Here is a 115,343-nt window from a genome sequence, read left to right as displayed (position 1 = left end):
CCCGGACTTGAGTACAGATGCTCAGCATCTCCTCCACCGCACCTTTACAGATTAAGCGCTGCTGTTGCTGCTCATCTTTGACCACGATCGACAAACGGCGGCGGATGAAATCAAAGGGCAACTCATCCACTTTAGTAAAGCCGCGCAGCGCATCGATCTCAGGTTTGCCTCGGCTAAATTTGATCACCGCCTGATCCATCAGATTACGCATGCCACTTTGGTGGAAACTGTTGAGCCATGCCAGCTGCAATACCTGCTGGTCATTACTACCATTGGCATCTAAATGGTGCTCAAGAATGATACGGTCCTGCGTTAACGTGCCGGTTTTATCCGTGCACAACACATCCATCGCCCCAAAATTTTGTATTGCGTTCAATCGCTTAACCACAACTTTTCGCCGTGACATCGCGATGGCGCCTTTCGCCAGGTTAGAGCTGACAATCATCGGCAACATTTCAGGGGTCAACCCCACCGCAACCGCCAAAGCAAACAGGGCCGCCTCGGTCCAATCCCCTTTGGTAAAGCCATTAATCAGCAATACAATTGGGACCATCACCAACATAAAGCGGATCAATAACCAACTGACACTGTTCACTCCACGATCAAAAGCCGTTTGTGCACGATTGCCCACAATTGACTTAGCAAGCGACCCGAAATAAGTATGCCCGCCGGTGGCAACCACCACCGCCATTGCCGTCCCGCTGGCAACATTGGTTCCCATCAGACAGATATTAGACAATTCAAGTAGTTCGCTCTCACTACTGGCATCCGCATCGACTGATTTTGAGCTGATGTCGCCCATCGCATCGTACTTTTCGATGGGTATGGCCTCGCCAGTCAGAATTGCCTGACTAATAAACAGATCTCTCGATTTAATCAGCCGTAAATCAGCAGGGATCATATCTCCGGCGGATAAAAGAATAATATCACCCGGCACCAATTGCTTAATCGCAATTTCCTGTTTTGCTGGCTGAGCACTGTGGCTACTCCGACGCAATACAGTCGCGGTGGTGCGCACCATTGATTTCAGTGCTTCTGCGGCTTTATTAGTTCGGAACTCCTGCCAGAAACGTAATAGCCCGCTGATCAATACCATAGTGACAATAATAGTGACGCCAACCAGGTCGGTCTCTTCACCACTTTGTAATGGCAACCAATAGTCAGTAAAAAAACTAATTGCCGCCAAAACCATCAAAACAAAAATAAACGGGTTATTAAATGCAGCCAGTAATTGAGTCAGGGCCGGAGGTGCTTTCTCATGCGCGACTTGATTGATACCGTATAATTCCAACCGCTCTCTGGCATCTTCTTCAGTCAGACCATTTAGATTTGCATTTAGCTTGGATAAGGTTTGATCCAAGCTATTTTTAGCCTCTAATGCAATAGTAAAGGTTTTTTTATTATTGCTGCGGTTTGTCGCTGTCTCTTTAAATTTGGTCATAACGCTTCTCTTTTAATTCTAAATGCACAGCAGTTATCCACTCAATAAAGTTGAGATAAGTTGTGCTGAACTATTATTGCGCTGCCAATTTTATATTTAATTAGCAGCAGCTAATTAAGTTAACTCCGGGGTGATCGTCCATAACAACTCCTTACTACCACATGGGTCAGCGCTATTTATTATTGATTAAAAAAGATCTGTCTCTTTTATTAATTATGCCGGTAATTCAGATGCAATACGCCAATGAATAGAGCTAACACTGCGCTCCAAGCTTACGCGACAAACAATACCTTCAATTTCTTTCTGTGCTGCAGGTGTTGCCACTATTTCAGCACAGACTTCCAACTGACCGGGCTTAGCAATATCGGCACTGCAAAGTGATTGCAACCGTAATGCCACACCATTTAATGCCTGCAAAATAAGCGTGCGGACTAATATTTCATCCTCTGTACCACAGGTAACCTGAATCCGGTAGCGAACTTCTAAATCGACCGCTTGTTGCTGGGGTTGTAAGTTAATACGTTGTGCAGCTTCACGTAACAATATATTGGCGCACAGGATAACCGCTGTTGCCGCCACGGCATTCCAATATAATCCTAGGCCACAAAGCACACCAATACCCGCTGAACACCAAAGCGTCGCCGCTGTATTCAATCCTCGGATATTCATGCCTTCTCGCATAATAACGCCCGCGCCGAGGAAACCAATTCCTGAAACAACTTGAGCAGCAATACGCCCAGGACTGTCCGGTGAGGTGGCATAAGAGCTAAGAATAAATACCGCAGCACCGGTGGCAACCAATGCATTAGTCCGTAAACCCGCCATCCGTTGACGCCATTGCCTTTCAGCACCAATTAACGCGCCGAGACACATCGCCAATAATAAATTTATGACAAAAGGAGTTACTGCCATGATTCTCTCCATGATTTAATCATTGGTAGAATAATCATGTGCTATTTAGCACACAGGTAATTGTGCTGAGAGATATACCTAAGGTATTACTCAGCAAAAACCTATGTTTAGGCCGGGAGGGAATAGTGCGTGGTTGTTAAATACCATAATAAAAACCCAAATTAATACCCTCGATGGTTTCTCATCGAGTTAAAACATTATTGGGATTGCACAGCTCAGAAAATAGAGAGAGGGTGCTGCCCGCCATTTTTCGGCAAGCAACAAATCAATAGGGAGATGAGTTAGCTTGCCTTGCTTATTTGACTACTACTTTGCGTATCCATTAGCTTCTCCATCTGATTTTTCCAAAAGTATAGTTGCGAGTGATAACTATGTAAAGCTTATATTCCTAAACAGAACCTAAACCAACCCAGGAGAATTAAATAATAAAACTAATATTTATAATATTGGCAACTAATTAATTGCTTTGATTTATTAGATATTATCTTCGCGAATCTCACCACGTGAAAAGAGCACTATAGAGTAACCTCAATCACTCACCCTCCCCTCGTTACATGGTTGCTCATAAAAATCCACTATCAAGTCATTGACTCAATTACAGAAATATGAGGAATCTTTAATCTAAACTGCGACCGTGATCTCATTTATAACCCTAACTATTTTAGCCCCGTTGCCGATAAATCTTTAAAGGATTGTTGGGATTATTTTCAATATAGGGGTGAATTAATTTTAAGTAGCGATGCCTGCACCCCACGTGATCGCAGTGACAAGCGAACAAGGCTACAGCTTCAAGTAAGCAGGGTATAGCAGGCAAGGACCTTTCCTCGAGCGACTATAGAAACGGAACTGACAATGAAACGTGGAAGTACGCATCAGCCATTGGATCGAAAAATAATGCCAGAGCAGAGTACAAATACGAAAGTACTGTTTGTTAATAACATGCGTCTGGTCACTTTGTTTATCGCCATCTTGGCGGGGATACTACTCTTATTTGCAGCGGCAATTGGTACGTCAGGCTACTTTCTAAAACAAAGTAACCAATCACTTGAAGAAGCGACCCAAGAGCTGGATATCCGACTGGGTCTATCTAATAGTTCGAATTACCTGCGCACTGCACGCCTTATTCTTATTCAAGCAGCATCATCGGCACGTATCGGTGATACCGAGGGTTACCAGCAGGGCCTGAAAAGTGCTGAAGGCTGGATTGCTCAGTCACAACAAATGTTTAACCTCTACTATAACCGCCCGGTTAAGTCTGAAACTGACACCGCTCTGGATGGACCGCTGAAAAAAGCCTATGAACAGTATCGCGACGACGGGATGAAACTCATGCTCGACGCGACCAAAGAGGGGCATTTTGAAGAGGTTATCTCTCTTGAGGCAGAAAAACTTAATCAGTTGGACAGCGCTTACAATGAGCCACTGCTAAAAGCGGTTAAATATCGCACAGAACGCGCCACCCAAATCAACCAGACAGCTCAGCAAGAAGCCCGCCTCGGTTACATATTGATGGGGGGAGCCTTTATTCTGGCTATTCTATTAACGTTGATCGCTTTTTTAGTGATCAGCAGGGTCATCATCAAGCCGATTAACTGGCTGGTAGAACGCATTCAGCGCATTGCTCAAGGTGATTTGACCCAAACACCCGTAGCCTTCGGCCGCAATGAGATTGGTGTATTGGGTAACAATATACAGCAGATGCAAGATTCATTATCCACTACAGTCGAAGCTGTCCGCAGCAGTGCTGAATCTATTTACCAAGGCTCCAGCGAAATTGCACTGGGCAATACCGATCTTTCGGCACGCACTGAGCAGCAAGCCGCTTCACTCGAACAGACTGCCGCCAGCATGGAGCAGCTCACCGCGACAGTGAAACAAAATGCAGAGAATGCCCATCATGCCAGCCAACTGGCGGCTAATGCCTCGGCTAAAGCGGCTCAAGGTGGTGATATTGTTGATGATGTCGTCAACACGATGGATAAAATATCCCTCAGCTCAATGAAAATTGCTGAAATTACCAATGTAATAAATAGCATTGCTTTCCAAACCAACATCCTGGCACTGAATGCTGCGGTTGAAGCTGCTCGCGCAGGTGAACAGGGCCGTGGTTTCGCCGTGGTCGCCAGTGAGGTTCGCAATCTGGCACAGCGCAGTGCCGATGCCGCTAAAGAGATAGAGTTATTGATTGAGGCATCTGTTGACTTGATTGGTGATGGCTCAATTTTAGTGTCCGACGCAGGGAAAACAATGAGCGAAATCGTGACGGCTGTTACTCATGTCACTGATATTATGGGTGAAATAGCCTCAGCTTCTGATGAGCAAAGCCGAGGTATCAGCCAGGTCGCGCAAGCGGTTTCAGAAATGGATAACGTGACGCAACAGAACGCCTCTTTAGTGCAGGAAGCCTCAGCTGCGGCGGCATCTCTCGAACAACAAGCTGAAGTATTGACGCAGGCTGTTGCAGTGTTCCATCTAAACGGCCATAACCCTGCAGCTAAGGTGAAGAGATCAGTACTCGCGCCAACAGGTCAAAACAGTAAAGGTGCAAATAAAAAGTCAGGTGATGACTCGCTGAATTGGGAAACTTTCTGATTTATTGGAGCCTAAAACTCAGCCACGCTAAGAGTGATAACATTAACTAGCAAAACCGGAGGCAAGGCAGACACCTTCCTCCGGTTATTGGAAGCACCCGTTGTGGTACTCGTACTACTTGTGCAGCGGCTCAACAAAAGTGCCATCATGGCTATCAATTTCATTAAAGAACCAGACACCAGCTGGATAATCTTCCAGTGCTACCAGGTACATGACGCCCTCACTAAACTGCTCTACCTCTAAAACAACCCCTTCACGTCGTGGGCCGCCATCGGTTTTTACTGTCACCCGATCATTCACTTTCATGATATTACCTTCGATTAAATCAATGCCACTAGTGTATACCCAAATTCATTGGAGTTGCAGCGACTCCCCTGCAGCTTCAAGTATAAGGGTATAGTACAGAATCAGATGAGAATGATAAGGCTTACGTATAGGTAACGGTATGCTTTTGGTGATTTTATTTGAGAGAAGAGAGGCAATTGTGCGTATAACGGGTGGGTTTGAGTCAGTCAGTGGAGCCAAAATAGCGGCTAACCAGACAGGAGGTGTCTGACATCAAAGAGTTACGCTGTACAGCCGATGTTGCTTTACGCTAGGCAATAAAAAACCCGCCTTAGCGGGTTTTTTGATAATCAGCCAAGGGCCAATTAGATTGCAGTTACGTTTGCTGCAGACGGACCTTTAGCACCGTTCTCGATAGAGAACTGTACATTCTGGCCTTCAGCCAGGGTCTTGAAGCCTTGATCTTGGATTGCAGAGAAGTGAACGAACACGTCTTTGCTGCCATCAGCTGGAGTGATGAAACCGAAGCCTTTAGACTCGTTGAACCACTTTACTTGACCTTTCATCATGTTAGACATGTTTATTTCCTTTATTAAAAAATTTTGCCACCATGGGCGTGTTATAGCCGGTTATCAGTCGTTACTTATGGAGGCACTATGAAGGAAATTCGTCAGTGAAGAGCTATCAACGATAACGCTTTAAATATGAACCACTTTACTCAAGATGTCGTGCATAAATAGGTCTGTACCACAGGCCGAGACGCATTAACTCATGACCGGCTTTTAATAGCAACTCTTTTTAGCAGGCAAACAGAAGATTCTTGATCAGCCGCCTAAAATAAAGCCAAAAAAGCCACTTATTATACTCTTGATACTCATTTTTACACGGAATAATCACCAAATTAATGATCCTCCGAATCAAGGCACACTGCCGCATTCAGGAAAAAATATCAAAATACGCTAAATGGCCTGCTTTTCATCACGTTTATCGGCCAGCACTAAAAGTTTATCTTAAAATTTTGCTAAAATAAGCAGCCACCTACCCCGAGAGAGAGACATGAGGCCGAAATCTGTCACTTTAGATGATGTCGCACGCCAAGCCGGTGTTTCGTATCAAACCGTATCCCGCGTTTTAAATCAGGCAGCCCATGTTTCGCCCAAAACCCGCTGCAAGGTGGAACAGGCCATGACTGACCTAAATTATGTTCCTAACCGGGTAGCGCAGCAATTAGCGGGCAAACATAGCCTTACTCTAGGGCTGGCAACCACGGACCTCTCTTTACATGCCCCCTCGCAAATCGCAGCGGCAATAAAAAGCAGAGCCCGTGAATTGGGATACTCAATTGTCATTGCGATGGTAGATGATCACAGTGACCATGCCTGTCAGCAGGCCATAAATGAGCTATTAGCTCAGCGGGTTGATGGAATTTTAGTGAATGTTCCTCTGAAACCAACCCGCAGCCAGAAAGTTGTCCAGCAGTGTGCAGGGACTCCGGTGTTGTTTCTGGATGTTGACCCGCAATCTGCCGCTTTCAGTGTCTTGTTTGACCCCAAGGTCGGGGCTATTCAGGGGGCAAACCACCTGATTGCATTAGGCCACCAGCAAATAGCGCTAATTTGCGGGCCGAAAGAGGCTATTTCAGCCCAATTGCGCTATCAGGGCTGGCTACAGGCTTTGAGCCGTGCCTCATTAATGCCACAGGCGGTCTATCACGGGGAGTGGGACGCCCAAAGTGGTTATCAGGCAACGCAGAAACTCATTACCAGCCACACCCCCTTTAGTGCCATTTTAGTAGCTAACGACCAAATGGCGCTTGGCGTGTTACGTGCACTGCATGAGCATAATATCGATGTGCCGGGGCAAGTCTCTGTCATTGGTTACGATGACACCGCAGACAGTGCCTATTTCCAACCACCACTGACCACTGTCAGGCAAAATTTCAAACTGTTGGGGGAAGAGAGCGTCTCCCGCCTGATAGTCAGGTTGCACCATACCATTGAGCCCCCTTCTGAAACGTTGCTATTAGCCACCCAACTAACAATACGTCAGACAACGGCCCCATTTGCGCCTAAAAACGAATAAATGCGATCACTCTCGACTATTTAACCAACAGCTATTTACTTTATCTGCCACTGAATTCATCTTGAATGCATCGTGATTGTGAGCGCATAACATTTATTTTTATCGCTGACTAAAACAAGATGATTTTCGCAAAAAATGAGGTTGATATCATGACGTCACAGCAGATAGCTCAACATCAGGCTAAGCCAACCCTATCGCAGATTTTGTCTCGTAGGGACTGGGAGAACCCACAAGTGACGCAGTATCACCGCCTTGAGGCTCATCCCCCCTTTCAGAGTTGGCGTGACGTTAACGCCGCGCAAAGCGACTCAGCTTCTGCACAGCGGCAGTTGCTTAATGGATCGTGGTCGTTTAGCTATTTCACCCAACCAGAGTACGTCCCCGATAATTGGGTTGATCAAGATTTAGCGGGGGTAAAGACGCTGCCGGTTCCCGCCAATTGGCAGCTCCATGGCTATGACACGCCCATTTATACTAACGTGCAATACCCTATTCCAGTTGATCCCCCCTACGTGCCAAATGAGAACCCAACCGGCTGCTATTCGCGTGATTTTACATTAGCACCAGATTGGCTCGCGTCAGGTCAGACACGCATTATTTTTGATGGCGTTAATTCAGCATTTTACCTGTGGTGTAATGGGGAGTGGGTCGGTTACTCCCAAGACAGCCGCCTGCCCGCCGAGTTCGATCTCACACCTTATTTACAGGCGGGAAATAACCGTATCGCCGTTTTAGTGCTGCGCTGGAGCGATGGCTCCTATCTTGAAGATCAGGATATGTGGCGCATGAGCGGTATTTTTCGTGATGTCAGTTTACTGCATAAGCCAGAGATTCACTTGCGTGATATTCATATCGCGACTCACCTCTCTCCGGAGTTCAGCTCTGCCAATTTAGAGGTGATGGCTGCGGTTAACATCCCACAACTTGCTATCAATGACCCGCAGGTCACCGGAGCCTATCAAGTCCGCGTACAACTTTGGTTAGCAGATCAGCTGATTGCAAGCTCGCAACAACCTCTGGGCACCTCGGCGATTGACGAACGAGGCCCTTATTCTGACCGCACTCGTGTGTGCTTGCGAGTCGATCGCCCCTTATTATGGAGCGCAGAACAGCCTACATTGTATCGCGCAGTTATTTCTCTGCTAAATAATCGGCATGAACTGATCGAGGCGGAAGCCTATGATGTTGGTTTCCGGCAGGTTGCCATTCATCAGGGCCAGCTTAAGGTTAATGGCAAAGCGATACTCGTTCGTGGGGTCAATCGCCACGAACATCATCCGCAAACCGGCCAAGCCGTAGATGAAGAGAGCATGCGGCAGGACATCACTTTGATGAAGCAGCATAACTTTAATGCCGTGCGCTGCTCCCACTATCCAAATCACCCATTATGGTATCGGCTGTGTGATCGCTACGGGCTATATGTGGTTGACGAAGCCAATATCGAAACACATGGTATGCAGCCTATGGGCCGTTTAGCTGACGACCCGCAGTGGTTCTCTGCTTTTAGCGAGCGAGTGACGCGGATGGTCCAGCGTGACCGCAACCACCCTTGTATCATTATCTGGTCATTGGGCAACGAATCGGGCCATGGTGCAACCCATGATGCTCTCTACCGTTGGGTAAAAAGTAATGACCCGACTCGCCCGATACAATATGAGGGGGGTGGTGCAAACACTGCCGCTACTGACATTGTATGCCCAATGTATGCCCGTGTAGATGAGGACCAGCCCTTTCCTGCGGTGCCCAAATGGTCAATTAAAAAATGGGTGGGCTTACCGGATGAGTCTCGCCCATTGATTTTGTGTGAATATGCCCATGCAATGGGTAATAGCTTTGGCGGTTTTGCCCGCTATTGGCAAGCATTTCGCCAGTATCCTCGGCTACAAGGGGGATTTGTTTGGGATTGGGTAGATCAAAGCCTCACCCGCTATGATGAGCATGGTCAGCCTTATTGGGCATACGGTGGTGATTTTGGCGATAAACCCAATGATCGCCAATTCTGTATGAATGGGTTACTCTTCCCTGATCGCAGCCCACACCCAAGCTTGTACGAAGCGCAATGCGCGCAACAATTCTTCCAATTCTCATTATTGAGTACCGCGCCATTGGTGATCAGTGTCACCAGCGAATATCTATTCAGAAGCAGCGACAACGAACGCCTCTATTGGCGCATTGAATGCGAAGGTGAAACCGCGCTAGAAGGTTACCTATCGCTGGATTTGCTCCCCGAAAGTACACGTAATTACACACTAGCCGAGCAACTACCCATCATCAATAACCCCGGTAGTTTATGGTTGAATGTTGAGGTCAGGCAGATAAATGAGACACCTTGGTCGCCAAGTGATCATCGCAGCGCATGGCATCAGTGGCATTTACCACAGGCCCTTTTTGCGCAACCTAGCCATTTCCCTGAAGAGAGCGAACCAGGCACCCTTCAACTGCACCAAGACACGCACTACATTATCGTGGCACACCAGCAGCAGCGCTGGCAGTTCAATCGTCAATCTGGGTTGCTAGAGCAGTGGTGGCTGGGTGAAAATCCTATGTTACTCAGCCCGCTGCGTGATCAGTTTGTCCGTGCCCCGCTTGATAATGATATTGGTATCAGTGAAGCCACTCGTATCGATCCCAACGCCTGGGTTGAGCGCTGGAAGAAGGCGGGGATGTATCAGTTGGAATCGCGTTGCTTATCACTACAGGCTGATAGTTTATCTAGCTCAATACAAGTCAGTGCCGAGCACAGCTACGGGTTTGCGGGTCAACAGTTATTGCATACACATTGGCTATACCATTTTGATCAGCAAGGCCGCATGACCATTGATGTCCGCACGCAAGTGGCGACAGCACTCCCCCCTCCGGCAAGAGTCGGTATGTGCTGTCAGTTATCAGCTATTGCAGAACACGTGGAGTGGATGGGGCTAGGGCCTCATGAAAACTATCCTGATAGACAACTATCGGCACAATATAGCCATTGGTCGCAACCCCTTGAGCAGATGCACACACCCTACATATTCCCAAGCGAGAATGGGTTGCGCTGTAATACCAGCACCTTGAATTACGGTCCTTGGCAAATGACCGGTCACTTCCATTTTGGTATCAGCCGTTACAGTACAGAGCAACTCATGACCACCAGCCACCAGCATCTACTCAAACCAGAGCAAGGGACTTGGCTGAATATTGACGGTTTCCATATGGGGGTGGGTGGTGACGACTCATGGAGTCCTAGCGTCCATGCAGATGATTTATTGACAGACAAAATTTATCAGTACCAAGTTTGCTGGCAATACAACACTTAGATTAGTGGGCAGCTCAGACTTGTGGGGGAAAAGCCGTTGAATCTGTAACGCTATTAACGTGCAATTTCAGATTTATACCTATATCAGCACTGGCGTAACACCCATACAATCAAAGCGTTCAAACATCTCTTAGTCTTGATTTTAGCCATGCCTTGTTTGTCGCCATGCAAGTCTGTCCATACATGTATGACTCCTTTGTAAATTTATGCGCCCACACTATTGGGCGCTTTTTTTGATTTTTTAACCCCTCTGAGATACCTCACCCCACCTGAATCTAGCCATCACTTAAGCACATTCTCGCTATGAATTATTTCTATTACAGCGCTAAGATACTTACTCAGCCAGCCACTGGTATAACTTTTAACCTGTCACCTTCATGCGACAAAGGAATTTTATGAAATTATTAGCTCATCTTCCGGCGAACATGGTCGCGATTGAAATCGCACAGTCTGGTGGGCCGGAAGTGTTAGTGTCGGTAACACGGCCGATCCCTATGCCTGTTTCTGGTGAAATACTGGTTAAAGTTTCCGCCGCTGGGGTAAACCGCCCAGATGTGATGCAACGTCGTGGTCAATATGCACCACCGCCCGGAGCCTCCGATATTCCCGGATTAGAAGTTGCTGGCGAAGTGGTTGCTACCGCTGCCGATATCAGCCGCTTTAAGATTGGAGACAGAGTGTGTGGCTTGATAGCGGGTGGGGGTTATGCCCAGTACTGTGTCATACACGAAACCAATGCCTTGCAGATCCCCGATAGCCTGACTGATATCGAAGCGGCGGCTCTACCAGAAACATTCTTCACTGTATGGACCAATCTCTTCCAACGTGGACATTTTACCGCGGGTGAAACTGTTTTAATTCATGGAGGATCTTCCGGCATAGGAACGACTGCAATATTACTAAGCAAAGCATTTGGTGCAAAAACCGTGATAGTCACTGTAGGTTCTGAAGAAAAACAGCAGGCGTGCCTAACATTGGGGGCAGATATCGCAATTAATTACCACACTCAGGACTTTGTTGCTGAAACCAAGCGAGCAACATCCGGTAAAGGCGTCGATGTTATCGTTGATTTAATTGCCGGAGACTATGTCGCTCGCAATTATGAAGCTGCTGCCATGAATGGTCGTATTGTTCAGATTGGCACGCAGAATGGTAACGTCAAAGATCTTAACCTAATGTTAATGTTGCTAAAGCGCTTAACACACACCGGTTCTACATTGCGTTCACGCAGCGTAGCGGAGAAAGCCCTGATCGCCAAAGAGTTAGAACAACAAGTTTGGCCGCTGCTGAGTGAGAGCAAAATCAAGCCACAGATCTTCCGCACGTTCCCACTGGAAGAAGCATCAAAAGCGCATGAATTAATGGAAGGCAGTACGCATATCGGCAAAATTGTCCTGACAGTTTAGCGCTGTTTTGAGACCATTATTAGCCACATGGTGATAAACCATCAGACGAAAGTGAGCATTAAGTCGTTGCTTTCGCCTGATGAATAAATAATATACATCTCTATTAACCACCTACTCACCTATAACAGTTTAGCTAGCGAATTTATTGAACTGCTATACTTTAGATTTAACCTTCCATGCTATTCTATAACAAGCGGTATGGTTAATTTTATGAGTTATTAATTACAAGGTCATAATTATGGACATAATTAAAAAGATATTAATCGACGACATCGCAAGAATAAATCAAAAAGAAAAAAGAGATGGTCGGTTAAAATTTAACAGCGATTTTGTCTACAAGCACCCATATCTCTGTCTGGCGATGCTAGTATCATACTTTTTTGTTTTAGTTTTAATGTACTTAACGCCCTATTTTGGCACCGGGTATATGATTGCTTTTACCGTTTTCTTTGGCCTGATGTCAGCAATTCTGATGATGGAAATCAAGCCAGTCTTTAGGTTTGAGGATATAGGTGTTCTTGATTTACGTGTCTGTTACAACGGTGAGTGGTTCTTTAGTCGTGCGTTATCAACACAAGCTATTGATGAGATATTGAATAATAAAAATATCAGTGATCAATTTAAGATTCGCTTTAAACATATTATTAGCAACAAAGGTGAGATAGATTTTTACGATGTCTATGATTTGGCCTATTTGCAAAAAAAGTCGACTCAATCCAATGAGCCAAGTGCCATCACCTCATTAACCAGTACATCAGCTTGAAAGCAGTAAGATTAAAAAACACTTTTTCCCTACCACAGGGGCAAAGTGGTAGCCGTAGCTTGGCCTCTTTATCTATCAGATAGATTAAATTTATTAGGCAAAAGTCGGTAGTCCATTAAAAAACCGCCTATAATAGTGCCAATACACCTAATAATAAGAGGCCAATACCGGTATGGATAAGATTGACGAACAATTGATTGCTATTTTAGCAGAAAACGCCCGTATTTCGCTGAAAGACTTGTCCCAACAAGTGAACCTCTCCTCTCCCAGCACATCTGAACGCCTGCGGCGCTTTGAAGAACGAAATATCATCCGTAGCTATACATTAGACCTAGACCAACGGGCATTTGGTTATAACTTGCAAGCTATTGTGCGCGTTAAGCCTTTGGTAGGGATGTTGCATATAGTCCAACAAATGATCCAAGAAACACCAGAGTGTGTTGAATGTGACAAAGTGACCGGTGATGACTGTTTTATTAGCCGTTTACACATTCAATCTATGGAGCAACTGGATATCATCACTGATCGATGGTCAGAACACGCCGAAATCCAGACCTCGATTGTAAAATCATCACCCATTATGCGGCGGTTACCGCCATTAGCTCAGTTAGTTAGGGGCTGTAAATTCTGAAAATTGTGTTACAAACCTCACTTTATCTATAATAAAGCGTTATGATTCTAATCATTGGATGAATATCTAACAGCGGATAATCGATGAGTAGTGATAATCTAAATCAGGCGTCAGATTCATTGATTCTTACGCTACCCCACAGCCGTTGGGACCAGGGGGATGGCAACAGTGCTGTTGAGGCTCTGGAGCAAGGCAAAGTTCTATTTTTACCCCATCTTACTTTTGAACTGAGTGAACAGGAAAAACAGCTGCTTGATCCTGCATTGGTTGATGTAAAACGTAAGAATATCAGCTTCAAACCACAGGAAGGCGTGCTCACTGGTGTCACTGATGAAACCAAGGTGGCATTAATTCGCCAGTTGCTTGAGCGCTATTACCAAAGTTGCCTCAGTCTGGTGAATCAATTACTGCCGGAGTATACCTCCGCCCTACATAGCCCGACCAATAGTCTACGTTTGCACCCAGTGACCGCCTGGCGCGATAAGACATCTTGGCGTAAAGATGATAGCCGCCTACATGTTGATGCTTTCCCTTCTCGCCCTAATTATGGTGAGCGCATCATTCGTATTTTCTCCAATATCAATCCTCATGGTGAGCCTCGTGCGTGGCGGGTGGGCGAAGAGTTCACACAGCTTGCCAGCCGCTATTTACCCCAACTTGAACGCTATTCACCTATCAGTAGTTGGCTCCAACATAAAGTGGGTATCACTAAGTGCCGCCGTAGCCATTACGACCATCTGATGCTTCAGTTACATGATAAAATGAAGTCAGATTTGGACTATCAAAAAAATGGGCTGCAACAAGCGATTGATTTCCCACCCGGCAGCAGTTGGATCTGTTTTTCAGATCAAACCCCTCATGCGGCGATGGGTGGGCAATATATGCTGGAACAAACTTTCCTACTGCCAGTTACTGGAATGAAAAACCCTCAGCAATCTCCGCTAAAAATACTGGAATCATTAACGAAAAAAGCGCTGATATAGCTGATAGCTTGTTACTGAGTATATACGACCAGGAGTCTGCAACCAGGCCGGCTCCTCAATAAGGTTATAATCGCCTCGCTAAATAGTATTCCCTGCTAATCTTCTGAAAAAAATTCGCTATTCCACTTGATCCCCACTAAAAAAATAAATATCATTTTTCGCGTCAAGTAAACAAGGGTTATAATAGCTAGTGCATTGGAGGTTAATATGGTTAAAGTCTATGATAGAAATAGAAACCAAATTATCCCAGGCAAACGTGTTATGGTCGCGCAAACAGGGGAAATAGATGTAGCAAAAGCTATCCATGCGGATGGTTTGGCCCCAGTACAAGCAGAGCGCGAGCCAGTTGTAGAGTTACAACATACCGGCGCACGTTACGTGCCTTTTGATTTAGTCAGACTGGGTTAATCCTTTGTTGAGCTACACTGTTTTGCAGGCTAATGTCTCACCGTATTAATATCAATTCTTATATGCCGGAGTGAATCTGTATCAATGGGTCACTCCGGCGCTACTTTATATAACGCTAATCAGCTTCATGATTAATAGCCACAAAGTTTTTAACTCAATCGTTATATATCCGGCTAGCAGTAATACCAGCCGGATAGCACTATTTTAAATATGACATGCAGGTTCAATAATCTGAGCCACTCTCTTTTGGAAGGTATCAAGCTGGCAAAGTTTATCTGCCCCATTGTTCTCACAACCAGCTATCTCAATGGCAACAATACCGGCTGGATGAATTTTCAGATCTAATTTTTCGCTATTCCGTAATTGATCCATCGTTTGGTAGAACATCTTAACCGCAACATATTGCTGATGGTTATCTGGATTCTGCCATAGCTCAAACACCAACCCTCCGCCCGGCGGGGTATTATCAGGCTGTTGCGGTAGTTGCCAGTTAGCTCCCAGCATACCCGCAACATTAGCAATATTGGTATCATGACCACCAAGGAAAAGGAGTTTGGTTTGCGCGGATAATGGCAGTGTTTGCCCTTGACCATCCCGCTGAAGTACTAGCGCCGTGTCGATCTGTTGCAACAACGGTGTTCCCTTATGACGGGCGATATAAGGTGTTTTGGCCATCAAATCAAATTGCGCATTATGTAGCGATAATAATGAAACCCAATTCTCTGCTCCACTTAACCGATTCCAGGCAACATCCGGCATCCCTTGCGAATTTTGCAGCAAGAAGATTTCACCCAACGTGGATGATAATGCCAGCGGCCCACTGAGCGAGACCTTTGTCCCCTGCTTATTCACCTTAACTTCATTGGCAGCAAAGGTGGCAAAATCGCAAGTTTTTCCTTGCTGCTGTAGTGAGTTGCAGTAGGGTGAAGCGGCGAAGTTTAGGATCTCGCCCATCTGGGCAAATGGCTTAGCATAGCGCTGGCTAAGTTCACTTAATGGCCCCCCCAGTCGCGCCTCAATTGCCTGTTGGCTTTGTGCCGAATCTAACTTACACACACCTGCTTCTACAGGATGAAACAGCGGATCGACCTTTTTCAAATCAGCCTGATAATGCACCTTTAGGCCACAACCCGGCGCTATACCATCAAGGAATGCTTGCCCCGTTAAGCGAGTTCGCTGATCAACATCGGCTTGCGCATAAATGGCTCCATCTGCCGGGCACCCTGCTGGGAGTAACCCTTGACTGCGGAAATAATCACCATAAAAGCCCCCCATCAGTGTCACTAATTGCGCGCCTCTGGGGGTTAGATAGCCAGCTTGAACTGGCCATTGTGGCCACTTATCGGGTGTCACATCATTCATTAACTGTGTTTGTTTAGTCGGCGAACGAACACCATGGCGACTCAAGATAACCACTCGCTCCAAAGTGTAACCGGTCACGGGTGCAGCAATAGGTGCAGCATTGATCGCGAAGCTAGCGAGCATTAAGGCCATGGTGGATAACCGCATACGATTTATTGCTATTGTCATAATTTTATATCCTTATTAAAACTACGAATATTTTTCCACAACGAGTATGGTCGACGATAGCGAACCTCACCATGTGTGAAAGCAATAAACAGCAAAACAGCTAATTGGGTCTGGCATGGACAAACGGAGAATAATTTATATAATCAGGCCAAACAAATGAAAAGGTCTGATTATGTCATTTACTGAGTGGGTAATTTTAGGTGTGGTTATTGGTTGTGCCGTTGGCGCACTACTGAAGATTTTTGGTAAGAAAAAAGAGAGCTAGCCTATTTAGCTCTCTTCTCAAAATAAACAAGCGGCCATTGCCAGCCGCCTTTAATATTTATTCTCTGCCGTAATAGGCTACTAGCGTGTAATAGGAACTGTTACTTCAGCTTGCACAAATCCATATCGGCTCAGTGGTGTGACTTTAACGGATGTTGGCGCTGATTTAATCGCAAACTGCTTAGTGGCTCCAGGCATAATATAGGGGTTTCCCAACGCAACAACTTCATTACCCGGCACTAAAATCACCTGTGGCCCAAGGCGAACCACATGTTTGCTTGGGTTCTTAATGATTAAATTGTTGCCTGAGGTTGAGAGGAGTAGCTCCTGCCATGGTGTTTTAATCTGTGGCACCGCATTCGGCTGGATCAGAAAACCAATCTCCTGGCGGATTGGCATCACGGTCGCATTGCCCGGAACCTGTTCAACACCCTCAAATGAGGCTTTTAACAGCACTTCAGTATTAAGAGCCGTACCTTTTTTCAGCACAAAGTTAACCTGCTGGCTTTGCCCGGCATCAATGCGTGCCACTGGCGGCGAAATCAAAATCTGCTTGCTAAGATTTTTGCCATCTAAATCAACCAATTTAGTGACCAATAATATCGGGTTAGCGGAGGTATTATCGATGGTAAAACTGGTGCGCCCCTCACCTTCTTTCAAAATAACCGTCGTGCTCTCTAATTTGAATGAAGCATAAGAGGTGATGCTCCAGCAAGTTAACAGAGCCAGCAAACTCAAAATAAGTAGCGAATTAAAACGTTTGAAGATATGGAAGCATCCAGTCACTATACTCACTCTGCGGTAGCTAACCATTGTATTTTGCATAATAGATCCTATTTTAAAAAGTATTTACTGAGTATCTGACTATTTTTAAATTTAATGACATACCGCGTCGGCAACTTCATACAACGTATCCGGATCAAACTTATCCGGTTCTGCATAATTCACTACGCACTCACTGCTATTAGCCGGTTTTATGCGTAACATGATACCAATTGCTCTGTTTTCCAGCATAAAGTTACCATCGCCGATAATAGTACCCAGAAAGTTACCCTTTTCATCAAGCACGTTGGCACCTACCGGCATCATCTCACCCTGGCTGTCACGAATAGTCAGCAACAACTGGCGAGTCTCTGTCGCCTCAAAATAGCGGGTTGCCACAGTGCCACGTGTCACCCTCAGTTCAGCACTGGTGCTATTAAGACGGATATTCAATGGCAATGTTTTGGTACTTATTTGTGCTTTCGATACCGTATAAGGCATGACTGATGGCAGCAGTGCCGTCCCGGCATAATCGGTAATCGCCATACCACTACCAGGCGAAGAAACACGCAAGTTAGATTGATGAGGGACACTCACCACAGCAAAGGTATCGCCAATCGCCGATGCTGAAGTAGCAAAGGTGTCATTCGCATAAGCCACTGATCCACTTAATGAAAGGTATGCTGAGCGGCTATTATTTGTCGCCTGAGATACCCCACTAGCCAGTTGTGAATAGGCCGTTTTTATATTCAACGCACCATTAATACGACGTTGTCTATCACTGCCAGTTATCCCCACTGAGTACCCTTTATTGTCATCCCAGCGCCCCTGATAAGTGCTGCCTAATGTCATATTGCCATTGGCGCGCTGCATTCGCCCACTGAGTGACCCTTGACCTAATGGTAGGTTAATACCAACATAGATTGCACTCTGCCCCTGCGAGGTAGATTGGAAACTCAGCGTCGTAGTCACCCGGCCAAATTGCTCGCTCGCAGAAAAAGTTTGGGAAACAGTGTCGGCCGCCTGATAATAGCTATTATTAGACAGCACATAGGAGAATGCGCCCCACCGCGGATGCGCCCATGTTACGGCTGCCGAGGTGGAATTTTGTAATTTCCCGTATATTAAGTCCTGCAGATTATTGTTACTGCTCAGGGCATTATCCGGCGACCAGTAATTAGCTGAATTGTATACCGTCGATAATGAAGCACTTAAATTGCCAGTCATTGCCAGTTGGTTCTGCAACATAAACTGATATCCCTGACCCGCATCCTGGGTATTGGTATAACTTGCCGCCGCTGAAAACCAGCCATTAGCTAAATCGCTATAAAGGTTTTGCACACTGATATTCTGATAATCAGTAGAAATTAGTCCGGCAGACGTCATACGAAAAGAGTTCGCCGGGTTAAACGATATTTCGCCCGAAACCAAGAGTGGCGACTGACCTTTATCATCAAGCAACGTATTCCGATAGCGACCTATCGCCAATTGGTGTGTGGCGGCCTGCTGCTCAAAATTCGGGTCAAGAGCATTGGATACGGTGAAATGCTGCCGTGTACCATCGTCTTCAATTATATCGACGTCAGTCACGACGCCACTGGAAAAGTTACTGATATTAGATAGCGAAAATGGCCCTGGCGCGACAACAGTTCGGTAAATAACTCGCCCACGCTGACGGATTTCAATAGTGGCATTGCTATTCGCTATCCCTTCAATTGGCACCGTGAGCTGCGTATTATTCAACTGAGCATTATCGGAATATAACTGAACACCCGCGACTGGCAGACCAGAATATGTATCGCCGACCAGAGCAAATTCACCCAGTTGCACAACAGATTTTAATGACTCCACAGCACGCAATGCGTAAGTTTCCTGATTGTCGTAACTGTTGATTCCTTGGTTATAAGTGTAGGCGCCACGGTTTCGCAGTACCCAGTTATTAACGTTGATACCCGGCTCAAATTGTCCTTGAAACAGATTGAGGCTATCGTTGTTGCTCTCGAAGCGCTGACCAAATAAGTTATAGTTAAGCAATAATGCGTGACCACCCTGTTGGTAATCACTGCCTTCCATTTCAGGATCAAAAGCTTCTTGCGGTAATGTCATTTCCACCCGAAATTGGCCGGGAAATAGCTTAACAGTCACCCCAGGCCATAATGTGTCAATATTTTCGCAACCATTATCACTGTTTTTATGGCGTAACTTCAGTCCCATCAATAACTGTTTATCCGCACATAATTTGCCTTCACCATCAAACGTCGCGGTGACAGAGTAGGTTTTATTGGCATTGATAATAATGGTGACATCATGCTGACCCGGTAAAAATTTATCCTGTGTACTGAAAAATTCAGCTAATTTCGCTGAGAAGCCCAAACCTTCCAATGTTTTTATATCAAACGCCACTGCCCCCTCTTTAGTCGCGGAGAGAGCCGCAACGGGAAAAAGAGACAATATAAACGCGATAAGCGGGAACGAAATACGACAGGCAAACAAAATAGCGCCCCGAAAATAAGATGAAGAAATAAGTTTTATTAATGGATGGTACAGACAAACATTATCAAGATATCGAATATCACTCTCGGTTTAGTCTCTTCTGTTCGTTTCTTGAATAAAAAACACAAGACGATTTAACCAAAAAAACCCTGTGTATATGCAAACTTCATCAGCTAAATGGCAAAAGAGAATTTCAATTTGAGATATAGGGGCGGATAAATTCTGCCCCTATATCTCTATCGTTAGGTAGGCAAGGACTAGATACCAAAGGCGAAGTTCATCGTCATTGAGCCGTCGATCTCTGCATCTTCAGTGATCGGCCCGCCCATGGTGGTGGTTCCTGCCAGAATCGGGCTTACTGTAATGTCAGCGGTAAACACTTTGCCGACACTTTGGGTATTGGCTGCAGAAGACCAACCGGTGCGTAAACCTGTTGTCAGGTTAGCGGTGGTGGCCGCTGCAAAGGTGGTGGTGGCGGAGGAGAACACATTAGAGACTTTACCGTCCACAGTACCATTCTTCATCTGCGCATTGTAATAACCGATTTTACCAGTGCCATTCACGTTACCCAATCCGAAGTTAGTTGTACCTGCAACACTTGCAGAAGCCGTGCGGTTATCAATGGGGGTAAAGTTTAGATAAGTTTCTGCATCACAGTTTACCGTCCAATGTTTAGTTATTGGCGTCAAGGCAGTCGTGGCGGTGCCTGATTTAACTAAAGATGAAGATAGGTTACCAAAGTCATATACGCCGTCATCTGGCGCAACGATGGTGCAGCTTGGCACTGTCAAGCTACCTACTACTTTTAATTCCGCAGTAGGTGCGTCTGCATTGGCAGCATTAATACCAAAAATTAAAGAGGAGAGTACGGTAATTTGGGCCAGTTGCTTTTTCATTTTAATAATCCTGATATGAAATGTATCGTATTTCGATACTTAATCGACCTATAGGCTGACGCCTGCGGCTTAATTTCATTTATTATCTGTTAATGCAGAAAATATATGAATTAATTAACAATGAAGTTATTAGACGATTTAAGAGTTTCCTTGTATATAAGATAAGATGTCGATCTTGTGTGGGAATATTCCTACGTCGCGGTTATTTACCGTCCTACGCGGGTTTTATTTATCCAAAAAATAATTACCTCACTAACTACATGACAATTAAATAGTAGATTTATTGATCAATTTATTTTATTAAAAGATAACCTTGAAATTTGTAATTCCACAATAAGCATATTGAATCAGCACCTTGCTGACAAAATCCCCATTTATACTCCACATTTTATTATTTTATATTATGGCAATTCTTAATGGATTATTATCTTAGGTTCGATGTAGGCACCTCAAAAATAAAGTGATGCTCATTGATGCCCATTTCAATAAATGTTTTATCGCATCCGGTGAGACATCCCATCTGATGGTGATAAAAGATCACGCGGATTTATCCCCTAACCAGGCAAACTTAGTGTGATAAGGATCGCTGAATTTTTTTTCTATAAGTGCTTGAATAATGGCAGAGTGCGAGGGGTTTCCCTCCGCTGAAAGAATATCTCCTCGGGTGTTTTCGAGGCGGCCTTTTCAACCGCTCATGTCTCTCTCCATGAAAGGGTTGCGAACATGGCCCCTTTTGCGGCATGTTTACAACAACACCTCCCTGCTTTAGACGTTCGAATGATCACTTTGTGAGCAACCTGATGATTAAGTGGCTGTGGAAAGCAAATCAACCGCAAGCGGAGATACTTGCACAGTGGCGCGAAGCCCTGGATATCCCCTTGTTAGCGCCGTTGAATGAGCAGGAGCAAGAGCGCCTGGTCTCTGTGGCGAGTCATCTGCTACAACAAAAACGGCTTGTTCCGTTGCAGGGGTTGGTATTAACCCCTCTGATGCAAGCTCGTCTTACGCTGCTGTTTGCACTGCCCGTCATGGAACTGGGCGCTAAATGGCTAGATGGCTTTCATGAGGTGCTCATTTATCCTTCGCCTTTTGTGGTTGAGGATGAGTGGCAAGATGACCTCGGCCTGGTACATTCGGGTCAATCAGTACAATCCGGCCAGAGCTGGGAACAGGGGCCGATTGTCCTGAACTGGCAAGATGTCCAGGACTCATTTGATTTATCAGGCTTTAATTTAGTCATTCACGAAGCCGCGCATAAGTTGGATATGCGTAATGGTGGCAACTCAAACGGTGTGCCGCCCATTGCTATGCGGGATGTCGCTTCGTGGGAGTATGACCTGCATCAGGCGATGGATAATATTCAAGATGAGATAGATATGGTCGGTGTCGAGGCCGCCAGCATGGATGCTTATGCCGCCAGTGACCCGGCGGAGTGTTTTGCCGTGTTATCTGAATATTTTTTCAGTGCGCCTGAGTTGCTGGAGGGCCGCTTCCCTGCTGTTTATCAACATTTTTGCGCGTTCTATCGTCAGGACCCACTGGCCAGACTGAAACGCTGGGAAAAGCAGTAGCGCCATTTGTCGCAATTGCTCAGCATCTGAGCAGTCGCGCTAAATGCACTCATTTAACGTTGACAGCATCAGACATGCCAGATATCATGCGCCCCGTTCACACGATTCCTCTGTAGTTCAGTCGGTAGAACGGCGGACTGTTAATCCGTATGTCACTGGTTCGAGTCCAGTCAGAGGAGCCAAATTAGAGAAGCCCGCTTAAGGAAACTTAAGCGGGCTTTTTGCTTCTCTTTTTTATCAAATGACTTCTCTTATTTATCAAAACGAAGAGCTGCTTATCTGGCCTCTTTACCAACCCGGTTTTACAGCGCATAAAAAATCAGTGCGGCGATACCACCAAATAATAGCCATTTGATCAGATAGTAAATTCGGCGATTCCAGGCTTTCAGCCGCTTACCCACTTTGCGCACCGCGTAGATGTATTTAAACATCCGGTTCACGCCACCGGTACGATCCCCCTCTTCATTAGGTGCCGTGGCAGCACTCATCAGATGACGCCCTAACCAGTGGTTAACCCATTGCGCCCAGCGGTAGCGCATCGGGCGCTCAATATCACAAAATAGAATAAGCCGGTTCTGCCCGCTTTGATTTTCGGCATAGTGAATATAGGTTTCATCAAATAAGATCCCCTCGCCGTCGCGCCAACTGTAAGTTGTTCCATCAACATCAATAAAACAGCGATCGTCATTCGGGGTCATTAAGCCCAAATGGTAACGCAGGGAGCCGGCATAAGGGTCACGATGTCTGGGTAAACGGCTGCCATCCGGTAATTCAGCAAACATCGCCGCTTTCACTGATGGCAACTCACGTAATAATGACGTGGTGTGCGGGCAGAGTGTCATCGCCGATGGGTGGCTATCTTCGTACCATTTCAGATAAAACCGTTTCCAGCCCGTTTTAAAGAAAGAGTTAAAACCCGCATCATTATATTTATCCGATGCTTTTATCTGCTGGATAGCCATCAGTCCTTTGCCCTCCTCCCTGATTTGAGGCCAGTTTTCGCGCAGGATGGCAAGCTCGGGGAAAAGATCCTGCTTTAGATAGGGGGTGGTGGGAACGCGTGAAAATAAGTACATAAACACATTAATGGGTGAGACAAATGTCGAGTGGTCTGAAAGTTGCCGCCAGAATTTGTAACGTCTCTTCCCTCGGAAATGTACATAGGCGACACAGAGGATAAAAACAATTAGCACGATATATTTCATGATTTCCTATCAGATAAATATGGCTGGTAGAAAAAGATTTAGTATATCTATATTAAAATTTCCAATTTTAAATTCTGAGAACTTATTTTATAAATCGATAGCATCAATATTAATAAGCAATAAGTGTTTGAATATCACTGTCGCTAACGGTGAAACAGCCGGTAAAACAGCGGCCTGCGGGGAAATCATCACTTAAGCCCCGTAATAGTTGCAATTCAAAACGCCCAGAGAGTAGCGAATAGCTAATAAGCCGCGCCTCGAGAAAGTCAAAATAGCGACCCAGTTGCGGATATACTGCTTTGAATAAGCTCTCTTTGGCTGAAAAAGCTAACGTCAGCAAATGGTTGAAAGGCAGCGGGCCTTCCTGAGAGTTGCGGTACTCCTCCTCACTGAGAATGCCGGGCCATAAATCTTTCGCCCGCTCAACAGGGATCAGCCCTTCGATATCCAGCCCAATGCCATGGCGGCTTGCCGTTAATGGCTCCACTGTAGGAGTGATGATTTGAGCCGTGCATAGAGCGCGTTGGCGATTATGGCTGATGCTCCCAATCAGGCCGGGGGGCCACTGGGGTGCACGATCCAGCCCATTGACCAGTGGGTAGTCTCGGATTTCTAGCATATTCAGAACTTGGCGGGCCACAAAGCGCCCGGCCAGATATTCAGCACGCCGTTGACTCACGGCCTTGTGCAAGCTGCCAGGAAACGCAATGCCATAGACAGCAAAGAGTTCATCCCGGTATTCATTGACATCAAAGTCACATTTCGCCAGCAGTCCGTGAAACAGTGGCTGACCATTCAAACCGCTGGCGGGCAGTGCGGCGAAGGTAAAGTTACGGATAAAGACCGACGTCACTGGTTATCCTAATCCTATTGATTCATCGGCTTTATAGTAGTCGGTAACCTTCGCCATCACAATATTAGAACCCTGCCCAATGAGGTAACATATATTGGGACAGGGTGTTAACTCAGCACAGAGGCTTAAATCAGTACCACAGACTCATGATTGGCCAGCCGACCAACAACAGCATGGTGATATAGAACACGCCCATGATCCCGCCCAACCGCCAATAATCTTTCGATTTCACATAACCGCAGCCATAGATAATCACACCAGGGCCGGTGGCGTAAGGGGTCAGCACCCCCATGATCCCGATGGAGAGCACCAGCAGCATAGATAAATGCTCCATCGGTACACCACTCAAACCTTTACCTACCGCCAAAATAACCGGCAGCATGGTGGCGGTGTGAGCAGACAAACTGGCAAATAGATAGTGAGAGAAGTAGAACACCAATACCAGCGCTACCACCGTAATTGTCGGTGAGAAACCATCCAGATGGGTGCTCATGGTGTTAGCAAACCAATCAATGAAGCCGGAACGGGTCAGGCCATTGGCCATCACCACCAGGGTTGCCAGGTTAACCAAGGTATTCCAGGCGCTGGAGTATTTGGTGATATCTTTCCATGACACCACATGCAGCGCCAACATGAGGGATACGGCCAGCAAGCCGACGGCTGTCGCATCAATGAATGCGCCGCCAAATACCCATAGACACAGGCTTAGCAAGACTAAACCTATCAGAATCATCTCTTTGCGAGTCAGCGCCCCCATCTCATTCAGTGCTGTTTGCGCCCAGGCCGCCACTTCATTACTTTTTGTCACGCCGGGTTTATACAGCACATAAGAGAGCCAGGGTGCCACGATCAGCAAAATTAACCCAACAGGTAAGAATGCCAAGAACCACTGCATCCAACCGATATGGACGCCAGCTATCTTATTCACAAACTCAATACCCAACACATTAGGTGCCGCGCCGGTCACAAACATCGAGGAGCTGATACTGGTGCCGATCACCATCATCCACATCAGATATCCACCAATGCGCCGTGATGATGGATCATTGGGGAATGAATCGAACAGCGGCGGCAGGTTTTTCACCACCGGGAACACGGTGCCACCCGTACGGGCGGTATTCGATGGTGTGAAAGGGGCCAGCAGAATATCGATGATGACAATGGCATAACCCAGTGTCAGGGTGCGCTTGCCCATAAATTTAACCATAAACAGGGCTATCCTGCGGCCCAGTCCGGTGGCTTCATAGCCGAGAGCAAAGATAAATGCGCCGAATACCAGCCAGACGGTGGTACTGGAGAACCCTGCCAGCCCCCATTTCAGTGACTCTTTGCCGCCATTAAAACCAGCATCTGCCACTTCTGCGGCGCTAAATAGCACCCAGTCAGAGCTGAGCACACAGATAGTCACCGCGATAAAACTGATCGCCGTGGCGGGAATCGGCTCTAAAATCATCCCCACAATCATGGCGACAAAAATCGCGAAATAGCGCCAGGCTTGAGGGGGCATTCCTTCCGGGGTCGGGATCAGCAGCAGAATGGCCAGCACCACAAAGGGGGCGAGCGCTTTCCATAATTTCTCTTGCGACTTCAACATAAAGAGACTCCTATAACACCGTTATTATTTTTTGTGAGAGGGATGATGAGGGAACTGCGCCAGCAACCAGGTCAAGATCAGCAGGTCAGCACTGCCGCCGGGGCTTAGGTTGCGGGCGATACATTGGGCGTCAAACTCTTGCACCCGCCGCTGGCTGAGTGGGTCACCCATCCCTGCCGGTGAGAGTGAAGTCAGAATTTCCGTCGCCTGTTGTTGTAGCCACTGCAGCCCCGCCATACCGCCGCGGGAGACCACATTGGTATCGCGATTGACGGAGATCAAAATCAGCAAGGTGTGCAATAGGGCGTGGTCAGGTGGCGTACCGGCAGCTAATAAGCGCTGATACGCCGGTAAGGCATGGGTCAATACGGTGGCGAAGCCAGACTCAGCCTCGCCACGTGCGCCGGTCAGGCCATGTTGATAGAACAGTCGCTGCCCCGCAGTTTGCTGTGGGTTTGACTGGCACAGCTCGCGTTGTGTCAGCCCACAGCAGAGGCTTGCAGCCTCGTGGCAAACCGCATCAGCATTGATCTGTTCAGCGCGGGCCTGCAGCCGCCCCAGTGCGCAGCAGATCAATCCCAACGAGAAAACCGTGCCTTTATGGGTATTGACGCCGCCAGTGGCGCGAAACATGCTGTTTTCACACGCCAGCCCCAGTGGGCGCAAACTGTTCAGTGCCGCCTGCCCCAGCACATGGTGATGGTTGATGCCATGCTCAATAAAGCGCGGTAGCCATGGCGCAATCGCATCGGCGCTGTGATAAAAGTCGATTAGCGCCATATCCTTATGTGCGCCGCAGTTGCAGCGATCGACTAAACCGGGCTTCGGCGTCAAGTTGACCTCGGTCAACATCGCCCGATACGCCAGCCCGCCCCAGTAGGTTGAGAATCCAGAAACCCCGCCAGCCAGCACTGAGGGGGATGATGTCGCCCTCTCGTCAGTGCGTTGCAGTTGTGGCATTGAGCATCAACTCCATCTGAGCCAGTAGTTCGTTGATGCTGTGTGTTTGCGCCCGACCACACACATTGGCGGGGCGGTGACACAACAGGCAGCGGCGCGGCGGCAAGCCAACATCACGGCGTGACAGGATCTGGCCGGTCGCATCGAGCACATCGATATCCCATAACCGACCCTGCGGATGCTTAAGCTCAAGGAGCAGTGCCGCATCCTTCACCTGCTCAGCAGGCAAATCAACGGCTATCAAACCTTCGCAGCCGGTCGGTAGCGGAAAGACCTCTTGCTGCAACACCGGCCAACGCTGCTGTTGACTCAAGGTGGTGATCGCCTGCCATGCCAGGGCAAACAGCTTGCGCGTCAAAGGGTTATCTTTCACCGCGCCGGGTGCCACCAGGGTGAGTGAAATCAAGCTCACCTGATGGCGCGCCAGCCAGAGTTGTTGTCGGTTCTGGCGGGATTCACGACTGGTGAGCAACTCCGGCAGACTAATGGGCCGATTGGCAGCGAGTGCGGGAGAGAGCGTATTCATCGCCTACTCCTCTATCTGATGCACAACATCAATCACTGAACCGTCGCGGTAACGCACCACCGCCACCACGCGATCAGTGAACTTGATGGGCTGCGGCACCCCGGTCAGAATCAACGCGCGCTGATAGAGCCAATCGATACTCACCACCGGCAACCCCGCTTGCTGCAAGCGCTCTGCCAGCTCAGGCCGAGCCGGATTGACCGCAATACCGTGATCGGTCACTAAAATATCGATGCTGGAACCAGGGGTGACACAGGTGGTCACGTTATTCACCAGTGTTGGGATGCGCCCACGAACCAGTGGCGCGACGATAATCGAAAGACGCGCCGCGACCGCCGTATCACAGTGACCACCGGAAGCACCGCGCAATACGCCGTCCGAGCCGGTCAGCACATTGACGTTAAAACCGATGTCAATTTCCAGCGCACTGAGCACCACCACATCCAGCCGATCGACTGACGCCCCTTTTGAGCTGAAATTGGCGTACTGATTAGCGCTGATTTCAATATGACGTGGATTGCGGGCCAGCGAGGCGGCGGCTTGGCGATCGAAACTTTGCACATCCAGCAACTTGGTAATCAGCCCCTTCTCATGGAGTTCCACCATGGTTGAGGTGATGCCGCCCAGGGCAAAACCTGCGGTAATTTTGCGCCGCAGCATTTTGTCCTCAAGAAAACGGGTAACGGCCAATGATGCCCCGCCAGTGCCGGTTTGCAGTGAAAATCCATCAACAAAATAGCCCGATCCGGCGATAACCTCAGCGGCACGCCGGGCAATGAGTAATTCGCGGGGATTGGATGTCATGCGGGTGGTATCAGCGCCGATCTTGTCGGCATCACCCACTTTTTCAACCTGAACAATCAAATCAACCTGATCCTGCGTAATGCTGGCGGGGTGATGGGGATAAGCCACCACGGCTTCGGTCAGCAGCACCACACAATCGGCATATTCGGCATCTACTCTGGCGTAGCCCAAAGAGCCGCAACAGGCGTTACCGCTAAAATCCTTGCTTTGACCAACACCATTGGTATTGCCGAATTCGTCACAAGCGGGCACGCCGATAAAGGCGACATCAATGGTCAGCTCGCCGGATTCAATCAGGTTAACCCGCCCACCGTGGGAGTGGACTTGTACCGGTTTACCTAATAATCCGCGCGACACCTCCTCTGCCAGTGGCCCGCGCATTCCGGAGGTGTAGATCTCGCTGACCACGCCATTGCGGATATGATCCACCAGCGGTGAATGGCAGTCGCTCAGGGAGCTGGAGGCCAGGCGCAGATTTTTGAACCCCATGGCGGCGATGGCATCCATCACCAGATTCAAGGTTAAATCGCCGGCACGGAAGGCATGGTGGAAGGAGATAGTCATGCCATCTTGCAGCCCTGAACGGCGGATCGCCTGCTCCACGGAATCGCACATCTTGATGTCACGGGGTTTTTGCGCCTGCAAATTGGCTTTAGAGGCGTTTTGATACAACTGATACGCCGGGCCATTGTCCTGACGGAGAGTTAAGCTTTCTACTCGTTGTTGCCTATTCATCTTCTATTCCTCACGCAAACCGCTGACTGCACGTTGCAAAACCAACCGCGCCCGCTCAATCACCGGGCTATCCACCATCTTGCCGTTCAGGGAGACCACCCCGCGCCCTTCGGCTTCCGCTGCCGTGGCGGCATCGACCACCGCCTGCGCATGGCGAACTTCTTTTTCGGTCGGGGCATAGAGGTTGTGTAACAGTTCGATTTGCCGTGGGTTAATCAGCGATTTGCCATCAAAACCCAACTGCTTGATCAGCGCCGCTTCCTGCAAGAAACCGGCCTCGTTATTGGCATCGGAATAGACGGTGTCGAAAGCCTGAATCCCCACCGCGCGGGCGGCCTGTAAAATTGAACAGCGCGCAAACAGCAGTTCAATGCCTTCTGCTGAGCGCTCGGTGCGCAAGTTGCGGACATAATCCTCCGCCCCGAGGGCTATCCCCATCAGCCGCTCAGATGCCTGGGCAATGGCCAGCGCCTGTGTGATCCCCTGCGCTGACTCAATGGCTGCCAACAGGCCCGTGCTACCCACTTCGCGGCCACACTCCAACTCGATACGGCTGATCTCCCGCGCCATATCCTCCACATCTTTCGCGCTATCGGTTTTCGGCAAGCGCACGATATCGGCCCCACCGCGCACCACCGCCTCCAAATCCGCCAGCCCATAAGCGGAGTCCAACGCATTGACCCGCACAATGGTTTCCACATCTTGATAAAGCGGGTGTTGTAAGGCGTGATAAACCAAGCGGCGGGCGGCATCTTTTTCGCGCAGGATAACCGAGTCTTCCAGATCAAACATCAGCGCATCTGCCTGATAAATAAAGGAATTACTCACCATGGCGGCATTGGCACCGGGGACGAACAACATGCTGCGGCGCATTCTATTTTTCATTTCAGTTTTCATCACTGCGCTCTCCATGGCAGAATTTTTTCATCGCAGGCCCTGAGTAGCGCGGTTTCAAGTCGTGCCTGCAAAACGCAATCCAGTGCGCCTTTATCATCAATAATCAGTTGCACCCCAGTGACCTGATGCTGCTCCAGTAACGCCAGGACGCTGTAGCGAATGGCCTCACCAAACTGTTTATCCACACTGCTGTGAATTTGCAGGTCTATTTCCGGTGGATTTAATGGCGCGATACGCACCATGACGTCGCTCGACTCCAGTGTTCCGGCGACGGCCTCTCTGATAATTTTCATGTTTCACCTGATTAACTTATCTTCAAATTCAGTGGCTTCTGACTGACGTATCAGTACCTATCTTTGCGCCCTGCTTTATCGACCCATATCAATCGACTAAAACAGGGCTGGATTCTTTGCGGGCAAGGCGCTTTTCTCACTACTGGCCGCCTTTTGCCCGCGCTGGGCTAGTAGTCGCTGTAAGTAGTGGCAGGTGGCAGGCGGAACCAGTTTGCGAATAGTGTCAGCGTCTCCCTGCGCTAATAATTTGCGCACCCAAGAGGCGGAAATGGCGGTGTTGTGATATTTAAGGCGCTCAATCTCCACCAGTGAGATCGGGGGAAATGGCAATGCCGGTGTTTCCAGCCAGTAACCCATATCGTGGTTATATTTGGCGGTCACGGTACAAAATGGCTCTGTTCCCACAAAGCGGTGAGTCACGCCCAGCGCCGGCGCTAAATATTGGCGGAATATTTTCAGATCGATTTCGGTATAGCAGTCATCCGCCACACCTTGGTCTTTAATGAAATAACAGGGGAATGTGGCGCGGGAGATCATATATTCCGAACCGGGGTGTACCGTGAGATTAGCAATATCTTGTGTGCCATCGAGCACTAATTGCAGCCGGTCGCTATAAGGAAAACGTGAATTATCTTCTTTCACTAAAAACAGATGTAACCAATCACACTGCGCCGCAGCTTGGCGCACTAAATATTGATGTCCACGGGTAAATGGGTTGGCATTCATCACGATGCTGCCAATTTTTTGCCCTGGCTGATGTAATTGGCTTAATTGCCTGGCATAGCGCTGCAAACGGCAGGCGCTATTTTCCATTAGCACCACAATGCCAGGTACATTCGCTATCGGATAAAAGCCACAATCTTTAAATAGGCTCTCATTTTTCGTTTTGGTATAGATAAACAGATGGCTGTGGTGGCGTTCATAAGCTAAGTTGACCAGCTCGGTTGCTAGTGTCAGCGCCAGGCCCTCTCCCCGAACCTCCTCACTGATGGCCACACACTTGATAATATTGCCCGCAATGCCACCGCAGGCCACCAATTTTTCATTGCGACTGACGGTAATAAATACGTCGACAGTGGTATCTATATTCAGATCGTTAACACGCAAGAAGCGGGTTATTTCTGCAATCTGCTGATGCTCTGAACGATTAATTCGGCTAAATACCACATCCATAATTGACTCTCTGCTATAACGTTTACATAACAAATAAGTGACAAGTTAAATGCTTGGGATTAAATAACTTAATGTTCACTCTTCAAATAAAGAATTCACATAAAAACAACAATGTGAAATAAGATAACTCCAGTCTGTTTTTAATTAGAATTAATTGACGAGCACATGCTAAACATAAAAATAGCGTGATTAATTGACCTATTTCACATATAAGATAGTAAATATAAGTTATTTAATGGTTTTAATTTTCTTAATTATTAATATATATTTTTATTTCTCTTAGCTATTTAATTATTACCTAAATTGACTTATGTTAGCGCCAGTGTTTTTAGTATCCAAAGTTTTTGGCGTGGCAGGTAGGCTGCAAGCAAACGAACCCCGAATCATTTACTCAAGTAACTGATTCGGGTGAATGCGTGCCGCTAACCCCCCTGTAACGTCAAATACGAAAGATATATGTTAATTAAGGTGAGTAGTGTGCCGAGTCATTCCCCAGTAGGTAAATTAAAATGGCGCGGTCGCATCTGGAGCCGGTTGAAGAATATGGCCTTCCCGCTGCGGATATTTCTCCTGCTACTTACCGTCTCGATTCTGCTTGTCGGTGCGCTAGATCGCTTCCTCAGTCACAACTTTGAGCAATATCTGCTGGATCAAGTCAGTAAAACTGCAATGAATCAGGCCAAAATTATCGCGTCGATGGATTCAGTGGTGAGTGCGGTTAAACATCGCGATAAAGAGCAGTTGGCGCAGATTGTCAGCCGATTGGGCAACACCTCAGACCTTGACTATCTGGTGATCGGCGATACCCAATCCATTCGTCTTTATCATCCTAATCCGCAGATGATCGGCTACCCGATGCAGTGGACCAAACCCGGCGCACTGGAGAGGGGCGAGAGCTACATTATTTTTGGTAAAGGTTCGATGGGCGAAGCCATGCGGGCCAAAACCCCGATCCGCGATGAGCAGGGGAAAATCATTGGGGTAGTCTCCCTCGGTTACCTGATCAGTAAAATCGATCACTGGCGGCTCATCTACCTACTGCCCCTCACCCACTCATTTATTATCGTGCTGGCGCTGTTGCTATTGCTGTCATGGCTGTTTGCCCACCATATCCGCCGCCAAATGATGGGGATGGAGCCGAAAGAGATAGCACGGGTGCTACGCCAGCAAGAGGCGCTGTTCGGGGCGGTATTTGAAGGGCTACTGGCGGTTGATCCTGAGGGGAAGATCACTGCAATCAATCAAAATGCGCGTAAAATGCTGCGCATCTCCGCCACGCCACAGCAGTTGATTGGTTGTAAAGTCAGTGAGGTGGTCTCGCCGGACCACTTCTTCCTCGATCAAACTGGCGATAACCGCCAGGATGAGCTTTGCACCTTGAATGGCTTAAATACCATTGCCAATCGGGCCGGGATCTGGTCGGAAGAGGGGGTGTTTCAAGGCTGGGTGGTGAGTTTTCGTAGTCAGGATGATATTCATACCCTCAGTGCTCAGCTCAGCCAGATTCAGCAATATGTCGAGAATCTGCGCACTGTCCGCCACGAGCACCTGAACTGGATGTCAACCATGAGCGGGCTACTGCAGATGAAAGAGTTTGATCGGGCGCTGGAGATGGTGAAAACCGAATCTTCCTCCCATCAGGCGCTAATTGATATGCTACGTACGGCGTTCAATAACCGGCAGATTGCCGCGTTACTGTTTGGTAAATATCACCGCGCCAGGGAGTTAGGGCTGAATTTGAACTTTGTTCCCGGTTGTCAGTTGAGCAACCTCCCCCCGACTATTGGCGAGAATGAACTGGCCGCCATCATCGGGAATTTACTGGATAACGCCTTTGAGGCCAGCTTGAAAAATCCGCACAGTGATAAGCAGATTGAGATCTACCTGTCCGATGAGGGTGACGATTTGATTCTGGAGGTGGCTGACCACGGATGCGGTATCGAGCCACAATGGCAAGATAACCTATTTGAACAGGGTGTCAGCTCTAAAAACTCCGATGAACACGGTATTGGTCTCTATCTGGTGGCGACCTATGTTCAGCAAAGTGGCGGCACCATTACGATAGAAGAAAATCCGCCATGTGGCAGCCTATTTACAGTCTTTATTCCGAAGACGCATTGATCTCAAAGACGGGGAGATCCCATGGAATGGCTTAATATTTTAGTGGTAGAAGACGAAACACCGCTGGCAGAGATGCATGCAGAATTTATTAAACAGAGCAGCTATTGCCATGAAGTCTGGCTGGCGGGTAATTTGCAGCAAGCCCGCAGTATGGTGGCCCGCTTTAAGCCCGATTTGATTCTGTTAGATAACTATCTGCCCGATGGTAGTGGGTTGGAATTATTACGTGAAATGACCTTACAGGGCTTCGCCGGCAGCATTATCTTCGTCACCGCAGCCAGCGACAGTGAAACCGTGTCGGAAGCTATCCGCTATGGGGTGTTTGATTACCTGATTAAGCCGGTGGCCTACGAGCGCCTGGAGCAATCATTGGCGCGATACAGCCACCGCCATCAGGTGTTGCAGGACGGCACCAAGGTCAATCAGCGCCAGATCGATGAGATGTACAATACCTATGCCCGTGGCGAGCAAAAAGTGACACTGCCATTGGGTATCGACCAGATGACGCTAGATAAAATCCAAATGCTATTTAGTGATAATGCCGTTGAGTACACTGCGGAAAATGTCGCGCAAGTGCTCGGATTAAGCCGCACCACCGCTCGGCGTTATTTGGAGTTCTGCGCCACCAACCAAGCGCTACAGGCCGAGATCATTTATGGCAAAGTCGGCCGCCCACAGCGCATCTACCGCAGCAGGAAATCGGCGTAGACCCACTCCGCGCGCCACCACCGGTGGAGCGCGGCATTTTATAGCAATAATTGGCTATTTCCTCATCAGATTTATCTTGCATATGTTAAGCCTCCAACATTTCTGATAACAATTATTGCTCAGCTAATGATTGATCAGCATCATGCATCTATCTGCTCCACAAGAATGAAAAATCATGATTAATGTTGCATTGATAGATGACCATACTGTCGTCCGCTCAGGGTTTGCCCAGTTGTTATCACTGGAAAAAGATATTCGCATTATTGGCGAGTATGGATCGGCGGCTGAGGCGTGGGCCAATTTGGCCAACATTGATGTCCATGTTGCGGTGATGGATATTTCGATGCCGGACGAAAGCGGGCTAAGTCTGCTCAAGCGCCTGCGCCAAAAAATGCCCCATTTTCGCGCCATTATTCTGAGTATTTACGACACCACCGCCTTTGTGCAAAGCGCGATGGATGCCGGTGCCAGTGGTTATCTCACCAAACGCTGCGGCCCGGATGAGCTAGTGCAAGCGCTGCGAACCGTCAATGGCGGGGGCCTCTATCTCTGCTCCGATGCGCTGCGGGCGCTCCGCCATATGCCACAACAGCCGCAACAACTGGCAGTGCTAACACCGCGCGAGAAAGAAATTTTCCAGTTATTGATCAACGGGATAAGTGTCAAATCCATTGCCGAGCAGCTGCGGCTCAGCCACAAAACCGTGCATGTGCATCGGGCGAATATTCTGGGCAAGCTCCAGTGTGAGACCACGGTCGAGTTAGTGCATTTTGCGCTGCAACATCAGCTGTTAGCAGGTAACTGAGATGTGGCAACTGCGGTCAATGGGGCTATCACTGTTTTTGGTCATCTTCTTCTCATTGAGTTGGCTGGCCTTATGGACCATCAGTTTTTATCTGAGCGATGATGGCTTACACGCCATTTTATTGCTGCCGCAAGGGCTGCGATTGGCGCTGATGATTCTGCTGCCACGGCGCTATTGGCCGGTGCTACTGCTGGCGGAGTGCAGCGGCATGTGGTGGCTATACAGTGAACAACTGCAGACCTCCGCGCTTCTCCTGCTGTCGCCGCTCCTCAGTTTACTGCCCGCCTGGCTGACCCAACGGTTCTGGCATCACTACACCCTGTATTGGCAACGGCTGCTGTTGCTGCTAACCGCTGTGGCGGGGAACAGCCTGCTGCATGGCGCGGTATTGAGTTTATGGCGGCCCTTACCTGTCACTCAGGCGCTACTCGCCACCTTTACCGGCGGTATTCTGCTGGTGCCGTTCACCTACCTGATCTATGAATACTTAAAACAGCAGCATATTCGCAATCTATTCTCCCAGCAGATCCCTGATCCGCCGTTGCGCACCTCACTGCTGATTTGGTGCTCACTGATCTTTGCCATTTTGGTTTGCGTGCAGGTGGCGATTGCTCCCAATATGGAGCGCCTGTTGCTGATTTTCGTCTTTCTGCCCAATGTGTTTATGGCGTACAAATTTGGCTGGCAAGGTGGGGTATTGGCGGCGGTATTAGGTAGCCTGATGATCACTGTCACTCGGCAAGCCAGCGGCGCATTTCATGATTTAGCCGAACTGGAACTTTTCCTCTCGACCCAAGCACTATTGGGGCTGACTCTGGGGATCGCCATTAGCCGCCAGCAGCAACTGGCGCAGCGCCTACACCGCTATCGCAATCAGTTGGAGCAAGAGCTGCAAACCCGCCGCAAGCTGATGGCGCGCTTGGTGCATACCGAAGAGGATGTGCGCAAAGAGATTGCCCGTGAGCTACATGATGAGATTGGTCAGAACATCACCGCCATCCAAATTCAGGCGATGCTGGTTAATCGCAGTGCGCCTACACCGGCGGCGCAATCTGCGGCCAATCAGATCAGCAACTTATCGCAGCGAATCCATCAAACCACCCGCCAGCTACTACGCCAATTGCGCCCGCCGGTGCTAGATGAGATGCCGCTGGATGAAGCGCTACGTCATCTGGCGGAAGAGTTTGCCTTTGCCGAGCAAGGGATCGATTTCCAGCTCGACTATGCCCTGCCGCCAACCCCCGGTGAAGATGCGGTGGTGTTTACCCTGTACCGGCTGGTGCAGGAGTTGCTCAATAACATTAATAAGCATGCCAACGCGCGCAATATTCAGGTTAGCCTGCGCCTCACCGACAACATCATCACGCTGGATGTGCGCGATGATGGCATGGGCATTTCGGTGCAACCGCAAGGCGGAGGGCTGGGGTTGCGCGGTATTGAGGAGCGGGTGCGCGCATTGGGCGGTGACTGGTTACTGCTACGCCGTTTAGGGACGCGGGTGGTGGTGAACCTACCCACGCAGGTCCGCACCAGCGATTCTGTGAGCCTGCCCACAGAACCAGATCAAAAACCGTCATAACTAAGCATTATTCCTAGCCGTCTAACATCTTGTCTCATCTCTTTCTCGTTTACCGTTCTTACACTCAACCCAATAACCGGAGAAATTCATGGCTGCATCATTTTTGTCGGCGAAGAGTTTACCCCCTGAACCTTTGACGCCGGAACAGGTGAATGCGCGTTACCGCTACTGGCGACCGCGCCTGATGGCCGCCATGGTGATGGGTTACGCCGCCTTTTATCTGACACGCAAAAGTGTCAACTACGCCATGCCGGTGATGCAGTTGGAATTGGGGCTGGATAAAGGGGATATCGGCTTGCTGGGCACACTGTTTTATCTGGCTTACGGCGGCTCTAAATTTGTCTCGGGGATCGTCAGTGACCGCACGCAAGCCCGCTGGATTATGGGTATCGGCTTGATGATGACCGGGGTGCTAAATGTGGTGTTTACCCTGTGCCACACCCTGCCCGCCCTCTTGGTGGTCTGGACATTAAATGGTTTCTTTCAGGGGTGGGGCTGGCCACCGTGTGCCAAATTGCTGAGCACTTGGTATTCACGCAATGAACGTGGCACCTGGTGGGGCTGCTGGAATACCTCCATCAGCATTGGCGGTGCGGCGGTGCCGCTGCTCTCGGCGTTTCTGGCCTCGCAATATGGTTGGCAGGCCGCGCTACTGGTGCCGGGCGCAATCGGTATCGTATTAGGTATTTGGCTGTGCTGGCAATTGTGCGATAAGCCGCAGCAGCAAGGTTTGCCGACTATCGGCCAATGGCGGCGCGACCCGCAGGATCAGTGGCAGGAGCAGCAAAGCCCGCCGATGCCGATGGGGCAAATTTTTCGCGATGCGATTTTGCGCAACCGCACTATCTGGTTGCTCGGCGTCTCTTATGTGCTGGTCTATCTGATCCGCATCGCCCTCAACGACTGGGGCAATATCTGGCTGGCAGAGAGCCATGGGGTGAATTTGCTCAGTGCCAACGCCACCTTGTCGCTGTTTGAGTTGGGGGGATTATGTGGCGCACTGTTTGCCGGTTGGGGGTCGGATCTGCTGTTTCGCGGGCAGCGGGCGCCGATGATTTTGTTATTCGCACTCGGGCTGTTTCTGACCATGACCGCGCTGTGGCTAGCTCCGGTGCATAACTATCCACTGCTGTCAGTGACCTTTTTCAGTATCGGTTTTTTTGTCTTTGGGCCACAAATGCTAATTGGTCTGGCAGCAACGGAGTACACCCATAAAGACGCCGCAGGGACGGTCACCGGATTTCTCGGTTTGTTTGCCTACCTCGGTGCTGCACTAGCCGGATGGCCACTGGCGCAGGTGCTGCAACATTATGGCTGGCCCGGATTTTTCGCCTTGCTAACACTAGCATCGGCCTGTGTCGGTTTGTTATTGATGCCGCTGTTGATGACCGGCATCAATCGATTAGGGTTTGAACCGACGGGAAAGCGCGTTGTCCCGACGGATAAAGAGTAAAAGTACGTCAAATAATACCTCTCCTACAACAACAGCTCTGTTTGCACCCGGATTCGGGCCATCAGGGAATAAAAAGGATAATGTTATGAAACTTGCACCACTCACTGTACTCGTTGCTGCGGGCCTCGCACTGAGCGCTTTTGCTACCGTCGCCAAGGCCGAAGGTCGGTTGGTTATCTATTGCAGCGCCACCAATGCCATGTGTGAAGAAGAAGCCAAAGCGTTTGGCGAAAAATATGATGTCAAAACCAGTTTTATCCGTAATGGCTCTGGCAGCACACTGGCCAAGGTGGATGCCGAGAAAAAGAACCCGCAGGCGGATGTCTGGTATGGCGGTACACTGGACCCACAATCCCAGGCCGGTGAAATGGATCTGCTCTACCCTTACCAGTCCCCTAATCTGTCTCAGATCATGCCGCAATTCCGTGACCCGGCAAAACGCAAAGGCAACTACTCCTCGGCGGTCTACATTGGCATTCTGGGCATAGGCGTGAATACCGACCGCCTGAAAGAGAAAGGGCTGCCAGAGCCAAAATGTTGGAAAGACCTGACCAATCCGGCCTACAAAGGTGAAATCCAGATTGCCGATCCACAAAGCTCCGGCACCGCCTACACCGCGTTGGCCACCTTCTCGCAGCTGTGGGGCGAAGAGGCGGCCTTCGATTATCTGAAAAAACTGAATGCCAACGTGTCGCAATATACCAAGTCGGGTATTGCTCCGGCCCGTAACGCCGCCCGTGGTGAAACCACTATCGGCATTGGTTTCCTGCACGACTATTCGCTGGAAAAAGAGAAAGGCGCACCGCTGAAACTGATCTCGCCATGTGAGGGTTCCGGCTATGAGATCGGCGGCGTCAGCATTCTAAAAGGCGCGCGTAATCTGGATAACGCGAAGTTATTCGTTGATTGGGTGCTGTCAAAAGAGGCACAAGAGTTGGCGTGGCAGAAGGGCCAGTCCTACCAGATTCTGACCAATACCACCGCCGCGACCTCACCTAACTCACTCAAACTCGATGATCTAAAGCTGATTGACTACGACATGGACACCTATGGTGCGACCGAGATGCGCAAGAAGCTGATCACCAAGTGGGTTAATGACGTCAAGATGGGGCAATAGCAGCCCACTATAAATTCCGACGCATATAACTAATTTATCGCTTATATCTCTAACCTCGTCATTGGCTTGCCGCCGCAAATAGGGCGGCAACGTTAATGACGAAGGTTATCTCAGGGGAATACCATGACACACGCCCTGCGGCTCCCGCAGACACGGGATGCCATCTTCTATTGGCTGGCTTTCGCCGTGGCTGCATTTGCCTTGTTACCTGCATTCAGTCTGGATTACGGCCTGCTTGAGGCCAGCCGCGCGGAGCTACTGGCCGCTTATGGTTGGTCTGGGCTGAACATCAGCACCTTGTGGTTTGCCCTGCCGCTACTGCTACTCTTGCGCCCTCTGTCACCGGCGGGCCGTGAGCAGCGTAGCCGCCACTATTTTGATGCCGGTTATGCGCTATTCTGCGCCCTGTTCGTGGTGGTGACCTCCGCCTGGCTAGGGCGCGGGCTAGGCTTTGCCACCATTGGGTTGTTTATCGCCTTGGGCGCCATCATTACGTTGGCACTGGCTCGCCTTGAGTGGCTGGGGGGGATCGCTTTGTCCTCGGCTCACTGGTGACCATTATTGCCCTGATTACCGTCTTTATCCTGTTCCCTAGCATCGCGATTTTCATCCCGATTTTTACCGATGAGAGCGGGGCTTTTGCGCCATGGCAATTTATGGCGATCCTCGGGCAGGCGCATATCCTGCAGGTGATCTGGAACTCGTTCCTGTTGTCGGTTGCGGTCGGCATCGGTTGTACTTTCTTCGGCATGGTGCTGGCGATTTACACCACCCGCATAGCCAAACGTTCGGCGCTGCTGGGGCGAATTTTCTCGATTTTACCGATTGTCACCCCGCCCTTTGTGGTCGGATTGGGTGTCACCCTGATGATGGGCCGCTCCGGCTACGTGACCGAGTTGATGGTCACCTGGTTCGGGCTGACCAATACCAACTGGCTATATGGCTTTACCGGCATCTGGCTGGCACAGGTTCTGGCTTTTACGCCGATGTCATTTATGATCCTCGACGGCGCAATTAAAACCATCCACCCGTCACTGGAGGAGGCCTCCTACACCTTGCGCGCCAGCCGTTGGCAGACCTTCATGCAGGTGTTCCTGCCACTGCTAAAACCTGCGCTAGCTAACTCATTTTTGATTGTTATTGTGCAATCCCTGGCTGACTTCAGTAACCCGCTGGTACTGGGGGGAACTTTGACGTGCTCGCCACGCAAATTTACTTCTATATCACCGGCGCACAACTCGATTATCCGGCGGCCTCCACACTGGGTGTCATTCTGCTGATGTTCTCGCTGTTCATCTTCTGCATCCAGTATATGTGGATAGGTAAGCGCTCCTACGTCACTATCTCCGGCAAATCCTCCCGTGGCGATGTTCAGCCACTGCCGGTATCACTGGTGTGGGGCACCACCGCCATGTTGTATGTGTGGATTGCCTTTAACCTGTTGCTGTACGGCAGCATTTTCTACGGCAGTTTTACCGTCAACTGGGGGGTCGACTACACCCTGACGCTAAATAACTTTAATCAGCTATTTGGGCAAGGTTTCAGTGACGGCGCATGGCCTTCGCTGCTAGATACCCTACTCTATGCCGGCATTGCCGCGCCAATCACGGCCGCCTTCGGCCTGTTGATCGCCTATATCGTGGTGCGCCAACAGTTCCGTGGTAAAAAAACCATCGAATTCAGCACCATGCTCTGCTTCGCCGTCCCGGGCACCGTCGCGGGCGTCTCCTATATTCTGGCCTTTAACAGCGCGCCGGTCTATCTGACCGGAACCGCCGCCATTGTCATTATCTCCATGGTGATGCGCAATGTGCCGGTGGGAATACGTGCCGGGATTGCCGGACTGGGGCAGTTGGATAAGTCGCTGGATGAGGCATCACTGAGCTTGCGGGCCGGTTCACTACGCACCGTTATCTATATTTTGCTGCCCTTGCTACGTCCGGCGATTTTATCCGCGCTGATTTACAGCTTTGTCCGCGCCATGACCACCGTCAGTGCCATCGTCTTTCTGGTCACACCGGATACCCGCGTCGCCACCTCTTACATCCTTAACCGCGTGGAAGATGGGGAGTATGGGATCGCAATTGCCTATGGTTCCATCCTGATAGTGGTGATGCTCGCCATCATCTTCCTGTTCGATTATCTGGTTGGCGAGGCGCGTATTGCCCGCTCGAAAGCCAGCAATGCTGAATAATGACGTACTGATAAGGCCAAATATTATGTCTAATACCGATACCGCTTTTGATAAAAAACATTTTGTCGAACTCAAGCACGTCACCAAACGTTTTGGCAGCAATACCGTGATTGACGACTTAAATCTGGCTATCCCGAAAGGCGAGATGGTCACCCTGCTCGGGCCATCCGGTTGCGGCAAAACCACGGTTCTGCGGCTGGTCGCTGGGCTAGAGAAACCCTCTGGCGGTCAGATTTTTATCGACGGTGAAGATGTCACCGACAGATCTATCCAGCAGCGGGATATCTGCATGGTGTTTCAGTCCTACGCCCTATTCCCCCATATGTCACTGGGGGAGAACATTGGCTATGGCCTGAAAATGCTCGGGCGACCGAAAGATGAAATTCGTGAGCGGGTGCAGGAAGCATTGGCGTTGGTGGATTTAGAGGGCTTTGCTGACCGTTTTGTCGACCAGATCTCTGGAGGGCAACAACAGCGGGTGGCACTGGCGCGGGCGTTGATCCTCAAGCCCAAAGTGCTGCTGTTTGACGAACCACTGAGTAATCTGGATGCCAACTTGCGCCGCAGTATGCGCGATAAAATCCGCGAATTGCAGCAACAGTTTAATATCACCTCGCTATATGTCACCCATGACCAAAGTGAAGCTTTTGCCGTCTCTGATACTGTTTTGGTGATGAATAAAGGCAAAATCATGCAAATTGGCGCGCCACAAACACTGTACCGCCAGCCAGCTTCCCACTTTATGGCCAGTTTTATGGGGGATGCCAACGTCTTTCCGGCGCGAATCAACAGTGACAGTGTTGAGATATTGGGTTACCACATCCCGCGCCCGCTAGGATTTGCCGCCGAACACCAGCACGCCACAGTGGGCGTGCGGCCAGAGGCCATCACCCTAAGTCAGCAGGGCGAACCGAGCCAGCGATGCATCATCAATAAAGTGGCCTATATGGGGCCGCAATATGAAGTTCTGGTGGATTGGCATGGGCAATCATTGCTGCTACAAGTGAACGCCACACAACTGCAACCGGCCCCTGGCGACAGCTATTATCTGCAAATCCACCCGTATGGCATGTTTGTGCTGGCGGATACCCCCGAATAACAGGGTGGCGGGCAGTGTAAAGCAGGGCTGCCCGCCCCTTTATCAGATACCTGCTCGCTATTTCTCGCATAAATATTGAGCTAAAAGCCAAAAATCTCAATAAGTTGCACAAACTCTAAGCAAACAATCCAAATTTACGGTTTCCCCTTTGACATGCCCCAGATACCCCGCTATTATTCGCCTCGTTCACACGATTCCTCTGTAGTTCAGTCGGTAGAACGGCGGACTGTTAATCCGTATGTCACTGGTTCGAGTCCAGTCAGAGGAGCCAAATTAGAGAAGCCCGCTTAAGGAAACTTAAGCGGGCTTTTTGCTTTTTTGTATTGTGACATCTGTTTTCCCCTCTCTTATCAATGTAGACGCAGCTTCACCCTGATGGCACTGGCCGAAAACATAGCAACTGATCAACGACGCGCTGAAAGATGCCATTCTGGGCAAATGCGGTATTGCCTTACTGCGATTGAGAACCATCGATAGTCAGATTGAAGTCAAAATAGCGGCGTTTCTGACAAGGGTCTTGCAAGAAGATACTATCGCGGAGGGCGCACTGTAGTTGACCTGCTTAGCCATCTAACCGTCGCTAATGTAATATCATTAATTGAATTATGCTGTGGGGGATGTCATTATCAAAGCGCTAGCTATCCTCCTGATATTTATACCAGAATAAAAAGCAGAATCGATTATAGAATTTTCCTACACCCCAACCTGAAAAATCGTATATATTTACATTTAGAATTATAAATTAACTATTTCTCATCTTTTTTCCTGAATAATTTATTTTTATTTCAGTAAAAAAAAATCCTAAATCGTTTATAATCAAATCACTAGGTTGAATAAGCCCATTGGGTTGAAGTGAGCTGCGTAACCTATACATAAGAAAGAATCTTTTCTTGATAATCTATAATTAGAGATTAGAATCACCGAAATAGTACTTTAGGCATCGGCAGTAGCGGTTCTTGTTTATCTCGTCTTGGGTAATCATTTGGAGTCTATCGGTGCAAGTGAGGGGCAGTGAATTAACCCTGCGAATCCCAAGATATAACAGTTTATGGAGATAACATGACAAAATCAGTGATGATAGTTGATGACCATCCGGCTATACGTGTCGCCATTCGGGCATTACTATCACAAAGCAATGAATTTTCAACAATTTATGAATCTGTCGATGGTAGCGAAGCACTAGAAATATTAAAAAACAGTCCTGTTGATTTAGTTATCATTGATATTGAATTACCTAATTTCGATGGTTTTTCGTTGCTAAAAAAACTGCAACAACGTGGATTTACCGGTAAATCATTATTCTTGTCCGCCAAAAATGAGCAAGTCTTTGCGGTACGGGCATTACAGGCTGGTGCCAACGGATTCATCAGCAAAAATAAAGATATTAGCGAAATTCTGTTTGCGGCACAGAACGTATTACGTGGGTATTCATTCTTCCCATCTGAAGCTTTGACCCAATTAGCCGGGCAACCTTCGAGCCATGATCCTGTCAATCGGGCGCGTTTGTTATCTGAGCGAGAAATTAATGTTTTACGTTATCTGGTGAATGGCTTGTCTAATAAGCAAATCGCCGACGAAATGTTTATCAGCAACAAAACTGTCAGTACCTATAAAACCCGTATCCTGACCAAATTAGGGTTAAGTTCTGTAATTGAACTGGCAGATTATGCGCATACCCATAATTTGGTGTAGTTCAGCCAGGTCTGATTTCCGACGAGCCGAATCTTCTTTACGTAGTGGGTTTTCCTTACTCATCTTACTATCTTGCTTGCTGTTACTTAGCGGGCAGCTTCATGCCGCCGTGATGACCGGCCGTCAGGGGTGTGACACCGGGCAACCCCTGTCGATACACAGCATCGCCAATAGTTACAGCGAAGATTTATTACTGACGCCCTCCACCGACACACGCCAATCGAGTCGACGCACGGTGAAAGTGGGCGTGGTGATTGATGCCAACACCCCATTTGTGGTTAATCGCGATGATAATGCCATTGAAGGTATTGTCGCCGATTACCTGCAAATCATCAGTGATGCCAGTCAGTTATCCTTCCAGATGATTGGCTATTGCGACTACGGATTAGTGTTAAATGCGCTGGAAAATGGTCAGATTGATTTAATGGCCGGAACCCCGATGCCCGCTCAGCCGGGGTTGATCGCCTCCCATGCATTCTTTACTAATCGGCATGTTGAAGTCCGCAGCAAAAAGTGGGACCCAACCAAACGTACCCACCCGGAAACAGTGGCTATCGTCAATAATGAGCCGCTCTCGCCAGAGTTTTTATTTAATTATCATGCCGATAAAATCGTCGCCTACCCTAACCAGTTACAAGGGTTGCTGGCGGTTGCCTATGGTAATGCTGATGTATTTGTCTCTAATGCCACCTCTGCCAACTATTTGATTGACCAATTGCAGTTGCTGACGTTGCAAATTCGCAACTTTGCCCCTTACCACCCGGCCCCCTATACATTTCTGGCGCGGGAAAGTAATCAAAAACTCATTGATTACATTAATCAGATTCTAGAACTGCTACCCACCCGGGCGACCGGTGATATTCAGCAGCGTTGGTTTGGTAGCAAACATCATTACAATATTGATGCTAAGTTGCTTTTGACCGAACAAGAAGTTAGCTGGATTCAGCAACACCCGGTGGTGAGTTATGTCGCCCCACTTGATTTGGCCCCCCTGATTTTCCGTGATCGTCAGACCGGCGAAATGGCCGGTTTCTCCATTGACCTCATTGATATTATTTCACGTCGGACCGGACTTAAATTTGAACCGGTTTTCACCAAAGATAGCGGTGAAGGGGTACGTGATTTTATCGCCGGTAAAATCGATATGCTGCCGATTGTGGCGGTACGTAACGGCATGTATGGGCACAATCTTTACTCCTCGCCTGTTGCCCAATCCCTATGGGGTATTTTGACCCGTGAAGATCGCATTGATATCAATAATGTGGCCGATCTGGCAGGAAAACGGGTAGGCGTACAGGCGGGTAGTGCTTCCAGTGGGATTATTGGTAATCCCCTATTAGCCCAGAAGATTACCTTTGTTCAAGCCCCCGATACCATGACGCTGGTGCGGTGGTTGCAGCAGGGTAAAGTTGATGCAGTCCTCAAAAATATGATGACGGCCAACTACTTATCAGCGCAGAATTTTAGTCCCAATATTAAAACCGTGGCTGTCGCCGGTGAAGAGCCATTGATGATGGCATTTGGCATCAGCCCGAGGCTACCTGAATTAAAAGCCATCATTGATAAAGTGATTGAATCTATTCCGCCGGAAGAGCTAGATAATCTGATCAGTGATTGGAGCACATTTAAACCTAACCCTGCGAGTTTCGATAACAACTCATTAGATAATGAATTACTGATGCTCGCGCTGAAAATAAGCTCAGGGCTATTATTGGTCTTCGGCTTATATCTTTGCTATCTCGTATTTAACAAGCGCCGTCAGGCCATGTTGTTACATACCCGCTTACTGCAACAAGAGTCCATTATTAATGCCCTACCCTTCGCCGTATTTATCCGTGCTAAGAATGGGGATCTTGCGGTTTATAACAGCCACTTTGCTGCCGCACACCAGGATAAACTGAACGATATGCTCAATCAAAAGAGCGAGTCTGCCCACTGGCCAATGACCAGTCAGCTCGATCGTGAGATAGATAAATATTGTCGATTCGTCTTGCTGGATAGAAAACCACAAATGGTGGATTTGTCCCTTGAGATTAACGAAGAGCTGCGGGATATCTTCCTGTGGATTATTCCGCTGGATAATGCTGAGCGCAGTTTACTGGGCGGCTGGCTGGATATCAGCCAACGGAAAACGGTCGAGCGTGAATTGGAAGCGGCCCGTGTCGAAGCCGAAAGCGCCAACCGCACCAAAAGTACTTTCCTTGCCACTATCAGTCATGAACTGCGCACCCCCATGTACGCCATTATGGGTTTGCTAGAGCTGGAAATTCGCAGTGAGCAGCCGGTCGAAAAAGATACCTTAGTCACCGTATCCAAAACAGCGCAGTCCCTGATGCTACTGCTGGATGACATTATCGACTCCGCCAAGATTGAGGCCGGTCAACTGAGTGTTCACCCGGCGGTGGTTGATTTCCGCCAGGAGATGGAGCGGATGTTCACTATCTATCAACCGATCGCCGATGAGCGCGGACTACGATTCTCTGGCTGGCTGGATGAGCAGATCCCGGCGTTGCTGATGGTCGATATGCTGCGAGTGCGGCAAGTCATGGGCAATCTGTTGGGCAATGCGCTGAAATTTACCGAGCAAGGTGGTGTCTCGGTGGATGTCACTTGGGAGCCGACGGATGGGCAACATGGCGTAATGAATATCGATATTACCGATACCGGCATTGGCATCTCGTCGGCCGCGCAGGCCACACTGTTCCAGCCATTTAGTCAGGCTAATGAAGGTAAATCACCGCGCTTTGGTGGTTCGGGATTGGGGCTTTGGATCTGTCATCAGTTGATTCATAAGATGGGCGGGCAAATCATCCTGGAGAGCAAACTGGGTAAAGGCACCAGCCTATTTATTACCTTGCCGCTGGAGATAGCCACTGAGGATGATATACCGCAAGATACGACTGTTTTGTATGCTGATGAAAAGCAACTGAATCATTTAAAAAACCTACGTGTTTTAGTGGTGGATGATTTACCGGCTAACCGTCAGTTACTGCAACAGCAGCTAGCTTTTATCGGAATTGAGCAGGTGATGAGCGCAGAAAATGGCGCGGAGGCCTGGCAGATATTGCAGCATTATAGTTTTGACATAGTCATCACCGATTACAGTATGCCATTGATGAATGGCTACGAACTGGCCGCCCATATCCGTAGTAGCCCAACAATAAAAGAGATGATCATTATTGGCTGTACCGCAGATGCGCGGGAAGAGAGCACGGCCCGCTGTTCTAATGCAGGGATGAATGATTGCATGATCAAACCGGTGACCATCGACACCTTGCGCACCGTGCTCCTTCGCCAAGAGATTATTGGTGATATAAGCGCGGACCGTCATCACAGCGCAAGTGACAATCCCGTTAGCCCAAAAAATAGTGAAACAGCTAAATTACCGCCATCCCCAGTGACGGCGGCGCAAGATAAATTAAGGTCGCTCTCTGGAGGCAGTGCTGAGGTGGAGTTGCAGTTATTGCAATCACTACTGGAAAGTCATTCGCAGGATAGCGAGGCGTTGACACAGCGATATCACCAGTTGGCGGCGGATAGCAACGCAATTTCCGATGATATTTACACAGAGATGGCAAGTCTGGTGCACCGGATTAAAGGCGGTGTACAGCTAATTGATGCACAAGCACTGGTAGATAGCTGTATTAAGTTCGAGTCGCTGCTGCATACGCATGATAAGCCGGCAATTATCACGCACGGAGTCGAATATCTGGCACTGCTAACCGAGACTAACCAATTATTAATTGAGCTACTGGCTTCATACTCCAAAATAGGTAGTAGTGATGCAGTAAATAGGCAGTAGTGACACAGTCAAATAGGTAGTGACGCGATAAAATAGAAGTGTATGGTGTGTCACCATTAAAACCCGTCAGAACTTGTGGCGGGTTTTCTTATTTAACTCGAAATTACTTTTACTTAGGATAAAAGCCTAATTGCGTCACCAGGCAAGAAAATCAACCTAACATAATAAAATAAAACGATTTTATTATTCTTCCATTTTTAACCGGATCTGTTCCTACATATTTTGTGGGAAATTTCAGATATAAAACAAGGACGCATCTCATTCTCCTCACCTCAATTTCCCCCTACACTAGCATCGGCCCAAAAACTGAACAGAAAAAACGAAATAACGGCTAATTCTATTCAACTGAGTGATCGCTCACTCACTGAATACAAAAGGTCTCTATTTGCCAGAATATTAATCATAAATTTAAGTAGGAATTCATGGGAAAAACTCTAATGGCGTTGATGCTACTTACCCTACCGGGTATAGCGTTAGCCGCTACCTCAAATAACACAATTAAGTTTCAGGGCGAAGTGGCCGAACAGACTTGCATGGTTGATATTAATGGCACAGCTAACACCCCGGTTGTTTTGTTACCCACAGTCTCAACTAGCAATCTGAATCAAGTTAATTCTGTTGCGGGTAAAACCAATTTCACGATTAACCTCACCGGCTGCAACATTGCCATTCAAGACACCAAAATCAGCTCAGTTTTTCAGGGAATGAATGTCACGAGCGCAGGTAACTTGGGTAATGTCGGCACAGCACAAAATGTTGCAATTCAGCTACTTGATACTCATGGCGCACCGATTCGCATGTCTGGCGGTAGCGTTGAAGTCCCCGGTATCACGCTAGTCGCTGGCGCAACATCCGCATCACAAGATCTGGCTGCACAATATATTACCGAAGAGGGTCGTGCGACGGCTGGGAGTGTCATTGCATCTGCCCAATATGCGATCACTTACCCCTGACTATTCGTGAAATCGTCCGTTTCATGAAGATGTTGGCCACCCGGTAACGGAGCCTAAATAAACCAGAAAAACCAAGGATAAGTAAGCGCTATGACACTGACTGCCCACAAAATTATCGCCTGCTCGTTGTTGCTGCTCAGCGGCGTACCCTTATGGACAAAAGCCAGTGTTGTCATGACAGGGACTCGTATTATTTATCCTGAAGGCACGCGGGAGAAAGTATTACAACTCAGCAATAAAGATGACTACCCTAACCTGGTCCAACTCTGGATGGATGATGGTAATAATCAGTCCTCGCCATCAAAAAGTGATGTTCCTTTTACATTGACACCACAGATATTTCGCATGGAGCCTCAAAGCGGACAAGTGATACGGCTGGCATATATTGAGCGTAATTTACCCAAAGATCGTGAATCAGTGTTCTATCTTAATTTTTTGCAGATCCCGGCATTAAAAGCAGATAACCAGTCGGAGAATAAGCTGGTTTTGATCGTGAATAATCGACTGAAAGTCTTTTACCGCCCTGCCGCGCTAAAAGAAAATGTCGATACCTTAGGTGAAAAAATCCAAGTCACGCTGGATAGCGTTGCCGGTGATAAAATCAAGATACATAACCCAACGGGTTATTATATCAGCCTACGTGATGCCAAACTGGTCAGCGATGGGAAAACCATTTCGTTTGCTACGAGCGAAATGTTTGCTCCCAATTCAACCACTGATTTAGCCTTCCCCGCCGGGGTTAAGGGCAAAAAGGGTGAATTGTTGACGCTAAACGTGGTTAACGATTATGGCACCAACATCCCCTGTAATTATCATCTGTAATCTATCTGTGATGATAATCCAGAATCGACTCCGGCGCAGGGATAGCCAGTGAGGTATAGCTCCTGGCTATCCTACTTGCTAACACAGGGCTTGTTAGTCAGTTATAGCCTGTCAGCAGCGGATGAGCATCATCAAGATGAATACGTGTTTGAGGATGCGCTATTGCGTGGCTCCTCTCTCGGCTTAGGTTCTATATCTCGCTTTAATAAAAAAAATAGTTATGAGGCAGGCAAATACCAAGTTGATCTCTATATGAACAACAAATTTGTCGATCGTGTTGAACTGACCTTTATCACTAAAGGTGATGACGTTGTTCCCTGCCTATCAGGTGCGCAGTTACTACAGGCAGGTGTGGAAGAGTCAGCCCTGAAACAGGCCAATTTGGAAGATAACTGTCTGGATTTAAAAACTATTCTTCCTACCAGCGATTATCATTTTGATTACGCCAAATTACGTTTTGACCTGTCGGTTCCGCAGCTATTTGTTAAGAAAATGCCTCGGGGTTATGTCGATCCGCGCAATCTCACCTCAGGCGAGACTATTGGTTTCAGTAATTACAATTTCAACCAATATCACGTGGGCTATAACAAAGATGGCATTAAGCGCGCCACTGATTCGAGTTATTTGAGCCTGACCAACGGTATCAATGCCGGTATGTGGCGTTTTCGTCAGCAGGGCTCCTTGCGTTATGACCAGACCCGAGGGGCGAACTGGACCTCTAACCGGCTGTACAGCCAGCGCGCACTGCCGTCAATTGGCAGTGAAGTGACCGCCGGTGAAACTTTCAGCGCCGGTCAGTTTTTCTCAAGTATGGGGTTTACCGGCATCGCGCTGGCAACCGATGACCGCATGCTGCCGGAATCACAACGTGGCTACGCCCCTGTGGTGCGCGGCATCGCCAGAACCAACGCCAAGGTGACGGTATATCAGAATAACCGCTCGATTTACCAAGCTACCGTTTCACCGGGGCCGTTTGAGTTTGATGATTTATCGGCCACCAATTTTGGTGGTGACCTGACCGTCGAGATTCAAGAGGCAGATGGCAGCCTGAGTACCTTTCAGGTGCCCTTCTCCTCGGTGCCTGAGTCATTACGACCTGGCTATTCACGCTACAGTTTTGCCGCTGGGAAGGTGCGTGATCAGGGTAATCATGAACTCTTCAGTGAGCTGACCTATCAGCGTGGCGTCAGTAATGCCATTACGGCAAACAGCGGTTTACGTCTGGCCCCCGGTTATCAAGCCCTCATGCTGGGCGGCGTCTTTACCCACTATATTGGTGCCTTAGGGCTGGATGTCACCTATTCGAAAGCCAGCTTACCTGATGATGAGCAACAGAGTGGCTGGATGGCGCGAGCCGCTTTCAGCCGCACCTTTGAGGCCACCAACACCACGCTATCGGTGGCCGGTTACCGCTACTCAACTGAGGGCTACCGTGATTTGAGCGATGTATTAGGCGTTCGGGCCGCCACTCAGGGCAAAGTTTGGAGCTCCGGCTCTTATCAACAGCGCAGCCGAGCTGAAATTTCGCTTAATCAGAATTTTAACCGTTACGGTTCACTGTATTTAACCGCCTCCTCGCAGGATTACCGGAGTGACCGCAAACGGGATACGCAGTTGCAGTTGGGTTATGCCAATACCCTATGGCGCGATACCAGCTTCAACCTTGCGGTTTCACAACAAAAAACCGGGGGTGGCAGCAATGAAGTTTACTTTGTCGACCCCGGCAGTGGTATGCCCGCGGCAAATGGCGCCAATACTCTCGGCGTCAGCGAAACCCTGGTGCAGATCTCCATCTCATTCCCGTTAGGCGGTAGCCCACGTGCGCCCTATATTTCAGCCGGCGCGGTCAACAGCCAGGCCAGCGGTGCCAGCTATCAGACCTCATTATCCGGTGTGATGGGCGATGACCAATCAGCCAGTTACAGCATGGATTTTGCCCGCAGTGAGCAGAACAAAGAGAACACCTTTAGCGGCAGTTTGCAAAAGCGGTTACCCGTGACCAGCCTGAGCGGCAGCGCCTCCAGCAGCCCCGGCTATTGGCAAGGATCAGCCAGTGCGCGAGGCTCGGCGGCCGTCCATAGCGGCGGTATCACACTGGGGCCATACCTGAGCGATACCTTTGCCTTAATCGAGGCCAAAGGTGCCAGCGGGGCCAAGGTGATGTATGGGCAAGGTGCGCGTATTGACCACTTTGGCTATGCCTTAGTACCCACCTTGACGCCCTATCGCTACAACACCATTACGCTCGATCCTGATGGTATGGATTTCAATACCGAGTTGCGAGATGGCGAGCGGCAGATTGCGCCCTATGCCGGCTCTACGGTGAAGGTCACTTTCCGCACACTGAGCGGATATCCGGTGTTAATTAACGTCAAGCTCGCTGATGGCAGCCAACTGCCCATGGGTACTGTGATTTATAGCACCAACGGCAGCGCTGATAGCGGGCATGACGACAGTAAACAGGAACATGAAGTCGGAATGGTCGGACAGGCCAGCCAAGCCTACTTACGGGCGGCATCCCCTAGCGGGACGCTCATGCTGGTATGGGGGGATGCTGCCGATGAGCGGTGTCAGCTTGATTACAATTTAGGCACCCCCAACAACGATCAGCAACTTTATAAACTCGATGCCTTGTGTGTCGTTACTCAGCCTTGAATCAGAGAAACAGTATGAATCCTATGACGACCCGCCGCGCTACGTTAGATCGACGCCGCCCCTTATTCTCTCAGGGTATGGGATTGTTTTTGGCATTCGGCTTACTGAGTGTGACGCTACCCAGTTATGCGCAGTGTGTCTGGAAAGGTGCCAACATCGGTGGCGATAACTACGGTGCCTCATTGCAACTAGGCAATATCAATATGACGAGCAACTATATTCAGCCCGTTGATTCGATTCTGGCCTCCAGTATTATTAGTTTAGTCCCCGCCCGTTTCTGGGCAGATCCAGAAGCCGTTATCTATGAATGTGATATCGCCGATAAAGAGAGCATTTTCGAAGTTTTCGCCACAAATGGCGACAGTAATGTCGGCGGCTACACCAACATGGGGGATAACTATTTTCAGACGTTCTTCCCTTATACCGCATTGAAATTGATTCATGTCGATTCAGGTATTGAATTCAGCCGCATCTGGCAACAAGTGCCCCTGAAAAAATTCGATGTACTGGGCAATAAGATTCAGATTAAAGGCAAGCATTTCAGCCAGATCCGCGCTGAATTAAAAAAGGTCGGCTCAGTCGACCACAACCCTGGCCCCTCGACCTGGGGATGTCCGGGGCCAGCGGCAGATAACTACTCCGGCAGCTACACCTGCAATCAACCCAATGGCTATGTGGTTTTCAAAGGCCCCGGTATGCCAGTGCCGGAAGCCGGGTATGATTCGGCGACTAATTATCAAACATGGGGGAGTGGGCGCTATATGGCGTTTGGCATGAATACCTCGCCGGTCGCCGTCCTGACACGTAAAAATACCTGCGTGGTGCGCAACGTCACGCCTTATGTGGTTTTCCCTATCATCACCGTGAATGAACTCAACAATAACCAAACACGCAGTGCCGATATTACGGTGGATATTGAGTGCCAATCCGGCACGGAGTCGGGCATCAATAGCGGGCAAACGGCGCTGGGTATCCAAACCTCATTACCGGGCTACCTGAAAGCACAGAGCTTAGGGTTGGTGAACGCAGCCGGTGGCGTAAGCTACTTACTCTCCGACCATTACGGTACGGATAACCGCATTGCCACCGGGGTGGGGATCAGCTTGAGTGACAGCAATGGTGCGGCAATGAATTTTGTCGGCTGGGGCGGATGTGTCAGCAATTGCATCACGGGTTCCAGTGCTGCGGGTTGGTATCCCATCTTAACGGGGGCCAGCGCCAATGGCAGTAGTGCCGCCGGCTATAACAACTACTCCCATCACTTCACCGCCACATTGAAAAAACTGCCTAAGGGCAGCCCAACAGCCGGTAAGATCGATGCCACCGCTTATGTTTTGGTGAAAATACAATGAGATATTTATGCTTATTTTTACTCATATTAACTATCAATCAGCACGTTTCGGCCGGTTTAGTCGCGGGGGCGACGCGCATGATCTATCAGCCCGAGTCGCGCGAACGCACACTGATGTTAGCGAATACCAATGATTATCCGGTGGTGGTACAAACCTGGATTGATGATGGTGATGTAGACAGCACGCCAGACCAGAGCAAAGCGCCATTTATGGTGTTACCGGCTGTATTTAAGATGCAAGCGGGCGCGGCTCAAGGGCTACGAATTATCAATAAAGGGGAGAATCTGCCTACCGATCGGGAGTCAGTTTACTGGCTGAATCTGTATGAGATACCGCCCAAAACGCGGCGTAATGTCGATGCCCATGCTCAGGTGGCGATGGCGATGAACACCCAGATGAAGATTTTTTATCGCCCCGACGGGTTAACGCCACCACCGGCCGAAGCGCTGAAAAAAGTGAGTTTCACCCTCAAAAAGCAAAATAGTGAATACGTTCTCATCGCCCATAACCCCACGCCATATCACGTCTCTTTCGGCCAGATTCAGCTGCAAAGCCAGCAAAAAAACGTTCTGGTCGCCCAAGAGATGGACATGATGTTGGCCCCATTTGCTGATCGGCAGTACCATTTTGAACAGCAGCCCACCTCACTTAACGGTGAGGTGACCCTGAATTATATTTATTTTAATGATGCGGGTAATGAGGTCAAAAATAGCCAACGCATAAAGGTGACAATGTAACAAATCACTTTTTGCCGGGTTAACCTGAGAGAAATTTTGACTTGAGCGGATACCTACCCGCGGCAGTGGGGCTTAAATCGCTATTTCAGCCCGCCACGGGAGGTGCTTAGATGATGTTCAGCGCAGAGGCCGTTTCCAGCCGGTGGTGATAGTTTCCTGCCGTTGGTAATAATAGTGCAGATTTAGCGCCCTTTCTTCTTACGCCCAGGCTGGGCAAAGCGCTTACGGGAAGCGGCATTACCATCAGGTTTTTCGGTTTTTTTCGGCCCGCTGATGCTCACTCTTTTCGCTTCAACCGCCTTAACCGGCGCTTTTTTTACTGGTTTTTCATCGGACGATGAGTTTTCGATCAACTTAAATAACTCGATGAGTTCATCTTCGGTTAAATCTCGCCATTCACCCTGCGGCAGCCCTTTCAGACTGATATTCATGATACGTACGCGTTCTAGCTTGGTAACTTCATAGCCAAAGTGCTTACACATGCGGCGAATCTGGCGATTAAGACCCTGCACCAGGGTGATACGAAACACAAAAGTGGCCTCTCTCTTCACTTTGCATTTCTTGGTCACCGTTCCCAGCATCGGCACACCGGCCCCTAAACCGAGAATAAATTCGTCAGTCACCGGTTTGTTGACGGTCACAACATACTCTTTTTCGTGATCGTTCCCAGCACGCAGGATTTTGTTGACCAAATCGCCGTGATTCGTCAGTAAAATCAGCCCTTGCGAATCTTTATCCAGCCGCCCGATAGGAAAGACCCGTTTGCTGTGGTTAACAAAATCAACGATGTTATTCTGCTCACCATCTTCCGTGGTGCTTATTACGCCGACGGGCTTATTCAGCGCAATCAGTATTAAGTCCTCTTCATTACGCGGCTCGATAATCTGACCGTTAACTTTCACCACATCTCCGGCAGAGACCTGAACGCCAACCGTAGCACGCTTGCCGTTAATAAAAACATTGCCTTGTTCGATATAGCGATCTGCATCGCGTCGAGAACAGATACCGCTCTCGCTAATGTATTTATTGAGACGAATGGAGGAGTTAGTCAGCATGATACCTTCGCAAAAAGCGGAACTATACCTTATCCGCGTGAGGATGCGAAGCTTGGTCGGGGGAATAATGTGAGCAGCTTAACAAGGGGGATAACTTGCAGGATAAATAGCAAGTTTGCTGAAAAACAAGCCAATAAGCTCATTCTCTCAGCAAACGCGCATTTATAACGTTTTTCCCCTTTGACATGCCCCAGATACCCCGCTATTATTCGCCTCGTTCACACGATTCCTCTGTAGTTCAGTCGGTAGAACGGCGGACTGTTAATCCGTATGTCACTGGTTCGAGTCCAGTCAGAGGAGCCAAATTAGAGAAGCCCGCTTAAGGAAACTTAAGCGGGCTTTTTGCTTTTCTGCTTACCCACGTTGCAATCCGTCATAGGCGATAGCACCATCATTCGCCATCAGGGTTCTGAGACCCTGGTTGCGCCGCATCCTTGCGGCCTAACATTTACGCCAACCCTAGCAGGGTATTGAGTTGTGCAATCTGCTGCTGCCACTGCTGTTGCAACACAGGTTTCTGATGTCTGGGTTTACGTGCTAAATCCTCCCCCAGCTTGCTTTCCAATTCCAGTAGTGTCGCCAGCAAGCGCTCCTCTTCGCTTTCCGCTTGCGTCTCAGTTGGCAATATTGTCGTTGAGTGAGTTGCCGTCGTGAGAGCCATTGGCACCGATTTATCAGCCAAAATAGCATAAACCGGTTCTAAATCGTGCCACTCCTCCAGCCGCTGTTTATTGATTAGCCAAAAACGATTGCAGCTTTGTTCAATCAATGTGCGGTCATGGGAAACCAGCAGCACGGCGCCACTAAATGTCTTCAGCGTGTCCGCCAGCTCCTCTTTGCCTTCCATATCAAGGTGATTGGTTGGCTCGTCGAGCAGCAGTAGCGAGTAGTTAGCCAGTGTTAGGCCGACAAACAGTAATCGCGAACGCTCGCCGCCGCTCAGCGTATTAACCCGCTGTTGATGCCGGAGATAAGGGAAACCTGCGCCGATTAGTGCCATTTTTCGCTGATCTTCCGTTAGCGGTGCGAACGGGGTCAAAGCCTCGGTTAATGTATCCTCATCCCTCAGTTGTTGCAGGCTCTGATCGTAGTAGCCCACACGCACTTTTGGATGGAACACCAGACCGACATCAGCGGCCTCTGGCTGGCTAACCGCCCGCCACAAGCAGTGCAGCAATGAGGATTTACCACAGCCGTTACGTCCAACCAACGCAATTCGATCACCGCTTTTTACCCGCAGTTGATCCAACTCAAATAGCACCGGGGCCAGTGGCGCTGGCCGCACCCGCAGAGCTGACAATGCCAGCACGCGGTCTGCCGGTAAGGCCTCGCCGTTGAGACGCAACTGCCACTGATTACCCGCAGTGAGTTGGGTCTGCTCATCCTTAAGTCGATCGACCTGTCTCTCCATCTGCTTCGCCTTACGCGCCAGTTTTTCGCTGTCATACACGCTACCCCAGATAGCCAGCCGTTTGGCACTCTTTGCCACCCGATCAATCTCCTTCTGTTCGGCCTGACGGCGGTGGCTATCCACGATATCTTTTTCCGCTAATGCCTGTCGCGCCAACGTGCAAGGCAGACGAATGAACTGTAGATTTTTGTCGCGCAAGATCCAGGTGCAGTTGGTGACATGGTCCAGTAAGCTGCGATCATGTGAAACCAGAACAAAACTACCGCTCCAATTTAGCAGAAACTGTTCCAACCACAGCAGAGTGGGTAAATCCAGATGGTTACTGGGTTCGTCCAGCAGCAGCAAATCGGGTTGGCGAATCAGCGCCCGAGCCAATAGCAGGCGCGTGTGCTCTCCTCCACTCAATGTACCGGCAGTCAACTCCCAGTCGGCCTCGTCAAACCCCAAACTGGCGAGTAAAACTTCAGCTTGCCAGTATTCGGGTTGATGCAGGCTATCGGGCAGATGATTGAGCACCGCATCCAGCAGAGTGCAGTCAGCCAACATAGCGGGCAGATGTTGTTCAACACATGCCATCAGGCAATGATTGGCGGTGGTGATGGTGCCAGAGGTGGCGGGTAAATCCCCGCTGAGGATCTTTAGCAGCGTGCTTTTACCACTGCCGTTATGGCCAATCAGACCGATACGGTCACCTTTTTTCAGGCCAAAGGTGATCTCAGCCAGCAGTGGGCCGAAAGTGTTGTCGTAACAGACAGATTGTGCAGAAAGTAATGTGGTCATTGCTTACTCAAGTTTTACAGGCATAAAATGCCGATCGTCAAAAAAACTGACGATAACCAGTAAGCTGGAGGGAAGTTCTCAGTGTGTTAGTTAGCTTCGCTCAAGCAGGTTATCGCAGCACGATACCGGTAATGCTTGAGCAAGCACGATCACTAAAGACGAGTGAATAAAGAAACAATTCACGGGTCAACATAGTAATCCTCCTTAAATAACGTTGGTTAATGAATAAACTGATTATATTGAGGTTTCTGCCATTACGCCAGTTTCAGTCTGTAACTGAGTAGTTGTCACTAGATGGGTGGGTTCAGCATCTAAGCCATTATGTTGCAAGTCAATGGCTTAGATACCAAGATGGGAATGGCTGTTACGAATTTATCGCTTTTTTGGAATCCAGAGCACTGTGGATCGCCGCTTCCAATTCATTGACTTCAAATTTTGCTACGTAAGCATCCGCCCCAACTTTGCGGACATGATCTTCATTCGCACTACCGGACAACGATGAATGGATAATCACCGGAATATTCTTCAGGAATTCATCGCGTTTAATATTCAGCGTCAATGTAAAGCCGTCCATCTCTGGCATTTCTAAATCGGTTAACACAAATGCGATTTTATCCGAGATAGGCCGCCCCTCCGCCCGCGCCTCATCAGCCATCTTACGAATTTTATTCCACGCCTCCAGGCCGGTGATATGCATCACCGCGGGAATATCCATCATCTTCAAGCCCTCTTCCAGCATCGAACGTGCCACCTTCGAGTCCTCAGCCACAATGGCGACTGAGCCAGGTTTCAGATCAAACGCCTTGGTTTTCTCACTGTCGATTTGGACATTACGATGAGCGGGAACGATGTCATACAAAATCTGTTCAACATCCAGCACCAGAGCTAGGCGGTTACTTGCGGTGTCGTTATCCAGCCGTGCAATGCTGGTGATGCTGCGACTCTTAACACCCGCATCAGCAGCCAGTACCTGACTCCATTCAAGGCGGACGATATCATCAACCGACTCCACCGCGAATGCCTGAGTACTACGAGCATATTCGGTTACCAGCAGAATATTTAATCCGGTTTTTGGCTCACAACCGACAATAGCCGGGAGATCAATCACAGGAATAATCTCCCCGCGAATATTCGCCATCCCCATCATTGGCGATGCCATACCCGCCACCTTGGTTAGCGTAGGCATGGGCACAATTTCACGCAACTTAAACACGTTGATGCCGAACAGCTCAGATTTCTCTTCATCATGCGACTCGCCCAAGCGGAACAGCAACAGCTCAAACCGGTTCGATGAGGTGAGGTTAGTTCTCTCCTCTATCTCTTTTTGAAAATTATCCATACTTTCCCCAATGCGAATGAAGATTGATAAGTAGTAACAAGGCGAATTAAGTCATTCGGAAAATAAGGAATAACATTCTGCTTATCTATTTATCGGCAATGGGCCGAAAATACTTAATCATTCGGCTTAAGAAGATGTGGCGTGCCACTCCAGCCAGCGGTTGGCCGTAGGGGTTATGCCACTGGTCGATAGCGCCACAACCAGCGGCCTGTAGACATGCGGCGATAAAACAGTACGCCGCGCACTATCCAGTCGAGGAACATCCCCATCCAAACGCCTGTGACGCCAAATCCCAGGGTTATCCCCAAGATATAACCAACAATAATGCGGCAACCCCACATCCCTGCCAGCGCCACCCACATGGTATAACGAGCATCCTTCGCCCCTTTCAGGCCCGATGGTAGCACCCAAGAGGCCGCCCAGATCGGCATAAACAGTGCATTTATCCAGATCAGATGCTTCACCACATTGATAACGCCCGGTTCGTTGGTATAGAGAGAGGCCAAAAATCCAGCACTGGGGATCGATAGCAGCGCGATAAAACAGACGCCGACGGTGGATAGCCAGAAGATATGTTTGAGTTGGCGAATTGGCTGCAAAATCTGCCCTTTCCCCAATCGTGTGCCGATGATGATTGTCGAACTGTATCCCAACGCATTGCCCGGCAAGTTAATCAGCCCGACGATTGAAAAAGCAATAAAGTTACCGGCGATCACTTCAGTACCCATTCCCGCAACAAAGCGCTGGGTAATCAGCTTACCGATACTGAACATCACGGATTCAACACTGGCGGGAATGCCGATGCTCAGCACCTCAAACATAATGGCTGAGGTAAAGGGCAAAAAATAGGCCTTGAAGGGGATACGCAGAGTATTATTGGCACCGAAAATCAGCACCAGAACCACCACCAGCGCGCCGATATAGCGTGCAAGCGTGATACCAATACCCGCGCCGATAAAACCTACTCCCTGCCAGCTAAACAGGCCGTAAATCAGCACGCTACTGATAACAATATTGAGAATATTCATCGCAATATTGATAAACATCGGCAACCGCGTATTACCGGCCCCCCGTAGCGCACCACATCCCACCAGCGTGATCGCCATCGCCGGATAGTTCCAGACCGTCAAATTCAGGTAGGTCAGTGCCATGGCCTTAACGGCGGGATCGGCCTGATTCGCCATCAGATTGATAATGGCCTCACCGGCAAAATGCACCAGCAGCACCAAGAGTAAGGAGATTAAAACCAGCAGAGAGATGGATTCGCGGGCCGCCGTTTGCGCTTGCTTGCGCTTGCGCTGACCGAGACTGAATGACACCACCACCGATGTCCCCAGCGCCACTGAGGCAAAGAAAGCCGCAATCAACATATTGAAGCTGTCAGCCAGACCCACCGCCGCCATCGCCTCTTTGCCCAGCCAACTCACCAGTAAAGTGCTGAACACCCCCATCAACAGGACGCACAGCCCTTCAATAAACAGTGGGATCGCCAGCGGCGTTATCTCACGCCAAAATAGTACCCGGTAGGATTTTCGTTTTTTATACCACGCGCTTTCGCGAAAGATTTTCAACTTAACTGTCCCTGAAATCACGCCCAATTTGCTTACACCCGCGCTTTTCACCACTATGGTGAAATATCCCGATGCGCCGGTTTACAATGGCGGTTTTCCGCTTTAAATTTTAACGTGTTACACGTGATAAAAAATCGATGTAGATATCATAACAGAACGTGAAATTAATTTAAATGAAACGGAATTTCACCAAAGTACAAATTAAATACTTATGCAATAAAATTCACATAAATATGCAAAATATCTTTGACTCTACTACCGGTTTTGCGATATCAATGTAGCCATTGAAACCTTTGCCAGACTGACCTAATTCATACAGGATTTAATTGATGACAACTATTCTCAAACACCTTCCTATTAATCAGCGTGTTGGTATTGCCTTCTCCGGTGGCCTGGACACCAGTGCCGCGCTGCTGTGGATGCAGAAAAAAGGGGCAATTCCTTACGCCTATACCGCTAATCTGGGTCAGCCTGATGAAGAGGATTACGATGCTATTCCACGTAAAGCGATGGAGTACGGTGCAGAGAAAGCCCGCCTGATCGATTGCCGCAAGCAGCTGGTCGCTGAAGGGATCGCCGCTATTCAATGTGGTGCCTTCCACAACACTACCGCCGGTGTCACCTATTTCAACACCACCCCGCTGGGCCGTGCCGTCACCGGAACCATGCTGGTCGCCGCCATGAAAGAAGATGGCGTGAATATCTGGGGTGATGGCAGTACCTATAAAGGTAACGATATTGAGCGTTTTTATCGTTACGGGCTGTTGACTAATGCTGAGTTGAAAATTTACAAGCCGTGGCTGGATACCGATTTCATCGATGAATTAGGTGGCCGCCATGAGATGTCCGAATTTATGATTCAATCCGGTTTCGACTACAAAATGTCGACCGAGAAAGCCTACTCCACCGACTCCAACATGTTGGGTGCAACTCACGAAGCCAAAGATCTAGAGTTTCTGAACTCCAGCCTCAAAATCGTTAACCCGATCATGGGGGTGAAATTCTGGGATGAGAATGTGGTCGTCAAAGCGGAAGAGGTTTCCGTCCGTTTTGAGCGCGGTTATCCGGTGGCACTGAATGGCGTGACCTTCGACGACAGCGTCGAGCTGATGATGGAAGCTAACCGCATCGGTGGCCGTCATGGTCTGGGCATGAGCGACCAGATTGAAAACCGGATTATCGAAGCTAAAAGCCGTGGCATCTATGAAGCCCCAGGGATGGCACTGCTGCATATTGCTTACGAGCGCCTGCTGACAGGTATTCACAACGAAGATACCATTGAGCAATATCATGCCAATGGCCGTGTTCTGGGCCGTCTGCTATATCAAGGTCGTTGGTTTGATCCGCAAGCGCTGATGCTGCGTGATTCAGCCCAGCGTTGGGTTGCCAGCGAAATTACCGGTGAAGTGACACTGGAACTGCGTCGCGGTAATGACTACTCGATCCTCAATACGGTCTCCGACAATCTGACTTACAAACCAGAGCGTCTGACCATGGAAAAAGGAGAGTCGGTGTTCTCACCAGATGACCGTATTGGTCAGTTGACCATGCGCAACCTGGATATCACCGATACCCGCGAGAAGCTATTCAACTATGCTGAAACCGGGCTGTTATCAACTTCTGCGACCACCGGTTTGCCGCAAGTGGATAATAATAATCTGAGCGTGCGTGGCATTCAGGATAAGAGCAAATAATTACCTCGGTTAAATACCCACCGGATCAGTGTTAAATGATCCGGTTTTTTTAGCGGTGGCGTTTCGACTTAAAACGCCACTGCAATTATTAAGCCGTCGTGGTTGGCAACTCAATATGGCTCTCCGCTAGCGAGCCCATATTGTTGTACATCGCACAGGCTGCATCGACCAAATGCATGGCGAGGGCCGCACCACTGCCCTCACCCAGACGCATTTCCATCTGCAAATAGGGTTCCAGTTGCAGGTGATTCAGGGCGATCACCGCGCCTTTTTCTGCCGACATATGTGACGGAATCAGGTATTCGCGCACACCGGGGGCGATACGGCAAGCCGCCAACGCCGAGGCATACGAGAGGAAACCATCCAGCACCACCGGTAATCCCGCAGCCGCCGCACCTAACATCACGCCGGTCATACCCACCAGATCAAAGCCGCCAACTTTTGCCAGCACATCAATGCCATCACTGGCATCCGGCTGATTGGTTTCGATGGCGCGGCGCACCACCGCCACTTTATGATGCAGTTGCTCACTGGGGAAATTCGCCCCGATACCCACCACCGACTCAGGATCACTGTCGGTAAACACGCTAACCATCGCGGCGGCGGGCGTGGTGTTCGCCATACCCAGCTCACCGACACCAAACACTTTCACCCCATCAGCGGCTTGTTGTAGTGTCAGCGTGGCGCTGGCGAACAGTAGATCTTCTGCCTGTTGGCGGGTCATCGCCGCTTCGCGAGCAATATTGCCACTGCCACGGGCCACTTTCATATCCAGCACGCCGGGGAGTGTCTCGCTGTCGATACCCACATCGACAATCTTCACCTCCACACCCGCATTGGCGGCCAGCACACAAACACCGGTCACGCCCCTCACCATATTCAGCGCCTGAACCATGGTGACCACGCGGGGCGAAACAGCCACACCTTCGTCGTAGACACCATGATCAGCGGCCATCACAATAATTTGCTTGCGGCAGACTTGATGACCATATAACCCGCGCATCCCCGCCAGTTGGGTAGCCAATAGCTCCAGACGGCCCAAACTGCCGGGTGGCTTAAGCAAGCCGTCCAGCCGCACTTTGGCGCGGGCCATCGCTTTGTGGTCTAACGGTGGAATTCTCGCCAGAATCGATGAAAGTGTCTGCATCTGTTTAACCTCGTGTCGCAGGCTGCCAGGCAGCCCGACTGTTAAATGCACGCAGCGTGACAAACCCGTCATGGATCTCCAACACGCTGTATGCCCCCTGCTCAAAATGAAAGTGCCACATGGCCGCTGCGGGCATTGCCAGCAGGCGGGCCAACATCAGGCTTAACACCCCCTGATGGGCGACCAGTAGCCGATTATTGTCGTTATTTTGCACTGATTTGAGTTGCACAACGGCCCCTTCGATGCGGGCCAAAAACTGCGGAAAAGACTCCCCAGCGGTGGGGCTGGCCTGTTGCCAATCGGCCACCCATGCCGCCCATGCATCGGGATCTTCACGTTGTAAATCATGGTGATGGCGCATTTCCCAATCACCAAAATTCATCTCATTCAATTGCTCGTCGATAGTGGCGTTAATGTCCTGCCCCGCCAGCACGATATCGGCGGTATGGCGCGCGCGTAGTAATTGACTGCTCACCGCGTGGGTAAAATCAACATCTGCCAGCCACGCGGCGACCTGTCCGGCCTGCTCCACGCCCGGTGAGGTCAGCGGCAAATCGGTCATGCCGCAAAAAACACCGCGCAAATTGGCCTCGGTTTGCCCGTGGCGTACCAGAAAGAGTCGCATAGAATGGCCCACTATTGAGAGTGTTCAGGGGGTTGTGATATCACAGCAGCGCCAGCAAAAACAGGAGTTCGCCCATCTCGGCCGCGGCCCCCAGGGTATCACCGGTCTGCCCGCCCAGGCGGCTGCGCAGATAGGTCGCCAGCAGCCATACCACCGCCATGGTGATCACCAGCGCCAGCACCGCCGCCCCTTTGCCGAGCAATAGCGTCAATATCACGCCGCCTGCTAAGGTGATGGCCGTTTGTCTGCCAGTGACTTTACCAATGTATATGTTGCCCAGCCCATTACCTGCGCGGGCATAGCGCTGGCGGTACATCAGCAGCACAATTACCGTGCGACCCGCGACCGAAGCGGCGGTCAGCATAGCAAGCATCGACACATCGCGCAGCGCCAGTTCGCTCACCACCAGCACTTTTGCCACCACCATAAAGATCAGCGCCAACCCGCCATTGGTGCCGAGGCGACTGTCGCGCATGATCTCCAGCATCTGCTCGCGCTTGCGGGCGGAAAACACCCCATCACAGGTATCTGCCAGCCCATCGAGATGAAAAGCGCCGGTGATCAGTGCCAGAGCCAGCACATAGCCCAGTGCCGCCAAGGGCACACCGCACCAAGGGGCCAGCAAGGTAAAGAGCACGCCACCGATCCCCCCAACAATCAAGCCAATCAGTGGGAAGCCGACAATACCGCGTTCGTATTGATCCATCGCCAGCCCTTGTGTCCAGCGCTCAGGCACCGGAATGCGGGTCATAAACTGCAAGGTGGCGAGAAATAGCCGCAGGCTCATTTAATTTTGACCTCAATACCAGAAATCACTAAAAACACCTCGTCAGCCGCTGCCGCCAGCCGTTGATTGACCCGCCCCGCGATATCGCGAAAATGCCGCGCGAGGCGGTTTTCCGGCACGATCCCCATGCCCAGCTCATTGGTGACCAGATAGATTGGCGCTGAACTGCGAGCGCAGGCGGCCAGCAGATCGGTAATCTGTTGCTGGACCCCCACCTCCAACTGGGTAAAATCCATCTGTTCAGGTGGCGTGTCGCCCGCCTGCTCAAACAGCAGATTGGTGATGAGCGTGGTGATGCACTCCAGCACCACCGCCTCACCCCCAGCCACTTGCTGCTCCAGTACCGCGGCGAGATCCCGATACCCCTCCCAAGTGCGCCAGTGTGCCGGGCGGGTGGCACGGTGGAGCGCAACCCGCTCGGCCATTTCGGTGTCAGTCACCACCGAGGTGGCGATATAAAACACCCGATCGCACGCCTGTGCCGCCAGCCGTTCAGCCAGCGAACTCTTGCCGCTACGCGCACCGCCGGTAATCAAAATCACTGTGTGCTCTCCTGTTGATGTGCGGCCATTAGCTGATAAATACGTTCTATATCAATATGCTGGCGCATGTGTGCCGCCAAAATATCAAACTGTTGCTGCTTATGCTCCGCATAATTGACACTCACACCGTCAAACGCCGCCAGCCCTTTACGTTGCCGCAACTTATCTAGCAGGGCGCGGGTAAAGTGGTGGCTGTCGAACAGGCCATGAATATAGCTGCCCAGCACATTGCCATCACTGTTCACCGCCCCATCGACCCACTGCTCCGCTTGCCCGTTACGCAGTGTTAGGCGGGCAAAAGGGGTAGCATCAGCCCCCAATTGGGAAACTCCCATATGGATCTCATAGCCCTCCAGTGGGTGCTCCGCGCAGCTTGCCAGCATCCCCGGCAGGGCCGCCAAACAGTGGCCGCTGACCCGTGTGGTGACTTTATCCGGCGCAAATTGGGTCTCTACGTCTAGCAAACCGAGGCCCTCCATCTGCTCAAGGCCCGACTCCACCCCATCGACAATGCGCTTACCCAACATCTGATAGCCGCCGCAGATCCCGATCAGCGGTAGTTGCCGCTGATGCTGCGCCAGCAGTGCCGCCGCCAGCCCGCTATGATGCAGCCACTGCAAATCACCTAGCGTATTTTTGCTGCCGGGCAGGATAATCAAGTCCGGTTGACCCAACGCGGAGATCTGCGCAACATAGCGCAAGCGCACATCTGGCTGCGCAGCCAGGGCATTAAAATCGGTAAAGTTGGCAATGTGTGGCAGGCGAATTACCGCGATATCTAGCGCCTGTTCTGTCGCATCATCATATTTGCCATTTTGCAGCGCCACACCATCTTCATCTTCCAAATCAATATCCAGCCACGGCATCACCCCCAAAACAGGGACATCCGTCAGGGCTTCAATCTGTTCTAAGCCGGGTTTAAGCAGCGCGATATCCCCGCGAAACTTATTGATGATCACCCCTTTAACCCGCGCTTTTTCATCCGGGTGTAGCAACGCCAGCGTGCCATAAATAGAGGCGAATACACCGCCGCGATCAATATCAGCCACCAATAAAACCGGCGCATCCGCCATTATTGCCATGCCCATATTGACGATATCGCGGTCGCGCAGATTAATCTCCGCAGGGCTGCCGGCCCCCTCTAGCACCATCACCTCATATTCAGCGGCCAGACTGTGGTAGACCTCACTGATCTGCTGCTGCAACTGCGGCTTGTACTGGTGATACTCCACCGCATCCATATTGCAGGCCACTTTGCCCATCAACACCACCTGCGCCTTGCGGTCACTAGTGGGTTTTAGCAGCACCGGATTCATGCGCACATCAGGGACGATACCCGCCGCTTCGGCCTGAAAAATCTGCGCCCGCCCCATCTCCTCGCCTTGCGGCGTAATACCCGAATTCAGCGCCATATTTTGCGATTTGAAGGGGGCGCAACGATACCCATCCTGCATAAAAATGCGGCATAGCCCCGCCACTAACACACTTTTGCCGACGTCAGATGCCGTGCCTTGCACCATGATCGATAAACTCATCGCGCTTCCTCCGCTTCACGCTGACGCATCAACGCAAAAAGTTGTTCTTCGGTTTTGCACAGCGGCAACCCTAGCTCAGTGTGCATTTTCACCAGCCACGGCTGAACCAGTCCGGCGGCTTGCAGTTTTTCCTGTTGCAGGAACACCTCGGTGGTTTCACCAGCCATCATCAGGTGCCCATGAGATAGGACATACAGGTAGTCACAAACCTTATAAATCAGGTCGATATCATGGCTGGATAGAATAACCCGTTTTCCTTCCGCCACAATGCGCTCAATAAGGGTAATCATATGTTGGCGGCCCGCAGGATCGAGTCCCGCTGTCGGTTCATCCAGCAGCAGATACTCCGCCTCCATCACCAGCGCCCCGGCAATCGCCACCCGTTTTTTCTGCCCGTGGCTCAGGTGCTGGATCGATTTATGGCGAAACCCCTGCGCATCCACCAAAGTCAGCGCCCGATCAACCCGCTCGGCAATAATCGCCTCTGGCATCCCCAGATTGCGCAAGCTGAAAGCAATATCACTGTCGATATCGGTATAAAAGATCTGCTGTTCCGGGTCTTGAAACACCGTGGTTACCCGCTGGCGTAGTGCCCGTAACGAAGCTTTTTTGTAGCTAAGCGGCTCATCTTGCCACAACACCGCCCCCTGCTGCGGTTGCAGAATGCCGGTCAAATTCATAAATAGCGTGGATTTGCCGCAACCATTGGCCCCCAAGACACCGGTAACCGCGTGTTGGCTGAAATCCAGTGTCAGATCATGCAGCACCTGCTCATCCTGATAGCTGAAACATAACTGCCGGGTGGCTAACATCACATCCTGCCTTACAGGTGAAAATCACCCTGATAGAGTTTCATATCCAGCGAGATGACCATCTGCTGATAGCGAATCATCACGCGGGTAAATAGCATACCAACCAGCATTGCCAGCGAGCGGTAACCCGTGGGCAATGAGATATAGCCAAATCTCAGTGACTGCGCCTGATGAATCGCCGCCGCCTCCTCGATCAAAATAAAGATAAAGCGCCATGTCAGCAGGATCTGCTCGGTAAGCAGACGGGGGGCATGGCAGCGTTTCAATAGTTGAATCAGCTGCGGAAATGGTGTGTTGAGCACAAACCAGAAGGTGGCCGCCAGTGCCGCCAGACTACGCCACAATGTTTGATTGGCGGTGGCAAGGCCGATTTTATCGATGCCGAACCACCAGTTGCCCATTTGCACCCCCCACCACAAGCTCTCCGGTTGACGGGCCAGCGATAGCACAATGGTCACCAGCCCCAGCAACAAAAAAGAGAGCGGGATCGCCAGCCAGCGCAGATAGCGGCGCGGGCCAACCCGCAGCAAATAGCAGGTCAGCGCGGCGATAAACAGCAGCAGCAGCGCCTGATACATCGGCGGGCTGAGCATGGCGAGCAGCAGGAATACCCCATATAGCAGCAGTTTTCCCATCGGGTCAGTCTGTCGCCAGCGGCTCTGATAGCTCAGCTTATCAATCCCCAGCATGCTCACCGCGTTTCCCCCGGTAGTAGCCCAAGATATAGAAGATCACCGCCGCACCCATGGAGCCTTGCAGGGTAAAGAGTAAGCTTTCGATTTCGCCGCTGGCCGGTTCATATAGCGGCGTGAACCACGGCTGATAGTGTGGTGCGGTGACCTGAATTAAAGCTTCAGCCTCGCCATCCGAGCCGCCATATTCGCCGCCGTGATTGATAAAAAACGGCAAGATCACCAGTGCTATCACCATCGCCAGCAGGATAAGGGTCTTTTTCATGTTAATGAGCCTCCGAGTGGATTAACTGGCGTTTGGTTAATTGGTCGTAAATCATCACTGTCAGCAAACCTTCCGCAATGGCTATCGGGATCTGGGTAATGCAGAACACCCCCATAAATTTGATAATCGAGCCGCTGACACCAAATTGCGGGTCTGGGAAGGCCAATCCGAGCTGAACCGAGGTGACAAAATAGGTGGTTAAGTCGGCGAGCATGGCGCACAGGAACACCCCAACATCACGGCGTAACCCCGCTTTACAGGCCAGTTTCCAGACCAGATAACCCACGACCGGCCCAATCACCGCCATCGACATGCCATTCGCGCCCAAGGTGGTCAACCCGCCGTGTGCCAATAGCAGCGCCTGAAATAGCAGCACAATCGCCCCTAATACCGCCACCACCACAGGCCCGAACAGAATCACCGCCAGCCCAACACCCGTGGGGTGCGAGCAACTGCCGGTCACCGACGGAATTTTCAGCGCGGAGAGCACGAAAATAAAGGCACCACACAGTGCCAGTAACACTTTTTGATTACTGTCTTCAGCCACAATCTGCTTTAAGCGCACCAGCCCCATAAACAGGCACGGCAGGAACAGCACCCACCAGGCCAGTGCCCACATCGGCGGCAAAAAACCTTCCATAATGTGCATCGCAAAAACATCATTCGGGGCCAGTGTTAACAGAATTGCCATCGCAACTCCGCTATACGAAAGTTTCTTTAACTCTTTTTCCATTTCCATTAGTTGCTCCAATCACTTTGGATATCGGTTAAAAAACTTAACTATCGGATATTTATTAGCTAGCGGTTATCCATTAACTCGTTGCTGCTTATTCACTAAAATGGTCGAGAAATAGGGCAATGGCTGGTCAGCGGCAATACTATCCAACTGACGCCAACACAGCTCCCCCGGTAGTGAGGCTTCCGCCATCAGCAGCGCATGGGGGAAGAGTTCCAGGCGGGCCAACAGCGCCTGAATGCGGGCGAAGCGGCCATAAACTTTCATCAATACCACGCAATCGTGATCGCGCAATGCCCGCTCCAGCTCCGCTTCCGGCGCGGTACAAGAGATAATCGCCAGCGACTGTTGATCCATCGCCAACGGCAAGGCCGCGCGGGATGCAATGGCGGCGAAAGAGGTCACGCCCGGAACAATCTCCAACCAATCAGGGCGACCAATGCGTTCTAGCAAAAATACCCAGGTGCTAAATAGCATCGAGTCGCCGAGGGTGATAAAGCCGACCTGACGCCCATTGGCGACCTCGGTTTGCAACTGCTGCGCCACCTCATCCCAGACCGCCTGCTTTTCACTATCATCGGCACTCATCGGGAAGTGGCAGGTACGAATTTCAGTGGTGGGTGACAAATATTCGCGCACGATAGAGAGTGCCAGGCTATCACCACCTTTGCGCCCTGCCGGGGCATAGAGCACATCGAGTTTAGCGACCAGTCGTGCGGCTCGCACCGTGATCAAATCACTGGCACCGGGGCCGACACCTAAGGCATAAAGTCTGCCGCTCATTACGCTGCCTCCTGCTGTTTTTGTTGTAGGGCGTGGTCTAGATGTTCCACAAACATTTGGCGAATCAAGGGGTTTTCACCTAATCCTTGCAGCCATGATTGAGCGCTGATACCGGCCGCTTCCAATTGTGAGCGCCATGAGTCCGGTTCGTCAGAGGCCATGTCGTTGATGGCGTGATCCCCTGCTACCAGCATCAGTGGCATCAAGTGCACTTTGCGCACCCCCTGCTGCTGTAGGCGGCTAATGATATGGCTGATCTCCGGGTAGCTCTCCACCGCGCCGACCAGCGCGGGGAAGTTCAGCGAGGCCATTAAGTGGTCAAGGCAGGCATAAGCGGAGAAGGCGAAATGGCTGGCACCGTGGCCCATAAACACCACCCGTTCATCCGCCGCCAGTGGTGGCATCTGCGCTCGCAGCGCAACCAGCAACTGTTGGTAATCGGCAAAGCTGCTCAGCAGCGGCGTGCCCAGCACCAGATGGTGGAAAAGGTCGCTGAAGGCGCGAACTTCATTGGCGACTTTTTCATATTCATCGCCGTTGATCACATGCAGTGATTGGATGGCGACATCCTGATAGCCCAACTCGGCCAGCTGTTTCAGGGCTTCACGCGGGTTATTGATCAGCAGGCCATCGCGCTTACGCAATTTGCGAATAATCATCTCCGAGGTAAAGGCGCGGAAAATATCGCGGTCGCTGTAAGCCGCCGCCAACTGCTGCTCGCAGGTATCAATATTCTTCTGGCGGGTCTGTTCGTAACTGGTGCCAAAACTGATCACCAACAGTGCTTTTTTCATTTTATTCTCCTCGTTGTTGCTGCCAGTGGGTCAGATGTTGGGTCAATTCATCTAATGAAGTCACTTGCTGCCCAATATGGCCCAAGTGCACGGCGGGCGGGCGGCACACTACAATGCAGGGGATATTCAGCGCCAGACAGGGGGCCACTTTCTCCTGATAGCCCCCCTGCACACCGGACTCTTTGGTGATGACCACATCCGGCTGGCAAAACTGATACAGCGCCTGATTGAACTGCGCACTAAATGGCCCGCGCAGCGCGATAATATTGTCCACCCCCAGCCCCAGCGCTTCGCACTGACTCAGCACCTCGGCGGTGGGCAGCACACGCGCCAACACTGTTTTACCTGTCAACCGGCGCTGATACTCCGCCAGCTGTTTGCTGCCGGTGGTGAGCAGCACCCGTGGCCCCAGCGTCTGGGCCACGGCACAGGCCGCGCTTAAGCTATCGACTTTGTGCAGCAGTGGATGATTGATCGCGTCAATTTCACTCGGGCGCTGATAGCGAGTCATCGGCACATTCGACTGCGCGCAGGCGGCGACCACATTGTCACTGAGCAGCTCGGCATAAGGGTGTGAGGCATCAATCACCCAGCGCACCGCGCGGGCGGTCAGAAAATCGGCCATCGCCGCCGCATCCATGCGCCCGACCAACACTTCGCCGCGAATATCACCCGCCAGCTGCCTGCCCGCATCAGTGGCGACCGACAGGCTATAGCGCTCGCCTGCGCCATCAAGCAATTGGCAAATCAGCCGTGCATCACTGGTGCCGCCAAACAGGTGGATCGCTGGGTGGCTGCTCGTCATAACCAATGGCCTATCACAGTGAATGCCCGCTCATAATGAGTAGCCCCTAGGGGTGATCATCATCCCGTTGCGACAGTAGGTGGCCTGATTACCAACAATCACCAGACTGGTCATATCCACCGGCTCAAAATCCATCTCACCCAAGGTGGTTAGCCATTTCTCCTGCTTTTTACGCCCGGCCGCTTTCACCACCCCCACCGGCGTGGTCGCTTTTTTCCACGGCTGCATTAACTCAAACGTGCGCGCCAAATGCCCTTCACGACCACGGCTGCGGGGATTGTAGAAACAGATCACAAAATCGGCCTGCGCGGCAGCGATAATGCGTTTTTCAATCACTGCCCACGGGGTCATCAAATCACTCAGGCTGATATGACAGAAGTCATGCATCAGCGGCGCGCCAAGCAGTGAAGCCGCCGCGATACTGGCGGTGATCCCCGCCACCAGCCGCACTTCCAGCACCAACTGCTGCTGCGTGACCAACTCCAGCACCAGCCCCGCCATACCATAAATACCGGCATCGCCGCTGCTGATCAGTGCCACCTTATGGCCCGCTAGCGCCAGATCGATAGCCGCCTGACAGCGCTCAATCTCTTTGCACATGCCGGTTTTGATCACCTGCTTATCCATGGTCATCGACTTGACCAGATGGGTGTAGGTTTTATAGCCGACGATAATTTCAGCGTCCTGGATAGCCGCAATGGCCTCCTGCGTCATCATCGATTCACTGCCCGGCCCGATGCCAATCACGGTTAACATTAATGCGATACTCCCAGAGTGATGGTGACGCCCTGCTGACGCAGAGTATTGCCAACTAATTTACCGTCGCTCATTAGCCAGGCGACCGGTTGTGAGACGCTGCCGACACCCACCGTTTGGCGGACAAATTCAGAAGCAGGGAAACGTTGTTCATGGCGGCTCAGTTCGCCGACGCTGAACAGTTCGAATGGCACGCGCCAGCACTGCGCGAGCTGATGGAGCGCCGGTTCATCTTTTTTGATGGTGACACTGCCAATGGCCCGTAGCGCCATGAGATCAAAGTGATTTTCTGCCATTTGCTGTTGCAGCAGCTCCACCAGCGTTTGCAGCGAGGTAGCACGGCGGCAACCGATCCCCGCCACCACGCGGCGCGGCACCAGTTTGTAGACCGGCAAAGAGAGCTGTTGCCCAGCAGATAGCGGCAGGCTGTCGCGCAGGGTGATGCACACCAGGGCGTCCAGTGGCGGTAAATCGTCCAGCGAATCAACGGGGAGAAAACCTCGGGTGTCGCAGCGCGTCCGTTCGGCCAGCAGCGGTGTATCCCACCACAGCCCCACTTTTTGGTTGCTAACCAGCATTTGATTGACCACTTTGACCGCGTGGCGGAAATCCTGCATTTCGGCATCCAGCTGGTTTGCGAGGGTGTCCAGCGCCGCCATTTGGTTGACGTCAGTGGCGGTGGTAATCACCGGGTCTGCCCCCAAAATGCCCGCCAGATAGCGGGTTAGCGTGTTCGCGCCGCCGACGTGGCCCGATAGCAAGCTGATGACGTGCTGCCCGCGCTCATCAATCACCACTACCGCAGGATCGGTCATTTTGTCATTCACCAATGGCGCAATGACCCGCACCGTCAGGCCAATGGCCCCGACCACCACCAGCGCCGAGTACTGCTTAAACGCCTCGCGCATTGTCTCGCCAAAACTGCCATTGAACGGCAAGAAGCCCGGCTCCAGCAACTTGTCACTGGTAAAGCAGCTCAGCGGTAAGTGGGTTTGTAAGCGCCGCGCCAGCCGCACCCCGCCGGGGGTCAGGCAAAAGACCGCTATCGATTCAGGCTTGACGGTATTCATGGCTAAACCCCGCGTCATAAAGTTTGGAGTAGTGGTACTCATCCCCCAGAAAGGCCCCCACCAAAATCAGCGCGGTTTTATTGATAGCGGCGGCGCGTACCAACTCGGCGATATCTGTCAGGGTGCCGCGCACCGTGCGGCTTTCAGCCCAGGTGGCTTTGTACACCACCGCGACCGGGGTGGTGGCGGGATAGCCTCCGGCGATTAAGCGCTCAGCGACACTGCCCACCTCTTGTACCGAGAGGAAAATAGCCATCGACGTTTGGTGCGCAGCGAAGGCTTCCAACTGCTCCAGTGGCGGCATCGGCGTGCGCCCCTCGATGCGGGTAATAATCAGGCTCTGCGCCACTTCCGGCACCGTGTACTCCACGCCCAGTTGTGCCGCTGCGCCGAGAAAAGCACTGACCCCCGGCACCGACACAAAACCAATGCCATGCTCAGCCAAGACTTCACCCTGCTCACGAATCGAGCCGTACAGCGAGAGGTCACCGGTTTGCAGCCGCACCACCAACTTGCCCGCCTGCACCCCCTCCACCATTAGAGTGATGATCTGTGCCAGATTCAGGCCCGCACTGTCGTGGCACTCCGCCTGTGGCGAGCAATAGCTCAGCAGCTCGGTATTGATCAGCGATCCGGCATAGATAACCACCTGCGCCTGTTGTAGCAAGCGGTAGCCTTTTAGCGTGATCAGCTCTTTATCACCCGGCCCGGCCCCGACAAACCAGACTTTTTGCGTATCCCATGTTGATGCGGTATTAGGATGCTCAGACATTGCGCGCCTCCTTGTGGCAGGAAATAAGATAAGTAGGATTATTAGGTTTAAAATAGTGTCCGCTGCCCAGAGGCGTCAGGTTGGCGAGCTGCAACTGCACGCAATCCAACTGGCTAACCGCGCAGCTCTGTAAGTGGCTCAATGCATCATTTAGGTTGTTGAGCAGAATAAAGGTCAATACCAAGCGCCCATCGGGGTTGAGCATCATCAGCGCCCAGTCGATAAGCGCGGTCAAGTGGCCGCCGCTGCCACCAATAAAAATGGCATCGGCGCTATCTGGCAGGGGCATTGGGGCCACGCCGGCGATGATCTCAACATTGCGACACCCTAGCCGCTGGCGGTTTTCATGAATCAGCTCAAGGGCCGCTGGATTGCGCTCAATGGCCGTTACCCGTAAATCGGGGCGGCGCAGTGCCGCTTCCAGCGCCACACTGCCGGTTCCCGCGCCGACATCAATCAGGTGAGCGGCAGTGGTCAGCTCCAGCCGCTCCAGTGCCAGTGCACGTACCGCCTCTTTGGTCATTGGGACACTTTGCCCACGAAAAAAAAGTTCATCTCTCATTGAGGATCACCACCACATTCATGTCGTAACGGGCCGCCACTTGATCCACCGACAGGCGGTGAATACGTTCATTGGGCTGGGAGAGGTTTTCACCAATAATCAGGCTGCGGACGAGGCCGCGTTGTTGCAGCGCATCGGCTATGGCGCGCGGGCCGATAATAGCGTCGGTCACCATCGCCACTTTGTCGTGCTGGAATATCCAGTCAAAATCTGGCTCCCGCCCATGGCTGCTAGTGAGGAACAGGTCATTCATATCCAGCGCCACGCTGGCGCACAGATATTGGATGGCGCTAATGCCAGGGACGATATGCAACTGGTCGGCGCTGAAGTTCGCCGCCAGCAATTTGCCGATGCCGAACAGCAGCGGATCACCGGAGGCCAGCACCACAATGGCGCGCTGTATATTGCTGTCCAGCCACTCCAGCAGGCCCAGCAGATCAGCATCCAGCACCCGGGTTTCGCGGCCATCACCGCTGAAGGTCGCCAGATGGCGTCTGCCGCCCACCAGCACCTCGGCCTGATCGATGGCCTGCCGCGCACTGGGAGTTAAATGTTTGGTATCACCAGGGCCAATGCCCACCACGGTAATCATCGTAGCGCCTCTAGGATCTCATCCAGTGGTCGGCTGCTACCCAGCACCTGATTATCGAAAGAGAATAAAATGGCGTCGCACTGTGGTGGATTTACCGAAAAACGCATCATCTCGGCGATTCTTTCACAAATGCGTTCAGCAATGCGGCTGTAGACCCCCTGCCAGCCCTGCGCTGCAATCAGCTCCATGGCGGCCTCGGTGGTATCGCACTGATTAACCTCCACTAACAGCCGATGGGGCGCGCCCATCAGCGCCAGATTGGCCACCAGTGTTTCCATGCGTCCATCGGCAATATGGCTATGGGTGTGGAAGATACCGGCGGCAACTTTAACCAATTTTCCGGGGTGCCCCACTAACAGCACGCGGCGAAAACCCAGCCGTACACACTCTTGCAACATGTAGCCGACAAAGTTGCTCATGGTGACCACCCGCTGGCTATCCAACCCCAGATGCTCGCGGACAAAGCGCTCGCCGTGGTTACCCGGCACCAGAATCACCCGCTCCTCCCCCGCCGCCCGCTTCATCTCCAGCTCCAGCGCCAGTGAGCGTTTCCAGCTCTCCTCTGACATCGGCGTCACAATGCCGGTGGTGCCGATAATGGAGATGCCGCCGAGGATCCCCAGCCGGCCGTTGTAGGTTTTTTTCGCCCGCGCCTCCCCCTCCGGCGCAAAAATTTCAACTGTCGCGCCACGTAATGGGCCGATAACCTCGCGCACCGCCGCCTCAATCGTCTGGCGTGGGGTGCGATTAATGGCGCAGCTACCCACCGGCAGGCCAATGCCTTTGCGCGTGACTGTGCCCACCCCTTCGCCGCCACGCAGGGTGATTTCACTCTGTTCGGTGAGGGTCACGCGGGCGAAAATCAGCATACCGTGGGTGGCATCGACATCATCACCGCCATCTTTGCGGATCGCCGCCGTGGCTTGCTGGCCCTCAATCAGCGGCTGCTCGACATTCAGACTCAAGGTGATGCCGGATGGGGTGACAATGGAAATCTGATCAATCACTTGCTGGCGCAACACCATTAGCGCCGCCACTTTCGCCGCCGCAGTGGCACAAGAGCCGGTGGTGTAACCTTTGCGATACGCCTTGCCGTTATGCCAAATGCTATCCAGTGGCTGATTTTGCCGCTCTTGATTGTCACTCAGGGCAATATCACTCATAGCGCCCCCCGCAACTGGTAGAGGATGGCATTGATGATGGCGGCTGCCACATTACTGCCGCCCTTGCGCCCCAGTGCCGCGATGCAGGGCAGGTCACTTGCCGCCAAGGCATCTTTGGATTCCGCCGCGCCGACAAAACCGACCGGTACGCCAATCACCGCCACCGGAGCCGCTTGCCGCTCCAGCAGGCGGAACAGCGCCGTGGGCGCATTGCCGAACACAAACAGTTTCTCCCCCACTTCTGCCAGCGCCACATCCACCGCCGCCATCGAGCGGGTGATGCCCTGTTGCGGCGCGCTTTCCACCACCCGAGGATCACTGATATAGCAGCGGCATTCACAGCCCATCTGCTTAAGTAGCGTCTTATTGATGCCGGACATCGCCATGGTGGTGTCGGTGTAGAGAGTGCAACCCCGTTGGATTCCCGCTGTAATCTGGGTCAGCACCTGTGGCGAAAAGTGCAGAATATCCAGCCAGTCAAAATCGGCCGTGGTATGGATAACCCGTTTGATCACCGCTTCGTGCATCTCACTGGCAAAGTGATAATCAGGCCGCTGCTCAGCAATAATATCGCCGATAATCACAAAACTGTTTTGCTCGATCTGTTGCGGGTTTTTTATATAATTCATCAGGTTATCCTTATTAAATGCCGACCAGCAGCAGGTGGATCAGAGCAAACAGTAAAAGAGCTAGCAGTGATGCCATTAGCATCAGATGGATGCTGCGCGGAATATCATTAAGTGCCACCTCACGCCGCTCATCACCAATCCAGAGTTTCTCTACCCGCTCGCCAAAGTAATCATTCGGGCCGCCGAGGCGCAGCCCCAGTGCACCGGCCACCGTGGCTTCTGACCACGCGCAGTTTGGGCTGGCATGTTGATAGCGATCGCGCCAACCAATGCGCAGCGCCTGCCGATAGTCGGCCTGAATCAACCACGCCGCCGCACTGAGCAATAACCAGCTCAGACGCGCCGGCAGCCAGTTGGCCAGATCATCCATCCGTGCCGACACATAACCGATCGCCCGGTATTTCGGGGTTTTGTAGCCGACCATCGAATCAAGGGTATTGACCGCTTTGTAGGCCATCGCCAGTGGCGGGCCGCCTAACATCAGGAAAAACAGCGGCGCAATCACACCGTCGACACTGTTTTCAGCCACCGTCTCCACCACCGCACGGGTGATCTGCGCTCTCTCCAGTTGCGAGGTGTCGCGCCCGACAATCCATGACAGCTTTTCGCGGCTCTGCGCCAGCGAGCCATGTTGTAGCGCATCAAATACCCGCAGTGCCGCGTCACTCAGACAGCGCCCCGCCAGCAGGGTGTAAATCATCCACACCTGCGCCAGCCAGCCGAGCCAGGGGTGAATGTGCGTTATCAGCGATAAAAAGCCCCAGCTCACCAGCCAGGTCACCCCCACCACCAGCAGCCATAGCACCGCACCGCCCCACTTCAGCGCCGGTTCGCTACGGCAAACGGCACGGATCGCCCGTTGCAGCAAGGTGATCAGATTACCAATCCAGCGCACCGGATGCGGCCAGTGCGGCGGATCGCCGAGCCAGTTATCGAGCAAGAAAGCAACAAACCAGGCGGCGAGGGTCATAGCAGGCTCCGGGCGGCACTTAGCCAGCCATTCAGTAAACCGGGGCGTTGGGCGAAATGGATATGCAGGTAACTGGCTTGGGTGCGCTGCACCTGATAGCCGCTTTGCCAGCGCTGGATTTCCATCCCATCGCGCCACTTGCTGCTATCAAATACCGGCGTCAGTGCGCTGGTAAAATCGGAATAGTGGAATTCATGGCCCCGCAGGATCTCGCCTTGCGCCGCCAATAAAGTGTCGCTGCGCGCCTCGGCCTGACAGTAACCAAAGCGGGCCAGCCGTTCTCCCATCCGGCTCTCGCCGGCCAAAATTCCCACCATCGGATGGCGCTGCCCCTGTTGGTCGGTTAAGCCATCGGCGAGATACATCAAGCCGCCACACTCGCCGTACAGCGGGATCTGTTGGCGGTGAGCCTGCTGTAACGCCCCGCGCATCGCCGTGTTGGCAGCCAATTTGGCGGCGTGGATCTCTGGATAACCGCCGCCTAGATAGATCATTTGGCACGCGGGCAACTGGTGGTCATGCAGCGGGCTAAAACGTTGGATGCGCACCCCGGCCTGCTCAAGCAGATCCAGATTATCGGGATAGTAGAAATTGAAGGCTTCATCCTCGGCGAGGGCCAGTGTCAGGCCCTCGGCCAGTCTCTGGGGAGGTAATTCAGGTGGGGTGCCTGCGGGCAGTGCTGAGCAGTGGGTCAGCGCCAATAGCTGGTCGAGATCAAGGGTTGCCTCAATCTGCTGTGCCAGGCGCTGCCAGCGAGGGTCGCTATCGGGCGGCCGGTTTTTACCCCGCATCGCCTCGCCGCACGGTTGCGCCGGGATCAGTCCTAGATGGCGCGATGGTAGCGCCACATCATCCATCACCGGCAGACGCCCCAATACCGGAATACCGCAATAGTGTTCGATGGCGTGGCGCAGCAGCTGATAGTGATGGTCAGAATTGACGCGGTTCACTATCACCCCGGCAATCACCACATTGGGGTCAAACTGATTGAAGCCCATCACGGTGGCGGCAATTGAGGTCGATACCGCCCTGCCATCCACCAGTAAGATCACCGGACAGCCCAGCTGCTTGGCCATTGCGGCACTGCTGCAATAGTCGGGGTCAGTGCCGTAACCATCATATAACCCCATGACGCCCTCAATGACCGCCACATCGGCATGGCGCATATGCTGCTTATACAGCCCATTCAGGGTGGCGGTGGGCAACATAAAGGCATCAAGATTGCGTGACGTCACACCACTGACGGCGGTATGCCAGCCCGTATCGAGGTAGTCTGGCCCCACCTTGAACGGCTGCACCGCTAATCCGCGATTAATCAAGGCGCGCAGGATACCCAGCGTCATGGTGGTTTTGCCACATCCGCTGCCGGTGCCCGCGATAATAAAAGCGTGTTTGCCTGACCGTTGCATAAAAAATCCCGCCATTTCAAGCGGGATATGCAGTGTCAAAAAGGTGCGCCTACGCAACGTCACCGCTGCGCGCATCTGATGACAACCCGCTTCCCACCGAAGGAGTTGAATATCTTTTACCGATCTGGCTGGTCTTCTGGCTTAGCGTCACTCTCACCCGCAACCTTCCCAATCCGATGGATCAGTGGTAACAGCGGGTTCGTCAGCATCACAGCAGCGGGGGCTGCGGGGGATTGTCACCCCCTTCCCAGTTATGCTTTTGCGCATAACATGACCATTTCGATATATAAAAAATTGCTCTGAAATTAGTAACAAATCAATTTATCGCTCGGCGTCTGGCGGGGCGACTGTACCGCTGGGCACTCCGACGGCTCACGCCGTTTACGACCCATGCGGTACATTTCCCCACCTATCAGCTTTATCTGTTTCTGTTATTTAATTTCTTATTTAGTTATCTAATTTATCTCTTTATTTACACTGTTATAACAGTGCGTTTATTAATTGATATCTTATTAGCGTGCCATAAATTTAATATACGCCTTTCTGTTCAGAAAAAATGGTGAATTTCCTTTTTTGCTGATGATTTTCTTGCGCCCGCACAACAAAATATTGTCACGACACTCTTAAATAAGATTTAAAAACAGTAAGTTATGACGCCTATCTCTTTTCCAAGGATAACAAAATATTGTCATTAATCATTTTAAATAGTTAATTTTTAGTTTGTTTTTTAATATAGAAAATCAAAACGCATGGCAAGATTGAATAATATTAGCTCAATGGCAGTTATTCCATTTCGCTGCGATCAGATGAAAGTGAACGAAATACCTGCGGTGTTACATTATAGGTCTGACGGAACACCTTACAGAAATAGCTGGTTTGCGAAAACCCCAGATTTTTGGCGATGCTGGCAATGCTCCAATCGCTGTGTTGCAGCATCTCTCTGGCATTAGCCATCCTTTGCTGGTTCACCCAGGCATTAAACCCGATACCCTGATATTTTTTAAATAATTTGCTGAAGTAATAGGGGCTGAGATAGACCTTGCTCGCCACATCTTCTAGCCGCAGCTCCTCCGACAGATGGGTATCAATATAGCGTAATACTTTCTTCATTTTGCTGTCATGTGGATGAACAGGCCGTATCTTGCCCGGCTCTTTGCTGCCCATATTGTCATTAATTACCACAAAATTGAGGTGCTTTTTCAGGCAATTTTCGACAATCAGCTTAAGTAAATCCGCCGAGGCGATCACCCGCGAGAAATCCATTATCGGCACATTATGAAACTCATCCATCAGTGCTGGATCCTGCTGCCAGTGGTTATCAACATTCAAAATATCAATTAGATAAACATCAGAATGCAGCCGCACCTGACCACATAGAACAAAACCAACTAAATGGCCGGCAATCACCAGAGGGATAGAAAAATCCGTCAATCCGGCATGACAGCGGTAAATACATGGCTCATTGGATTTTGAGGCCTCAAGGCCACCGCAGCGATCACTCATTCGACAACGAAGGTGGTTAACCGGGTCTTGGCGCATCAATTGACAAAACGGGGTGAAATTAAATAAATCGGAAATCTCTTCACCGTGAATATTGACCACGACTACGGCCAACCCGGTTGCCTGAGCAAAATCCTGCGCGATTTTATTTATGAGCTCTGAGTTTAGAGAACTGGCAGAAATCATGATAAAACCTCTCAGTTAATTTTAATTTATTGTTATTAAATTTTTGTTTACTGCTATAACTCATCCCTGTGATGTTTAATGTGTTAACGCATTGTTATATTTCATTCCCGTTAGTTAGGAGAAAAAACCTATTTCCCTGTGAAGACTGACTCTCCTGTGAAATGAAGACAAATAACAGTTCACCTTACCAGAGTCATAATCTACAGGGGATAATAAATGATCCATTAAGGTAAATGGATCACGAAATTTCCTCATCTAACGATAGAGTGACAGTCGTAAGATGAGGAGACCGCGTTAACTGATATACGACTAATGAGTGGCTTCTTCATCCTCTAATTTACAGCTGTTACATGCCAGATTTTTGCCAATAAAGAAACGATAGACCGCCGCACCCAGGCAAGCACCAATAATAGGGGCCACAATAGGGATGATAAAATAGGGAATATCGCGGCCACCGGTCATGGAGATTTTCCCCCAACCAGCAAAGAAGGTAAATAATTTAGGGCCGAAATCACGCGCCGGATTCATGGCAAAACCAGTTAATGGGCCGGTAGACGCCCCGATCACCGCCACCAGAATACCAATCAACAATGGCCCTAATGCTCCACGTGGCACACCATTACCATCATCGGTCAGGGCCATAATTAGCCCCATCAGTATTGAGGTGATGATGATTTCAACAAATGCGGCCTGCCATACGCTAATAGCCGGTGATGGGAAGGTACTGAAAATACTGGCTAATTGCAGACTTTCCATGCTGCCGCGCACCATTTGATGTGCGGTTTCAAAATCAGTAAATAAGTTGTGATATAGCATATAGGAGAGTGCCGCGCCGCCAAAAGCACCCGCGATTTGTGCAATAGAGTAAGGAATGACTTTATGGCCTGGGAAGCAAGCAAACAGCCACAAAGCAATGGTAATGGCTGGGTTGAGATGAGCGCCGGAAATACCGGCGGTTAGGTAGACTGCCAGTGAAATCCCCAGCCCCCACACAATACATATTTCCCATAAACCAAAACTGGCCCCCGCCACTTTCAGTGCCGCCAGACAACTAATACCAAAAAATAAAAACAGCCCAGTACCGAGAAATTCTGCAATACACTGAGCCTTGAGTGAATCGTTCATAGAGTTACCCTGCTTGTGATTATTATGATCAATCTACCTAACAGTAGATGAAGTAATGCACGGCCCTTGACTCAGCCACTATAAAGAGGCGCAAAATGAAAGTGTTGTCGTGATTGGTGATTCATTAAATAAAAACTAAGCTCTCAATAACAAATTATTGTCATTGCTGCCGACAAAATCAGGATCAACCCCGTGTAAATAGAGACTTTTATGCTTTATTCACCAATATGACTTTCTTGCTGTTTATTCTTTCTATTATTGTTATCAGGCTCGCACTTTTGCCGCTAACATCCCCACCCCCATCGCTTGATATTTAATGCGCACAGCCAGACACTTTATTTACTGGGCAGGCGCGTGATTAGCAAAATAAATATGCGCTGTCACCTACTTAATTGTAATTCTGAATATTCAATAACCAGTTATTACCATGAAAGAGAAGTGAAATACCTATAAAAAACACTCCATTAGCCCATTATGATGACAATATTTTGTTATTTAGTCGCTAACCATTCCTGCCAGTAAATTCAATACAGCCATTCTTTTTCATTGCTTGTTTGTATATTCGTTCTCAGCACGAACCTGACAATTCAATATTTCAACATGACATTTCAAGCCAGAACAAGGCTCCTGATATTCCGTCGAGGTATTTATGCAACAAGAAGCACTAGGAATGGTGGAAACCAAAGGGTTGACCGCGGCCATTGAGGCCGCTGACACCATGGTGAAATCGGCCAATGTGACGTTAGTGGGCTACGAAAAGATCGGCTCGGGTCTGGTGACCGTCATCGTCCGCGGTGATGTCGGGGCGGTTAAAGCGGCCACCGATGCCGGTGCCAGCGCGGCCGCAAAAGTGGGCGAAGTGAGATCAACCCACGTTATTCCGCGCCCACATACCGATGTCGAGGCTTTTTTACCCAAGGGCCGGTTACCAAAGGGCAGCTTATCAAAGGGAAATAACGAATGAAAAGCAATGACCTGGTCGACCAAATCATGGCGCAGGTGATAGCGAAAGTCAGTGAGCACGCTCCGGCGTCTTCTACGCAACCCTCTCATAAACAACGAGATACGGCTATGGCTGAGAAAACTTGCAGTTTAACGGAATTTGTTGGAACCGCGATCGGTGACACGGTCGGACTGGTGATAGCCAACGTCGATAGCGCCCTGCTAGACGCAATGAAGCTGGAAAAACGCTATCGCTCCATCGGCATTCTGGGCGCGCGTACTGGTGCCGGCCCACACATTATGGCGGCCGATGAAGCGGTAAAAGCCACCAATACCGAAGTGGTCAGTATTGAGTTACCCCGCGATACCAAAGGCGGCGCCGGTCATGGCTCGCTGATTATCTTCGGCGGTGATGATGTTTCTGACGTCAAACGCGCCGTGGAAGTGGCACTGAAAGAGCTGGATCGGACATTCGGCGACGTTTACGCCAATGAAGCGGGCCACATTGAGCTGCAATACAGCGCCCGCGCCAGTCATGCATTAGAAAAAGCCTTCGGCGCACCACTGGGCCGCTCTTGTGGCGTGATAGTCGGTGCGCCAGCTTCGATTGGGGTGCTGATGGCCGATACCGCCGTGAAATCCGCCAATGTTGACGTGGTGGCGTACAGCTCGCCGGCACAAGGCACCAGCTTCAGTAACGAAGTGATTCTGGTTATCTCCGGTGATTCTGGCGCAGTCCGTCAGGCAGTGATTTCTGCCCGTGAGATCGGCAAAACGGTATTAGGAACCTTAGGTTCTGAACCGAAAAACGACCGCCCTTCTTATATCTGACGCCACAGCGAGGCTGTTTCATGAAATCGAAAAGATTTGAAGCATTGGCGAAACGCCCGGTTAATCAGGACGGTTTTGTCAAAGAGTGGATCGAGGAAGGCTTTATTGCCATGGAAAGCCCGAACGATCCTAAACCCTCCATCAAGATAGTCAACGGGGTGGTCACCGAGCTAGATGGCAAACCACAGAGCAGTTTCGACCTGATCGATCACTTTATCGCCCGCTACGGTATCAATCTGGACCACGCGGAAGAAGTGATGAAGATGGATTCCATCAAGCTGGCCAATATGTTGTGTGACCCAAATGTGTCGCGCCGCACCATTGTGCCACTGACCACCGCCATGACGCCGGCCAAAATCGTCGAGGTGGTTTCCCATATGAATGTGGTGGAAATGATGATGTCGATGCAGAAAATGCGCGCACGTCGTACCCCATCACAACAAGCTCACGTTACCAACGTGAAAGATAACCCGGTGCAGATTGCCGCTGATGCTGCCGAAGGGGCATTCCGTGGCTTCGACGAGCAGGAAACCACCGTCGCCGTCGCCCGTTACGCCCCCTTTAACGCCATCGCGCTGCTGGTCGGATCGCAAGTGGGCCGCCCCGGTGTACTGACCCAATGTTCGCTGGAAGAGGCGACCGAGCTGAAGCTGGGGATGTTGGGCCACACCTGTTATGCCGAAACCATTTCGGTCTACGGGACTGAACCGGTATTTACCGACGGCGATGACACCCCATGGTCGAAAGGCTTCCTCGCCTCCTCCTATGCATCACGCGGTTTGAAAATGCGCTTTACCTCTGGCTCCGGTTCCGAAGTCCAAATGGGCTACGCCGAGGGTAAATCCATGCTCTATCTGGAAGCCCGCTGTATCTACATCACCAAAGCGGCTGGGGTGCAAGGGCTGCAAAACGGCTCCGTTAGTTGTGTCGGTGTGCCATCTGCGGTGCCATCAGGTATCCGTGCCATTTTGGCAGAAAACCTGATCTGTTCGGCGCTGGATTTGGAGTGCGCCTCCAGTAACGACCAGACCTTTACCCACTCCGATATGCGTCGTACCGCACGCCTGCTGATGCAGTTCCTGCCGGGGACTGACTTTATCTCCTCTGGTTATTCTGCGGTGCCGAACTACGACAACATGTTCGCAGGCTCCAACGAAGACGCCGAAGACTTTGATGACTACAACGTGTTGCAGCGCGATCTAAAAGTGGATGGTGGTCTGCGCCCGGTGCTGGAAGCTGACGTGGTGGCGATTCGTAATAAAGCCGCACGCGCCCTGCAAGCGGTGTTCGCCGGTATGGGCCTGCCACCAATCACTGACGAAGAAGTGATTGCCGCCACTTATGCCCACGGCTCGAAAGATATGCCGGAACGTAACATTGTCGAAGACATCAAGTTCGCTCAGGAGATCATCAGCAAAAACCGCACCGGTCTGGAGGTAGTTAAAGCATTGGCACAAGGCGGTTTTGAGGATGTGGCGCAAGACATGCTCAACATCCAGAAAGCCAAAATTGCCGGTGACTACCTGCACACCTCGGCGATCATCAAAGGTGACAACCAAGTGCTGTCAGCGGTGAATGACGTCAATGACTACGCGGGCCCAGCTACCGGTTATCGGCTGGAAGGTGCACGTTGGGAAGAGATCAAAAACATTCCAAACGCGCTTGATCCGAATGAGCTTGGCTAAGGGGTTCACGAGATGGTCGATATTAACGAAAAACTGTTACGCCAAATTATCGAAGGCGTACTGCAGGAAATGCAGGGAGAGAAAAACAGCGTCTCCTTTAAGCAAGAGTCTCAGCCTGCAACGGCCGTGGCATCCGGGGATTTCCTCACCGAAGTGGGGGAAGCCCGCCCTGGCAGCAATCAGGATGAGGTGATCATTGCGGTCGGCCCGGCATTTGGTCTGTCGCAAACCGCCAACATCGTCGGCATCCCGCACAAAAACATTCTGCGCGAGCTAATTGCCGGTATCGAAGAGGAGGGCATCAAAGCGCGGGTGATCCGCTGCTTTAAATCCTCCGATGTGGCCTTTGTCGCGGTAGAGGGCAACCGCCTGAGCGGTTCCGGTATCTCTATCGGCATTCAATCCAAAGGCACGACGGTCATTCATCAGCAGGGTCTGCCGCCACTCTCTAATCTGGAGTTGTTCCCGCAAGCACCACTGCTGACGCTGGAAACCTACCGCCTGATTGGTAAAAACGCAGCGCGCTACGCCAAACGGGAGTCACCACAACCGGTGCCGACCCTGAACGACCAGATGGCTCGGCCAAAATATCAGGCCAAATCAGCGATTCTGCACATTAAAGAAACCAAATATGTGGTGACCGGCAAGAATCCTCAGGAACTCCGGGTGGCGCTTTAACAAAGGAAAACACAATGAATTCCGAAGCTATTGAATCCATGGTTCGCGATGTGCTGAACAAGATGAACAGCCTGCAAGGCCAAGCGCCAGCAGCTTGTCCAGCACCGGCGGCCAGTTCGCGCAGTGATGCCAAAGTCTCAGATTATCCACTGGCAAACAAACACCCTGATTGGGTGAAAACCGCCACCAATAAAACGCTGGATGATCTGACGCTGGCTAACGTGTTGAACGGCAGTGTCACCTCACAGGATTTGCGCATTACCCCGGAAATCCTGCGCATTCAAGCCTCCATTGCCAAAGACGCGGGCCGCCCGCTGCTAGCAATGAACTTCGAGCGTGCCGCTGAGTTGACCGCAGTACCGGATGACAAGGTGCTGGATATCTACAACGCCCTGCGCCCTTTCCGCTCAAGCAAAGAGGAGCTGAACGCCATTGCCGATGATCTGGAAAAAACTTACCAAGCGACTATCTGCGCCGCCTTCGTGCGCGAAGCTGCCGTTTTGTATGTTCAGCGTAAAAAACTGAAAGGCGACGATTAATTCATCAATTAATTGTTATACCCAATAGATTTCAAGTTGCAGGTAGGCGGCAAGAGAAAGAAGCCCCGGGAGCTGACTCAACTCAGTGACTGGGGTGAGTGAACGCAGCCAACACCGCTGCAAATTGAAAGATGAAGGGGATTGAATATGGATTACATCGTCGGTGTGGATATCGGCAACTCATCAACGGAAGTGGCACTGGCACAATGCGCGGCTGACGGCCAGTTGCAATTTGTCACCAGCGCCTTGACCGAAACGACCGGTATCAAGGGGACGCAACGTAACATTTTCGGCATCAACAAAGCGCTGACAATGTTGGTGGAAAAGGCCGGTATTGCGCTGGGCAATATCAGTCTGATCCGCATCAACGAGGCAACGCCAGTGATTGGTGATGTGGCGATGGAAACCATCACTGAAACCATCATCACTGAATCCACCATGATCGGCCACAACCCGAAAACCCCCGGTGGACTGGGGTTAGGGGTCGGGCTGACCATCACCCTTGATGAGCTGATCACCCGTGATCCTGCCCAACCCTACATTCTGGTAGTGCCATCGGCGGTCGATTTTGCTGATGTTGCGGCGGTCGTCAATGCCGCCAACCGGGCCGGATACCGCATCACGGCGATTATCTTGCAACGAGACGATGGGGTCTTGGTCAGTAATCGCCTCAGCCACCCACTGCCGATCGTCGATGAGGTGCTGCATATCGACCGTATCCCGATGGGCATGTTGGCGGCGGTGGAAGTTGCCATGCCGGGTCAGGTGATTGAAACCCTCTCTAACCCTTATGGCATTGCCACGGTATTTGAACTCAGCGCCGAAGAGACCAAAAACATTGTTCCGGTGGCGCGCGCCTTGATTGGCACACGTTCAGCGGTGGTGGTGAAGACGCCGGAGGGGGACGTTAAAGCGCGCTCGATACCGGCGGGTCATCTGGAGCTATTCGCCGAGGGCCGCACAGTGCGGGTAGATGTCGCTACCGGCAGCGAAGCCATTATGTCGGCGGTTAACAGCTTGCGCCATCTGGACAATGTCAGCGGTGAAGCGGGCACCAATATCGGCGGCATGCTCGAACACGTGCGCCAGACCATGGCGGAACTGACCAACAAACCGACCAGTGAGATCTTCATTCAAGATTTGCTGGCCGTCGACACGGCGGTGCCTGTCAATGTCATTGGTGGTCTGGCGGGCGAGTTCTCCCTTGAGCAAGCGGTCGGTATCGCCTCAATGGTGAAATCTGACCGCCTGCAAATGGCGCATATCGCCAGTGAGATCGAAAAAACCTTGGGCATTGATGTACAGATTGGGGGGGCGGAGGCCGAAGCGGCGATACTCGGCGCGCTGACCACACCAGGGACACGGCGGCCACTCGCCATCCTCGACTTGGGGGCAGGTTCTACCGATGCCTCCATCATCAATGCCCAAGGGCAAATCGTCGCCACTCATCTGGCAGGGGCGGGCGACATGGTGACGATGATCATCGCCTCGGAACTGGATCTGCAAGACCGCTATCTGGCCGAGGAGATCAAAAAGTATCCGCTCGCCAAAGTGGAAAGTCTGTTCCATCTGCGCCACGAAGACGGCAGTGTTCAGTTCTTCCCACAACCGCTGGCGCCAGAAGTTTTTGCCCGACTGGTGGTGGTCAAACCGGAAGGTTTGGTGCCACTGCCGGGTGATTACGCACTGGAAAAAGTCCGCAATATTCGCCGCTCCGCCAAACAGCGGGTGTTTGTCACCAATGCGCTGCGCGCCCTGCGCCAGGTCAGCCCAACCGGCAATATCCGCGACATCCCCTTCGTGGTGCTGGTCGGCGGCTCGTCGCTGGACTTCGAGATCCCGCAATTGGTCACCGACGCCCTCTCCCACTACAAGTTGGTAGCGGGTCGCGGCAACATCCGCGCCAGTGAAGGCCCACGTAATGCCGTGGCAACCGGCTTGATTCTGGCTTATCAGCGGGAGAGTCACTGATGAATTTCACCCATGACGCCCCCGCCATCGTGATTAGCCTCACCACGCCAACCCCCGAGGCCGTCTGGCATCAAGTGTTGCTGGGTATTGAGGAGGAGGGTATTCCCTGGCAGTGGCAACAAGACGACGACGGCGATGCAACACAACGCGCCTGGCAAGCCGCCACCCGCTCCCCGTTATTGGTGGGGCTGGCCTGTTCTGCCGACGAAGTGCTGGTGCATTTCCGTAATTTACCCCCCGCCAGCCCGCTATTTCGGCAGGCGCGGGAGCAAGACGCAGAGCAATTACGGCGGCTCGGTAACAACGCCGCCCGGTTAGTGAAAGGTTTACCGTTTAAGTGATCCCAAATCGAAGGGCGTTATCGGTGCAGGCAGTTTGGACTCGGCAAGCCGCACAGCCACCGGAGCGTACACGCAGTACGTGAGGATGGCGAGCACGGCCCGAGTTCAAAATGGCAAACAAGATAGCCCTTACTTTATAACAAGGAAATCAAATTTATGAATAATGCACTTGGACTCATCGAAACCAAAGGTCTGGTCGCCGCCATCGAAGCAGCTGACGCCATGGTCAAATCTGCCAACGTCCAACTGGTGGGCTACGAAAAAATAGGCTCCGGCCTGGTCACTGTGATGGTGCGCGGTGATGTCGGCGCAGTTAAAGCGGCAGTCGATGCTGGCTCTGCGGCGGCCAGCGCGGTAGGTGAATTGACCTCCTGCCACGTGATCCCGCGCCCGCACAGTGATGTAGAAGCCATTTTACCGACCTCTGCCTAAGGGTAAGACGAGGAGCACAGCGTGAAAACGTCACTGGGTTTACTTGAAGTTAGCGGTCTAGCGCTGGCTATCGGCGCGGCGGATACCATGGCGAAAGCCGCCTCCGTTAAGCTGATCGGCATAGAAAAAACCAACGGCTCCGGCTGGATGTTAATCCGCCTGACCGGTGATGTGGCCTCAGTTCAGGCGGCAATCAGTACCGGTGCCGCCTTTGCCGAACAGCATCAGGGTTTGGTTTCTCGTGCAGTACTGGCTCGTCCGGCAGATAGCCTGATGGCCTATTGGCAGGCACCCGCCGCTGAAACCTCCGCCGAAGTGCCCGCTAAAGCTGAAAAAGCGAGCGAATCGGCGGAAATTGCCAGCGCCGAGGAGGCGATGACCGCGACACCCGCCACCGAGGAGACAGAGGAAGCCGATGCTCCTACCGCGGCTGACACTGCCACCGACGATGCACCCGGCACATTGGCAGATATAGATACCAACAGCGCAGACAATCACAGTTTAGATAACAGCAAGAGAGAAAGTGAGGCCCTGTCAGCTCCTCGTGTGAGCTGTAATCTCTGCCTCGACCCGGCTTGCCGACGCCATAAAGGTGAGCCTCGCTTTCGCTGCATCCACTTGGGTAAACGAGGAAAAGTCTGATGGAAAAAGCGTTACTGGAACCCGTCGTCAGTAAGATCCTCGACGAAATGCGTCTTCGTCCGATCCCACTTGGGGTTTCCAACCGACACCTGCATCTCTCAGCGCAGGACTACCAACGGCTGTTCCCCGAGCAGCCGCTCATTGAAAAAAAAGCGCTACACCAGCCCGGTCAGTATGCCGCCGAACAGACAGTGACCCTGGTCGGGCCGAAAGGCAGCTTAAAAAACGTCCGCATTCTGGGGCCGTTACGTAACCAAAGCCAGGTGGAGATCTCCCGCACCGATGCCCGCACACTGGGGATCAATGCACCACTGCGCATGTCCGGCAATCTGGAGGGGACAGCGGCGATACGGTTGGTCAGCCCTTACGGCGCAGTGGAGTTGCCCCATGGGGTGATTGTGGCACTACGGCACATTCATATGTCGCCGCTGGATGCCCTTATCTATCGGGTCAAGCACGGTGACCGGGTACAAGTGGCGATTCACGGCAGTGGCCGTCGGCTGATTATGGATGATGTGGCGATCCGCGTTTCACCGCAAATGAAACTGGAGATGCACATCGACACCGACGAGGCCAATGCCGCAGGCGCGGATGATCCGGCGGCGTTTGCCACACTACTCACGCCACCACGGACAACACAGCCATGAATCTGACTCAGGCGCAAACCGAACAACTGGTCAGCCAGATTGTCACGCGGTTGACCGAGCGTGAACGGCGGGTTCACGCCTTGCTGCTGCCTCAGTTGCGCGCCGGGCTTGACTCATGGGTCTTCGTCCACCATGCCACGCTACATCTAATGTTGCCGGATTTGGCATTTATGCACCGCCTGGCGCACTCCGATAGCCACTGCCCGGCGGTCATGGCACTGCACGAGGCGTGGTCATGGGGTATGAAAGTGCATATCAGCTTGCACCGCCAACTGCTAGCGGCCCTGCCCGCCGCCGCACTGCGCCCATTGCCGCTGAGTTTTAGCGACAGTCAGGGGGTCGCGGTACGGCTACACGCAGGCAAGGTGTTGAGCTATCGCGATATTGCCACCCTCGACCCCAGCTGGCTGCTGATTGATGCCCACACGCTGGTTACACCGCTGGCACAGGACACCCTGTCAGCCCGTCACATTCAACTGTTAAGGCAGGAGTAAATCATGCAACTGGCCAGAGTGGTAGGTTCCGTGGTCTCAACGCAAAAATCGCCGACGCTGATTGGTAAGAAGCTGCTACTGGTGCGCCGTGTCGCCGGTGACGGCTCATTACCGCCCGACAGCAAAACCCCAGATGAGGTGGCGGTCGACTCCGTCGGCGCGGGTCAAGGAGAGCTGGTGCTACTGGCGGGAGGCTCCAGTGCCAGGCGCGTCTTTGCCGAGCCGAATGATGCCATCGATCTGGCGATTGTCGCCATCGTCGATGAGTGTTCTTACTGATGATCAGTGATCTGACTGAGTTAACGGTGATTTTATGAGCATCTATACCAAAACCGGCGATGCGGGGACCACTACCCTATTCACCGGTCAACGGGTGAAAAAGAGCCACCCACGGGTGGAGACCTACGGCACGCTGGATGAACTTAACGCCGCGCTGAGCCTATGCGCCCGTGTGACGCAAGGCGAGGAGAACCGCCAGCTACTGGATGCCGTACAACATCAGCTGTTCTATTTCAGCGCTGAATTAGCCAGCGAAGATAGCGACACCCCGCCGGTCGGGCGCAAAAGCATCAGTGAGCAGGATATTCAGGCGCTGGAGCGGGCAGTTGACCGCTGCATGGCGCAGTTGCCGCCGGTCAAAGGTTTTATTCTGCCCGGTGATACCGAAGCCGGTAGCCGTCTACATTTTGCCCGCACCCTTGCGCGGCGCGGTGAACGGCGGCTAATAGAGCTGGCTGAACAGGTGCCAGTGCGCCCGGTGCTGTTGCAGTATCTCAACCGCTTATCCGATTGCCTGTATGCCCTGGCCCGCGATGAGGATCAGCGCCAACAGTTGCAGCAGACCGCGCAAACCGTGCTGGCCCGTTATCTGGCGGCAACCGAGGCAGCGCATCCTAGCATCGCGCCAAAAATGACCCAGCCGACGACCGCTGGACTCGGTTTTTCTGATGTCCATCAGTTGGTTAAGTTGGCGGTTGAGGCTGCAATGACACTCAAAATCGCCGTGGTTGTGGCACTGGCTGACCGCCACGGCAACCTCATCATGACCTACCGTATGCCCGATACCTTACTGGTCAGCAGCGAACTGGCACCGAAAAAAGCCTGGACCGCTGTCGCCCTGAAAACCGCCACTCATCAACTCAGCAGCGCCGTGCAACCGGGGGCTGATCTGTTCCAACTGGAAGCCAGTACCGGCGGCAAAGTGGTGAGTTTTGGTGGCGGCTACCCACTGTGGCGTAGCGGCCAGCTGGTGGGCGGCTTAGGCATCAGCGGCGGTAGCGTCGAACAAGATATGCATATAGCAGAAGCAGCCATATCGGCTCTACATCTGAGGAATGAATAATGAACACCAATGACCTTGAATCTCTCATTCGCACTATCCTCACCGAGCAACTGACGCCTGCTACTGCGTCTGCCTCCAACGCCATTTTTGCCAGCGTGGATGAAGCAGTCAATGCCGCTCATAGCGCCTTTTTGCGCTATCAGCAAAGCCCGATGAAGACCCGCAGCGCGATTATTAGCGCCCTGCGTCAACAGCTAAAACCCCAGTTGGCCTCACTGTCTGAGCGCGGTGCCAGTGAAACCGGCATGGGCAATAAAGAGGATAAATTCCTGAAAAATAAGGCGGCGCTGGAAAATACCCCCGGCATTGAAGATCTCTCCACCACCGCTCTGACCGGCGACGGCGGCATGGTATTGTTCGAATATTCGCCGTTTGGCGTGATTGGCTCCGTCGCCCCCAGCACTAACCCCACTGAAACCATTATCAATAACAGCATCAGCATGTTGGCTGCCGGTAATGCGGTCTATTTCAGCCCGCATCCCGGTGCCAAAGCGGTATCACTGGATCTTATCGCCCAGATCGAAGCGATCATTTTCAACAGTTGCGGCATCCGCAATTTGGTGGTGACAGTGCAAGAACCGAGCTTCGAGGCCACCCAACAGATGATGGCCCACGACAAAATTGCCCTGCTGGCGATCACCGGCGGGCCTGCCATTGTGGCGATGGGCATGAAGAGCGGTAAAAAAGTGATTGGTGCGGGCGCGGGTAACCCACCTTGTCTGGTGGATGAGACCGCTGAACTGGCGAAAGCGGCGCAAGATATCGTCTCCGGCGCATCCTTCGACTACAACCTGCCCTGCATCGCCGAGAAGAGCCTGATTGTGGTGGAGAGTGTCGCCGATCGCCTATTGCAGCAGATGCAAGCCTTCGATGCGCTGTTGATCAGCAATCCGCAAGATGTCGATAGCCTGCGCAAGGCCTGCCTGACACCACAAGGCCACGCCAACAAAAATCTGGTGGGCAAAAGCCCGCTTGAACTGCTGAAAGCCGCCGGTCTCACCTGCCCAGCCAAAGCCCCGCGCCTGCTGCTGGTGGAGGTGGCCGGTGATGATCCGCTGGTGACCACGGAACAACTGATGCCGCTGTTACCGGTGGTGCGGGTAAAGGATTTTGATGCAGCTCTGACACTGGCGCTGCAAGTGGAGGGCGGCCTGCATCACACCGCAACCATGCACTCGCAGAATGTCTCGCGGCTAAATCTGGCGGCCCGCCTGCTACAGACCTCCATTTTTGTGAAAAACGGCCCCTCTTACGCGGGGATCGGCGTCGGTGGCGAGGGTTTTACCACCTTTACTATCGCCACCCCAACTGGCGAAGGCACCACCTCGGCCCGCACCTTTGCGCGCCAACGTCGCTGTGTGCTGACCAACGGTTTCTCCATTCGCTGAGCGAGGACGTATGAAGAGTTTTTTCCTGCAAACACGCATTTATAGCGGGGAGGGCAGCCTCAAGGTGCTGCAACGTTTCCAGCAGCGCAAAATCTGGATTGTCTGCGACGGCTTTCTCGCCACCTCGCCGCTACTGGATCGCTTAAAAGCGGCGCTGGCGGCGGATAACCAGATCACTCTGTTCAGCGACATCACGCCGGACCCCAATATCAGCACCGTGGTCAAGGGCATTGAGCAGATGCAAGCGCTGCGCCCTGATGTGGTGATTGGGTTTGGCGGCGGCTCAGCGCTGGATGCCGCCAAAGCTATCGTCTGGTTTAGCCGCCAGCAGGGGCTGGAGATCGAAACTTGCATCGCCATCCCCACCACCAGCGGCACCGGCTCGGAGGTCACCAGCGCTTGTGTGATAAGCGATCCGGAAAAAAGCATTAAATATCCGCTGTTTGATGATGATATCTACCCGGATATCGCCATTTTAGATCCGGCACTGGTGGTAACCCTGCCGCCGGCTATCACCGCCAATACCGGGCTGGACGTGCTAACCCATGCGCTGGAAGCCTATGTCTCGCCACGCGCCAGTGATTTTACCGATGCGCTGGCGGAAAAAGCGGTGCAGCTGGTGTTTCGCCACCTGCCGACCGCCTGCCGGCAAGGCGATTGCCTGATAACCCGAGGCAAGATGCATAACGCCTCCACCCTGGCGGGGATGGCGTTCAGTCAGGCGGGATTGGGCATCAATCACGCCATCGCCCACCAACTGGGCGGTCAGTTCCACATCGCTCACGGTTTAGCCAATGCGCTGCTGTTAGTCCCGGTGATCCGCTTTAATGCCGCCGACGAGCGGGCGCGTAAACGCTATGCGCGGTTAGCGAAGTTATGTCATTTCAGCCCCGTCAATGGGGAGGATCGCGGCGCGGTGAATCAGCTGATTCATCAGATTGAGCAGCTTAAGCGCCAGTGCGGATTACCTCAACCGCTGGCGGCGATGAAAGTTAACCAACGCCAGTTGCAGCAGTGTATTCCGCAGATCATCACCGCTGCACTGGCGGACGTCACCCTGCGCACCAACCCGCGCCCGGCAGATGAAAAAGATATCCGCGCCATTGTCGAGGCGCTTTATGAGTGATCTCTCGATGTCCGTGCCGCCACTACAGAGCGCCCCCCTCGCCTGCGGTGAGCTGTTGCGGTGTGACGCCGCCACTATTCAGCAGCGGGTGCGCGATGCCGGAGTGGTCGGTGCCGGTGGGGCCGGGTTCCCGACAGCGGTAAAACTACAGGCGCCGGCTGAAATTTTTCTGGTCAATGCGGCTGAGTGTGAGCCGATGCTGAAAGTGGATCAGCAGTTGATCCCACGCCAGGCCGCGCGGCTGGTGCGCGGTCTGCTCTATGGCATGGTCGCCACCGGCGCGCGCGAAGGCATCATTGCGCTGAAAGCCAAATATGTGGCGGCCATTGCGGCACTGACGCCGCTGCTACCACCGCAGATCCGGCTGCATATCTTGCCCGACGTCTACCCCGCCGGTGATGAGGTGATCACTATCTGGCTGGCGACGGGTCGACGCGTCCCGCCTGCCGCCCTGCCGGTCACTATTGGCGTGGTGGTGAATAACGTGCAAACCCTGCTCAATGTCGCGCGGGCGGTGGAGCAGCAGTGGCCCGTCACCCGCCGCACACTGACCGTCAATGGGGCCGTGGCTCAACCATTAACCTTGACCGTGCCGCTCGGCACCTCGCTACGGGAAGTGCTGGCACTGGCAGGTGGCGCGACCATCGACCATCCCGCCTACATCAATGGCGGGCCGATGATGGGCCATGCACTACACGACCTCGATCAGCCGGTGACCAAAACCACTGGCGGCCTGCTGGTACTGCCCGCCGATCACTTGCTGATCACCCGCCGCGCCCGCAGTGATCAGGATGTGCTCGCTATCGCGCGCGCCGTCTGCGAGCAGTGCCGCATGTGTACCGAACTCTGTCCGCGCCACCTGATTGGTCATGAGCTACCGCCGCATCTGTTGGTGCGGGCGATTATCTATCAGCAGGTTGCCACGCCGGATATCTTGCTGAGCGCCCTGACCTGCTCAGAGTGTGGGCTGTGTGAAAGCTACGCCTGTCCGGTGGATATCTCGCCAATGCGCATTAATCGCCTGCTGAAAACTCAGTTGCGCGCACAGGGTGCACGCTATCAGGGGGAGCTGCGTGAGGCTGATCCGATGGCGAATTACCGCATGGTGCCGATATCGCGGCTGATTGCGCGGCTGGATCTCACCGACTGGTATCAGCCCGCCCCATTCAGTGAGCAGGCCTATCAACCGCAACAGGTGATGCTGCCGCTGCGCCAGCATATCGGTGCCGCCGCCGAAGCGGTGGTTAGCGTCGGTGAATCGGTTAGGCACGGCCAGCTTATCGGGCAGATCCCCAATAACGCCTTGGGCGCCCCCCTGCACGCCACTATTGCGGGGGTGGTCACGGCTATCAGTGCCAACGCCATCACCCTTCGTCGCAGCATTTAACAGGAGTGAGCATGTCTCAAGCCATTGGAATCGTTGAGTTAAGCAGTATCGCCAAAGGGATGGAGGTTTGCGATCTGATGCTAAAAAGCGCCAACGTCAACCTACTGGTCAGTAAGACCCTCTGCCCCGGCAAATATTTGCTGATGGTGGGTGGCGATATCGGTGCCGTCAGCCAATCAGTGCTGAGTGGCGAAAAGCACAGTGGTCACTTATTGGTTGATAGCATCGTGCTGCCCAATCTGCACCCGTCAGTGTTACCGGCGATCAGTGGCCTAAATAGGGTGGAGAACCGTCAGGCGGCGGGCGTGGTGGAGACCTGGAGTGTGGCGGCTTGCATCACCGCCGCAGACCGCGCGGTTAAAGCCGCCAATGTCACCTTAGTGCGCATCCATATGGCCTTTGGTATCGGCGGCAAATGTTATCAAGTGCTCAGCGGCGATATTGCCGATGTGCAAACCGCCGTCGAGGTTGCCAGTCAGTGCGCCGGTGAGAAGGGATTATTGGTCTACAGCACCCTGATCCCCCGTCCCCATGAGGCGCTGTGGCGTCAGTTAGTTCAGGAGGCATGATGGAGAAGAGCAGCACCCCCGAGCGCGTGATCCAGGAGTATGTTCCCGGTAAACAGATAACCCTCGCGCATCTTATCGCCAACCCCAATAAGGCGCTCTATAAAAAGCTGGGGCTGAATGATGTCAGTAGCGCCATTGGCATTCTGACCATTACCCCGAGCGAAGCCTCGATTATCGCCAGCGACATCGCCACTAAATCCGGCGCGGTTGAGATTGGTTTTATTGACCGCTTCACCGGCGCGGTGGTGTTTACCGGTGATGTGTCGGCGGTGGAGTACGCGCTAAAGCAGGTCATTCACACCCTGGGCGACATGATGAAATTCACCGCCTGCCCGATGACCCGGACCTGATGCCATGCAGCGCATCATGTTAATTGGCCCTAGCCAGTGTGGCAAAACCTCGCTGATTCAGCGCTTACAGGGCGAGGCGCTTCATTACCAGAAAACCCAGTCGATTGTCTGGCAGGACAATGCCATTGATACCCCAGGTGAGTATCTGGAAAACCGCTGTTTATACAGTGCGTTACTGGCGAGCGCTTGTGAGGCCGAGGTGGTGGGATTGGTGCAAAACGCCGATGCCAGCCAGAGTTGGTTTGCCCCGATGCTGGCGCAGGTGTTCAACAGAGCGGTGATCGGCATTATCAGCAAAGCGGACACCGTCAGCCATCCCGACCAACTGAGCTGGGCGGCGGATTGCCTGATGCAAGCGGGCGCACAAAATATCTTCATTACCTCGGCGCAAACCGGCGAGGGACTCACTGACCTTATAACTTATTTGAATCATTCTGGAGAGTCGTATGTCCGGTAAGATTATGGCGATAAACGCCGGCAGTTCTTCGCTGAAATTTCAGCTGTTTTTCATGCTCAATGGCCAGATCGGCCAGACGGAGGAGCGGGTGCTGTGCCAGGGCTTGATCGAGCGCATCGGTATGGATGATGCGGTATTTAACCTGCGGGCTGGCGAGGTGAAATGGCGGGAAACCCTGCCGATCGCCGACTGCCGCCAGGGGGCAGAGCATCTGTTACGCGCACTGATTGAGCACAATATTATTGATTCACTGGATGAGATCATCGGCGTCGGTCATCGGGTGGCCCATGGTGGCGAAACCTTTGCCGATTCGGTGCTGATCACCCCTGAGGTGCTGGATAAAATTGAGCAACTGGGCGCGCTCGCGCCGTTGCATAATCCGGTGAATGCCTTGGGTATCCGCGTGTTTCAACAGGCCCTGCCCCATGCCTGCGCGGTGGCGGTGTTTGATACCGCGTTCCACCAAACCCTAAGCCAGAGCGCCTATCTCTACCCCTTGCCGTGGCGCTACTACGAGGAGCTGGGCATTCGCCGTTACGGCTTTCACGGCACCAGCCACAAATATGTCAGTGCCGTCTGCGCTGAGCGCATGGGGCGGCCACTGGCGGAGCTGCGCATTATCTCCTGCCACCTCGGCAACGGCTCTAGCCTATGTGCGATCGGCAATGGGCGCTCAGTCAATACCTCCATGGGCTTCACCCCACAGGCGGGGATCATGATGGGCACCCGCAGTGGCGATATTGACCCCTCGATCCTGCCATTTATTCAGCAGAGGGAGGGCAAAAGCGCCGCCGAGATCAACTATCTGATCAACAACCAATCCGGCCTGCTGGGTCTCTCCGGCATCTCGCACGACTATCGCGATGTGGAACAGGCCGCCAACAACGGCGATAGCCGCGCACAAGTGGCCCTTGAGCTGTTTGCTGAGCGCATCCGCGCGGTGATTGGCAGCTATATCGTGCAACTGGGTGGAATCGACGCGCTGATCTTCACCGGCGGCATTGGCGAAAATGCCCGCAATGCCCGCCAGCAGATATGTCGGGATTTGGCGTTTCTCGGCATTGAGTTGGATGAAGAGAAAAATATCAAAAATCAGTGTTTTATCCAAAAAGATAGTGGCCCGGTACAGATTGTCATCATCAATACCAATGAAGAATTGATGATTGCCCGTGATGTTATGCGCGTGGCACAACCGCTACCGCTACAACCGGCCCTTGCCATACAGTGAGAAATAAGATGAAAAGTGGAAAAGTTTGGCTGGTAGGCGCGGGGCCGGGGGATGCGGCGCTGATTACGGTAAAAGGGTTACATGCCATTCGTCAGGCCGAAGCGCTGGTGTATGACCGCCTGGTCTGCGCAGAGCTGCTGGCAGAAGCCCCGGACGGCTGCGAAATGATCAATGTCGGTAAGAACCCCAATCACCACCTGGTGCCGCAACCGGAGATCAATCAGATTTTGGTGGATTGCGCCCAACGTGGGTTGAATGTGGTGCGGCTAAAAGGCGGCGACCCCTATGTGTTTGGCCGCGGCGCAGAAGAGGCGCAAGCGCTGGCGCTGGCGGAGATCCCGTTTGAAGTGGTGCCGGGGATCAGCTCCGCCATTGGCGGGCTGGCCTATGCTGGCATTCCGGTGACCCACCGTGATTACGCCTCTGGTTTTCATGTGATCACCGGCCATTTACGTCAGGGCAATGAACCGCAGGATTGGGCCACACTGGCGAAGCTGGAAGGCACGCTGGTTATCTTAATGGGGATGACGCAACTGGCGACCATTTGCCAGCAGCTGATCGCGGGCGGCAAAGCACCGACCACACCGGCGGCGGTGGTGATGTATGCCAGCCATCAGCAGCAGCAAGTCGCCAGTGGCACCTTGCTCACCTTAGTCGATCAGGTCGCCGCACAAGGTTTATCAGCGCCTGCTTTGATTGTGATTGGTGAGGTGGTTCGGCTGCGGGAGATACTGGCATTCACACCAGAAATCTTGTCGCTAAGCTCAATTCCCTCGCTTATGGTACTCTGAACACACAAGTTGAATAGGGGTATAACAGAGCAATGAGTGAGCATGGCGGCAATGTGCTGGAGATGGCACTGAAAATCGGCACAGAGGCAGAAAATATCATTGATTTTAGTGCCAATATTAATCCGCTGGGGATGCCCGACTCCCTGAAAACCGCCATTGTTGCCCAGTTAGCCCGTGCTGAGCGCTACCCCGATGTTGAGTATCGCCAATTGCATGGCGCGCTGGCCCGCGCTCACCACTGCCAGCCGGAAAACATTATCGCCGGCAATGGGGCCACCGAATTGATTTACGCGGTGGTGCAGTTGCTACAACCACGCAGCGCGCTGCTGTTGACGCCGGGGTTTGCTGAGTATCGCCGCGCCCTGCAACGGGTCGGCTGCCAGATTCATGACTATCCGATGAGCGAAGCGGACGGCTATCAGCCGGATGAGCGGCTACTGGAGCGGTTGGTTCAACTACGCCCTGACTGCCTGTTTCTGGCGACGCCGAACAACCCAACCGGCCTGATGCCCAATGCTGCGCTGCTGCAAGCTATTGTGCGCTGCTGCCATCAACAGCAGATTGCACTGATTGTCGATGAAGCTTTTATCGATTTTCTGCCGGCTGCGGCGGGGCTGATCCCGCAATTGGCGGATTTCCCGCGTCTCTATGTGCTGCGCTCACTGACCAAGTTTTTCGCCATTCCGGGGCTGCGGCTGGGCTATTTACTCAGCGCTGATCGGGCAGCAATCTCACAAATGAAACAGCAGCGCGAGCCTTGGACCATCAATGCGTTCGCGGCGCTAGCGGGTGAGATTATCCTTGATGACCAAGCTTATATTCAGGCAACGCATCAATGGCTGGCGCAGCAACAGCGTTGGTTATATCAACAGTTGTGCACCCTGCCCGCGTTGCGGGTCTGGCAAGGTGCTGCCAACTACATTTTCCTGCGCTGCCTGAGGCCAGAAATCGACCTGCAACAAGCGCTTTTGCAGCATCATATCTTGATCCGCCACTGTGCCAACTACCCCGGTTTGACCCGCGACCACTACCGCGTGGCCATCAAAAGCGCCGCCGATAATCAGCGGCTAATCACCGCCTTGCAGCAGGTGTTCGGCCATGGCTGAAGCCCGTTGCCCTGCCTCCTGCGGCGAGTTAATTCAGGGCTGGATACTGGGTGGCGAGAAGCTTATCTCCTGCCCGGTAAACTGGTTCAGTACCGTCTCGGTGAGTGATGGAGCGCCGAGTGGTCATGAGCGGCCACGGATGCGCCAGATGCTAGCAGCGGTGCTGGCTTACTTCGACCACCCCGCCGAGATGGCCCGTGGGCTGAATATTCGTTTTGATTCCACTATTCCGGTCGCAAAAGGGCTGGCGAGCAGTACCGCCGATATCGCCGCTACCGCACAGGCCACCGCCCGCCATCTGGGTGAAACACTGGATGAGGCCGCCCTCGCGGCATTGTGTGTCACTCTGGAACCCACCGACAGCACCTTATTTCAGCAATTAACCCTGTTTGATCACCAAACTGCCGCCACGCAAATCTCTTATGATTGGCAGCCACAGCTGGATATTTTGCTGCTGGAGAGCCAGAATATCCTGAATACTGAGGATTACCATCGCCGTGATCGCCAACCGGCACTGCTGGCAAGTGCCGCCTCACTGGCGCGGGCATGGCAACTCTTTACCCAAGCGGCTGAGCGCCGCGACTGTTCACTACTTGGTCAGGCCACTACAGTTAGCGCGCAAGCCAGCCAGCGATTGCTGGTCAAACCCGATTTTGCGGCGCTAATGAAATTGGTGGAAGAGCTGGATCTCTATGGGCTGAATGTCGCCCACAGTGGCAGTGTCGTGGGGCTGCTGCTAGACCGCCAACGCCATGATGTAGAAAAGATTTATTGGCAACTACAGCAGCGCAACATCACCCAAAACTACCCGACTCAGCACTTGCTCACCATGGTGCCCGGTGGGGTACGTTAGCGCCTTAGGTCACGATTCGACCCCAGATATGCGGCTAAATTATTGCAAAATAGCCAAACAATAATGTCCATGTAATCACCCATGTTATTACCCTCCCGCCTACCACTTTTATGTAACTCTCATCACCTTGCCCGCCGGAATCATGACTTCCATCACAAACAGGGAAAGCAGCCATTTTGTCCATGTAAATAGCATTCAGGGATATGGGGGAAATCGCTATCGGGGTATTAGAGTCGACCAACAGGAGATGTAGTGCAGATGTAAAATCTGCTGCCTGTTAAATCTTCATTTTTTTAAAAACATAAATAAAACTCAAGTGATAGAGCAGCAAAATATTACACCAATACCAAATAGTAATAACCTCAACCTACATTAGCTCCGGGAGCCTGATTAGATGAATAAATTGAGTGTAAAAACCTTACTGGCAGCCAGCCTGTTTAGCATGATGGCGTGCTCGGGTAGCGCACTGGCGCAAGAAGTCGAAGTGGTCAATATCTCGAAAATCGCAGGTATGCCGTGGTTTAACCGCATGGGTGACGGCGTGGAGCGTGCCGGTAAAGATCTAAACATCAAAGCCTATCAGGTCGGCCCATCCAGCACCGATGCCCCACAACAGGTGAAAATTATTGAAGATTTAATTGCCAAAAAAGTCAGCGCCATCAGTATCGTGCCGAACGATGCCGATGTGCTGGAGCCGGTATTTAAGAAAGCCCGTGATGCGGGGATCGTGGTGTTAACCAACGAATCCCCAGGGCAACCCAGTGCTAACTGGGATATCGAAATCATCGATAATGCTAAATTTGCCGCAGATAATGTGGAAGAGATGGCAAAAGCCATGGGTGGCAAAGGCGGTTATGTCATTTATGTCGGCAGCTTGACAGTGCCACAGCATAATCTGTGGGCCGATCTATTTGTTAAATATCAGAAAGAGCACTATCCGGAGATGTTCGAAGTGACCAGCCGTATGCCGGTCGCCGAGAGCATTGATGATTCACGCCGCACCACCCTGGATTTGATGAAAGCGCACAGTGACCTGAAAGGCGTTGTTGCCTTCGGTTCACAAGGCCCAATCGGCGCTGGCCGTGCCGTGAAAGAGAAACGCGCCAAAGACAAAGTGCATGTGTTCGGCATGATGATCCCTTCTCAGGCGGCCTCACTGGTTAAAAGCGGTGATATTGCCATGGGCGTGACTTATGACCCAGCTTCTGCCGGTTATGCATTGACAGCTGTTGCTGACAAAGTGCTAAAAGGCGAAAAAATCGAAACGGGTATGGAGATCCCAGGGGTGGGTAAAGCGGAAGTTGATCAGGGTAAGCATCTGATTCAGTTCCACAATGTACTGCGAGTTACCAAAGATAACGTCGATTCGCTGTATTGATTCATTGCGCTATGCAGAGCCGAACGCCTGTTTGGCTCTGCAACTAATGAAAACCCAGCCGATAAGCAAGGAGCCAGAAGGGATTAACGCACCTAGGGGCACTCCGGCGGCTCACGCCGCTACGGCCCCTACGGCACGCCTCCCCTTCAATTGATAATGCTACAGCCTACTGGCGCTGTGTCTTATCAGGCTCTTTTATGGTTTAGGTAGCACCCTATTGGGCCAGAGGATCTATGCAGCCATTTATTACCCTGGAAAATATCAGCAAAACCTTTTATGGCGTCAAGGCGCTAAATAAGGTGGCCATGACCCTATTGCCAGGTGAGGTTCATTGCCTCGCGGGGCAGAATGGTTGTGGTAAATCAACGCTGATCAAGATTATCTCCGGCGTCTACCAACCCGATTCTGATGCCGCTATCACCATTGATGATAAAACCTACTCAACCCTGACACCGATCGAATCTGTCCGATTGGGGATTCAGGTGATCTATCAGGATTTGTCACTATTCCCCAATCTGACTGTGGCTGAGAATATCGCCATGAACCATTATCACCATCATCTATGGGTAGATAAGCGCCAGATGCGCGCCACCGCTGAGCGAGTCATCAGTAGCATTGATGCCCATCTTGATCTGGATGAATTGGTTGAGAATTTACCCATTGCGCAGAAGCAGCTGGTCGCCATTTGCCGCGCGCTGGCACAAGATGCCCGCCTGATTGTGATGGATGAACCCACCGCCTCCCTGACGCGGCAAGAGGTTAACGGCTTGCTGCGGGTGGTACATGAGCTGAAATCACGCAATATCTGCGTGGTCTTTGTCAGCCACCGATTGAGTGAAGTGCTGGAGATCTCAGATCGTATCACGGTACTGAAGGATGGTGATTGGGTCGGCACCTACCCTGCTGCTGAAGTGGATAACCAACGGCTGGCCTGGCTAATGACCGGCATGAAATTTGATTTTCAGGTTCTACCCTCGTATACCGCCGCCCGCCCGCCGGTGTTAGCGGTAGAGGAGCTTTCCCGTGGCCACCAATATCACAACATCTCACTGACCCTGCATCCCGGTGAGATTGTCTCGTTAGTTGGCTTGCTGGGTTCTGGGCGCACCGAACTCTGCCTCAGCCTATTTGGTTTAACCACACCGGAGTCAGGCACTATTCGTATCAATGATGAACCGGTCTATTTTGTCAGTAATCGCGATGCCATCGCCGCCGGAATTGGCTACGTTTCAGAGGATAGAATGAGCACCGGACTGATTATGGAGCAATCCATTCGCGACAATATCAGCGCCACCGTCTTGCATCGGCTAAAAAATGCTTTTCACCTAATGCGCACTGAGCGGGTCGATACCTTGGTCGAAGATATGGTGAAGCACCTGTCGATCAAAATCGGCAACAGTGACCTGCCGGTCAATACCTTATCCGGCGGTAATGCACAGCGAATCGCCATTGCTAAATGGCTGGCAACGGATCCACAAATACTGATCCTCGACTCCCCTACCGTCGGGGTCGACATCGCCAATAAAGCCGGTATCTATAATATTATCAATGCACTAGCAGCACGGGGGATTGCGGTATTAATGGTTTGTGATGAGATTGATGAGGCTTTCTTTAATAGCCACCGCATTTTAGTGATGCGGGCCGGGAGAGTGGTGCAGGAGTTCTTACCTGGCAACAGCAGCCAGGCAGCCATTGCGGAGGTAGTAAATGGCTAACCCCCATGAGGTAAATAGCTCTGTGTCCAATAGATCGAACAGCGGTCACCGCGGCTTATTCAATAAAGAGCATCTGAAACGCCATGAAGTTATGTTGGCATTCACTATTTTGATTATTTCGACCTATCTTGCCTTCACCAGCCCAGATTTTCTGACCCTCGCCAATATTTACGATTTGATAAATAACTATGCCATGTTGACCATTTTGGCCTGTGGTTTGTTTATCGTATTGATTTCTGGCGGTATTGATATTTCATTCCCTGCCATGACCATTATTTCGCAATATGTGATGGTGACATTAATTGTGAAGTTTGGCGGCAACTTCCCCGTGGCCTTCGCGCTGGCGGGCGGTATCGGCCTACTATTGGGGCTGATAAATGCGCTGCTGGTTAATCGCCTGCGTGTGCCGTCTATCATCATCACTATTTCTACGCTGAATATATTCTATGGTTTACTGCTCTATCTCAGCCGTGGTGTTTGGCTCTATACCTATCCGGAATGGTTCGAACATGGGCCAATGCTCTTCTCCTTCACCGCAGCCGATGGCTATGACTATGGCCTTTCGCTGCCCATTCTGACACTGCTTATCACCATTATTGTCACCGCCCTACTGATGACCCGCACCAGTATTGGCCGCCAAATCTATGCTTTGGGCGGCAATCAGGAGGCGGCATCGCGCATGGGGTTCAGCATTCTCAAGCTGCAACTCTTTGTCTACGGCTACATGGGCTTTTTGTCTGGGATAGCTGGCGTGGTGCAGTCCTATACGGTGTTAACCGTCGCACCTGATTCATTGCTGGGTTATGAGCTGACGGTGCTGGCGGCGGTGGTACTCGGTGGTACCAGTATTGTCGGTGGACGCGGCACCCTGACGGGCACTTTACTGGGGGTGATACTGCTGGCGATATTGCAAAACGGATTGAATTTACTGGGTATTTCGTCGTACTGGCACACCGTAGTGATCGGGCTGGTGATTGTCATCAGCATCAGTGTGACCGCCTGGGGCCAACGTCATAAGGTAGGGATATAATCATGTCAAAATCAACGCAACGTGATCATACCGAACGCTGGCTAGTCACACTGCTGGTGCTGGTCGGCGTGGTGTTCAGCCTGCTGATCCCACAGGTGTTCTGGTCTGCGGCCAACTTCCAATCCATCGCCTCACAAATCCCTGTCGCTGGGGTATTAACGCTGGCTATGGCTATCACTATGTTGACCGGCGGGATTAACCTATCAATTATTGCTACCGCCAATGCCAGCGCGCTGGTGATGGCGTGGGTCTGTACCCATCTGGAGCCAACATTCAGCTCAATGATGTTAATGCTGCTGGCCGGTGCGGCGGTAGCTTTGGTGGTGGGGCTGATTAATGGGGTGCTGATCTCAATTGTTCGGGTCTCCCCTATTCTGGCGACCCTGGGCATCATGACACTACTAAAAGGCGTAAACGTGCTGATCTCCAAAGGCTCCGCTATCTCCAACTTTCCGAACTATGTATTGGCACTGGATCGCAGCAATTTTCTCGGCGTGCCCTTGCCGCTCTATCTGTTCATCGCGGTGGCACTGCTTATCTGGCTGATTCTGGCTAAAACCCCGCTGGGCCGCCAAATTTACCTCTGCGGTTCCAATGAAAAAGCGACCTTTTTCTCGGGCATTAACACCCGCCGCACCCTAATTTGGGTTTATGTCATTTCATCCTTGCTGTGCGCCGTCGCGGCACTATTAATGATGTCAAAACTGAACTCGGCCAAAGCATCCTATGGTGAATCACTGTTGCTGATCACGATATTGGCGACAGTACTGGGTGGGGTAAATCCTGATGGTGGATTCGGCAAGATTTTCGGTATTGTGCTGGCGCTGTTCCTGCTACAAATGCTGGAGAGCGGGCTGAACATCATGGGGGTCAGTAGCTACATCACCATGGCGCTGTGGGGGTCACTGCTGCTAGCCTTTATCTTTATCAAAGGGGTGAATATTCCGGCATTGCGCTTCTTGCGCCCCAATAAACCATTGAATTAAAACTTACAGCTAAAAAAAGGCTGGCACTTAATGCCAGCCCTTCTGTTTATAGCCCCTAAGTGATGAGGCATTATACGTCCGGTGAAGGTTACTTAACTTCGCCCATCGCTTTCAGTTTTTTCGACAGTTCGCGGCGCTCTTTAGAGAGATCAGCGTTTTTGATGGTGTATTCATCAACACGATCTTCGTAAGCAGTACGCATATCCGCGATAATGGCCTGAATCTCTTCAATGCTCATCCCTGGTTTGATGTAATCACTCAGGTTATCGAGCAACAGAACGCGTTTTTGGTTATCACGGATTTTCTTTTCGTTATCAACGATTTCACGCTGCAACTTGTTTTTGCGACGAAACATACGCACAAACTCCAAAACGTCCTGGAAAGTCGGCTTAATTGCATTATCCATTTTTACACCTTCACTTAAGTTTTACACAAATTCAATTGCTGGTGACCAGGCTACCTGCACCATACCGCTTTGCCGTGCCTGGTGACAAGATTCATTGGCTTATCTTACCTGCTTTACCCGCCAGACAGAAATTTCATCTGCCTTATCGCCACCCATAATCACCTGCGCAGAGTCATATTAATCAGATCATCTAATTCCTCAAGCTGTTTGGTCAACCCCAGACTCAACCAAACATAGCCATAAATCGGTGTTTCTACCTGCTGCTCCTGCGTCACTGCCAGCATCAGTGATTTTAATTCACTGGCAATCACATTCAAATCCGCCACCACCTCGCGTTCACGCGCGGGTGCTCCATCACGCAAACTGTCACTTAACGTATTCAGCGTACGAATCGTCATCAACTGAGTGCTGCGCAATCCTTTAGCATTGAGCATGATGAAATGGCTTTCACATGATGACCAAGTGGATAAAAGCACGCTGCGGATAGACACTGGTAAAAATCAGCGCCAGTAAGGAGCCAAAAATCACATCCCCGCTACGCCAAAGCGCGGTATTCATATCACCCGGCGCGGAGCCACAGACCACCGCCAGCGTAATACGCAAAGCGTGAGTGATGCGATAGTGACTGTAAATCAGGTTATCCAGTGGCGAGATTTTTTTATTCAGGCGCACAACAGACCTACTTCCAATAAGATAGCAAAATCTAAGTCTAGCTGAGTTATTACTGGCAGGCACAGGGTTAACCGCCATTTGCTGCTGGATAGTGATATCAAAACTAATTAGCAGTTGAATATTTTACAACCGATTGATTATCCGTTAGTTGCGACAAAATTAGCGTCTCGCTCCGCCTGAAATGCTATCCTACGCCCAACGTCATGGGTCACTGGGTTCCCCTGTTCAGAGGGGGCTGGTTCAAACAGGCCAGTCATAAGGCATGACCATAGTGGATTAAGGGTTAAACCGAATAATGTCAGATAAAAATAAGCAGCCAACATTTTACATTCACGATTATGAAACCTTCGGTCAGCGACCCGCCCTGGACAGGCCAGCACAGTTCGCCGGCGTCCGCACCGATTTGGATTTCAATATCATTGAAGAACCACTGGTTATTTACTGTGCGCCAGCAGATGACTACCTGCCACAGCCCGAAGCGGTGATGATAACCGGCATCACCCCGCAACACGCCTTAGCCAATGGGGTCAATGAAGCTGAGTTTGCCCGCCAGATCCATCAGGCATTCAATGTGCCCGGCACCTGCATTCTCGGTTACAACAACATTCGTTTCGATGATGAAGTCAGCCGCAATATTTTCTACCGCAACTTTTATGACCCCTATGCCTATAGCTGGCAAGGGGGCAACTCCCGCTGGGACTTACTGGATGTGATGCGCGCTTGTTACGCGCTACGTCCAGAGGGCATTATCTGGCCGGAAAATGAGGATGGCCTGCCGAGCTTCAAGCTGGAGCATCTGACCCGGGCCAACGGCGTCGAACATTTGCACGCCCATGATGCGATGTCAGATGTGCATGCCACCATCGCCATGGCGAAATTGGTGAAACAGGTACAACCGCGTCTGTTCGACTATCTGTATCAGCACCGCAGTAAGCACAAAATTAATGCATTGATTGATATCGCAGAGATGACACCACTGGTTCATGTCTCCGGCATGTTCGGTGCCGCACGGGGCAATACCAGTTGGGTTGCGCCACTGGCATGGCATCCTGAGAATAAAAATGCGGTGATTATGTGCGATTTGGCCGGTGATATGTCGCCATTGCTGGAGCTGGATAGCGACACGTTACGTGAACGCCTATATACCCGCCGCGATAGACTCAGCGCTCAGGATGCCGCCGTCCCCCTAAAGCTGGTGCATATTAACAAATGCCCGGTACTGGCACCGGCTAAAACCTTGCTGCCAGAAAATGCTGAACGGCTGGGAATAGACCGCCAACACTGTCTACGAAACCTGCAACTGCTGCGACAGAACCCGCAAGTTCGCGAAAAAGTGGTCGCGCTATTTGCCGAAGCCGAGCCATTTGCCGTTTCTGATGATGTGGATGCGCAGCTGTATAACGGCTTTTTCAGTGATGCTGATCGCGCTACCATGAAGATTATTTTGCAAACTGAGCCGCAAAATCTACCCGCACTGGATCTGACCTTCCAAGACCCACGGCTGGAACCGCTGCTATTTCGTTTCCGCGCCCGTAACTACCCCAACACCTTGACTTACAGTGAGCAGAAACGCTGGCTGGAACATCGCCGTGAAGCGCTCAATCCAGAGCTGGTGCAAGATTACGTGCTGCAACTGGAGCAATTCTATAATCAGTATGAAGACGATAAAGAGAAGTTGGCACTGCTAAAAGCGCTATTTGATTATGCAAAAGGCTTAGTGAGTTAACCTCGGAAACTGTAAATCCCCCCATAAAAAACGGAGCCATCAGGCTCCGTTTTCGTTAGCAATAACCTAATTTCAAAGCAGATTACTGTGCCAGCTCACCATTGAACTGCGGTAAAGCCTGGCGGAAAGCACGGGTTTTCCAGATCATATAAAGCAGACCAATGGCACCCCATACCAGCCCCAAAGTCATTGAGCTGCTTTCCAGATTCATCCACAGCACACCCACGGTTCCCGCGCCAATCATCGGCAGGATCAAGTAGCTGAAATGATCCCTGAACGTGCGGTTGCGGCGCTCACGGATGTAGAACTGTGAAATCACTGACAGGTTAACGAAGGTAAAGGCCACCAGTGCACCGAAGTTAATCAATGCGGTTGCCGTCACCAAATCAAAGGAGATGGCAGACAACGCCACGCCGCCCACCAACAGTACGTTGATGGCAGGAGTGCGCCATTTCGGATGCACATAACCAAATACTTTTTCTGGGAATACGCCGTCACGCCCCATCACATACAGCAGACGTGAAACACCTGCGTGTGCGGCCATACCTGATGCCAACACCGTGACACAGGAGAAACACAGAATCACTGACTGGAAGAACTTGCCGGCCACAAACAGCATGATTTCCGGCTGTGATGCATCAGGATCGGTGAAGCGCGAAATATCCGGGAAATAGAGCTGCAAGAAGTAAGAGACGACAATAAATATCACGCCGCCAATCAATGCCGTCAGGAAAATCGCTTTCGGGATCACTTTGCCAGCATTCGGTGTCTCTTCAGACAGCGAACTGATGCCGTCGAAGCCAAGGAATGAGAAGCAGAGTATCGTGGCCCCGGTTATCATCGGCACTAAATGGGCATTCTCAGAATAGAACGGACGTGGGCTAACCAACGTACCCGCCCCTTCACCTTGATAAACGCCATGAATCAGCAGGCCCATAAAGACCACCATGATTGCGACCTGAACCACAACAATGACTGAGTTCAGATTTGCCACCACATTGATGCCACGCAGGTTAAATAGCGTCATCAGAGTGACCAGTGCGCCAACAAAAATCCACGATGGCACACCAGGGAAAATCGCTTCAAGGTAAATTTTTGCCAACAGAATGTTAATCATCGGCATGAACAGGTAGTCCAGCAGTGATGACCAACCCACCATAAAGCCAACATTTGGGCTAATGGATTTCTGGGCATAGGTGTAAGCTGAACCCGCGGACGGGAAGCGCTTCACCAGTTTGCCGTAACTGATCGCCGTGAAGAGCACCGCAATCAGTGCAATGGCGTAAGAGGTCGCGACATGACCATCGGTCAGGCCGGATACAATACCAAACGTATCGAAAATGGTCATCGGCTGCAAATAGGCCAGCCCCATCATCACCACTTGTACCAACGTCAGTGTTTTTCTGAGTTGAACGCGGTTGTTGGTGCCAGTTTGATTGGTGCCGACTTCAACAGTAGCATTATGCGTCATGATTCAGCCTCCCCATACCTTTAACCCGATTTGCAAGTTTAGTGCAAAGGTCAGAGGTGACGGGGAAACTTCGTATCTGCCTGGGATACGTAAGTGGGGAAACCTGAGCGGTGTAACGGGTATTTGCCATACCTGCTGCGCCATAATCGCTGCATGTGCAGCGCATACCGGTGGGCACCGGTGCCAATGAAAATAATTGCCCCATCTCTCTTTCCTCATAACGGCGATTTTCGTATGTGAATAATCGCTCGCGGACCTGTTTATCTATCCGGATCGTTGTCCGGCCTCTTGATTTGTGAAAACATGAATGCAAAAAAATAACCGACGCGTTTAAACGTCGGTTATTGCATGGGGCCTATTTTGCCCTAACTCGAGGGCAAAAAACAAGGTGTTAAACCATTAGAAATAATATTCTTCTGCTGGCTTGATCTAAACACCTATTCCCGCGCTGTGCGCGCGTTGAGCAGCAATTTCCACCCGCTCAATCGCTGCCCATAGTTTGTCTGAATTTAATGCAATCGGCAGGTAGTGGATTGACTCACTCGGCTTGAGAATTCGACCAATCACGCGCTCAATGCCATCGCGGTCATTAATATCAACATCCAGGGCGGCCAGATGCGTTGGCAAACCTAATTGATTAAAGGCGGCTATCAGCGATTTTAATGCCTCATCCTGCGCCAACAAGGCGGTTTGGACCAATATCCCATAAGCTACTTTGGTGCCATGCAGAAAGTGCTCTGTTTGGGGTAGCAGCGTCAAGCCATTGTGCACCGCATGAGCCGCCGCGACGCGGGTATAGCGCTCACCCAGCCCACCGACCATGCCGCCACCGGCAATAATGGCATCAACGACATCCAAAAAATCTTGCGTCAGTTCACCTTGCTTAACCGCCTGTAGCGCCGACTCACTCTGCTTGAGTAGCACATTGCGAATCTCCAGAGCCGCCTGTAACCCTAAACGCACCGTCAGAGATAAGCTTTCCGGTTGCGGACTCAATACCACCGCCTCGTACCATTTCGCCAGTGTATCGCCGATACCGGCTAACAGATACGCCACAGGGGCCTGCAAAATGATGCGCGGTTCCACTAACACCAAGTGGTTGGCATCGTTGAAAATTTCAAAATTCAGCGCCTGTCCGGCCTCGTTATACCAAACCGAAAGCGGCGTCCAGGCCGCGCAGGTTGCCGCGATGGTCGGAATGGCAACCAGTGGCACACCCAATTTGCGCGCCACCACTTTTGCTGTATCCAATACCGCCCCGCCACCAATGCCAATCACCACCTGGCGGTCACTGCCCGCTTTATGCACCAAATCCGCCACAGTAGCTGCACTGCAATGGGTTGAGAATGCAGCACGTACCGCATTTTCTCCGTGGAAGTCTGCCGGCAGATAGTCACTGGCGGCGGCCAATGCGCGCTCACCGTAGATCCACAGCGCATGATCCAGTGCTGCCGGAGGATAAAACTCACTCAGCTTGTCGATAGCACCCGGAAAAGAGAAATAGTTAGCAGGCCCCACCTGCACTCGGATGGCATTGGTGCTCATGGCGTGTTCCTTTAAATGATAATCTCAGCAATATTTTTCTCATCTTAAGGGCTACGTCAGTAATGTTTAATAATTTTTTGATATACCTTAACTATTTTAGTTTGTTGCGATTAATAAAAACTGTGTTAAAAAAGAGTGCTATGAGCAGCATTATTGACTGCCGATTGCGACAAAATACTTTATAGGGCAGTCATCGAAATTTATGTCCAGCATCGCCTCCTCCCGCCTTGAGATGCGGAATATCTCTATCTCGTTCTCTGGATTCCATGCCCTGCAACAAGTTGATTTTACACTGGAAGGTGGATCTACCCATGCGCTAGTCGGTGCTAATGGCGCGGGGAAGTCGACCCTGATGGCGATTCTCTCCGGCGCTCACAGCCACTATCGCGGCGAGATCTATATTGATGGTCAGCAGATAGATATTCACTCCCCCCGTCAGGCAAAGCAGCATGGCATTCATGTGGTTCAGCAAGAGGTCGATGTGGCGCTGATCCCGACCCTGTCTGTAGCGGAAAATATTATGCTAGATAGGCTCGCCGAGCAGGGTCACCTGCTTAACTGGCCGCAACTTTATCGTCAGGCCGAAGCACTACTTGGGCAGCTTGACCTCAAGTTGAATGTTCGCCAGCGCCTGGAGTCATGCACTCTGGCCGAGAAACAGCAGGTGCTGCTGGCGCGCGCCCTTTCCCATCAATGCCGTTTTCTGATTCTGGATGAACCCACCGCGCCACTGGATCAAGAAGAGAGTGCGCGGCTGTTTCGTGTGGTGCGCCGTTTGCAGTCGGAAGGGATGGCAATCGTTTTCATCTCACACCGTATCCACGAATTACGTGAAATCTGCGACCAACTGACCGTATTACGTGATGGTCGCCGCGTCAGCCATGATCTGATGGGGGATTTACGTGGTGAGCAGATTGTGGAAAAGATGCTCGGTCACACCCTGGATGATATCTTTCCATCACGGCGGGCAGTGGTTAGCGACAAAATCCTGTTGTCAGTCAGCGGGTTGCATGATCAGCACAAGTTGCGTGATATCTCACTGACATTACATGAGGGGGAGATTTTGGGCATTGCCGGCTTAGCCGGTGCCGGTAAAACTGAACTGTGTAAAGCGCTGTTTGGTGCCACCCCCAGCCGTGTCGATCGCGGTGAATTGCAGGGTAAAGCCTGGAGACCGCGCTCACCTGACCAGTCAGTTGCGCAAGGGTTGGCACTGGTGCCAGAAGAGCGGCGCAAAGAGGGAATTTTTATCCACGAAGGTATCCCCATGAACCTGAGTGTCGCCGCCGATGACACTTTTTCTCGCTGGAGTATTTTTAGTCGTCGCCAAGAGTTGAGTTGGGCCAAAACACTGATTCAGCGCCTTGGGGTGCGCACCTCCTCCCCACAACAAAAGCTGGCTCGCCTCTCCGGCGGAAACCAGCAAAAAGTGGCTATCGGCAAGTGGTTGCGGGGTGATGCGCAGGTGCTGATTTTTGATGAGCCAACCAAAGGGGTGGATATCAAAGCCAAGCAGGATCTGTTCCATCTGATTGATGGATTGGCGCAGCAGGGGAAAGGCATTATTTATGCATCCGGTGAATTCTCAGAATTGGTCGGTTTATGCTCTCGTATCTGTGTGTTGTGGGACGGGCGCATTGTCGCCGAGCTGAACGCCGCAGAGGTCGACGAAGAGACACTATTACTATTTTCAACCGGAGGAACCCCTCAGTGAGCAAAGAACTCCCCCTAGCCGACGCGCAGCCGTGGCGTCACCAACTATTTGATTTTCTCTATAAATGGGGGATGTTGCTCACCGTGGTGGCGCTAATCGCGCTATTTGGTTTGGCATCGGAAAACTTCCTCGATCCGAACAATATCATCAATATTTTGCGATCAATTGCCATCGTGACAGTGATTGCCATCGGCGTGTCGATTTCGCTGTCAATTGGCGGCTTTGACCTGTCAGTCGGCTCCACCGCCTCACTGGCCAACGCCATCGTGGTGTCGCTGTTTGTCTGGTACGGCTTTGGTACCACCGGTGCGATTATATTGACCTTGCTGATTTGTACACTGGTCGGCTTAT

102 protein-coding genes, 3 tRNA genes, 2 pseudogenes and 1 riboswitch (2 of these 108 running past the window's edge) are annotated in these 115,343 nt (G+C 51.5%); of the genes and pseudogenes, 58 read left to right on the top strand and 49 right to left on the bottom strand.

What is annotated here, in order from left to right:
- Positions 1–1,441, bottom strand: the 5' portion of a protein-coding gene (mgtA, locus tag HRK25_RS13985; RefSeq protein WP_049599069.1) for a magnesium-translocating P-type ATPase. It extends 1,259 nt beyond the left edge of the window; only the first 1,441 of its 2,700 coding nucleotides appear in the window; its start codon is at positions 1,439–1,441; the stop codon falls past the left edge of the window.
- A 213-nt stretch (positions 1,442–1,654) separates the two neighbouring features.
- Entirely contained in the window at positions 1,655–2,353 is a 699-nt protein-coding gene (locus tag HRK25_RS13980) for an MgtC family protein (RefSeq protein WP_005277388.1), read from the bottom strand.
- Between the two features lie 852 nt (positions 2,354–3,205).
- Between HRK25_RS13980 and HRK25_RS13975 the strand changes: the two genes are divergently transcribed.
- A complete protein-coding gene (locus HRK25_RS13975) occupies positions 3,206–4,945 on the top strand; it encodes a methyl-accepting chemotaxis protein (RefSeq protein WP_032898532.1) in 1,740 nt (579 codons plus the stop codon).
- A 114-nt stretch (positions 4,946–5,059) separates the two neighbouring features.
- On the opposite strand, the gene dsrB is transcribed toward HRK25_RS13975, so the two are convergent.
- Positions 5,060–5,251 (bottom strand): protein DsrB, encoded by a 192-nt coding sequence (gene dsrB / locus HRK25_RS13970; protein WP_005277391.1) that lies wholly within the window; start codon positions 5,249–5,251, stop codon positions 5,060–5,062.
- A 344-nt stretch (positions 5,252–5,595) separates the two neighbouring features.
- Entirely contained in the window at positions 5,596–5,808 is a 213-nt protein-coding gene (gene cspE / locus HRK25_RS13965) for a transcription antiterminator/RNA stability regulator CspE (protein WP_002210893.1), read from the bottom strand.
- A gap of 478 nt (positions 5,809–6,286) precedes the next feature.
- On the opposite strand from cspE, the gene HRK25_RS13960 reads away from it, so the two are divergent.
- The 7 genes from HRK25_RS13960 (at position 6,287) to ydfZ (ending at position 14,798) form a co-directional block, all read left to right on the top strand.
- Positions 6,287–7,312, top strand: coding sequence for a LacI family DNA-binding transcriptional regulator (locus HRK25_RS13960; protein ID WP_005277393.1), 1,026 nt, complete (start codon positions 6,287–6,289; stop codon positions 7,310–7,312).
- Between the two features lie 149 nt (positions 7,313–7,461).
- Entirely contained in the window at positions 7,462–10,608 is a 3,147-nt protein-coding gene (locus tag HRK25_RS13955; protein ID WP_032898535.1) for a beta-galactosidase, read from the top strand.
- Positions 10,609–11,002: 394 nt separating this feature from the next.
- Positions 11,003–12,013 (top strand): NAD(P)H-quinone oxidoreductase, encoded by a 1,011-nt coding sequence (locus tag HRK25_RS13950; RefSeq protein ID WP_005277396.1) that lies wholly within the window; start codon positions 11,003–11,005, stop codon positions 12,011–12,013.
- Positions 12,014–12,251: 238 nt separating this feature from the next.
- The gene (locus HRK25_RS13945; RefSeq protein ID WP_005277399.1) at positions 12,252–12,776 is read left to right on the top strand and encodes a YlaC family protein; all 525 of its coding nucleotides are present in this window, start codon (positions 12,252–12,254) and stop codon (positions 12,774–12,776) included.
- A 172-nt stretch (positions 12,777–12,948) separates the two neighbouring features.
- Entirely contained in the window at positions 12,949–13,407 is a 459-nt protein-coding gene (locus HRK25_RS13940; protein ID WP_005277400.1) for an Lrp/AsnC family transcriptional regulator, read from the top strand.
- 83 nt (positions 13,408–13,490) lie between these two features.
- Entirely contained in the window at positions 13,491–14,390 is a 900-nt protein-coding gene (locus tag HRK25_RS13935; RefSeq protein WP_005277402.1) for a Kdo hydroxylase KdoO, read from the top strand.
- A gap of 207 nt (positions 14,391–14,597) precedes the next feature.
- Positions 14,598–14,798, top strand: coding sequence for a putative selenium delivery protein YdfZ (gene ydfZ, locus HRK25_RS13930; RefSeq protein WP_005277404.1), 201 nt, complete (start codon positions 14,598–14,600; stop codon positions 14,796–14,798).
- 204 nt (positions 14,799–15,002) lie between these two features.
- Here the strand turns inward: ydfZ and HRK25_RS13925 are convergent, their stop codons facing one another.
- The 4 genes from HRK25_RS13925 to HRK25_RS13910 form a co-directional block, all read right to left on the bottom strand.
- Positions 15,003–16,307, bottom strand: a complete 1,305-nt coding sequence (locus tag HRK25_RS13925; protein ID WP_409994338.1) for an AppA family phytase/histidine-type acid phosphatase — start codon at positions 16,305–16,307, stop codon at positions 15,003–15,005.
- A 366-nt stretch (positions 16,308–16,673) separates the two neighbouring features.
- The gene (locus HRK25_RS13920; protein ID WP_032898533.1) at positions 16,674–17,417 is read right to left on the bottom strand and encodes a fimbria/pilus chaperone family protein; all 744 of its coding nucleotides are present in this window, start codon (positions 17,415–17,417) and stop codon (positions 16,674–16,676) included.
- A gap of 51 nt (positions 17,418–17,468) precedes the next feature.
- A complete protein-coding gene (locus tag HRK25_RS13915; protein WP_032898534.1) occupies positions 17,469–19,847 on the bottom strand; it encodes a fimbria/pilus outer membrane usher protein in 2,379 nt (792 codons plus the stop codon).
- A 257-nt stretch (positions 19,848–20,104) separates the two neighbouring features.
- Positions 20,105–20,743, bottom strand: a complete 639-nt coding sequence (locus HRK25_RS13910; protein ID WP_005277414.1) for a DUF1120 domain-containing protein — start codon at positions 20,741–20,743, stop codon at positions 20,105–20,107.
- Between the two features lie 800 nt (positions 20,744–21,543).
- Between HRK25_RS13910 and mtfA the strand changes: the two genes are divergently transcribed.
- Together mtfA and HRK25_RS13900 are read left to right on the top strand one after the other, a co-directional pair.
- A complete protein-coding gene (mtfA, locus tag HRK25_RS13905) occupies positions 21,544–22,314 on the top strand; it encodes a DgsA anti-repressor MtfA (RefSeq protein ID WP_032898536.1) in 771 nt (256 codons plus the stop codon).
- Between the two features lie 106 nt (positions 22,315–22,420).
- Positions 22,421–22,496: transfer RNA gene (locus tag HRK25_RS13900), tRNA-Asn, on the top strand.
- A gap of 120 nt (positions 22,497–22,616) precedes the next feature.
- On the opposite strand, the gene lpxO is transcribed toward HRK25_RS13900, so the two are convergent.
- The 9 genes from lpxO to citC form a co-directional block, all read right to left on the bottom strand.
- Complete coding sequence (gene lpxO / locus HRK25_RS13895; RefSeq protein WP_032898962.1) at positions 22,617–23,519, bottom strand: lipid A hydroxylase LpxO; 903 nt, start codon at positions 23,517–23,519, stop codon at positions 22,617–22,619.
- Positions 23,520–23,628: 109 nt separating this feature from the next.
- Positions 23,629–24,372, bottom strand: a complete 744-nt coding sequence (locus HRK25_RS13890) for a 4'-phosphopantetheinyl transferase family protein (RefSeq protein ID WP_005279124.1) — start codon at positions 24,370–24,372, stop codon at positions 23,629–23,631.
- 130 nt (positions 24,373–24,502) lie between these two features.
- On the bottom strand, positions 24,503–25,966 hold the full coding sequence (locus tag HRK25_RS13885) for an anion permease (protein WP_005279126.1): 1,464 nt from the start codon (positions 25,964–25,966) through the stop codon (positions 24,503–24,505).
- A gap of 24 nt (positions 25,967–25,990) precedes the next feature.
- A complete protein-coding gene (gene citG / locus HRK25_RS13880; protein ID WP_081444653.1) occupies positions 25,991–26,926 on the bottom strand; it encodes a triphosphoribosyl-dephospho-CoA synthase CitG in 936 nt (311 codons plus the stop codon).
- A complete protein-coding gene (gene citX / locus HRK25_RS13875; protein ID WP_005279131.1) occupies positions 26,904–27,452 on the bottom strand; it encodes a citrate lyase holo-[acyl-carrier protein] synthase in 549 nt (182 codons plus the stop codon). The genes citG and citX overlap by 23 nt, the downstream gene beginning before the upstream one ends.
- 3 nt (positions 27,453–27,455) lie before the next feature.
- A complete protein-coding gene (gene citF / locus HRK25_RS13870) occupies positions 27,456–28,991 on the bottom strand; it encodes a citrate lyase subunit alpha (RefSeq protein WP_005279133.1) in 1,536 nt (511 codons plus the stop codon).
- Positions 28,992–28,994: 3 nt separating this feature from the next.
- A complete protein-coding gene (locus HRK25_RS13865; protein ID WP_005279135.1) occupies positions 28,995–29,888 on the bottom strand; it encodes an aldolase/citrate lyase family protein in 894 nt (297 codons plus the stop codon).
- A complete protein-coding gene (gene citD / locus HRK25_RS13860; RefSeq protein WP_032898964.1) occupies positions 29,888–30,181 on the bottom strand; it encodes a citrate lyase acyl carrier protein in 294 nt (97 codons plus the stop codon). Before citD ends, HRK25_RS13865 begins: the two co-directional genes overlap by 1 nt.
- 96 nt (positions 30,182–30,277) lie before the next feature.
- The gene (citC, locus tag HRK25_RS13855) at positions 30,278–31,354 is read right to left on the bottom strand and encodes a [citrate (pro-3S)-lyase] ligase (protein WP_005279138.1); all 1,077 of its coding nucleotides are present in this window, start codon (positions 31,352–31,354) and stop codon (positions 30,278–30,280) included.
- Between the two features lie 456 nt (positions 31,355–31,810).
- Between citC and dpiB the strand changes: the two genes are divergently transcribed.
- From dpiB to HRK25_RS13775, 16 genes and pseudogenes are all read left to right on the top strand, one after another.
- Entirely contained in the window at positions 31,811–33,475 is a 1,665-nt protein-coding gene (gene dpiB, locus HRK25_RS13850; protein ID WP_071984956.1) for a sensor histidine kinase DpiB, read from the top strand.
- A gap of 21 nt (positions 33,476–33,496) precedes the next feature.
- Positions 33,497–34,183 carry a two-component response regulator DpiA gene (dpiA, locus tag HRK25_RS13845; RefSeq protein ID WP_005279142.1) on the top strand — a complete coding sequence of 229 codons (687 nt, stop codon included), beginning with the start codon at positions 33,497–33,499 and terminating at the stop codon, positions 34,181–34,183.
- 175 nt (positions 34,184–34,358) lie between these two features.
- Entirely contained in the window at positions 34,359–34,988 is a 630-nt protein-coding gene (locus HRK25_RS13840; protein ID WP_005279144.1) for a response regulator transcription factor, read from the top strand.
- A gap of 1 nt (position 34,989) precedes the next feature.
- On the top strand, positions 34,990–36,567 hold the full coding sequence (locus HRK25_RS13835) for an MASE1 domain-containing sensor histidine kinase (protein WP_005279146.1): 1,578 nt from the start codon (positions 34,990–34,992) through the stop codon (positions 36,565–36,567).
- 88 nt (positions 36,568–36,655) lie between these two features.
- Positions 36,656–38,020: an MFS transporter family glucose-6-phosphate receptor UhpC gene (gene uhpC, locus HRK25_RS13830; protein WP_005279148.1), complete on the top strand. Its 1,365-nt coding sequence runs from the start codon at positions 36,656–36,658 to the stop codon at positions 38,018–38,020.
- Positions 38,021–38,105: 85 nt separating this feature from the next.
- Positions 38,106–39,137 carry an ABC transporter substrate-binding protein gene (locus HRK25_RS13825; RefSeq protein ID WP_054872157.1) on the top strand — a complete coding sequence of 344 codons (1,032 nt, stop codon included), beginning with the start codon at positions 38,106–38,108 and terminating at the stop codon, positions 39,135–39,137.
- A gap of 123 nt (positions 39,138–39,260) precedes the next feature.
- Positions 39,261–41,331: pseudogene (locus tag HRK25_RS13820) on the top strand (ABC transporter permease).
- Between the two features lie 25 nt (positions 41,332–41,356).
- On the top strand, positions 41,357–42,430 hold the full coding sequence (gene fbpC, locus HRK25_RS13815) for a ferric ABC transporter ATP-binding protein (RefSeq protein ID WP_005279905.1): 1,074 nt from the start codon (positions 41,357–41,359) through the stop codon (positions 42,428–42,430).
- Positions 42,431–42,625: 195 nt separating this feature from the next.
- A tRNA-Asn gene (locus HRK25_RS13810) sits at positions 42,626–42,701 on the top strand.
- A gap of 788 nt (positions 42,702–43,489) precedes the next feature.
- The gene (locus tag HRK25_RS13805; RefSeq protein WP_005279477.1) at positions 43,490–44,122 is read left to right on the top strand and encodes a response regulator transcription factor; all 633 of its coding nucleotides are present in this window, start codon (positions 43,490–43,492) and stop codon (positions 44,120–44,122) included.
- Between the two features lie 79 nt (positions 44,123–44,201).
- Complete coding sequence (locus HRK25_RS13800) at positions 44,202–47,924, top strand: ATP-binding protein (RefSeq protein WP_032899068.1); 3,723 nt, start codon at positions 44,202–44,204, stop codon at positions 47,922–47,924.
- 422 nt (positions 47,925–48,346) lie between these two features.
- Positions 48,347–48,877, top strand: a complete 531-nt coding sequence (locus HRK25_RS13795; RefSeq protein WP_005279482.1) for a fimbrial protein — start codon at positions 48,347–48,349, stop codon at positions 48,875–48,877.
- A 90-nt stretch (positions 48,878–48,967) separates the two neighbouring features.
- Complete coding sequence (locus tag HRK25_RS13790; RefSeq protein WP_005279484.1) at positions 48,968–49,699, top strand: fimbrial biogenesis chaperone; 732 nt, start codon at positions 48,968–48,970, stop codon at positions 49,697–49,699.
- A 48-nt stretch (positions 49,700–49,747) separates the two neighbouring features.
- Positions 49,748–52,354 carry a fimbria/pilus outer membrane usher protein gene (locus HRK25_RS13785; RefSeq protein WP_032899062.1) on the top strand — a complete coding sequence of 869 codons (2,607 nt, stop codon included), beginning with the start codon at positions 49,748–49,750 and terminating at the stop codon, positions 52,352–52,354.
- A gap of 14 nt (positions 52,355–52,368) precedes the next feature.
- On the top strand, positions 52,369–53,706 hold the full coding sequence (locus HRK25_RS13780; RefSeq protein WP_032899064.1) for a fimbrial protein: 1,338 nt from the start codon (positions 52,369–52,371) through the stop codon (positions 53,704–53,706).
- Positions 53,703–54,443 carry a fimbrial biogenesis chaperone gene (locus HRK25_RS13775; RefSeq protein ID WP_032899066.1) on the top strand — a complete coding sequence of 247 codons (741 nt, stop codon included), beginning with the start codon at positions 53,703–53,705 and terminating at the stop codon, positions 54,441–54,443. The genes HRK25_RS13780 and HRK25_RS13775 overlap by 4 nt, the downstream gene beginning before the upstream one ends.
- Positions 54,444–54,625: 182 nt before the next feature.
- Here the strand turns inward: HRK25_RS13775 and rluF are convergent, their stop codons facing one another.
- Entirely contained in the window at positions 54,626–55,498 is an 873-nt protein-coding gene (rluF, locus tag HRK25_RS13770; protein WP_005279491.1) for a 23S rRNA pseudouridine(2604) synthase RluF, read from the bottom strand.
- Between the two features lie 227 nt (positions 55,499–55,725).
- Between rluF and HRK25_RS13765 the strand changes: the two genes are divergently transcribed.
- Positions 55,726–55,801 (top strand) — tRNA-Asn (locus HRK25_RS13765).
- 145 nt (positions 55,802–55,946) lie between these two features.
- Here HRK25_RS13765 and HRK25_RS13760 read toward each other — a convergent pair.
- The 3 genes from HRK25_RS13760 to HRK25_RS13750 all read right to left on the bottom strand — a co-directional run bounded on the left by HRK25_RS13760 (position 55,947) and on the right by HRK25_RS13750 (position 60,599).
- Positions 55,947–57,689, bottom strand: a complete 1,743-nt coding sequence (locus tag HRK25_RS13760; RefSeq protein WP_005274551.1) for an ABC-F family ATP-binding cassette domain-containing protein — start codon at positions 57,687–57,689, stop codon at positions 55,947–55,949.
- A 364-nt stretch (positions 57,690–58,053) separates the two neighbouring features.
- Entirely contained in the window at positions 58,054–59,028 is a 975-nt protein-coding gene (locus tag HRK25_RS13755; protein ID WP_005274553.1) for a chemotaxis protein, read from the bottom strand.
- A 173-nt stretch (positions 59,029–59,201) separates the two neighbouring features.
- Positions 59,202–60,599, bottom strand: coding sequence for an EmmdR/YeeO family multidrug/toxin efflux MATE transporter (locus HRK25_RS13750; RefSeq protein ID WP_032897989.1), 1,398 nt, complete (start codon positions 60,597–60,599; stop codon positions 59,202–59,204).
- Between the two features lie 329 nt (positions 60,600–60,928).
- On the opposite strand from HRK25_RS13750, the gene argG reads away from it, so the two are divergent.
- The gene (argG, locus tag HRK25_RS13745; RefSeq protein WP_005274558.1) at positions 60,929–62,293 is read left to right on the top strand and encodes an argininosuccinate synthase; all 1,365 of its coding nucleotides are present in this window, start codon (positions 60,929–60,931) and stop codon (positions 62,291–62,293) included.
- Between the two features lie 88 nt (positions 62,294–62,381).
- On the opposite strand, the gene cobT is transcribed toward argG, so the two are convergent.
- From cobT to pduF, 23 genes are all read right to left on the bottom strand, one after another.
- Entirely contained in the window at positions 62,382–63,440 is a 1,059-nt protein-coding gene (gene cobT / locus HRK25_RS13740) for a nicotinate-nucleotide--dimethylbenzimidazole phosphoribosyltransferase (protein ID WP_032897956.1), read from the bottom strand.
- Between the two features lie 4 nt (positions 63,441–63,444).
- Positions 63,445–64,065: an adenosylcobalamin/alpha-ribazole phosphatase gene (locus tag HRK25_RS13735; RefSeq protein ID WP_005274561.1), complete on the bottom strand. Its 621-nt coding sequence runs from the start codon at positions 64,063–64,065 to the stop codon at positions 63,445–63,447.
- Positions 64,066–64,105: 40 nt separating this feature from the next.
- Complete coding sequence (gene cobS, locus HRK25_RS13730) at positions 64,106–64,852, bottom strand: adenosylcobinamide-GDP ribazoletransferase (protein WP_032897957.1); 747 nt, start codon at positions 64,850–64,852, stop codon at positions 64,106–64,108.
- On the bottom strand, positions 64,849–65,394 hold the full coding sequence (gene cobU, locus HRK25_RS13725; protein WP_032897958.1) for a bifunctional adenosylcobinamide kinase/adenosylcobinamide-phosphate guanylyltransferase: 546 nt from the start codon (positions 65,392–65,394) through the stop codon (positions 64,849–64,851). Before cobU ends, cobS begins: the two co-directional genes overlap by 4 nt.
- Complete coding sequence (locus HRK25_RS13720) at positions 65,391–66,929, bottom strand: cobyric acid synthase (protein WP_032897959.1); 1,539 nt, start codon at positions 66,927–66,929, stop codon at positions 65,391–65,393. Before HRK25_RS13720 ends, cobU begins: the two co-directional genes overlap by 4 nt.
- Complete coding sequence (locus HRK25_RS13715) at positions 66,926–67,741, bottom strand: ATP-binding cassette domain-containing protein (protein WP_005274572.1); 816 nt, start codon at positions 67,739–67,741, stop codon at positions 66,926–66,928. The genes HRK25_RS13720 and HRK25_RS13715 overlap by 4 nt, the downstream gene beginning before the upstream one ends.
- Positions 67,742–67,752: 11 nt before the next feature.
- Positions 67,753–68,430, bottom strand: coding sequence for an energy-coupling factor ABC transporter transmembrane protein (locus HRK25_RS13710; protein ID WP_032897960.1), 678 nt, complete (start codon positions 68,428–68,430; stop codon positions 67,753–67,755).
- Positions 68,417–68,698, bottom strand: coding sequence for an energy-coupling factor ABC transporter substrate-binding protein (locus HRK25_RS13705; protein ID WP_005274578.1), 282 nt, complete (start codon positions 68,696–68,698; stop codon positions 68,417–68,419). The genes HRK25_RS13710 and HRK25_RS13705 overlap by 14 nt, the downstream gene beginning before the upstream one ends.
- A gap of 1 nt (position 68,699) precedes the next feature.
- A complete protein-coding gene (gene cbiM, locus HRK25_RS13700; protein ID WP_005274581.1) occupies positions 68,700–69,437 on the bottom strand; it encodes a cobalt ECF transporter S component CbiM in 738 nt (245 codons plus the stop codon).
- A gap of 66 nt (positions 69,438–69,503) precedes the next feature.
- The gene (locus HRK25_RS13695) at positions 69,504–70,217 is read right to left on the bottom strand and encodes a cobalt-factor II C(20)-methyltransferase (protein WP_032897961.1); all 714 of its coding nucleotides are present in this window, start codon (positions 70,215–70,217) and stop codon (positions 69,504–69,506) included.
- A complete protein-coding gene (gene cbiK / locus HRK25_RS13690) occupies positions 70,217–71,011 on the bottom strand; it encodes a sirohydrochlorin cobaltochelatase (protein WP_005274584.1) in 795 nt (264 codons plus the stop codon). Before cbiK ends, HRK25_RS13695 begins: the two co-directional genes overlap by 1 nt.
- Before the next feature lies 1 nt (position 71,012).
- Positions 71,013–71,816: a cobalt-precorrin-6A reductase gene (locus HRK25_RS13685; RefSeq protein ID WP_005274587.1), complete on the bottom strand. Its 804-nt coding sequence runs from the start codon at positions 71,814–71,816 to the stop codon at positions 71,013–71,015.
- Between the two features lie 30 nt (positions 71,817–71,846).
- Positions 71,847–72,572 (bottom strand): precorrin-3B C(17)-methyltransferase, encoded by a 726-nt coding sequence (locus HRK25_RS13680; protein ID WP_032897962.1) that lies wholly within the window; start codon positions 72,570–72,572, stop codon positions 71,847–71,849.
- A complete protein-coding gene (gene cbiG / locus HRK25_RS13675; RefSeq protein ID WP_032897963.1) occupies positions 72,572–73,642 on the bottom strand; it encodes a cobalt-precorrin 5A hydrolase in 1,071 nt (356 codons plus the stop codon). Before cbiG ends, HRK25_RS13680 begins: the two co-directional genes overlap by 1 nt.
- Positions 73,623–74,414: a cobalt-precorrin-4 methyltransferase gene (locus tag HRK25_RS13670; protein ID WP_032897964.1), complete on the bottom strand. Its 792-nt coding sequence runs from the start codon at positions 74,412–74,414 to the stop codon at positions 73,623–73,625. The genes cbiG and HRK25_RS13670 overlap by 20 nt, the downstream gene beginning before the upstream one ends.
- Positions 74,407–74,976, bottom strand: coding sequence for a decarboxylating cobalt-precorrin-6B (C(15))-methyltransferase (locus HRK25_RS13665; protein WP_032897965.1), 570 nt, complete (start codon positions 74,974–74,976; stop codon positions 74,407–74,409). Before HRK25_RS13665 ends, HRK25_RS13670 begins: the two co-directional genes overlap by 8 nt.
- Positions 74,966–75,568 (bottom strand): cobalt-precorrin-7 (C(5))-methyltransferase, encoded by a 603-nt coding sequence (locus HRK25_RS13660; RefSeq protein ID WP_032897966.1) that lies wholly within the window; start codon positions 75,566–75,568, stop codon positions 74,966–74,968. Before HRK25_RS13660 ends, HRK25_RS13665 begins: the two co-directional genes overlap by 11 nt.
- Positions 75,565–76,731 carry a cobalt-precorrin-5B (C(1))-methyltransferase CbiD gene (gene cbiD, locus HRK25_RS13655; protein WP_032897967.1) on the bottom strand — a complete coding sequence of 389 codons (1,167 nt, stop codon included), beginning with the start codon at positions 76,729–76,731 and terminating at the stop codon, positions 75,565–75,567. The genes HRK25_RS13660 and cbiD overlap by 4 nt, the downstream gene beginning before the upstream one ends.
- The gene (locus HRK25_RS13650) at positions 76,728–77,360 is read right to left on the bottom strand and encodes a cobalt-precorrin-8 methylmutase (RefSeq protein WP_005274601.1); all 633 of its coding nucleotides are present in this window, start codon (positions 77,358–77,360) and stop codon (positions 76,728–76,730) included. The genes cbiD and HRK25_RS13650 overlap by 4 nt, the downstream gene beginning before the upstream one ends.
- Before the next feature lie 13 nt (positions 77,361–77,373).
- The gene (gene cbiB, locus HRK25_RS13645; protein WP_032897968.1) at positions 77,374–78,330 is read right to left on the bottom strand and encodes an adenosylcobinamide-phosphate synthase CbiB; all 957 of its coding nucleotides are present in this window, start codon (positions 78,328–78,330) and stop codon (positions 77,374–77,376) included.
- Positions 78,327–79,739, bottom strand: a complete 1,413-nt coding sequence (locus tag HRK25_RS13640) for a cobyrinic acid a,c-diamide synthase CobB (RefSeq protein WP_032897990.1) — start codon at positions 79,737–79,739, stop codon at positions 78,327–78,329. The genes cbiB and HRK25_RS13640 overlap by 4 nt, the downstream gene beginning before the upstream one ends.
- A 109-nt stretch (positions 79,740–79,848) precedes the next feature.
- Positions 79,849–80,033: riboswitch (cobalamin riboswitch) on the bottom strand.
- Between the two features lie 489 nt (positions 80,034–80,522).
- A complete protein-coding gene (gene pocR / locus HRK25_RS13635) occupies positions 80,523–81,425 on the bottom strand; it encodes a transcriptional regulator PocR (protein ID WP_005274608.1) in 903 nt (300 codons plus the stop codon).
- 309 nt (positions 81,426–81,734) lie between these two features.
- Positions 81,735–82,550, bottom strand: coding sequence for a propanediol diffusion facilitator PduF (gene pduF, locus HRK25_RS13630; protein WP_005274611.1), 816 nt, complete (start codon positions 82,548–82,550; stop codon positions 81,735–81,737).
- 649 nt (positions 82,551–83,199) lie between these two features.
- Here pduF and pduA point away from each other — a divergent pair.
- From pduA to HRK25_RS13495, 27 genes are all read left to right on the top strand, one after another.
- Positions 83,200–83,514, top strand: coding sequence for a propanediol utilization microcompartment protein PduA (gene pduA, locus HRK25_RS13625; protein WP_005274614.1), 315 nt, complete (start codon positions 83,200–83,202; stop codon positions 83,512–83,514).
- Positions 83,511–84,323 carry a propanediol utilization microcompartment protein PduB gene (gene pduB / locus HRK25_RS13620; protein ID WP_032813071.1) on the top strand — a complete coding sequence of 271 codons (813 nt, stop codon included), beginning with the start codon at positions 83,511–83,513 and terminating at the stop codon, positions 84,321–84,323. The genes pduA and pduB overlap by 4 nt, the downstream gene beginning before the upstream one ends.
- A 20-nt stretch (positions 84,324–84,343) precedes the next feature.
- Positions 84,344–86,008 (top strand): propanediol dehydratase large subunit PduC, encoded by a 1,665-nt coding sequence (gene pduC / locus HRK25_RS13615; protein ID WP_005274619.1) that lies wholly within the window; start codon positions 84,344–84,346, stop codon positions 86,006–86,008.
- Positions 86,009–86,020: 12 nt separating this feature from the next.
- Positions 86,021–86,686 (top strand): propanediol/glycerol family dehydratase medium subunit, encoded by a 666-nt coding sequence (locus tag HRK25_RS13610; protein ID WP_005274621.1) that lies wholly within the window; start codon positions 86,021–86,023, stop codon positions 86,684–86,686.
- A 14-nt stretch (positions 86,687–86,700) separates the two neighbouring features.
- Entirely contained in the window at positions 86,701–87,225 is a 525-nt protein-coding gene (gene pduE / locus HRK25_RS13605) for a propanediol dehydratase small subunit PduE (RefSeq protein WP_005274623.1), read from the top strand.
- A gap of 147 nt (positions 87,226–87,372) precedes the next feature.
- Positions 87,373–89,196, top strand: coding sequence for a diol dehydratase reactivase subunit alpha (locus HRK25_RS13600; protein WP_005274626.1), 1,824 nt, complete (start codon positions 87,373–87,375; stop codon positions 89,194–89,196).
- A complete protein-coding gene (locus HRK25_RS13595) occupies positions 89,196–89,537 on the top strand; it encodes a glycerol dehydratase reactivase beta/small subunit family protein (RefSeq protein WP_032897970.1) in 342 nt (113 codons plus the stop codon). The genes HRK25_RS13600 and HRK25_RS13595 overlap by 1 nt, the downstream gene beginning before the upstream one ends.
- A 156-nt stretch (positions 89,538–89,693) precedes the next feature.
- A complete protein-coding gene (gene pduJ / locus HRK25_RS13590) occupies positions 89,694–89,969 on the top strand; it encodes a propanediol utilization microcompartment protein PduJ (RefSeq protein WP_005274628.1) in 276 nt (91 codons plus the stop codon).
- Positions 89,970–89,990: 21 nt separating this feature from the next.
- The gene (locus HRK25_RS13585; protein ID WP_032897971.1) at positions 89,991–90,611 is read left to right on the top strand and encodes a BMC domain-containing protein; all 621 of its coding nucleotides are present in this window, start codon (positions 89,991–89,993) and stop codon (positions 90,609–90,611) included.
- The gene (locus HRK25_RS13580; RefSeq protein WP_005274631.1) at positions 90,611–91,258 is read left to right on the top strand and encodes a phosphate propanoyltransferase; all 648 of its coding nucleotides are present in this window, start codon (positions 90,611–90,613) and stop codon (positions 91,256–91,258) included. Before HRK25_RS13585 ends, HRK25_RS13580 begins: the two co-directional genes overlap by 1 nt.
- Entirely contained in the window at positions 91,255–91,752 is a 498-nt protein-coding gene (gene pduM / locus HRK25_RS13575; RefSeq protein WP_032897972.1) for a microcompartment protein PduM, read from the top strand. The genes HRK25_RS13580 and pduM overlap by 4 nt, the downstream gene beginning before the upstream one ends.
- 3 nt (positions 91,753–91,755) lie before the next feature.
- On the top strand, positions 91,756–92,031 hold the full coding sequence (locus HRK25_RS13570; RefSeq protein ID WP_004873635.1) for a EutN/CcmL family microcompartment protein: 276 nt from the start codon (positions 91,756–91,758) through the stop codon (positions 92,029–92,031).
- 34 nt (positions 92,032–92,065) lie between these two features.
- Positions 92,066–93,094, top strand: coding sequence for a cob(I)yrinic acid a,c-diamide adenosyltransferase (locus tag HRK25_RS13565; RefSeq protein ID WP_032897973.1), 1,029 nt, complete (start codon positions 92,066–92,068; stop codon positions 93,092–93,094).
- Entirely contained in the window at positions 93,094–94,482 is a 1,389-nt protein-coding gene (locus tag HRK25_RS13560) for an aldehyde dehydrogenase family protein (RefSeq protein WP_005274635.1), read from the top strand. Before HRK25_RS13565 ends, HRK25_RS13560 begins: the two co-directional genes overlap by 1 nt.
- A 10-nt stretch (positions 94,483–94,492) precedes the next feature.
- On the top strand, positions 94,493–95,608 hold the full coding sequence (locus HRK25_RS13555) for a 1-propanol dehydrogenase PduQ (RefSeq protein ID WP_005274637.1): 1,116 nt from the start codon (positions 94,493–94,495) through the stop codon (positions 95,606–95,608).
- 7 nt (positions 95,609–95,615) lie between these two features.
- A complete protein-coding gene (locus tag HRK25_RS13550; protein WP_005274638.1) occupies positions 95,616–96,995 on the top strand; it encodes a 4Fe-4S dicluster domain-containing protein in 1,380 nt (459 codons plus the stop codon).
- 11 nt (positions 96,996–97,006) lie between these two features.
- Positions 97,007–97,564 (top strand): BMC domain-containing protein, encoded by a 558-nt coding sequence (locus HRK25_RS13545; RefSeq protein WP_005274640.1) that lies wholly within the window; start codon positions 97,007–97,009, stop codon positions 97,562–97,564.
- Positions 97,564–97,914, top strand: a complete 351-nt coding sequence (gene pduU, locus HRK25_RS13540) for a propanediol utilization microcompartment protein PduU (RefSeq protein WP_032813079.1) — start codon at positions 97,564–97,566, stop codon at positions 97,912–97,914. Before HRK25_RS13545 ends, pduU begins: the two co-directional genes overlap by 1 nt.
- 4 nt (positions 97,915–97,918) lie before the next feature.
- Positions 97,919–98,371, top strand: a complete 453-nt coding sequence (locus HRK25_RS13535) for a EutP/PduV family microcompartment system protein (RefSeq protein ID WP_005274642.1) — start codon at positions 97,919–97,921, stop codon at positions 98,369–98,371.
- A complete protein-coding gene (locus HRK25_RS13530) occupies positions 98,361–99,599 on the top strand; it encodes an acetate/propionate family kinase (RefSeq protein ID WP_032897977.1) in 1,239 nt (412 codons plus the stop codon). Before HRK25_RS13535 ends, HRK25_RS13530 begins: the two co-directional genes overlap by 11 nt.
- An 8-nt stretch (positions 99,600–99,607) precedes the next feature.
- Positions 99,608–100,390 carry a uroporphyrinogen-III C-methyltransferase gene (gene cobA / locus HRK25_RS13525; protein WP_005274646.1) on the top strand — a complete coding sequence of 261 codons (783 nt, stop codon included), beginning with the start codon at positions 99,608–99,610 and terminating at the stop codon, positions 100,388–100,390.
- A 32-nt stretch (positions 100,391–100,422) separates the two neighbouring features.
- Positions 100,423–101,496: a threonine-phosphate decarboxylase CobD gene (cobD, locus tag HRK25_RS13520; protein ID WP_005274649.1), complete on the top strand. Its 1,074-nt coding sequence runs from the start codon at positions 100,423–100,425 to the stop codon at positions 101,494–101,496.
- Positions 101,489–102,349, top strand: a complete 861-nt coding sequence (locus tag HRK25_RS13515) for a GHMP family kinase ATP-binding protein (RefSeq protein WP_032897979.1) — start codon at positions 101,489–101,491, stop codon at positions 102,347–102,349. Before cobD ends, HRK25_RS13515 begins: the two co-directional genes overlap by 8 nt.
- Before the next feature lie 442 nt (positions 102,350–102,791).
- Positions 102,792–103,727 carry an autoinducer 2 ABC transporter substrate-binding protein gene (locus HRK25_RS13510; RefSeq protein ID WP_244262462.1) on the top strand — a complete coding sequence of 312 codons (936 nt, stop codon included), beginning with the start codon at positions 102,792–102,794 and terminating at the stop codon, positions 103,725–103,727.
- A gap of 233 nt (positions 103,728–103,960) precedes the next feature.
- Positions 103,961–105,442, top strand: a complete 1,482-nt coding sequence (locus HRK25_RS13505; RefSeq protein WP_005274658.1) for a sugar ABC transporter ATP-binding protein — start codon at positions 103,961–103,963, stop codon at positions 105,440–105,442.
- 91 nt (positions 105,443–105,533) lie between these two features.
- Positions 105,534–106,472, top strand: coding sequence for an ABC transporter permease (locus HRK25_RS13500; protein ID WP_032897991.1), 939 nt, complete (start codon positions 105,534–105,536; stop codon positions 106,470–106,472).
- Between the two features lie 2 nt (positions 106,473–106,474).
- A complete protein-coding gene (locus HRK25_RS13495; protein ID WP_005274664.1) occupies positions 106,475–107,458 on the top strand; it encodes an ABC transporter permease in 984 nt (327 codons plus the stop codon).
- Positions 107,459–107,546: 88 nt separating this feature from the next.
- Here the strand turns inward: HRK25_RS13495 and tmaR are convergent, their stop codons facing one another.
- Positions 107,547–107,864 (bottom strand): PTS system regulator TmaR, encoded by a 318-nt coding sequence (gene tmaR, locus HRK25_RS13490; RefSeq protein ID WP_004711143.1) that lies wholly within the window; start codon positions 107,862–107,864, stop codon positions 107,547–107,549.
- A 158-nt stretch (positions 107,865–108,022) separates the two neighbouring features.
- Positions 108,023–108,536 (bottom strand): annotated as a pseudogene (locus HRK25_RS13485) (hypothetical protein).
- Positions 108,537–108,831: 295 nt separating this feature from the next.
- Here HRK25_RS13485 and sbcB point away from each other — a divergent pair.
- On the top strand, positions 108,832–110,262 hold the full coding sequence (gene sbcB / locus HRK25_RS13480) for an exodeoxyribonuclease I (RefSeq protein ID WP_005274672.1): 1,431 nt from the start codon (positions 108,832–108,834) through the stop codon (positions 110,260–110,262).
- An 82-nt stretch (positions 110,263–110,344) separates the two neighbouring features.
- On the opposite strand, the gene HRK25_RS13475 is transcribed toward sbcB, so the two are convergent.
- From HRK25_RS13475 to HRK25_RS13470, 3 genes are all read right to left on the bottom strand, one after another.
- Positions 110,345–111,733, bottom strand: a complete 1,389-nt coding sequence (locus HRK25_RS13475; RefSeq protein ID WP_004873653.1) for an APC family permease — start codon at positions 111,731–111,733, stop codon at positions 110,345–110,347.
- The gene (locus tag HRK25_RS20380; RefSeq protein WP_032897981.1) at positions 111,723–111,938 is read right to left on the bottom strand and encodes a hypothetical protein; all 216 of its coding nucleotides are present in this window, start codon (positions 111,936–111,938) and stop codon (positions 111,723–111,725) included. The genes HRK25_RS13475 and HRK25_RS20380 overlap by 11 nt, the downstream gene beginning before the upstream one ends.
- A gap of 224 nt (positions 111,939–112,162) precedes the next feature.
- Complete coding sequence (locus HRK25_RS13470) at positions 112,163–113,278, bottom strand: oxidoreductase (protein WP_005274674.1); 1,116 nt, start codon at positions 113,276–113,278, stop codon at positions 112,163–112,165.
- 202 nt (positions 113,279–113,480) lie between these two features.
- Here HRK25_RS13470 and HRK25_RS13465 point away from each other — a divergent pair, with 202 nt between their 5' ends.
- Together HRK25_RS13465 and HRK25_RS13460 are read left to right on the top strand one after the other, a co-directional pair.
- Entirely contained in the window at positions 113,481–114,992 is a 1,512-nt protein-coding gene (locus HRK25_RS13465) for a sugar ABC transporter ATP-binding protein (protein WP_005274677.1), read from the top strand.
- A protein-coding gene (locus HRK25_RS13460) for an ABC transporter permease (RefSeq protein WP_032897983.1) crosses the window boundary here: on the top strand, positions 114,989–115,343 show its 5' portion. The gene runs 644 nt beyond the window's last position; the window shows 355 of its 999 coding nt (coding positions 1–355); its start codon is at positions 114,989–114,991; the stop codon falls past the right edge of the window. Before HRK25_RS13465 ends, HRK25_RS13460 begins: the two co-directional genes overlap by 4 nt.

It is taken from the genome of Yersinia bercovieri ATCC 43970 (genome assembly GCF_013282745.1).
In the GTDB taxonomy this organism is placed as follows: Bacteria; Pseudomonadota; Gammaproteobacteria; order Enterobacterales; family Enterobacteriaceae; genus Yersinia; species Yersinia bercovieri.
This window is presented reverse-complemented; position numbering and strand designations above follow the sequence as displayed.

Excerpts from the sequence above, each read along its gene's own strand:
- HRK25_RS13980 (WP_005277388.1), bottom strand. The coding sequence starts at position 2,353 with ATGGCAGTAACTCCTTTTGTCATAAATTTATTATTGGCGATGTGTCTC.
- HRK25_RS13975 (WP_032898532.1), top strand. The coding sequence starts at position 3,206 with ATGAAACGTGGAAGTACGCATCAGCCATTGGATCGAAAAATAATGCCA.
- dsrB (WP_005277391.1), bottom strand. The coding sequence starts at position 5,251 with ATGAAAGTGAATGATCGGGTGACAGTAAAAACCGATGGCGGCCCACGA.
- cspE (WP_002210893.1), bottom strand. The coding sequence starts at position 5,808 with ATGTCTAACATGATGAAAGGTCAAGTAAAGTGGTTCAACGAGTCTAAA.
- HRK25_RS13960 (WP_005277393.1), top strand. The coding sequence starts at position 6,287 with ATGAGGCCGAAATCTGTCACTTTAGATGATGTCGCACGCCAAGCCGGT.
- HRK25_RS13955 (WP_032898535.1), top strand. The coding sequence starts at position 7,462 with ATGACGTCACAGCAGATAGCTCAACATCAGGCTAAGCCAACCCTATCG.
- HRK25_RS13950 (WP_005277396.1), top strand. The coding sequence starts at position 11,003 with ATGAAATTATTAGCTCATCTTCCGGCGAACATGGTCGCGATTGAAATC.
- HRK25_RS13945 (WP_005277399.1), top strand. The coding sequence starts at position 12,252 with ATGGACATAATTAAAAAGATATTAATCGACGACATCGCAAGAATAAAT.
- HRK25_RS13940 (WP_005277400.1), top strand. The coding sequence starts at position 12,949 with ATGGATAAGATTGACGAACAATTGATTGCTATTTTAGCAGAAAACGCC.
- HRK25_RS13935 (WP_005277402.1), top strand. The coding sequence starts at position 13,491 with ATGAGTAGTGATAATCTAAATCAGGCGTCAGATTCATTGATTCTTACG.
- ydfZ (WP_005277404.1), top strand. The coding sequence starts at position 14,598 with ATGGTTAAAGTCTATGATAGAAATAGAAACCAAATTATCCCAGGCAAA.
- HRK25_RS13925 (WP_409994338.1), bottom strand. The coding sequence starts at position 16,307 with ATGCGGTTATCCACCATGGCCTTAATGCTCGCTAGCTTCGCGATCAAT.
- HRK25_RS13920 (WP_032898533.1), bottom strand. The coding sequence starts at position 17,417 with ATGCAAAATACAATGGTTAGCTACCGCAGAGTGAGTATAGTGACTGGA.
- HRK25_RS13910 (WP_005277414.1), bottom strand. The coding sequence starts at position 20,743 with ATGAAAAAGCAACTGGCCCAAATTACCGTACTCTCCTCTTTAATTTTT.
- mtfA (WP_032898536.1), top strand. The coding sequence starts at position 21,544 with ATGATTAAGTGGCTGTGGAAAGCAAATCAACCGCAAGCGGAGATACTT.
- lpxO (WP_032898962.1), bottom strand. The coding sequence starts at position 23,519 with ATGAAATATATCGTGCTAATTGTTTTTATCCTCTGTGTCGCCTATGTA.
- HRK25_RS13885 (WP_005279126.1), bottom strand. The coding sequence starts at position 25,966 with ATGTTGAAGTCGCAAGAGAAATTATGGAAAGCGCTCGCCCCCTTTGTG.
- citG (WP_081444653.1), bottom strand. The coding sequence starts at position 26,926 with ATGCCACAACTGCAACGCACTGACGAGAGGGCGACATCATCCCCCTCA.
- citX (WP_005279131.1), bottom strand. The coding sequence starts at position 27,452 with ATGAATACGCTCTCTCCCGCACTCGCTGCCAATCGGCCCATTAGTCTG.
- citF (WP_005279133.1), bottom strand. The coding sequence starts at position 28,991 with ATGAATAGGCAACAACGAGTAGAAAGCTTAACTCTCCGTCAGGACAAT.
- HRK25_RS13865 (WP_005279135.1), bottom strand. The coding sequence starts at position 29,888 with ATGAAAACTGAAATGAAAAATAGAATGCGCCGCAGCATGTTGTTCGTC.
- citD (WP_032898964.1), bottom strand. The coding sequence starts at position 30,181 with ATGAAAATTATCAGAGAGGCCGTCGCCGGAACACTGGAGTCGAGCGAC.
- citC (WP_005279138.1), bottom strand. The coding sequence starts at position 31,354 with ATGGATGTGGTATTTAGCCGAATTAATCGTTCAGAGCATCAGCAGATT.
- dpiB (WP_071984956.1), top strand. The coding sequence starts at position 31,811 with ATGTTAATTAAGGTGAGTAGTGTGCCGAGTCATTCCCCAGTAGGTAAA.
- dpiA (WP_005279142.1), top strand. The coding sequence starts at position 33,497 with ATGGAATGGCTTAATATTTTAGTGGTAGAAGACGAAACACCGCTGGCA.
- HRK25_RS13840 (WP_005279144.1), top strand. The coding sequence starts at position 34,359 with ATGATTAATGTTGCATTGATAGATGACCATACTGTCGTCCGCTCAGGG.
- HRK25_RS13835 (WP_005279146.1), top strand. The coding sequence starts at position 34,990 with ATGTGGCAACTGCGGTCAATGGGGCTATCACTGTTTTTGGTCATCTTC.
- uhpC (WP_005279148.1), top strand. The coding sequence starts at position 36,656 with ATGGCTGCATCATTTTTGTCGGCGAAGAGTTTACCCCCTGAACCTTTG.
- HRK25_RS13825 (WP_054872157.1), top strand. The coding sequence starts at position 38,106 with ATGAAACTTGCACCACTCACTGTACTCGTTGCTGCGGGCCTCGCACTG.
- fbpC (WP_005279905.1), top strand. The coding sequence starts at position 41,357 with ATGTCTAATACCGATACCGCTTTTGATAAAAAACATTTTGTCGAACTC.
- HRK25_RS13805 (WP_005279477.1), top strand. The coding sequence starts at position 43,490 with ATGACAAAATCAGTGATGATAGTTGATGACCATCCGGCTATACGTGTC.
- HRK25_RS13795 (WP_005279482.1), top strand. The coding sequence starts at position 48,347 with ATGGGAAAAACTCTAATGGCGTTGATGCTACTTACCCTACCGGGTATA.
- HRK25_RS13790 (WP_005279484.1), top strand. The coding sequence starts at position 48,968 with ATGACACTGACTGCCCACAAAATTATCGCCTGCTCGTTGTTGCTGCTC.
- HRK25_RS13780 (WP_032899064.1), top strand. The coding sequence starts at position 52,369 with ATGAATCCTATGACGACCCGCCGCGCTACGTTAGATCGACGCCGCCCC.
- HRK25_RS13775 (WP_032899066.1), top strand. The coding sequence starts at position 53,703 with ATGAGATATTTATGCTTATTTTTACTCATATTAACTATCAATCAGCAC.
- rluF (WP_005279491.1), bottom strand. The coding sequence starts at position 55,498 with ATGCTGACTAACTCCTCCATTCGTCTCAATAAATACATTAGCGAGAGC.
- HRK25_RS13760 (WP_005274551.1), bottom strand. The coding sequence starts at position 57,689 with ATGACCACATTACTTTCTGCACAATCTGTCTGTTACGACAACACTTTC.
- HRK25_RS13755 (WP_005274553.1), bottom strand. The coding sequence starts at position 59,028 with ATGGATAATTTTCAAAAAGAGATAGAGGAGAGAACTAACCTCACCTCA.
- argG (WP_005274558.1), top strand. The coding sequence starts at position 60,929 with ATGACAACTATTCTCAAACACCTTCCTATTAATCAGCGTGTTGGTATT.
- cobT (WP_032897956.1), bottom strand. The coding sequence starts at position 63,440 with ATGCAGACACTTTCATCGATTCTGGCGAGAATTCCACCGTTAGACCAC.
- HRK25_RS13735 (WP_005274561.1), bottom strand. The coding sequence starts at position 64,065 with ATGCGACTCTTTCTGGTACGCCACGGGCAAACCGAGGCCAATTTGCGC.
- cobS (WP_032897957.1), bottom strand. The coding sequence starts at position 64,852 with ATGAGCCTGCGGCTATTTCTCGCCACCTTGCAGTTTATGACCCGCATT.
- HRK25_RS13720 (WP_032897959.1), bottom strand. The coding sequence starts at position 66,929 with ATGAGTTTATCGATCATGGTGCAAGGCACGGCATCTGACGTCGGCAAA.
- HRK25_RS13715 (WP_005274572.1), bottom strand. The coding sequence starts at position 67,741 with ATGTTAGCCACCCGGCAGTTATGTTTCAGCTATCAGGATGAGCAGGTG.
- HRK25_RS13710 (WP_032897960.1), bottom strand. The coding sequence starts at position 68,430 with ATGCTGGGGATTGATAAGCTGAGCTATCAGAGCCGCTGGCGACAGACT.
- HRK25_RS13705 (WP_005274578.1), bottom strand. The coding sequence starts at position 68,698 with ATGAAAAAGACCCTTATCCTGCTGGCGATGGTGATAGCACTGGTGATC.
- cbiM (WP_005274581.1), bottom strand. The coding sequence starts at position 69,437 with ATGGAAATGGAAAAAGAGTTAAAGAAACTTTCGTATAGCGGAGTTGCG.
- HRK25_RS13695 (WP_032897961.1), bottom strand. The coding sequence starts at position 70,217 with ATGAGCGGCAGACTTTATGCCTTAGGTGTCGGCCCCGGTGCCAGTGAT.
- cbiK (WP_005274584.1), bottom strand. The coding sequence starts at position 71,011 with ATGAAAAAAGCACTGTTGGTGATCAGTTTTGGCACCAGTTACGAACAG.
- HRK25_RS13685 (WP_005274587.1), bottom strand. The coding sequence starts at position 71,816 with ATGACGAGCAGCCACCCAGCGATCCACCTGTTTGGCGGCACCAGTGAT.
- HRK25_RS13680 (WP_032897962.1), bottom strand. The coding sequence starts at position 72,572 with ATGTTAACCGTGATTGGCATCGGGCCGGGCAGTGAATCGATGATGACG.
- cbiG (WP_032897963.1), bottom strand. The coding sequence starts at position 73,642 with ATGAATACCGTCAAGCCTGAATCGATAGCGGTCTTTTGCCTGACCCCC.
- HRK25_RS13670 (WP_032897964.1), bottom strand. The coding sequence starts at position 74,414 with ATGTCTGAGCATCCTAATACCGCATCAACATGGGATACGCAAAAAGTC.
- HRK25_RS13665 (WP_032897965.1), bottom strand. The coding sequence starts at position 74,976 with ATGAGAGATGAACTTTTTTTTCGTGGGCAAAGTGTCCCAATGACCAAA.
- HRK25_RS13660 (WP_032897966.1), bottom strand. The coding sequence starts at position 75,568 with ATGATTACCGTGGTGGGCATTGGCCCTGGTGATACCAAACATTTAACT.
- cbiD (WP_032897967.1), bottom strand. The coding sequence starts at position 76,731 with ATGAGTGATATTGCCCTGAGTGACAATCAAGAGCGGCAAAATCAGCCA.
- HRK25_RS13650 (WP_005274601.1), bottom strand. The coding sequence starts at position 77,360 with ATGAATTATATAAAAAACCCGCAACAGATCGAGCAAAACAGTTTTGTG.
- cbiB (WP_032897968.1), bottom strand. The coding sequence starts at position 78,330 with ATGACCCTCGCCGCCTGGTTTGTTGCTTTCTTGCTCGATAACTGGCTC.
- HRK25_RS13640 (WP_032897990.1), bottom strand. The coding sequence starts at position 79,739 with ATGCAACGGTCAGGCAAACACGCTTTTATTATCGCGGGCACCGGCAGC.
- pocR (WP_005274608.1), bottom strand. The coding sequence starts at position 81,425 with ATGATTTCTGCCAGTTCTCTAAACTCAGAGCTCATAAATAAAATCGCG.
- pduF (WP_005274611.1), bottom strand. The coding sequence starts at position 82,550 with ATGAACGATTCACTCAAGGCTCAGTGTATTGCAGAATTTCTCGGTACT.
- pduA (WP_005274614.1), top strand. The coding sequence starts at position 83,200 with ATGCAACAAGAAGCACTAGGAATGGTGGAAACCAAAGGGTTGACCGCG.
- pduB (WP_032813071.1), top strand. The coding sequence starts at position 83,511 with ATGAAAAGCAATGACCTGGTCGACCAAATCATGGCGCAGGTGATAGCG.
- pduC (WP_005274619.1), top strand. The coding sequence starts at position 84,344 with ATGAAATCGAAAAGATTTGAAGCATTGGCGAAACGCCCGGTTAATCAG.
- HRK25_RS13610 (WP_005274621.1), top strand. The coding sequence starts at position 86,021 with ATGGTCGATATTAACGAAAAACTGTTACGCCAAATTATCGAAGGCGTA.
- pduE (WP_005274623.1), top strand. The coding sequence starts at position 86,701 with ATGAATTCCGAAGCTATTGAATCCATGGTTCGCGATGTGCTGAACAAG.
- HRK25_RS13600 (WP_005274626.1), top strand. The coding sequence starts at position 87,373 with ATGGATTACATCGTCGGTGTGGATATCGGCAACTCATCAACGGAAGTG.
- HRK25_RS13595 (WP_032897970.1), top strand. The coding sequence starts at position 89,196 with ATGAATTTCACCCATGACGCCCCCGCCATCGTGATTAGCCTCACCACG.
- pduJ (WP_005274628.1), top strand. The coding sequence starts at position 89,694 with ATGAATAATGCACTTGGACTCATCGAAACCAAAGGTCTGGTCGCCGCC.
- HRK25_RS13580 (WP_005274631.1), top strand. The coding sequence starts at position 90,611 with ATGGAAAAAGCGTTACTGGAACCCGTCGTCAGTAAGATCCTCGACGAA.
- pduM (WP_032897972.1), top strand. The coding sequence starts at position 91,255 with ATGAATCTGACTCAGGCGCAAACCGAACAACTGGTCAGCCAGATTGTC.
- HRK25_RS13570 (WP_004873635.1), top strand. The coding sequence starts at position 91,756 with ATGCAACTGGCCAGAGTGGTAGGTTCCGTGGTCTCAACGCAAAAATCG.
- HRK25_RS13565 (WP_032897973.1), top strand. The coding sequence starts at position 92,066 with ATGAGCATCTATACCAAAACCGGCGATGCGGGGACCACTACCCTATTC.
- HRK25_RS13560 (WP_005274635.1), top strand. The coding sequence starts at position 93,094 with ATGAACACCAATGACCTTGAATCTCTCATTCGCACTATCCTCACCGAG.
- HRK25_RS13555 (WP_005274637.1), top strand. The coding sequence starts at position 94,493 with ATGAAGAGTTTTTTCCTGCAAACACGCATTTATAGCGGGGAGGGCAGC.
- HRK25_RS13550 (WP_005274638.1), top strand. The coding sequence starts at position 95,616 with ATGTCCGTGCCGCCACTACAGAGCGCCCCCCTCGCCTGCGGTGAGCTG.
- HRK25_RS13545 (WP_005274640.1), top strand. The coding sequence starts at position 97,007 with ATGTCTCAAGCCATTGGAATCGTTGAGTTAAGCAGTATCGCCAAAGGG.
- pduU (WP_032813079.1), top strand. The coding sequence starts at position 97,564 with ATGGAGAAGAGCAGCACCCCCGAGCGCGTGATCCAGGAGTATGTTCCC.
- HRK25_RS13535 (WP_005274642.1), top strand. The coding sequence starts at position 97,919 with ATGCAGCGCATCATGTTAATTGGCCCTAGCCAGTGTGGCAAAACCTCG.
- HRK25_RS13530 (WP_032897977.1), top strand. The coding sequence starts at position 98,361 with ATGTCCGGTAAGATTATGGCGATAAACGCCGGCAGTTCTTCGCTGAAA.
- cobA (WP_005274646.1), top strand. The coding sequence starts at position 99,608 with ATGAAAAGTGGAAAAGTTTGGCTGGTAGGCGCGGGGCCGGGGGATGCG.
- cobD (WP_005274649.1), top strand. The coding sequence starts at position 100,423 with ATGAGTGAGCATGGCGGCAATGTGCTGGAGATGGCACTGAAAATCGGC.
- HRK25_RS13515 (WP_032897979.1), top strand. The coding sequence starts at position 101,489 with ATGGCTGAAGCCCGTTGCCCTGCCTCCTGCGGCGAGTTAATTCAGGGC.
- HRK25_RS13510 (WP_244262462.1), top strand. The coding sequence starts at position 102,792 with ATGATGGCGTGCTCGGGTAGCGCACTGGCGCAAGAAGTCGAAGTGGTC.
- HRK25_RS13505 (WP_005274658.1), top strand. The coding sequence starts at position 103,961 with ATGCAGCCATTTATTACCCTGGAAAATATCAGCAAAACCTTTTATGGC.
- HRK25_RS13500 (WP_032897991.1), top strand. The coding sequence starts at position 105,534 with ATGTTGGCATTCACTATTTTGATTATTTCGACCTATCTTGCCTTCACC.
- HRK25_RS13495 (WP_005274664.1), top strand. The coding sequence starts at position 106,475 with ATGTCAAAATCAACGCAACGTGATCATACCGAACGCTGGCTAGTCACA.
- tmaR (WP_004711143.1), bottom strand. The coding sequence starts at position 107,864 with ATGGATAATGCAATTAAGCCGACTTTCCAGGACGTTTTGGAGTTTGTG.
- sbcB (WP_005274672.1), top strand. The coding sequence starts at position 108,832 with ATGTCAGATAAAAATAAGCAGCCAACATTTTACATTCACGATTATGAA.
- HRK25_RS13475 (WP_004873653.1), bottom strand. The coding sequence starts at position 111,733 with ATGACGCATAATGCTACTGTTGAAGTCGGCACCAATCAAACTGGCACC.
- HRK25_RS20380 (WP_032897981.1), bottom strand. The coding sequence starts at position 111,938 with ATGGGGCAATTATTTTCATTGGCACCGGTGCCCACCGGTATGCGCTGC.
- HRK25_RS13470 (WP_005274674.1), bottom strand. The coding sequence starts at position 113,278 with ATGAGCACCAATGCCATCCGAGTGCAGGTGGGGCCTGCTAACTATTTC.
- HRK25_RS13465 (WP_005274677.1), top strand. The coding sequence starts at position 113,481 with ATGTCCAGCATCGCCTCCTCCCGCCTTGAGATGCGGAATATCTCTATC.